Source organism: Streptomyces sp. NPDC048584 (assembly GCF_043199595.1).
Lineage (GTDB): Bacteria > Actinomycetota > Actinomycetes > Streptomycetales > Streptomycetaceae > Streptomyces > Streptomyces edwardsiae.
Genome location: NZ_JBICWF010000002.1, coordinates 243,927 through 357,550, shown reverse-complemented (window position 1 = coordinate 357,550; position 113,624 = coordinate 243,927). Strand labels below are relative to the sequence as shown.

Annotated in this window: 98 protein-coding genes and 2 pseudogenes (1 of these 100 only partly in view); 38 read left to right on the top strand and 62 right to left on the bottom strand. The window is 72.1% G+C overall.

The window, feature by feature from the left end; all coding sequences use genetic code 11:
- Positions 1–27: 27 nt before the first annotated feature.
- Positions 28–1,146, top strand: a complete 1,119-nt coding sequence (locus tag ACGFR9_RS05860; RefSeq protein WP_393203295.1) for a hypothetical protein — start codon at positions 28–30, stop codon at positions 1,144–1,146.
- 42 nt (positions 1,147–1,188) lie between these two features.
- Here ACGFR9_RS05860 and ACGFR9_RS05855 read toward each other — a convergent pair whose 3' ends face one another.
- Positions 1,189–2,232 (bottom strand): NAD(P)-dependent alcohol dehydrogenase, encoded by a 1,044-nt coding sequence (locus tag ACGFR9_RS05855; RefSeq protein WP_393203293.1) that lies wholly within the window; start codon positions 2,230–2,232, stop codon positions 1,189–1,191.
- Between the two features lie 172 nt (positions 2,233–2,404).
- On the opposite strand from ACGFR9_RS05855, the gene ACGFR9_RS05850 reads away from it, so the two are divergent.
- Positions 2,405–3,319: a helix-turn-helix domain-containing protein gene (locus ACGFR9_RS05850; protein WP_393203291.1), complete on the top strand. Its 915-nt coding sequence runs from the start codon at positions 2,405–2,407 to the stop codon at positions 3,317–3,319.
- 79 nt (positions 3,320–3,398) lie between these two features.
- On the opposite strand, the gene ACGFR9_RS05845 is transcribed toward ACGFR9_RS05850, so the two are convergent.
- The 5 genes from ACGFR9_RS05845 to ACGFR9_RS05825 all read right to left on the bottom strand — a co-directional run bounded on the left by ACGFR9_RS05845 (position 3,399) and on the right by ACGFR9_RS05825 (position 11,149).
- Complete coding sequence (locus tag ACGFR9_RS05845) at positions 3,399–6,647, bottom strand: S8 family serine peptidase (RefSeq protein WP_393204004.1); 3,249 nt, start codon at positions 6,645–6,647, stop codon at positions 3,399–3,401.
- Positions 6,648–6,927: 280 nt separating this feature from the next.
- Complete coding sequence (locus tag ACGFR9_RS05840) at positions 6,928–7,611, bottom strand: ABC transporter ATP-binding protein (RefSeq protein ID WP_393203289.1); 684 nt, start codon at positions 7,609–7,611, stop codon at positions 6,928–6,930.
- Between the two features lie 77 nt (positions 7,612–7,688).
- Positions 7,689–9,152, bottom strand: coding sequence for an ABC transporter permease (locus tag ACGFR9_RS05835; protein WP_393203287.1), 1,464 nt, complete (start codon positions 9,150–9,152; stop codon positions 7,689–7,691).
- A gap of 150 nt (positions 9,153–9,302) precedes the next feature.
- Positions 9,303–10,553: an Ig-like domain-containing protein gene (locus ACGFR9_RS05830; protein ID WP_393203285.1), complete on the bottom strand. Its 1,251-nt coding sequence runs from the start codon at positions 10,551–10,553 to the stop codon at positions 9,303–9,305.
- A gap of 239 nt (positions 10,554–10,792) precedes the next feature.
- Complete coding sequence (locus tag ACGFR9_RS05825) at positions 10,793–11,149, bottom strand: hypothetical protein (RefSeq protein WP_393203283.1); 357 nt, start codon at positions 11,147–11,149, stop codon at positions 10,793–10,795.
- 109 nt (positions 11,150–11,258) lie between these two features.
- Here ACGFR9_RS05825 and ACGFR9_RS05820 point away from each other — a divergent pair, with 109 nt between their 5' ends.
- Entirely contained in the window at positions 11,259–11,579 is a 321-nt protein-coding gene (locus ACGFR9_RS05820; protein ID WP_393203281.1) for an LAETG motif-containing sortase-dependent surface protein, read from the top strand.
- Positions 11,580–11,627: 48 nt separating this feature from the next.
- On the opposite strand, the gene hutH is transcribed toward ACGFR9_RS05820, so the two are convergent.
- The 3 genes from hutH to ACGFR9_RS05805 form a co-directional block, all read right to left on the bottom strand.
- Positions 11,628–13,175, bottom strand: a complete 1,548-nt coding sequence (gene hutH / locus ACGFR9_RS05815) for a histidine ammonia-lyase (RefSeq protein WP_393204002.1) — start codon at positions 13,173–13,175, stop codon at positions 11,628–11,630.
- Positions 13,176–13,250: 75 nt separating this feature from the next.
- The gene (locus ACGFR9_RS05810) at positions 13,251–14,399 is read right to left on the bottom strand and encodes a diguanylate cyclase domain-containing protein (RefSeq protein WP_393203279.1); all 1,149 of its coding nucleotides are present in this window, start codon (positions 14,397–14,399) and stop codon (positions 13,251–13,253) included.
- A 65-nt stretch (positions 14,400–14,464) separates the two neighbouring features.
- On the bottom strand, positions 14,465–15,265 hold the full coding sequence (locus ACGFR9_RS05805; protein WP_393203277.1) for an enoyl-CoA hydratase/isomerase family protein: 801 nt from the start codon (positions 15,263–15,265) through the stop codon (positions 14,465–14,467).
- Between the two features lie 216 nt (positions 15,266–15,481).
- On the opposite strand from ACGFR9_RS05805, the gene ACGFR9_RS05800 reads away from it, so the two are divergent.
- Positions 15,482–16,078: a hypothetical protein gene (locus ACGFR9_RS05800; protein WP_393203275.1), complete on the top strand. Its 597-nt coding sequence runs from the start codon at positions 15,482–15,484 to the stop codon at positions 16,076–16,078.
- Here ACGFR9_RS05800 and ACGFR9_RS05795 read toward each other — a convergent pair.
- The gene (locus ACGFR9_RS05795; protein ID WP_393203273.1) at positions 16,075–17,184 is read right to left on the bottom strand and encodes an adenylate/guanylate cyclase domain-containing protein; all 1,110 of its coding nucleotides are present in this window, start codon (positions 17,182–17,184) and stop codon (positions 16,075–16,077) included. The genes ACGFR9_RS05800 and ACGFR9_RS05795 overlap by 4 nt on opposite strands.
- 277 nt (positions 17,185–17,461) lie before the next feature.
- A complete protein-coding gene (locus ACGFR9_RS05790; protein ID WP_393203271.1) occupies positions 17,462–18,322 on the bottom strand; it encodes a biotin--[acetyl-CoA-carboxylase] ligase in 861 nt (286 codons plus the stop codon).
- Between the two features lie 110 nt (positions 18,323–18,432).
- Here ACGFR9_RS05790 and ACGFR9_RS05785 point away from each other — a divergent pair, with 110 nt between their 5' ends.
- From ACGFR9_RS05785 to ACGFR9_RS05770, 4 genes are all read left to right on the top strand, one after another.
- The gene (locus ACGFR9_RS05785; RefSeq protein ID WP_393203269.1) at positions 18,433–20,022 is read left to right on the top strand and encodes an acyl-CoA carboxylase subunit beta; all 1,590 of its coding nucleotides are present in this window, start codon (positions 18,433–18,435) and stop codon (positions 20,020–20,022) included.
- Between the two features lie 9 nt (positions 20,023–20,031).
- Positions 20,032–20,241: an acyl-CoA carboxylase epsilon subunit gene (locus tag ACGFR9_RS05780; protein ID WP_393203267.1), complete on the top strand. Its 210-nt coding sequence runs from the start codon at positions 20,032–20,034 to the stop codon at positions 20,239–20,241.
- 92 nt (positions 20,242–20,333) lie between these two features.
- Positions 20,334–20,462, top strand: coding sequence for a morphogenic membrane protein MmpB (gene mmpB / locus ACGFR9_RS05775; RefSeq protein WP_106982071.1), 129 nt, complete (start codon positions 20,334–20,336; stop codon positions 20,460–20,462).
- A 32-nt stretch (positions 20,463–20,494) separates the two neighbouring features.
- Positions 20,495–21,115 (top strand): Maf family protein, encoded by a 621-nt coding sequence (locus ACGFR9_RS05770; protein WP_393203265.1) that lies wholly within the window; start codon positions 20,495–20,497, stop codon positions 21,113–21,115.
- Here ACGFR9_RS05770 and ACGFR9_RS05765 read toward each other — a convergent pair.
- Complete coding sequence (locus ACGFR9_RS05765) at positions 21,084–21,575, bottom strand: hypothetical protein (RefSeq protein ID WP_393203263.1); 492 nt, start codon at positions 21,573–21,575, stop codon at positions 21,084–21,086. The genes ACGFR9_RS05770 and ACGFR9_RS05765 overlap by 32 nt on opposite strands.
- 365 nt (positions 21,576–21,940) lie before the next feature.
- On the opposite strand from ACGFR9_RS05765, the gene ACGFR9_RS05760 reads away from it, so the two are divergent.
- Positions 21,941–23,713, top strand: a complete 1,773-nt coding sequence (locus ACGFR9_RS05760; RefSeq protein ID WP_393203261.1) for an acetyl/propionyl/methylcrotonyl-CoA carboxylase subunit alpha — start codon at positions 21,941–21,943, stop codon at positions 23,711–23,713.
- 70 nt (positions 23,714–23,783) lie between these two features.
- On the opposite strand, the gene ACGFR9_RS05755 is transcribed toward ACGFR9_RS05760, so the two are convergent.
- Both ACGFR9_RS05755 and ACGFR9_RS05750 read right to left on the bottom strand, forming a co-directional pair.
- A complete protein-coding gene (locus tag ACGFR9_RS05755) occupies positions 23,784–24,725 on the bottom strand; it encodes a DeoR/GlpR family DNA-binding transcription regulator (RefSeq protein WP_393203259.1) in 942 nt (313 codons plus the stop codon).
- Positions 24,726–24,835: 110 nt separating this feature from the next.
- Positions 24,836–26,284: an NAD(P)H-quinone dehydrogenase gene (locus ACGFR9_RS05750; protein WP_393203257.1), complete on the bottom strand. Its 1,449-nt coding sequence runs from the start codon at positions 26,282–26,284 to the stop codon at positions 24,836–24,838.
- A 98-nt stretch (positions 26,285–26,382) separates the two neighbouring features.
- On the opposite strand from ACGFR9_RS05750, the gene ACGFR9_RS05745 reads away from it, so the two are divergent.
- From ACGFR9_RS05745 to ACGFR9_RS05735, 3 genes are all read left to right on the top strand, one after another.
- On the top strand, positions 26,383–26,823 hold the full coding sequence (locus tag ACGFR9_RS05745) for a gamma-glutamylcyclotransferase (protein WP_393203255.1): 441 nt from the start codon (positions 26,383–26,385) through the stop codon (positions 26,821–26,823).
- A gap of 91 nt (positions 26,824–26,914) precedes the next feature.
- Positions 26,915–27,739 carry a purine-nucleoside phosphorylase gene (locus ACGFR9_RS05740; RefSeq protein ID WP_393203253.1) on the top strand — a complete coding sequence of 275 codons (825 nt, stop codon included), beginning with the start codon at positions 26,915–26,917 and terminating at the stop codon, positions 27,737–27,739.
- Between the two features lie 168 nt (positions 27,740–27,907).
- Positions 27,908–29,542, top strand: coding sequence for a phospho-sugar mutase (locus ACGFR9_RS05735; protein WP_393203251.1), 1,635 nt, complete (start codon positions 27,908–27,910; stop codon positions 29,540–29,542).
- A gap of 42 nt (positions 29,543–29,584) precedes the next feature.
- On the opposite strand, the gene ACGFR9_RS05730 is transcribed toward ACGFR9_RS05735, so the two are convergent.
- Positions 29,585–30,286 carry a PH domain-containing protein gene (locus ACGFR9_RS05730; RefSeq protein WP_393203249.1) on the bottom strand — a complete coding sequence of 234 codons (702 nt, stop codon included), beginning with the start codon at positions 30,284–30,286 and terminating at the stop codon, positions 29,585–29,587.
- A 112-nt stretch (positions 30,287–30,398) separates the two neighbouring features.
- Here ACGFR9_RS05730 and deoC point away from each other — a divergent pair, with 112 nt between their 5' ends.
- From deoC to ACGFR9_RS05715, 3 genes are read left to right on the top strand one after another with little or no spacing between them, the layout of a single operon-like run.
- Positions 30,399–31,352 (top strand): deoxyribose-phosphate aldolase, encoded by a 954-nt coding sequence (deoC, locus tag ACGFR9_RS05725; protein ID WP_393204000.1) that lies wholly within the window; start codon positions 30,399–30,401, stop codon positions 31,350–31,352.
- Positions 31,353–31,357: 5 nt separating this feature from the next.
- Positions 31,358–32,794, top strand: coding sequence for an aldehyde dehydrogenase family protein (locus ACGFR9_RS05720; RefSeq protein WP_393203247.1), 1,437 nt, complete (start codon positions 31,358–31,360; stop codon positions 32,792–32,794).
- On the top strand, positions 32,787–33,680 hold the full coding sequence (locus tag ACGFR9_RS05715) for an aldehyde dehydrogenase family protein (RefSeq protein WP_393203245.1): 894 nt from the start codon (positions 32,787–32,789) through the stop codon (positions 33,678–33,680). The genes ACGFR9_RS05720 and ACGFR9_RS05715 overlap by 8 nt, the downstream gene beginning before the upstream one ends.
- Positions 33,681–34,052: 372 nt before the next feature.
- On the opposite strand, the gene ACGFR9_RS05710 is transcribed toward ACGFR9_RS05715, so the two are convergent.
- On the bottom strand, positions 34,053–34,391 hold the full coding sequence (locus ACGFR9_RS05710; RefSeq protein ID WP_393203243.1) for a hypothetical protein: 339 nt from the start codon (positions 34,389–34,391) through the stop codon (positions 34,053–34,055).
- A 127-nt stretch (positions 34,392–34,518) separates the two neighbouring features.
- Between ACGFR9_RS05710 and ACGFR9_RS05705 the strand changes: the two genes are divergently transcribed.
- Positions 34,519–35,166 (top strand): uridine kinase, encoded by a 648-nt coding sequence (locus ACGFR9_RS05705; protein WP_393203241.1) that lies wholly within the window; start codon positions 34,519–34,521, stop codon positions 35,164–35,166.
- Between the two features lie 279 nt (positions 35,167–35,445).
- Here ACGFR9_RS05705 and ACGFR9_RS05700 read toward each other — a convergent pair whose 3' ends face one another.
- Entirely contained in the window at positions 35,446–36,183 is a 738-nt protein-coding gene (locus ACGFR9_RS05700; RefSeq protein ID WP_030220668.1) for a SigE family RNA polymerase sigma factor, read from the bottom strand.
- A gap of 243 nt (positions 36,184–36,426) precedes the next feature.
- On the opposite strand from ACGFR9_RS05700, the gene afsQ1 reads away from it, so the two are divergent.
- From afsQ1 to ACGFR9_RS05675, 5 genes are all read left to right on the top strand, one after another.
- The gene (gene afsQ1, locus ACGFR9_RS05695) at positions 36,427–37,104 is read left to right on the top strand and encodes a two-component system response regulator AfsQ1 (protein ID WP_158713693.1); all 678 of its coding nucleotides are present in this window, start codon (positions 36,427–36,429) and stop codon (positions 37,102–37,104) included.
- The gene (locus tag ACGFR9_RS05690) at positions 37,101–38,711 is read left to right on the top strand and encodes an ATP-binding protein (RefSeq protein ID WP_393203239.1); all 1,611 of its coding nucleotides are present in this window, start codon (positions 37,101–37,103) and stop codon (positions 38,709–38,711) included. The genes afsQ1 and ACGFR9_RS05690 overlap by 4 nt, the downstream gene beginning before the upstream one ends.
- Positions 38,711–39,331 carry a hypothetical protein gene (locus ACGFR9_RS05685; protein WP_393203237.1) on the top strand — a complete coding sequence of 207 codons (621 nt, stop codon included), beginning with the start codon at positions 38,711–38,713 and terminating at the stop codon, positions 39,329–39,331. Before ACGFR9_RS05690 ends, ACGFR9_RS05685 begins: the two co-directional genes overlap by 1 nt.
- Positions 39,332–39,413: 82 nt before the next feature.
- Positions 39,414–39,995 carry a VanZ family protein gene (locus tag ACGFR9_RS05680; protein ID WP_393203235.1) on the top strand — a complete coding sequence of 194 codons (582 nt, stop codon included), beginning with the start codon at positions 39,414–39,416 and terminating at the stop codon, positions 39,993–39,995.
- 59 nt (positions 39,996–40,054) lie between these two features.
- Positions 40,055–40,258 carry a PspC domain-containing protein gene (locus ACGFR9_RS05675; protein WP_030220683.1) on the top strand — a complete coding sequence of 68 codons (204 nt, stop codon included), beginning with the start codon at positions 40,055–40,057 and terminating at the stop codon, positions 40,256–40,258.
- An 88-nt stretch (positions 40,259–40,346) separates the two neighbouring features.
- On the opposite strand, the gene ACGFR9_RS05670 is transcribed toward ACGFR9_RS05675, so the two are convergent.
- Positions 40,347–40,652, bottom strand: a complete 306-nt coding sequence (locus tag ACGFR9_RS05670; RefSeq protein WP_393203233.1) for an ATP-binding protein — start codon at positions 40,650–40,652, stop codon at positions 40,347–40,349.
- Between the two features lie 139 nt (positions 40,653–40,791).
- Entirely contained in the window at positions 40,792–41,949 is a 1,158-nt protein-coding gene (locus tag ACGFR9_RS05665; protein WP_393203231.1) for an adenosine deaminase, read from the bottom strand.
- A 113-nt stretch (positions 41,950–42,062) separates the two neighbouring features.
- On the opposite strand from ACGFR9_RS05665, the gene ACGFR9_RS05660 reads away from it, so the two are divergent.
- Positions 42,063–42,824, top strand: coding sequence for an alpha/beta hydrolase (locus tag ACGFR9_RS05660; RefSeq protein WP_393203229.1), 762 nt, complete (start codon positions 42,063–42,065; stop codon positions 42,822–42,824).
- Between the two features lie 158 nt (positions 42,825–42,982).
- Here ACGFR9_RS05660 and ACGFR9_RS05655 read toward each other — a convergent pair whose 3' ends face one another.
- Positions 42,983–43,945 carry a LysR substrate-binding domain-containing protein gene (locus ACGFR9_RS05655; RefSeq protein WP_393203227.1) on the bottom strand — a complete coding sequence of 321 codons (963 nt, stop codon included), beginning with the start codon at positions 43,943–43,945 and terminating at the stop codon, positions 42,983–42,985.
- A gap of 63 nt (positions 43,946–44,008) precedes the next feature.
- Here ACGFR9_RS05655 and ACGFR9_RS05650 point away from each other — a divergent pair, with 63 nt between their 5' ends.
- Both ACGFR9_RS05650 and ACGFR9_RS05645 read left to right on the top strand, forming a co-directional pair.
- Entirely contained in the window at positions 44,009–45,301 is a 1,293-nt protein-coding gene (locus tag ACGFR9_RS05650; RefSeq protein ID WP_393203225.1) for an MFS transporter, read from the top strand.
- Positions 45,302–45,495: 194 nt separating this feature from the next.
- Entirely contained in the window at positions 45,496–46,500 is a 1,005-nt protein-coding gene (locus ACGFR9_RS05645) for a sigma-70 family RNA polymerase sigma factor (RefSeq protein WP_393203223.1), read from the top strand.
- On the opposite strand, the gene ACGFR9_RS05640 is transcribed toward ACGFR9_RS05645, so the two are convergent.
- Positions 46,384–46,782 carry an STAS domain-containing protein gene (locus tag ACGFR9_RS05640; RefSeq protein WP_393203999.1) on the bottom strand — a complete coding sequence of 133 codons (399 nt, stop codon included), beginning with the start codon at positions 46,780–46,782 and terminating at the stop codon, positions 46,384–46,386. The genes ACGFR9_RS05645 and ACGFR9_RS05640 overlap by 117 nt on opposite strands.
- A 129-nt stretch (positions 46,783–46,911) precedes the next feature.
- Between ACGFR9_RS05640 and ACGFR9_RS05635 the strand changes: the two genes are divergently transcribed.
- Positions 46,912–47,832, top strand: a complete 921-nt coding sequence (locus ACGFR9_RS05635) for an AEC family transporter (RefSeq protein WP_393203221.1) — start codon at positions 46,912–46,914, stop codon at positions 47,830–47,832.
- A gap of 1 nt (position 47,833) precedes the next feature.
- Here the strand turns inward: ACGFR9_RS05635 and ACGFR9_RS05630 are convergent.
- The 15 genes and pseudogenes from ACGFR9_RS05630 to ACGFR9_RS05560 all read right to left on the bottom strand — a co-directional run bounded on the left by ACGFR9_RS05630 (position 47,834) and on the right by ACGFR9_RS05560 (position 64,920).
- Positions 47,834–48,417: pseudogene (locus ACGFR9_RS05630) on the bottom strand (Uma2 family endonuclease).
- A gap of 91 nt (positions 48,418–48,508) precedes the next feature.
- Positions 48,509–49,381 carry a group II intron maturase-specific domain-containing protein gene (locus ACGFR9_RS05625; protein ID WP_393203219.1) on the bottom strand — a complete coding sequence of 291 codons (873 nt, stop codon included), beginning with the start codon at positions 49,379–49,381 and terminating at the stop codon, positions 48,509–48,511.
- 16 nt (positions 49,382–49,397) lie between these two features.
- Positions 49,398–50,675, bottom strand: coding sequence for a thymidine phosphorylase (locus tag ACGFR9_RS05620; RefSeq protein ID WP_393203997.1), 1,278 nt, complete (start codon positions 50,673–50,675; stop codon positions 49,398–49,400).
- 90 nt (positions 50,676–50,765) lie between these two features.
- Positions 50,766–51,164 (bottom strand): cytidine deaminase, encoded by a 399-nt coding sequence (locus tag ACGFR9_RS05615; RefSeq protein WP_030220713.1) that lies wholly within the window; start codon positions 51,162–51,164, stop codon positions 50,766–50,768.
- Entirely contained in the window at positions 51,161–52,435 is a 1,275-nt protein-coding gene (locus ACGFR9_RS05610; RefSeq protein ID WP_393203217.1) for an ABC transporter permease, read from the bottom strand. The genes ACGFR9_RS05615 and ACGFR9_RS05610 overlap by 4 nt, the downstream gene beginning before the upstream one ends.
- Entirely contained in the window at positions 52,432–53,553 is a 1,122-nt protein-coding gene (locus tag ACGFR9_RS05605) for an ABC transporter permease (RefSeq protein ID WP_393203215.1), read from the bottom strand. Before ACGFR9_RS05605 ends, ACGFR9_RS05610 begins: the two co-directional genes overlap by 4 nt.
- The gene (locus ACGFR9_RS05600) at positions 53,553–55,100 is read right to left on the bottom strand and encodes an ABC transporter ATP-binding protein (protein ID WP_393203213.1); all 1,548 of its coding nucleotides are present in this window, start codon (positions 55,098–55,100) and stop codon (positions 53,553–53,555) included. Before ACGFR9_RS05600 ends, ACGFR9_RS05605 begins: the two co-directional genes overlap by 1 nt.
- A gap of 203 nt (positions 55,101–55,303) precedes the next feature.
- Positions 55,304–56,353 carry a BMP family protein gene (locus ACGFR9_RS05595; protein WP_393203211.1) on the bottom strand — a complete coding sequence of 350 codons (1,050 nt, stop codon included), beginning with the start codon at positions 56,351–56,353 and terminating at the stop codon, positions 55,304–55,306.
- Between the two features lie 483 nt (positions 56,354–56,836).
- Entirely contained in the window at positions 56,837–57,889 is a 1,053-nt protein-coding gene (locus ACGFR9_RS05590; protein ID WP_393203209.1) for a BMP family protein, read from the bottom strand.
- 388 nt (positions 57,890–58,277) lie between these two features.
- Positions 58,278–59,507, bottom strand: coding sequence for a M20 family metallopeptidase (locus ACGFR9_RS05585; protein WP_311648917.1), 1,230 nt, complete (start codon positions 59,505–59,507; stop codon positions 58,278–58,280).
- Between the two features lie 318 nt (positions 59,508–59,825).
- Positions 59,826–60,890 (bottom strand): hypothetical protein, encoded by a 1,065-nt coding sequence (locus tag ACGFR9_RS05580; protein WP_393203207.1) that lies wholly within the window; start codon positions 60,888–60,890, stop codon positions 59,826–59,828.
- Positions 60,891–60,941: 51 nt separating this feature from the next.
- On the bottom strand, positions 60,942–61,880 hold the full coding sequence (locus tag ACGFR9_RS05575) for an N-acetylneuraminate synthase family protein (RefSeq protein ID WP_393203205.1): 939 nt from the start codon (positions 61,878–61,880) through the stop codon (positions 60,942–60,944).
- A gap of 14 nt (positions 61,881–61,894) precedes the next feature.
- Positions 61,895–63,136 (bottom strand): HAD hydrolase family protein, encoded by a 1,242-nt coding sequence (locus ACGFR9_RS05570; RefSeq protein WP_393203995.1) that lies wholly within the window; start codon positions 63,134–63,136, stop codon positions 61,895–61,897.
- Positions 63,137–63,169: 33 nt separating this feature from the next.
- Positions 63,170–63,580 (bottom strand): annotated as a pseudogene (locus ACGFR9_RS05565) (cytidylyltransferase domain-containing protein); the annotation flags it as partial.
- Positions 63,581–63,612: 32 nt separating this feature from the next.
- Positions 63,613–64,920, bottom strand: a complete 1,308-nt coding sequence (locus ACGFR9_RS05560; protein ID WP_393203203.1) for a DUF6716 putative glycosyltransferase — start codon at positions 64,918–64,920, stop codon at positions 63,613–63,615.
- A gap of 198 nt (positions 64,921–65,118) precedes the next feature.
- Here ACGFR9_RS05560 and ACGFR9_RS05555 point away from each other — a divergent pair, with 198 nt between their 5' ends.
- From ACGFR9_RS05555 to ACGFR9_RS05520, 8 genes are all read left to right on the top strand, one after another.
- The gene (locus ACGFR9_RS05555; RefSeq protein ID WP_393203201.1) at positions 65,119–66,105 is read left to right on the top strand and encodes a glycosyltransferase family 2 protein; all 987 of its coding nucleotides are present in this window, start codon (positions 65,119–65,121) and stop codon (positions 66,103–66,105) included.
- Positions 66,105–67,418 (top strand): polysialyltransferase family glycosyltransferase, encoded by a 1,314-nt coding sequence (locus ACGFR9_RS05550; RefSeq protein WP_393203199.1) that lies wholly within the window; start codon positions 66,105–66,107, stop codon positions 67,416–67,418. The genes ACGFR9_RS05555 and ACGFR9_RS05550 overlap by 1 nt, the downstream gene beginning before the upstream one ends.
- 216 nt (positions 67,419–67,634) lie before the next feature.
- Complete coding sequence (locus tag ACGFR9_RS05545; protein ID WP_393203198.1) at positions 67,635–68,831, top strand: hypothetical protein; 1,197 nt, start codon at positions 67,635–67,637, stop codon at positions 68,829–68,831.
- Positions 68,828–71,008 (top strand): polysaccharide pyruvyl transferase family protein, encoded by a 2,181-nt coding sequence (locus tag ACGFR9_RS05540; protein WP_393203196.1) that lies wholly within the window; start codon positions 68,828–68,830, stop codon positions 71,006–71,008. The genes ACGFR9_RS05545 and ACGFR9_RS05540 overlap by 4 nt, the downstream gene beginning before the upstream one ends.
- A gap of 45 nt (positions 71,009–71,053) precedes the next feature.
- Positions 71,054–72,019 carry a glycosyltransferase family 2 protein gene (locus ACGFR9_RS05535; RefSeq protein ID WP_393203194.1) on the top strand — a complete coding sequence of 322 codons (966 nt, stop codon included), beginning with the start codon at positions 71,054–71,056 and terminating at the stop codon, positions 72,017–72,019.
- Between the two features lie 3 nt (positions 72,020–72,022).
- Complete coding sequence (locus ACGFR9_RS05530; RefSeq protein ID WP_393203192.1) at positions 72,023–73,372, top strand: polysialyltransferase family glycosyltransferase; 1,350 nt, start codon at positions 72,023–72,025, stop codon at positions 73,370–73,372.
- 205 nt (positions 73,373–73,577) lie between these two features.
- Positions 73,578–74,669, top strand: a complete 1,092-nt coding sequence (locus ACGFR9_RS05525) for an acyltransferase (protein WP_393203190.1) — start codon at positions 73,578–73,580, stop codon at positions 74,667–74,669.
- A 163-nt stretch (positions 74,670–74,832) separates the two neighbouring features.
- Positions 74,833–75,759: a class I SAM-dependent methyltransferase gene (locus ACGFR9_RS05520; RefSeq protein WP_393203188.1), complete on the top strand. Its 927-nt coding sequence runs from the start codon at positions 74,833–74,835 to the stop codon at positions 75,757–75,759.
- Between the two features lie 3 nt (positions 75,760–75,762).
- Here ACGFR9_RS05520 and ACGFR9_RS05515 read toward each other — a convergent pair whose 3' ends face one another.
- Positions 75,763–76,413: a TetR/AcrR family transcriptional regulator gene (locus ACGFR9_RS05515; protein ID WP_393203186.1), complete on the bottom strand. Its 651-nt coding sequence runs from the start codon at positions 76,411–76,413 to the stop codon at positions 75,763–75,765.
- Positions 76,414–76,486: 73 nt separating this feature from the next.
- On the opposite strand from ACGFR9_RS05515, the gene ACGFR9_RS05510 reads away from it, so the two are divergent.
- Positions 76,487–77,890 carry an FAD-dependent oxidoreductase gene (locus ACGFR9_RS05510; protein ID WP_393203184.1) on the top strand — a complete coding sequence of 468 codons (1,404 nt, stop codon included), beginning with the start codon at positions 76,487–76,489 and terminating at the stop codon, positions 77,888–77,890.
- A 31-nt stretch (positions 77,891–77,921) separates the two neighbouring features.
- Here ACGFR9_RS05510 and ACGFR9_RS05505 read toward each other — a convergent pair whose 3' ends face one another.
- On the bottom strand, positions 77,922–78,497 hold the full coding sequence (locus ACGFR9_RS05505; protein WP_393203182.1) for a Uma2 family endonuclease: 576 nt from the start codon (positions 78,495–78,497) through the stop codon (positions 77,922–77,924).
- Between the two features lie 92 nt (positions 78,498–78,589).
- Complete coding sequence (locus ACGFR9_RS05500) at positions 78,590–80,188, bottom strand: methylmalonyl-CoA mutase (protein ID WP_030220775.1); 1,599 nt, start codon at positions 80,186–80,188, stop codon at positions 78,590–78,592.
- Positions 80,189–80,540: 352 nt separating this feature from the next.
- Here ACGFR9_RS05500 and ACGFR9_RS05495 point away from each other — a divergent pair, with 352 nt between their 5' ends.
- Positions 80,541–81,356, top strand: a complete 816-nt coding sequence (locus tag ACGFR9_RS05495; protein WP_393203993.1) for a L,D-transpeptidase family protein — start codon at positions 80,541–80,543, stop codon at positions 81,354–81,356.
- 200 nt (positions 81,357–81,556) lie between these two features.
- On the opposite strand, the gene ACGFR9_RS05490 is transcribed toward ACGFR9_RS05495, so the two are convergent.
- The 15 genes from ACGFR9_RS05490 to ACGFR9_RS05420 form a co-directional block, all read right to left on the bottom strand.
- Entirely contained in the window at positions 81,557–82,699 is a 1,143-nt protein-coding gene (locus ACGFR9_RS05490; protein ID WP_393203179.1) for a hypothetical protein, read from the bottom strand.
- The gene (locus ACGFR9_RS05485) at positions 82,699–83,373 is read right to left on the bottom strand and encodes an RNA polymerase sigma factor (protein ID WP_393203177.1); all 675 of its coding nucleotides are present in this window, start codon (positions 83,371–83,373) and stop codon (positions 82,699–82,701) included. The genes ACGFR9_RS05490 and ACGFR9_RS05485 overlap by 1 nt, the downstream gene beginning before the upstream one ends.
- Positions 83,374–83,750: 377 nt before the next feature.
- The gene (locus ACGFR9_RS05480) at positions 83,751–85,346 is read right to left on the bottom strand and encodes an NADase-type glycan-binding domain-containing protein (RefSeq protein ID WP_393203175.1); all 1,596 of its coding nucleotides are present in this window, start codon (positions 85,344–85,346) and stop codon (positions 83,751–83,753) included.
- A 3-nt stretch (positions 85,347–85,349) separates the two neighbouring features.
- Entirely contained in the window at positions 85,350–85,907 is a 558-nt protein-coding gene (locus ACGFR9_RS05475) for a phage tail protein (protein WP_393203173.1), read from the bottom strand.
- Entirely contained in the window at positions 85,904–87,865 is a 1,962-nt protein-coding gene (locus ACGFR9_RS05470; protein ID WP_393203171.1) for a putative baseplate assembly protein, read from the bottom strand. The genes ACGFR9_RS05475 and ACGFR9_RS05470 overlap by 4 nt, the downstream gene beginning before the upstream one ends.
- Positions 87,865–88,287: a GPW/gp25 family protein gene (locus tag ACGFR9_RS05465; protein WP_030229539.1), complete on the bottom strand. Its 423-nt coding sequence runs from the start codon at positions 88,285–88,287 to the stop codon at positions 87,865–87,867. Before ACGFR9_RS05465 ends, ACGFR9_RS05470 begins: the two co-directional genes overlap by 1 nt.
- Positions 88,284–88,604, bottom strand: coding sequence for a PAAR domain-containing protein (locus tag ACGFR9_RS05460; RefSeq protein ID WP_393203169.1), 321 nt, complete (start codon positions 88,602–88,604; stop codon positions 88,284–88,286). The genes ACGFR9_RS05465 and ACGFR9_RS05460 overlap by 4 nt, the downstream gene beginning before the upstream one ends.
- A 43-nt stretch (positions 88,605–88,647) precedes the next feature.
- Complete coding sequence (locus ACGFR9_RS05455) at positions 88,648–90,477, bottom strand: VgrG-related protein (RefSeq protein ID WP_393203167.1); 1,830 nt, start codon at positions 90,475–90,477, stop codon at positions 88,648–88,650.
- Complete coding sequence (locus ACGFR9_RS05450) at positions 90,474–91,196, bottom strand: LysM peptidoglycan-binding domain-containing protein (protein ID WP_393203165.1); 723 nt, start codon at positions 91,194–91,196, stop codon at positions 90,474–90,476. The genes ACGFR9_RS05455 and ACGFR9_RS05450 overlap by 4 nt, the downstream gene beginning before the upstream one ends.
- A gap of 32 nt (positions 91,197–91,228) precedes the next feature.
- Entirely contained in the window at positions 91,229–91,654 is a 426-nt protein-coding gene (locus tag ACGFR9_RS05445; RefSeq protein ID WP_030229548.1) for a phage tail protein, read from the bottom strand.
- Positions 91,655–91,683: 29 nt separating this feature from the next.
- Positions 91,684–92,544 carry a hypothetical protein gene (locus ACGFR9_RS05440; protein WP_393203163.1) on the bottom strand — a complete coding sequence of 287 codons (861 nt, stop codon included), beginning with the start codon at positions 92,542–92,544 and terminating at the stop codon, positions 91,684–91,686.
- A gap of 1,990 nt (positions 92,545–94,534) precedes the next feature.
- Positions 94,535–94,693, bottom strand: a complete 159-nt coding sequence (locus ACGFR9_RS05435) for a DUF6760 family protein (RefSeq protein WP_199809079.1) — start codon at positions 94,691–94,693, stop codon at positions 94,535–94,537.
- Positions 94,690–95,190 carry a hypothetical protein gene (locus ACGFR9_RS05430; RefSeq protein WP_393203161.1) on the bottom strand — a complete coding sequence of 167 codons (501 nt, stop codon included), beginning with the start codon at positions 95,188–95,190 and terminating at the stop codon, positions 94,690–94,692. The genes ACGFR9_RS05435 and ACGFR9_RS05430 overlap by 4 nt, the downstream gene beginning before the upstream one ends.
- Complete coding sequence (locus tag ACGFR9_RS05425; protein WP_030228789.1) at positions 95,187–95,627, bottom strand: phage tail protein; 441 nt, start codon at positions 95,625–95,627, stop codon at positions 95,187–95,189. Before ACGFR9_RS05425 ends, ACGFR9_RS05430 begins: the two co-directional genes overlap by 4 nt.
- A gap of 34 nt (positions 95,628–95,661) precedes the next feature.
- Complete coding sequence (locus ACGFR9_RS05420) at positions 95,662–97,218, bottom strand: phage tail sheath family protein (protein ID WP_393203159.1); 1,557 nt, start codon at positions 97,216–97,218, stop codon at positions 95,662–95,664.
- A 240-nt stretch (positions 97,219–97,458) separates the two neighbouring features.
- Between ACGFR9_RS05420 and ACGFR9_RS05415 the strand changes: the two genes are divergently transcribed.
- Entirely contained in the window at positions 97,459–99,483 is a 2,025-nt protein-coding gene (locus ACGFR9_RS05415; RefSeq protein WP_393203157.1) for a DUF4157 domain-containing protein, read from the top strand.
- A gap of 16 nt (positions 99,484–99,499) precedes the next feature.
- On the opposite strand, the gene ACGFR9_RS05410 is transcribed toward ACGFR9_RS05415, so the two are convergent.
- From ACGFR9_RS05410 to ACGFR9_RS05395, 4 genes are all read right to left on the bottom strand, one after another.
- Positions 99,500–101,716 (bottom strand): ATP-binding protein, encoded by a 2,217-nt coding sequence (locus tag ACGFR9_RS05410; RefSeq protein WP_393203155.1) that lies wholly within the window; start codon positions 101,714–101,716, stop codon positions 99,500–99,502.
- Entirely contained in the window at positions 101,713–102,420 is a 708-nt protein-coding gene (locus tag ACGFR9_RS05405; protein ID WP_393203153.1) for a DUF4255 domain-containing protein, read from the bottom strand. Before ACGFR9_RS05405 ends, ACGFR9_RS05410 begins: the two co-directional genes overlap by 4 nt.
- Complete coding sequence (locus ACGFR9_RS05400; protein ID WP_393203151.1) at positions 102,417–105,581, bottom strand: hypothetical protein; 3,165 nt, start codon at positions 105,579–105,581, stop codon at positions 102,417–102,419. Before ACGFR9_RS05400 ends, ACGFR9_RS05405 begins: the two co-directional genes overlap by 4 nt.
- Positions 105,582–105,750: 169 nt before the next feature.
- Positions 105,751–106,473 (bottom strand): LuxR C-terminal-related transcriptional regulator, encoded by a 723-nt coding sequence (locus ACGFR9_RS05395; RefSeq protein WP_393203149.1) that lies wholly within the window; start codon positions 106,471–106,473, stop codon positions 105,751–105,753.
- A 204-nt stretch (positions 106,474–106,677) separates the two neighbouring features.
- On the opposite strand from ACGFR9_RS05395, the gene ACGFR9_RS05390 reads away from it, so the two are divergent.
- Positions 106,678–108,030 (top strand): hydrolytic protein, encoded by a 1,353-nt coding sequence (locus ACGFR9_RS05390; protein WP_393203147.1) that lies wholly within the window; start codon positions 106,678–106,680, stop codon positions 108,028–108,030.
- Positions 108,031–108,169: 139 nt separating this feature from the next.
- Here the strand turns inward: ACGFR9_RS05390 and ACGFR9_RS05385 are convergent, their stop codons facing one another.
- Together ACGFR9_RS05385 and ACGFR9_RS05380 are read right to left on the bottom strand one after the other, a co-directional pair.
- Positions 108,170–109,000, bottom strand: a complete 831-nt coding sequence (locus ACGFR9_RS05385; protein WP_393203145.1) for a hypothetical protein — start codon at positions 108,998–109,000, stop codon at positions 108,170–108,172.
- Positions 109,001–109,232: 232 nt separating this feature from the next.
- Positions 109,233–109,850: an RNA polymerase sigma factor gene (locus ACGFR9_RS05380; protein WP_393203143.1), complete on the bottom strand. Its 618-nt coding sequence runs from the start codon at positions 109,848–109,850 to the stop codon at positions 109,233–109,235.
- 246 nt (positions 109,851–110,096) lie between these two features.
- Between ACGFR9_RS05380 and ACGFR9_RS05375 the strand changes: the two genes are divergently transcribed.
- A complete protein-coding gene (locus ACGFR9_RS05375) occupies positions 110,097–112,805 on the top strand; it encodes an FG-GAP-like repeat-containing protein (RefSeq protein ID WP_393203141.1) in 2,709 nt (902 codons plus the stop codon).
- A gap of 215 nt (positions 112,806–113,020) precedes the next feature.
- Here the strand turns inward: ACGFR9_RS05375 and ACGFR9_RS05370 are convergent, their stop codons facing one another.
- Entirely contained in the window at positions 113,021–113,416 is a 396-nt protein-coding gene (locus ACGFR9_RS05370) for a hypothetical protein (RefSeq protein ID WP_393203139.1), read from the bottom strand.
- Between the two features lie 151 nt (positions 113,417–113,567).
- A protein-coding gene (locus ACGFR9_RS05365) for a hypothetical protein (protein ID WP_393203137.1) crosses the window boundary here: on the bottom strand, positions 113,568–113,624 show its end. It continues 501 nt past the right edge of the window; the window shows 57 of its 558 coding nt (coding positions 502–558); its start codon lies beyond the right edge, outside the window; the stop codon is at positions 113,568–113,570.

Here is a 113,624-nt window from a genome sequence, read left to right as displayed (position 1 = left end):
GTCCGCGCCGTCTGGTTCGCTTGAGACATGGAGATTCTCTGGGTCCTGATCGCGCTTGTCATGCTCGGCTTCGTGGTGCTGCCGTTCGTGCGACGCGGGCGCGGGACGATCACGCAGGTCCCCGCCGGTCACCCGGACGCGGCGGACCCGGCGAACTACGGCTTCGCCCGCGAGGAGGAGCTGGACATCCGTATGCCGGGCCCGGACCAGGACCTGCTGGACGTCCTGGACCTGGTGCAGCGCACCCAGGACTACCGCGCGGCCCAGCAGCTGCTGGCCGGCACCGACGCGGAGAGCGAGCGGCGCTGGCAGCGCGTCCAGGCGTTCGCGGGCGCGGCCTCCCTGGAGCTGCAGCAGCGGCCCGGCGGGGTGGGCGAGGCGCCGGGCGGGCAGTGGCTGCGGGTGTGGCGGACGGAGCTGCCGAAGGACGCCGGGGGCGCCGCGGTGCACGCCGAGTTCCTGGTGCAGCAGGCGTGGCGTACGGCGGCACCCGGCTCGGACGATTTCCGGATCATCATGGAGGAGGCGAAGGCGGCGTGCGGCGAGGCGGCGCTGCTGGCTCCCGGTGACCCGGTGCCGTACATCGTGGAGCTGTCGGTGGCGCGTGGACTCGGCTACTCCCAGCAGGAGTTCGAGCAGCTGTGGCTGAGGATCCTGGACCGTGCCCCGGCCCATATGGGGGCGCATCTGGCGGCGCTGCACTACTGGTGCGAGAAGTGGCACGGCTCGCGGCAGCAGGCGTACGCGTTCGCGGAGGCCGCGGCGGCGCGGGCGCCCCAGGGCTCCCTCCTCGCGGCGATGCCGCTCTTCGCGGTGTTCGAGCATCTGCCCGAGGTGAACCTGGTCTCCGGCTTCTACCGGAGCGAGACCGTCACCAAGGCGGTCCACGGCGCGCTGCACGCGGTGCACTCGGCCCGCCCGGACGACCCGATGGCGGCGCACGTGCGTCACCTGCTGGTCTTCTTCCTGGTGCGCGGCGAACGCTGGGCGGAGGCCATGGACCAGCTCATACACATCGACGGCCACGTGGGCGCCCTCCCCTGGACCCTCTCCCCCGATCCGGCCGCGGAGTTCGCCGTCTTCCGCGCCCTGGCGGTGGCCGGCTACGAGGCCAACGGCGGCAACCCGGCCACCCTCCCGCACTGACCGGTGCGCCCCCTCGTCGGTGGCGAGGGGGCGCCGGGTGGGTCAGATCGTCGCCGTGTCGATCACGAAGCGGTAGCGGACGTCGCTGTTCTGGACGCGGTCGTAGGCCTCGTTGATCTCGGACGCGGCGATCAGTTCGATCTCCGCGCCGATGCCGTGGGCGGCGCAGAAGTCGAGCATCTCCTGGGTCTCGGCGATGCCGCCGATCATGGAGCCGGCGAGGATCTTCCCGCCGCCGAGCAGCGAGAAGAGGTTGAGGGAGACCGGTGCCTCGGGGGCGCCGACGTTGGCCAGCGCGCCCTCCGTCCTCAGCAGGGACAGATAGGCGTCGAAGTCCAGCGGGGCCGAGACCGTCGACACGATCAGGTCGAAGGTCCCCCGGAGCTCCTCGAAGGTCTTCGGGTCGCTGGTCGCGTAGTAGTGGTCGGCGCCCAGCTTCAGGCCGTCGTCCCTCTTGCGCAGGGACTGCGACAGCACCGTCACCTCGGCGCCCAGCGCGTGCGCGATCTTGACGCCCATGTGGCCGAGGCCGCCCATGCCGACGATCGCGACCTTCTTGCCGGGACCGGTGCCCCAGCGCTTGAGCGGGGAGTACAGGGTGATGCCGGCGCACAGCAGCGGGGCGGCCGTGTCGAGGGGGATCCCGTCGGGGATGCGGACGACATAGCCCTCGTCGACGACGATCTTCTCCGCGTAGCCGCCGTAGGTCGGCTCGCCGTTCCTGTCCAGGGCGTTGTACGTGCCGACCATGCCGCTGCCGGTGCAGTACTGCTCCCGGCCGGCCTCGCAGTTCTCGCACTCGCGGCAGGAGTCGACCATGCAGCCGACGCCCACGCGGTCACCCACCCGGTAGCGGGTGACGCCGGGGCCGACCTCACAGACCACACCGGCGATCTCGTGGCCGGGGACCATGGGGAAGATCGCCTCGCCCCAGCCCTCCTGGGCCTGGTGGATGTCGGAGTGGCAGATGCCGGCGAATTCGATGTCGATCAGTACGTCGTGCTCGCCCACCGCGCGCCGCTCGATGGTCGTCCGCTCCAGCGGAGCCTTGGCGGCGGGTACGGCGTACGCGGCAACGGTGGTCATTCCGGGGTTCTCCTTGTGGGGTCGTGCGCCCGGCCGCCTTCTCTCCGGACGGGCACGGCTCCAGCCTGCGACGATGTCCGCCGTTCACCCAGACCACCGCTTTGCCTACGTTGGCTGTGCGTACCACTGACGGGGGCAGGATGGCGGGCGTACGACCGGGAATACTGGAGGCATGGACGAGCAGCACACCCCTCCCACCGGCCCCGCGGGCGGCGGCCTCGACCCTCGGGCGGAGCTCAGCGAGTTCCTGCGCACCCGGCGGGCCCGGCTGAAGCCGGAGGACGTGGGCCTGCCGGACTTCGGCCGCCACCGCCGGGTGCCGGGCCTGCGCCGTGAGGAGCTGGCGCAGCTCGCCGGGGTGTCCGTGGCGTACTACACGCGCCTGGAGCAGGGCAACGGACAGAACGTTTCGGCGGAGGTGCTGGACTCGATCGCGCGCGCCCTGCGCCTCAACGACGCCGAGCGGATCCATCTCACGCATCTGGCGAAGCCGAAGCGGCAGCGCAAGCCGGTGGCCCGTACGCAGCAGGCCCGCCCCGCCCTGCGGCATCTGCTGGAGTCCATGGACGGCGTCCCGGCGTACGTCGTGGGCCGGCGCACGGAGATCCTCGCCTGGAACCGGATGGCGGCGGCGCTCTTCGGCGACTGGGGGGCACTCCCGGCGCAGGAGCGGAACTGGGCGCGGCTGGTCTTCCTCAACCCGGACTACCGGGATCTGTTCGTGGAGTGGGAGCAGAAGGCGTCGGACATGGTCGGCTATCTGCGGATGGACGCGGGCGTCCACCCGGAGGACCCGCAGCTGTCCGCGCTGGTCGGCGAGCTCTCCGTGAAGTGCGAGGAGTTCCGCAGGCTGTGGGCGGCGCACGACGTCAAGGAGAAGTGCCGCGGTACCAAGCGCGTACGGCATCCGCTGGTCGGCGAACTGACGCTGCTGTGGGAGTCGTTCCGCCCGGCCGGTGACGACTCCGAGCAGTCGCTGGTCACCTACTTCGCCGAGCCGGGCACCCCGTCGGCGGAAGCACTGCGGCTGGTGGGCAGCTGGGGTGCGGACGCCCTGCGGTCCGGAGCGGACGCGACGGCCCCCTGAGCGGCAACGCCCCCGAGCCACGACGGCGACGGCCCGCCGGAAGGGAGACCTCCCGGCGGGCCGTCCGTTCACACGCGGCCTACTTGCCGTAGTACGCGTTGTGGACCGAGATCGTCGACGTGTTGCCCTTCTTGTCGGTGATCTTGGCGCGCAGGGAGACCGCCTTCCCCTTCGCCGGGTTCTTGACGGTGACCTTCCCCTTCTTCACCGTGGTCTTCTTCCAGGTCTTGCCGTGGTCGTACGACACGTACACCGACAGGGACTTGAGGTTCTTGCCCTTGGCGGCGCCCTCGACGGTGACCGGGAACGTGGCCTTCTGGCCGGCCTTGACCTTGCTGTCCAGCCCCGTGACCGCCTGGAAGCGGGCCGAGGAGACGGGCAGCTGCTTCGGCTCCGCGGTCTTCTTGGAGCGGAAGGTCCAGCTCGCGTCGATCCGCGTGGAGACGGCGGCGACCTTGGTACTGCGCTTGACCGAGGTGGTCAGCTTGTACGCGGCGTCACCGGACGGGACCTTGAACTCCTTGTCACCGAAGAGCGGGTCGTCGTGCGAGCCGACCTTCTTGCCGTTGCGGTACAGGGTCGTGGTGACCGAGGAGAACACCGAGGACCCTTCGTGACCCTTGCCGTCGGCGAACAGCGGGATCAGCCCGGAGATGCTGTTGCCGTCCCGGAAGATGCCGTAGTCGGAGGTGAGACGCGGACCGAACACGGCCGTGTTGACGGTCTCCTGATAGGTCTTGCCGGCCTTGTAGCCCTTCCCGGAGCCGATGAGGTAGCCGGCCTCGGGGACGGGCCAGCCGTCCGCGTCGACCCCGCCCGACTGCTCGAAGTCGAGGTCCCACTTCACCCCGCCCACGGTGGACAGGTGCAGAACGCGGGTGCCGGGCAGCTTCTGCGCGCCGCCGATCGAGGCGGCGCCGCTGCTGCCGGGCAGCCAGCCCGCGGAGCCGACGGTGCCCTCCTTGCCCTTCGCCGAGGCGCCCATGCCGACCTTCACCGTGGCGAGTTCGCCGGCCTTGTAGGCGCGGGTGTAGCCGGTGGACAGCTTCTTGACCTTGCCGCCGGCGATGGTGCTGTACTGGTCCTTGGCGCCCTTGCTGAAGTGGGCGTCCCACTGCTGGTGCAGCGAGCCGTCGGTGATCTGCGGACCGAGGTGGGCGGAGCGGAAGTTCTTGTAGGAGTCCAGCCACCAGCCGAAGCTGTAGGAGGATTCCTTCGTCTCGACGCTGAAGTCGGCGGAGGCGAACACCGGCTTGGCCGCCTTGTCCGGCACGGTGATGTTCACCGGCTTGGCCTTACGGGCGTCCAGGGTGATCGTCGTGTTCCTGGTGACGTCCAGCTTGGGCTGGGCGATCCAGTCGGCGCCCCGGTACGTCTCCGGGTCGGTGCCGACGAGGATGCTGGTGTCGAGGATGTAACCGCCCCTGGGCGCGCGGACGGTGACGGTGCCGTCGGCCTCGTAGGGCTGGAACCACCGGTCGGTGCCCGGACCGGAGACACCGGCGAGGTTGGCGACGTAGTTGACGGACGGCTTGCCCGCACGGTCGAGGAACTTCAGCGTGACGTCGTACGACTCGACCTCGCGCTCCACAGCGGCCGCCGTACGGACACTCTGCCCGCCGCCGGTCGCGACGACGTACGCCGAGTAGGCGCCGTCCACCGTGCCGCCGAGGCGCGTGTCGGCGGTGACGTCCACGGAGGCCTTGCCGCCCGCGGGGACGGTGACCGTCGTGGCGCCCAGGGTGAAGAAGCCGGCCGGGGCCGCCTTGCCCTTGGGGTTCGTGGCGGTCGACGTCAACTTCAGGGTGACGTCCTGGGTGCCGAGGTTGCGGTAGGTGAGCGCCTTGGTGACCGGCTTGTCGTCGGTGTGCGGCCACTGCTGGACGCCGAAGCTCAGCGACACCGGCTCGGCGATCACGGTCTGTCCGATGGCCTTGTCGACCTGGACGCGGCCCGAGCCCTGCTCGAACGGCGTGTACTTCCCGCCCTTGGTGGAGCCGGTGAGCGCGCCCTTCAGCTCCGTGTAGGTCCACTCCGGGTGCTGCTGCTTGAGGATTGCCGCGGCGCCCGCGACATGCGGTGTCGCCATCGACGTACCGGAGATGGTCATGTAGCCGGCCGGGTTCTCGCCGACCTCCTCGGCGATCGCGTTGCCCTTCGCGGAGGCGGCCGTGATGTCCACACCGGGGGCCGTGACGTCCGGCTTGATGGCGCCGTCGCCGAGGCGGGGGCCGGTGGAGGAGAAGTCGGCGAGCGCGTCCTGGTCGTCGACGGCGCCGACGGTCAGGGCTGCGTCCGCGCTGCCGGGCGAACCGATCGACTGCGGGCCCTCGTTGCCGGCCGCGATGGCGAACAGCACACCCTTCTCGGCGGACAGCTTGTCGACCGCCGCCTCCAGCGGATCGACCTCGGCCGTGTCCATGCCGCCCAGGCTCATGTTGACGACGTCGGCGCCCTGCGCGGCCGCCCACTCCATGCCGGCGAGGATGCCGGAGTCGTCACCGAAGCCGGCGTCGTCGAGCACCTTGCCGTTGAGGATCTCGGCGCCGGGTGCGACGCCCTTGTGCTTGCCCTTGGACTGGGCGCCCGTACCGGCCGCGATGGACGCGACATGGGTGCCGTGGCCGACCTTGTCACCGGCGGTCTCCGCCGAGCTGAAGTTCTTGGACGCCGTCACCTGGCCCTTGAGGTCCGGGTGGGTGCCGTCGACACCGGTGTCCAGGACGGCGATCCTGACGCCCTTGCCGTCGTAACCGGCCGCCCACGCCTTGGGGGTTCCGATCTGGGCCACCGATGTGTCGAGGGACGCCTTGCGGACCCCGTCGAGCCAGACATGGGCGATACCGGAAGCGGTACGGTCGCCGTCGGTGACCGCGTCCCACAGCTCGGGCGTGTCCTGGTGCGGGGTCTGCACCGCGTCCGCGTTCAGGGACTTCAGTGTCCGGCGGACCGTGCCGGCGTCACGGACATCGGCCTTGGCGGCCTGAGCGCCGCCCTTGTAGCCGACGATGACCTTCAGACCCCGCTGCTGCGAGCCCCGGGTCGCGGCCTTGTTCAACTCGGTGACGTCGAACAGCCGCTGGTCCAGTTTGCCGCTCGCGATCAGCCGGGCGGCGTCGACCGGCAGCACCAGGGTGTGGCCGCCGGTACGGCGGACCTGGACGGGTATGTGCTCGCGGCCCTCGGCCCGCTCCAGGCCGACCACCCGGCCCTTGGCGTCGACGGCGACCCGGTCCCCCGTGATCAGCGTGATCCGGTGCTTGACCGGCTTCGAGACCGGGGAAGCGGTGGTCGTGCGCTCCCCGTCGGCCGACGCCGGTCCGGCCATGCCCGCCGCGAGCGCCACCGCGGTCGCCGTGGCGACCGTGGCCGCACACGCTCTCTTGACTTGTCTGCGCAAGGTTCCCCCTAGCGGTGTCCCGGGTGAACTCGCCGTCACCCGGACGGGGGTGGTCTCGTACGCATGCGCGCACCCCCCGGATCAAGGAGTATGCCGAGGGGTGATCACGCGTCTCAAGGGACTCCGGAAACGGTGCCGAAGTCGACGGGCGGCTGTAACACCACCGCCGGAACTCCGTTACACGATCGCGGGGTTGGGGATTTCCGGGTCAGGCCCGGGTGTTCTCCTTCACGGTGATCCGGCCCTTGCGGATCGTCGCCACGCGCGGGGCCGCCTTCGCGATGGCCGAGTCATGGGTGACCATGACGAAGGTCAGCCCCAACTCCTGCCACATACGGACGAGTACGTCCATGATCTCGTCGCGCATCGACTCGTCGAGGTTTCCGGTGGGCTCGTCGGCGAGCAGCACCTTGGGCTCCTTCACCAGCGCCCGCGCGATGGCGACGCGCTGCTGCTGGCCGCCGGACATCTCGCCCGGCAGATGCGCCAGCCGCTCGCCCAGACCGACCGACGCCAGCGCCTCGGCGGCCTTCTCCCTGCGCTCCCGCGTCCTGACGCCGAGCGGGACGAGCGCGGTCTCGACGTTCTCCTGCGCGGTGAGCGTGGGGATCAGGTTGAACGACTGGAAGACGAAGCCGATGTTCTCGCTGCGGACCCGGGTGAGCCGGGCCTCGGGCAGCTTCGCGAGGTCGGTGCCGTCGAGGACGATCTCGCCGGAGCTGGGCCGGTCGAGTCCGCCGAGCATCTGCAGCAGCGTGGACTTTCCGCCGCCGGTGGGTCCCTGGATGACGAGCCGGTCGCCGTCGGGGATGGTCAGGTCGACGCCGTCCAGCGCGTGGACGGTCTCCTTGCCGCGCGTGTAGCGCCGGGTGACGCCTCTGAGTTCGTACATGGGTCTGCTCCTGGATCGCGTACGGGGGTGGGGCCGTCCGCCGTGGGCGGGCCCCGGTGCCGGGTGCCGGACGGGTGCTACTCGACGCGGCGCAGCGCGTCGGCCGGCCGCAGCCGGGAGGCGCGCCAGCCGCCGAAGGCGCCGGCGACGAGACCGCCGGCCACCGCGAGGCCGACCGCGAAGGCGAGGGTGGTGAGGCTGACCGGGGCGGTGAGGGCGACGTCGAGGGTCTTGGCCGCCGTCTGCCGGGCGGGGCCGCCCATGCCGCCGCCGGGTCCGCCCATGCCGCCACCGCCACCGCTGCCGCCGCCGAGCTGGGCCTGGAGGGTGGGGCTGACGGCGGTGACGGCGTAGGCGCCCGCCAGGCCGAGCGCGATGCCGAGGGCGCCACCGATCAGGCCCTGGACCATGGACTCGCCGACCACCTGCCGGGTCACCCGGCCGGACTTCCAGCCCAGTGCCTTGAGGGTGCCGAACTCGCGCACCCGGCGGGAGACGGCGGAGGAGGTGAGCAGGCCGGCGACGAGGAACGCGGCCACGAGCACCACGATCGACAGCCACTTGCCGACACCCGCGGCGAGCGAGGAGGCGGTGGACAGGGAACCGGAGACGGTGTCCGCGAGGTCGGCGGAGGTCGTGACGGTCGTACCGGAGATGTTCTGCTGAATCCCGGACTTGACGCTGTCGATCTGCTGGGAGTCGGTCGCCTGGACGTAGATCGTGGTGACCTTGTCCTTGGCGTCGGCGAGGGTCTGCGCCTGCTTCAGCGGCAGGTAGAGGTTGGCCGCGGCGTCCCCGCTGGTGGCGGTGGCGATGCCGATGATCTCGTACTTGGTGCCCTTGACGGTGACGGTGTCCCCGGTCTCGAGCTCCTTCTCCTTCGCGTAGGCGGAGTCGGCGACAGCGACCTCGGCATTGGTCTCGGTCGTCTTGAAGGTGCGTCCGTCGGTGATCTCGGAGGAGGTCAGCGGGCCGAGCGCGGGCTCGGTGACGTCGGTGCCGTAGACGGTGTAGCTGTTGACGTCGAAGTCGGCGCCGCCGCCCTGGACCCGGCCCTGCGGGGAGGACTGGCCGCCGCCGGGGCCGCCGCCCTGACCGCCCTCGCCGGCCCGGCCGTCCTGCTGGAACTGGCCGCGGGTGAACTCGCCGCTCACCTTGAGGACTTGCAGGCTCAGTCCGCCCACCGCGTCGGCGACACCGTCCTGTTCGCCGACCTTGCCCACGGTGGAGCCCGCCAGGGTCTGGAAGCCCTGCACCATGACACGGTCGCTGCTCTGCTCCTCGCCGGAGCCGTCGTCCTGGGCGTCGAAGCGGAACCGGGGCCGTTCGCCGGTGTCCTGGGCCTCCGCGGCCTTGGTGACGGTCATGTCCGTGCCGAGGCCGTACAGGGACTGCAGGACCTTCTCCTGGGCCCTGCTCATGCCGGAGGACACGGAGTTGACCACGACGACCAGCGCGATGCCCAGGGCGAGACCGGAGGCGACGACGAGGGCCGCCTTTCTGCGGCGGCGCAACTCGCGCCTCAGGTAGGTGAAGAACATGGCCGCAAGGTAGGGACGCCGTGTGATGAAGCGATAAGCGCCCGATAAGAGCCCGATGAGAAGACGGCCGATGCCGCCGTCCGCCCCCTGCGGGGGCGGACGGCGGCATCGGCGGGTGTGGTGGGGTGGGTGCCGCGTGCGCGGCCGGCGTCAGACCGCCGAGCCCGCCTTCCACTGCTCCCAGCTCATGTTCCAGCCGTTGAGGCCGTTGTCCGGAGCGATGGTCTTGTCGCCGGTGTTCTGGACGACGACCACGTCACCGACGATCGAGTTGTCGTAGAACCAGGCGCCCGGTGTGCTCGGGTCGTTCGCGCCCTTGGCGTCGGACATGCCCACGCAGCCGTGGCTGGTGTTGACGCTGCCGAAGATGGACTTGGCGCCCCAGTAGTTGCCGTGGATGAAGGTGCCGGAGGTGCTCAGCCGCATGGCGTGCGGCACGTCCTTGATGTCGTACTCGCCCTTGCCGTCGTCGTCGGTGAAGCCGACCGTCGCGCCGTTCATCCGGGTCTCCTTGAACTTCTCGGAGATCACCATCTGGCCTTCGTACGTCTTGTTGTCCGGCGCCCCGGCGGAGATCGGGATGCTGCGGACGGTCTTGCCGTCCTGCGTGATCTTCATCTGCTTGGTCTTGGCGTCGACGTACGTCACCTGGTTGCGGCCGATCTTGAAGGTGACCGTCTTCTGCTGGACGCCGACGACGCCGTCCGCGCCCTCGACACCGTCGAGCGCCAGCTTCAGCGTGACGGTGGAGTCCTCCTGCCAGTACTCGTCGGGCCGGCAGTCCATGCGGTTGGCGTTGAACCAGTGGCAGACGACCTCCTGGCCGCTGCTGCTGGTGACGGTGACGCCCTTCTGCACCTCGGCCTTGTTGGTGATGGCCTTGTCGAAGTTGATCGACACCGGCATGCCGACGCCGACGGTGGTGCCGTCGTCCGGGGTGAAGGTGCCGATGAAGCTGTTGTCGGGGGCGACCGTGGTGAACGAAGCGTTCTCGTGGGCGGCGAGGCCCTCGGAGTCCTCGGCGGTGGCCGACAGCTTGTAGGTGGTGGCGCGCTCCAGCTGGGCGCTGGGCTTCCAGGTCTTCTTGTCGGCCGATATCTCACCGGCGACGGCGGTGCCGTCGGCGGTGGTCATCTTCACCTCGGTGAGCGTGCCCTTGGCCACGGTCACGGCGGCGGAGTTGTTGATGGAGGCGTTGTTGGAGCCGTCCTTCGGCGTGATCTTGATCTGCGCCTGGGAGGACTTCTTCGCCGCCGCCTCGTCGACCTGTGCCTGCGAGTCGCCCTTGCCGCTGTCGGAGCCGCCGTCGTCACCGCCGGAACACGCCGACAGCACCAGCACTCCGCCGAGCAGAGCGGACGCGGCCGCCAGACCCCTGCGCCGCCGCTTACCGTCCGTCATCACACGCTTCTCCATCGTTGCCGAATCCCAACCCCACGAGCCCTCACACGAAGACAGAGGGACCTCGTCCACAACCTTCAACGCTACGACCGGCTGTCGCCGTTCCCCACGGCCCGTGGATGTGGGGCTCGCCACGTCCACGGGGCGGACGGGCGCGGGCGCCGCTCGTGCTCCGTCGCTTGAGACGTCGTCACCCGGGCGGCGGTTGCCGCCCGGGATCACGATTTCGCCAAGATCCCTCAGCCGGCGCGTTCCGTGTCCTCTTCCTCGTCGTAGGGCGCGTCGTCATCGTCCTCGTCGAGGTCCCATTCCGCCGAGTCGGGGTCGTAGTCGACCTCCTCGCCGCTCCAGGATGCCTGCAGCAGTTCTACGCCCGGCACCTCGCCGACGAGGTCGAACGGGTCGACGAGCTGGGCGAGGGCCTCGGCCGTGTCTTCCGTCACAGCGCTCTCGGCGTGTGCCCGTTCCTCGTCCGGCATGCTCTCGTCGTCCGCGATCCGGCTCAGGGCCGCCTTGGTCACCGCGTCCTCGTCCTCGATCTCGAGGACGAGCTCCACGCGAAGCCGTACAAAACGTGATGTCTCTGGGGTGCTCATGACCGGAGCGTACGGCCCGTGGCCCCCGTGACTTTCCTGTGACCCGCACTGTTCACTAACATCGCCCCACACGGCCAATTCGCCAGTGCCACAAGGGGATCGATATTCCGTGTCATCCGCGCTCCGTCCGTTGCTGACCGCCACCGCCGCGGGCACCCTGCTCTGCGCCCTGTGGTTCGTCCCGTCCGCGAACGCCACCTCGGTGTCGGACGCGACTCAGACAGACCCGTCTCCGCAGGTCACGGAGCAGGCGAGAGTCATGTCGACCACCACGACCGCGTCACTGGAGAGCGGCGTCGGCGATGACGTGCGCCTCGCGGACACGGGCAGCTTCGACAGCACTCCGTACATCGCCGGCGGCACGACCTGCCTCCTCCTCGGCGCCGGGTTCGTCGTCTACTCGGTACGCCGGGAACGTCTGGAGTTCTGAGACGACGCGCGCGGGACCCGGCGGAACGGCCGCCGGGCCCCGGCCGGTTCAGTTCAGCGGCCCGGTGACCGTCTCCGCTGCCGCGACCAGCCGCCCGTCCCGTACGAAGGTGTCCGCCGCCGCCAGGTCGGGGGCCAGATGGCGGTCCGGTCCGGGTCCGCCCACACCCGCCTCCCGCGCGGCCGCGACGACGGCCCGGGTGGCCGGCGCCGGGGTCAGCCCCTCGCGCAGTTCCACGGCCCGCGCGGCGGCGTACAGCTCGACGGCGACGACCCGGGTGAGGTTGTCGACGGCCGTGCGCAGTTTGCGCGCCGCCGACCAGCCCATGGAGACGTGGTCCTCCTGCATGGCTGAGGACGGGATCGAGTCCGCCGACGCCGGTACGGCGAGCCGCTTCAGCTCGCTGACCAGGGCGGCCTGTGTGTACTGGGCGATCATCAGCCCGGAGTCCACGCCGGCGTCGTCGGCGAGGAACGGCGGCAGTCCGTGGCTGCGGTTCTTGTCCAGCAGCCGGTCGGTGCGCCGCTCGGCGATGGAGGCGAGGTCGGCGACGGCGATGGCGAGGAAGTCCAGGACATAGGCGACCGGCGCCCCGTGGAAGTTGCCGTTGGACTCCACCCGCCCGTCGGGCAGTACCACCGGATTGTCGACGGCGGCCGCGAGTTCCCGCTCGGCGACCAGCCTGGCGTGCGCCAGGGTGTCCCGGCCGGCGCCGGCGACCTGCGGGGCGCAGCGCACCGAGTAGGCGTCCTGGACGCGGGGCGCGTCGTCCTGGTGATGCCCGGTCAGCCCCGAATCCTTCAGTACGGCCAGCATGTTGGCGGCGCTGGCGGCCTGGCCGGGGTGCGGGCGGATGGCGTGCAGCTCGGGGGCGAGCACCTTGTCGGTGCCGAGCAGCGCCTCCAGGCTGAGGGCGGCCGTGACATCGGCGGACTTGTACAGCAGCTCCAGGTCGGCGAGGGCCATGACGAGCATGCCCAGCATGCCGTCGGTGCCGTTGAGCAGGGCGAGCCCCTCCTTCTCGCGCAGTTCGACGGGCCGGATGCCGTGCTCGGCGAGCAGTTCACCGGCCGGACGCACACCGCCGTCGGGGCCTTCCGCGTCCCCCTCGCCCATCAGCGCGAGGGCGCAGTGGGACAGCGGGGCCAGGTCGCCGGAGCAGCCGAGGGAGCCGTACTCGTGCACGACCGGCGTGATGCCGGCGTTCAGCACGTCGGCCATCGCCTGCGCCACCTCGGGCCGGACGCCGGTGCGCCCGGAGCAGAGGGTCTTCAGCCGCAGGAACATCAGGGCGCGGACGACCTCGCGCTCCACGCGCGGCCCCATCCCGGCGGCGTGCGAGCGGACGATGTTGCGCTGCAGCTGCGCCCGCAGCTCGGGGCTGATGTGCCGGGTCGCGAGGGCGCCGAAGCCGGTGCTCACCCCATAGACGGGGTCCGGCTTCGCGGCCAGCGCGTCCACGATCTCGCGGGACGCGGCGAGGGCGGCCACCGCCTCCGCCGACAGTTCCACTCGGGCCCCGCCGCGCGCCACGGCGAGCACATCGGACGCGGTCACGCCGGAGGCCCGCCCGTCTCCCACCACCACAGTGTGCATATCCATATTCAGGAGCGTACGCACTGAATTCGATGATGTCACCACCGGATCGCGCCCGCGCCCCTTACCCGCACGCTACGGCGAATGCCGTCCCCGGAACCGCCGCCGCTCCCCGTCCGGCGCCCGCGACGGCTCGTCCGCGAGCCGTACGACGGGATCGCCGGGCCCCTCCCGGCCGGCCACCACGGGATGCGCGGCACGCTCGGCCTTGGCCCGGTACTGCGCCGCGTCGGCCAGCCGGAACAGCCGCCGGGCGGAGCGCACCGGCCCGACGGGATCCTCGGTGGACGCCACCCCGCAGGCGACTCCGTCCCCGATCCCCAGCTCCACGGCCCGCCGGCACACCTCCTCGGCCGTCTTGACGACCTCGTCGGCCGGCGGCCCCACCACCAGCAGACAGAACTCGTCCCCGCCGAGCCGCGCCGCCAGCGCCCCCGGCAGCATGGCGCCGCACAGCGACAGCACGCTCCCGAACCGCTCGAGGAGCCGGTCCCCGACGGCATGGCCCAGCGTGTCGTTGACCCGCTTCAGCCCGTTCAGATCGCACACCACGAGGCTGACGACCGCCCCGTCCCGCCGGTGCCGCTCCACGGCCTCGTCGAGGCGCGCATCGACGGCACGCCGGTTCGCCAGCCCGGTCAGCGAGTCCGTGTACGCCAGCCGCCGGGCCTCCTCCAGCCGCTCGGTCTGCGCGATCCCCGCGGCCACGACGGCGGCCAGTACGGTGGCGAAGTCGGCGTCGCCCCGCCCGAAGACGGGCACCCCGGCCGGCCGGGCCACATACAGCTCGCCCCAGGCCCGCCCGTGCAGCACGATCGGCGCGACCACACAGCAGCCGCGCCCCCGTCGCCGTAGCGCCACGACCCGCTGGTGGCAGTAGCCGGCCTGCCCCGCCGAGGGGCCCTCGGCGGTCTCCACCCACGCGTCGGGCTCACCGCCGCCCGCCCACCGCTCGTGCAGGAACTCGGTGATCTCGGCGAACTGGTGCACCGGATACGACTCGTCCTCCGGGAACTCCTCCTCCCCCTCGGCCAGCTCCCCCACATTCACCAGCACCCGCAGCCGCCCCAGCTCGCGCTCCCACACCGACAGAGCGGCGAAGCTCCCGCCCAGCGCCCGGCAGGCGCCGCCGGCCGCGGCCTGCCAGGCCTCCCGCGAGCCGTGCGCGGCGGCCATGCCCTGAGCCAGCGCCACCACGGCCGCCAGCCGCCTCTCCTCACCCATCTCCCCAGATTAGGAAGATTCAGGGCCGATCGGGATATCGGAAGGTGCGAACGGGGCTCAGCGGCCTACTCCCCCGGCCACTGCGGCCTGCGCTTCTCGTTGAACGCGGCCACTCCCTCCGCCCGGTCCCCGGAGAACGCCACCGACCGCCAGGCGGCGTCCTCGACCTCCAGCCCGGCTGCCAGATCCAGCCCGTGCCCCAGCCGCAGCGCCCGCTTGGCCGCCCGCAGTCCCACCGGCGAGTTCCCGGCGATCCGGGCCGCCATGGCGAGCGCCGACTCCCGGTCCCGCCCCTCCTCCACCAGCTCGTCGACCAGCCCCAGCTCGCGGGCCTCGGCGGCCTCCACCCGGCGCGCCGTGAAGATCAGCTCGGCGGCTCTGGCCACTCCCACGCGCCGGGGCAGCAACTGCGTACCGCCGCCGCCCGGAATCACGCCGACGGACACCTCGGGCAGCCCCACGACCGCCGTACGGTCGGCGACGATCACGTCGCACGACAGGGCCAGCTCGAAACCGCCCCCGAGCGCGAACCCGTGCACCGCCGCGACCGTGGGCACGGGCAGCTCCAGCACCCCGGTGTACGCCCCGCGCGCCACGGGCCGCTGGCGCACCAGGTCGGCGTCGCTGAAGGAATTGCGCTCCTTCAGGTCGGCCCCGACACAGAACGCCCGCTCGTGCGACGAGCTCAGCACCACCGCCCGTACGCTCCGGTCCTCCCCCAGCGCCACGCAGGCGCCGGCGATGGAGCGGGCCATCGCCGTCGACACGGCGTTCATGGCCTTGGGCCGGTCGAGGACGAGCTCCGCGACATGCCCCCGCTCATGCCGGCGCACCAGCACGAACTCCCCGAACCGTTCCTCACTCATCGCCGTCCTCCGGTTAACGTGGGTTAACTTCCGCTCGTCCCGATCATCGCAGCCCGCCCCGCCGGGGAAAAGGGCGCACGGCCGGTTCCCTTGTCACCCCCCGTCCACCCGTTCGAGTGACATCGCGCCACCTTCGGACCCCCGCCCCCCACGGCAGCGCATAGCGTGCGCACACCGCGGCGCACCGGGGGGCGTGCACGCGGGGGAGGGATCACCATGACACCGACAACCGAGAAACCACCGGCAGGCACCTCCCGCTTCCGGGGCCGCCACCGCAAGCCGCGTCCCCGCCGGGTCCTGCTGGCCGCGGGCAGCCTGGCCGTGGCCGCGAGCGCCGTGACCCTGGTCCGTCTGGCCACCACCCAGGGCGGCCCGGAATTCGGTACGGAGGCGGGCCCGCGCCCCGTCCCTCATACGGACTCGGGCGCCCCCGTCGCGTCCCCGACTGCGAGCCCGGCCGCCCTACCCGTCCCGGAGACGAGCCCGTCCTCGCCCACGGCACTGGGCGGCAAGAATCCGGCGCCGCTCGTCGCGCCGGAGCGGTCGTCGACGGCTCAGCCCCCCACGACCGCCGCGGACCCGGACCCGGACCCGGTCACCGCACCCGCGATACCCGCACCGCCCCACCGACCGGACCCACCCGCGTCCCCGTCACCGGGCAGTCGCGGCCCGGAGCACCCGCCACCGCCCTCGCACGACCCGCCCCCACCGCAGCCGGACGAGCCCGCCCCCGGCCCCCGGCTCTGCGTACCGATCATCGGTGTCTGCGTGGGCGGCGGTCCGAACCCGAGCGCCCCGGACGCCGGGGACTAGGACGACGACGGGTCGGAGGCGCCGTTGCGGCGTGTGAGCAGCCACGGCTCCACGACGCCCAGGCCACGCACGGGCCGCTGCCACATGGGCTGGAGCGCGAACCGGTAGACCGGCGGCTCCTCGCCCTCCTTCTCCGCCGCGGCCACCGCCTCGGCCGCCGCCGCCTCGGAGGCGGGGGCGTCACCCGTGCGGATCAGCTCCTCGGCGAAGGCGCTGTCGACGAGTACGGCGTCGCGGGGGGCTATGGAGGTGAGCCGGGAGGCCAGGTTCACGGTCGTACCGAACACATCGCCCATCCGGGTGGTCACCGTGCCGAACGCCATGCCGACGCGCAGCTCGGGCATGGTCTCGTCGTTCGCCATGGTCTCGATCAGCCGCATCGCGATGTCCGCGGCCGTACCGGCGTCGTCGGCGGCGTAGAGCACCTCGTCGCCCAGCGTCTTGATGAGCCGGCCGCCGCGCGCGGCGACCAGGTCGGCCGCGGTGGTCTCGAAGGCCTCGACGAGTTCGCCCAGCTCCTCCTCCTCCATCCGCCGGGTCAGCCGGGTGAACCCCACGAGGTCCGCGAAGGCGACGGCGAGCCGCCGGTCGACCATCTCCTCGTCGTCGGCGCCCTGGACGACCCGGCCGGCGGAGGCGGCGAGCTGGCGCCGCCAGACGTAGACGAGGAACTCCTCCAGCTCGGGCAGGAGCAGTTCGACGATCGGATACGTCACCTCGGTACGGGTCATGCCGGGCTCGGGGGGCTCGGTGAGCCCCTCCAGGAACGAGTCGATCTGCCATTCGGCCAGTCGGGCGGTGGTCTGCCCGGTGGACCGCGCCACCTGCACCGCCATGGCCTCGCTCAGCAGGCCCGCCTCCACGAGACCGGCGAGGCGGCGCAGGGCGAGGACGTCCGCCTCGGTGAGGGCCTTGGCCTGGCCCACGTCGGCGAAGCCCATCGCCCGCCAGAAGCGGGTGGCGAGCTCCATGGTGACGCCGGCGCTGCGGGCCGCCTGGAACGGTGTGTAACGGCGCTCGGCGCCCAGGATGAGCTGTTCGAGACGCAGGGCAAGCGGATCCTCGCCGGCGCCCTGCGCGTCCGTGGAACCCGAGTCGTCGGTCACGCGTGCCCTTCCGATCTGACATGGCCAGGTATCGACCGGGCTCAACTCTACGGCAGGTGTGCGCCAGCTCACTCCGTGAGGTCGGGGCGGGGGTGAGGGGGGCAGGCGCCCGGCGCGGGCTGCTCCGCGCAGGGGTCGGGTGGGGGTGTTCGCGCTGCCCGGCGCTTGCGGGGTGCCGTCGCGCCCATCCGTGCCGCCCTGCGGCACGATTGCCTGCGGAGAGCGGAGTGCGGGGGCGGGGGTGCGGCACGGGTGGCCTCGGAGGGTGGGGCAGGGTTCAGTGGGGGCGTAGGTGGATGATGTCGCCGGCGCCCACCGGTTCCTGTACTCCCGACTCCGTGGCCAGGATCAGGCGGCCGTCGGCGTCCACCGCTACCGCCTCGCCGACCAGTTCGCGGTCGCCCGGCAGCTCCGCTCGCACCTTGCGGCCGAGTGTCGCGCAGCCTGCCGCGTACGTTTCCTGGAGGCCGCTCGGGCCCGGGTCGCCCGATGCCGCCCGCCAGCGGCCGTACCAGTCCTCCAGCGAGCGCAGCACCGCCCGCAGCAGCGGGTCCCGGTCCGTGCTCACCGCTCCGGCCAGCGCCAGCGACCCCGCCCCGGGCACCGGCAGCTCCTCGGCGCGCAGGCTCACATTGATCCCCACGCCGATCACGACCCCGTCGTCACCGGCCCGCTCCGCCAGGATCCCGCCGGCCTTCCGTTCCTCGCCGCCCACGGTGACCAGAAGGTCGTTCGGCCACTTCAGCGCCGTATCGACACCCGCCGCACGCGACAGCCCCGTCGCCACCGCGACACCGGTGAGCAGCGGCAGCCACCCCCACCGCGCGACCGGCACCTCGGCCGGCCGCAGCAGCACGGAGAAGAACAGCCCGGACCGGGCCGGCGCGGTCCACCGCCGGTCGAGCCGCCCCCGCGCGGCGGTCTGCTCCTCGGCGACGAGAACGGCCCCCTCCTCGAGGCCGCCCTCGCGGGCCACGAGGTCGGAGTTGGTCGACCCGGTGCGCTGCACCACGTCCACCTCCCGCCACAGACCCCCCGCCCGCACCAGCCCCCGCCGCAGCGCGGTGGCGTTGAGAGGCGGCCGGTCCAGGTCGGACCACCGGCTGTGTGCGGATGCGGAGTCATCTCGGGGCGTCATGCAACCCACACTAGGTGTGGGAAAGACCGCACTGCCGATACGGAGGCCCCCCACTACGCTACGGATGAGTAACCGTCCCCCCTTTTGAGCAGGCAGGGAGCCGCATCCCGATGTCCGAGCCGGAAGAGCAGCAGCCTGACATTCGCACGACCGCGGGCAAGCTCGCGGATCTCCAGCGTCGTATCGAAGAGGCGACGCACGCCGGCTCCGCACGTGCCGTCGAGAAGCAGCACGCCAAGGGCAAGCTGACGGCCCGTGAACGGATCGACCTCCTGCTCGACGAGGGCTCCTTCGTCGAACTGGACGAGTTCGCCCGGCACCGCTCCACCAACTTCGGCCTCGACGCGAACCGCCCCTACGGCGACGGCGTCGTCACCGGCTACGGCACCGTCGACGGCCGCCCGGTCGCCGTCTTCTCCCAGGACTTCACGGTCTTCGGCGGAGCCCTCGGCGAGGTCTACGGCCAGAAGATCGTCAAGGTGATGGACTTCGCGCTGAAGACCGGCTGCCCGGTCATCGGCATCAACGACTCCGGCGGCGCCCGCATCCAGGAGGGCGTGGCCTCGCTCGGCGCGTACGGCGAGATCTTCCGCCGCAACACGCACGCCTCCGGTGTGATCCCCCAGATCTCCCTGGTCGTCGGTCCGTGCGCGGGCGGCGCGGTCTACTCCCCCGCGATCACCGACTTCACGGTCATGGTCGACCAGACCAGCCATATGTTCATCACGGGCCCGGATGTCATCAAGACGGTCACCGGCGAGGACGTCGGCTTCGAGGAGCTCGGCGGCGCCCGTACCCACAACACCGCCTCCGGTGTCGCCCACCACATGGCCGGCGACGAGAAGGACGCGATCGAGTACGTCAAGCAGCTCCTGTCGTACCTCCCGTCCAACAACCTCTCCGAGCCCCCCGCCTTCCCCGAGGAGGCGGACCTGACGGTCACGGTCGAGGACCGCGAACTCGACGTACTCGTCCCGGACTCGGCGAACCAGCCGTACGACATGCACACCGTCATCGAGCACGTCCTCGACGACGCCGAGTTCTTCGAGACGCAGCCGCTGTTCGCGCCGAACATCCTCACCGGCTACGGCCGCGTCGAGGGCCGGCCCGTCGGCATCGTCGCCAACCAGCCCATGCAGTTCGCGGGCTGTCTGGACATCACCGCCTCCGAGAAGGCGGCCCGCTTCGTCCGCACCTGCGACGCCTTCAACATCCCGGTGATCACCTTCGTCGACGTCCCCGGCTTCCTGCCCGGCGTCGACCAGGAGCACGACGGCATCATCCGCCGCGGCGCCAAGCTGATCTTCGCCTACGCCGAGGCGACGGTCCCGCTGATCACGGTCATCACCCGCAAGGCGTTCGGCGGCGCGTACGACGTCATGGGCTCCAAGCACCTGGGCGCCGATCTCAACCTCGCCTGGCCGACGGCCCAGATCGCGGTGATGGGCGCGCAGGGCGCGGTCAACATCCTGCACCGCCGCGCCATCGCCGGCTCCGAGGACCCGGAGGAGGCCCGAGCCCGCCTGATCCGGGAGTACGAGGACGCCCTCCTCAACCCGTACGTCGCGGCCGAGCGCGGCTACGTCGACGCGGTGATCATGCCGTCCGACACCCGCCGGCACATCGTCCGCGGCCTGCGTCAGCTGCGTACGAAACGGGAATCCCTGCCTCCGAAGAAGCACGGCAACATCCCCCTCTAAGGAGCCGCTGTGGTGATCAAAGTCGTACGGGGCAACCCCACCCCCGAGGAGCTGGCCGCCGCACTGGCGGTGGTCCGGGCGCGCGCCGCGGCGGCGTCGGCCGTCCCGCCCGGCGCGCCCGCACCCCGCGACTCCTGGTCCGACCCGTCCCGGATCGCGGCCCACCACCTGCCCCACCCGGGTCCGACGTCGTGGACGCGCACGTACTGGCCGAGCTGACGGCACACGGACGGGGGCGCGGCGGAATACCGCGCCCCCACTTGAGTACGCGTACTCAGGCACCCCGCCCGGCCAGGCCCCACGCTGGTGGCATGCTGTGGTCCGACCCCGAGAACAAGCCGCCCAAGGAACTGCGGGACACCCAGGTCATGCTGCGGCGGCTCAGCGTTCTCCTGGCCCTGGCCATGGTGCTGGCGATGCTCACGATCGGCATCCGGTGATACGGCCCGGCCCCGGTGACTAACCTGGGAGCATGACCGCTCAGCACCGCAGGCGACTCGTGCTCGCCTCCCAGTCCCCCGCCCGGCTCGGGCTGCTCCGCCAGGCCGGGCTGGACCCCGAGGTGATCGTCAGCGGGGTGGACGAGGACGCCGTCACCGCCCCCACCCCCGCCGAACTGGCGCTCGCCCTGGCCGAGGCCAAGGCCTCCGTCGTCGCGGCGAAGCCCGAGGTCAAGGGCGCGCTGGTGATCGGCTGCGACTCCGTCCTGGAGCTCGACGGCCTGGCCCTCGGCAAGCCCGCGGACGCCGAGGAGGCCACCGCGCGCTGGAAGTCCATGCGCGGCCGCGCGGGGACCCTGCAGACCGGCCACTGCGTGTACGACACCGTCAGCGGCCGCTACGTCTCCGCCACCGCCTCCACCGTGGTCCGCTTCGGCGAACCCACCGACGAGGAGATCGCCGCCTACGTGGCGTCCGGTGAACCGCTGTACGTCGCCGGGGCGTTCACTCTGGACGGCCGCTCGGCCCCGTTCATCGACGGCATCGACGGCGACCACGGCAACGTCATCGGCATCAGCCTGCCCCTGGTCCGGCGGCTCCTCGCCGACCTGGGCACCGGCATCACGGAACTGTGGGCGCCGCCGGAGGCGTGACCGGGGCACCGTCACCGCCGGCGCCGCCCCCGGGAGCGGCGTCGGACACGGTGTCGGCCGGCCGCCGCGGACGGCCGTCGTACGTCATCAGCAGCAGCACGATGAGCGCGAACACGACGACCATGTAGCCGAACGCGGTCGGGCCGACCAGGCCCCAGGTGGCCGCGCCCAGCAGCGCGTGCACCACCGCCGCGCTGATCAGCAGCACCCTGCCGAGCCCGGCGGGCGACCGGTCGCGTACTCCGACGAGCAGGGCCACCACACCGCACAGCGCGAAGTAGAGCCCGAAGACCACTCCACCGACCTTCGAGGACGTCGACATCATGTCCGGGTCCAGCCCGGCCAGCGACATGTCCTGGCGGTCGACGACGGAGGCCAGCACCCAGTTCAGCGCCGCCACGCCGAGCGCCTCCGCGAACAGTACGAGCGCCACGACCCATGCCACCGGTCTGCGTACCACCGGCCCCCACCCACTTCCGAGCACGCTTGCGGTTACCCCGAGTATGTTCGGGGACGACGCGAAGGCTACTAACGGGTAAACCTCGGTACAAGGGTTCCGCCGAGGGCAAAGAATCATTGGGCCATTCGTAGGGACTCCACAAAGAAACCGAGTGGGCCGCAGCACGCTCTCACAGAGACCTTGACCACACAGGGCGGCTAGGGTTTTCGGGAGCAGTCCTGCGTACCGAGGTGCGACAAGGGATTTCGCGGGTCGAGCGAGCCTCGTATCACGCTCCGTGTGGGGAAGCTCACCAGTGGGGACGGGTCGAAGTGCCGTGTCGGCAGTCCCTAAACTCGGCTTGTTTCAAGGAGGGAGCCTCAATCGTGCGCAAGGTGCTCATCGCCAACCGTGGCGAAATCGCTGTCCGCGTTGCCCGGGCCTGCCGGGATGCCGGAATCGCGAGCGTTGCCGTCTACGCCGACCCGGACCGGGACGCTCTGCATGTCCGCGCCGCGGATGAGGCGTTCGCCCTGGGCGGTGACACTCCGGCCACCAGCTACCTCGACATCGACAAGGTGCTGAACGCCGCGCGTGAATCGGGCGCGGACGCCATCCACCCCGGCTACGGCTTCCTCTCCGAGAACGCGGAGTTCGCCCAGGCCGTACTGGACGCGGGACTGATCTGGATCGGTCCGCCGCCGCAGGCCATCCGCGACCTCGGTGACAAGGTCGCCGCCCGGCACATCGCGCAGCGCGCGGGTGCTCCGCTGGTCGCGGGTACGCCGGATCCCGTCTCGGGCGCGGACGAGGTCGTCGCCTTCGCCGAGGAGCACGGGCTGCCGATCGCGATCAAGGCGGCGTTCGGTGGTGGCGGGCGTGGTCTGAAGGTGGCGCGCACGCTGGAGGAGGTGCCGGAGCTGTACGAGTCCGCGGTGCGGGAGGCGGTCGCCGCCTTCGGTCGCGGCGAGTGCTTCGTCGAGCGCTACCTGGACAAGCCGCGGCACGTGGAGACGCAGTGCCTGGCCGACAGGTTCGGCAACGTGGTCGTGGTCTCCACCCGTGACTGCTCGCTGCAGCGGCGGCACCAGAAGCTGGTCGAGGAGGCCCCGGCGCCGTTCCTGTCGGACGCCCAGGTGGCGCAGCTGTACTCCGCCTCCAAGGCGATCCTGAAGGAGGCCGGGTACGTCGGCGCGGGCACCGTGGAGTTCCTCGTCGGCCTCGACGGCACGATCTCCTTCCTCGAGGTCAACACGCGTCTGCAGGTCGAGCACCCGGTGACCGAGGAGGTCGCGGGCATCGACCTCGTGCGGGAGATGTTCCGCATCGCGGACGGGGAGGAGCTGGGGTACGGCGATCCGGTGCTGCGGGGTCACTCGTTCGAGTTCCGCATCAACGGTGAGGACCCGGGGCGGAACTTCCTGCCCGCCCCCGGCACGGTGACGACGTTCGCCGCGCCGTCGGGGCCGGGTGTGCGGCTGGACGCGGGCGTGGAGTCCGGGTCGGTGATCGGGCCGGCGTGGGACTCGCTGCTGGCGAAGCTGATCGTGACCGGGCGTACGCGCAAGGAGGCGCTGGAGCGGGCCTCCCGTGCGCTGGAGGAGTTCCAGGTCGAGGGCATGGCGACCGCGATCCCGTTCCACCGTGCGGTGGTGCGGGACGCGGCGTTCGCTCCGGAGCTGACCGGGTCGGCGGATCCGTTCACGGTCCACACACGGTGGATCGAGACGGAGTTCGTCAACGAGATCAAGCCGTTCGCCGCCGCCGTCGACGCGGGGGCGGACGAGGAGGCCGACCGCGAGACGGTCGTCGTCGAGGTCGGCGGCAAGCGTCTGGAGGTCTCGCTGCCGGCATCGCTGGGCATGTCCCTGGCCCGTACGGGGCTGGCGGCGGGCGCGAAGCCGAAGCGGCGGGCGGCGAAGAAGTCGGGGCCGGTGGCTTCGGGTGACACGCTGGCCTCTCCGATGCAGGGCACGATCGTGAAGCTCGCGGTGGAGGAGGGGCAGGAGGTCAAGGAGGGCGATCTGGTCGTCGTCCTGGAGGCCATGAAGATGGAACAGCCCATCAACGCCCACCGCTCGGGCACGGTCAAGGGCCTGGCGGCGGAGGTCGGGGCGTCGATCACCTCGGGCGCGGCCATCTGCGAGATCAAGGACTGACCGACCCCGCCCCCACCGGCTCGACGCCGGTGGGGGCGGGCCCCGGATGCCTGTGGAGCGGCTTTCGGACTCAGCGGCGTCGCAAGTCCGCCACCCGCGCCCCCCGCTCACTCCCCTGCGCCGGCTCCCCCGCCGCCCCCAGCGCCACAGCCGTACGTAACCCGCCCGGCCCCTGCCGGCGAGGCCCGGGCAGGGGGACGTCCCGGCGCTGGCGCCCCGCCGAACCCCCCTCACCCCCCGCGACAGCGATCTGCACACCCTGATCGGCAAGCGCCTGCAACTCCGTCGCCGCCCGCTCGTCATGCCCCGCCGGCTCGTCCGTCACCAACCGCGTGATCAGATCCGTGGGCACCGTCTGGAACATCGTGTCCGTACCGAGCTTGGTGTGGTCCGCGAGGACCACGACCTCCGCCGCGGCCTGGACCAGCGCACGGTCGACCGACGCCGACAGCATGTTGGACGTGGACAGCCCGCGCTCGGCGGTGAGGCCGCTCCCGGACAGGAACGCGCGGGACACCCGCAGCCCCTGCAGGGACTGCTCCGCACCACTGCCCACCAGGGCGTAGTTCGAGCCGCGGAGCGTCCCCCCGGTCATCACGACCTCCACCCGGTTGGCATGGGCCAGCGCCTGGGCGACCAGCAGGGAGTTGGTGACGACGGTCAGGCCGGGTACGCGGGCCAGCCGACGGGCCAGTTCCTGCGTGGTGGTACCCGCGCCGACCACGATGGCCTCGCCCTCGTCCACCATGTTCGCGGCGAGGTCGGCGATCGCGGTCTTCTCGGCGGTCGCGAGATGTGACTTCTGCGGAAAACCGGACTCTCGCGTGAAACCGCCCGGCAGTACCGCACCGCCGTGCCGGCGGTCGAGGAGTCCTTCTGCCTCCAGTGCGCGCACGTCCCGCCGTACGGTCACTTCGGAGGTCTGGACGACGCGGGCAAGCTCACGGAGCGACACGGCCCCGTTGGCTCGCACCATTTCGAGGATCAATTGGCGACGTTCTGCAGCGAACACGAAACTGACAGTAACGCTGACGACCGTCTGCTTTCAGCAGTTTGCGCTGAATAGCAGAAGTTGTTCGCACGGCCGTGTACCAAGTGGTATAGGGCCGTCATTTGGGAACGTCAGCCCTCGCCCTCGGCCTTCCGGGTGTGCAACTGCCGTGCCACCTCGGCGATCGAGCCCGACAGGGAGGGGTAGACCGTGAAGGCCTTCGCGATCTGCTCCACCGTCAGATTGTTGTCGACGGCGATCGAGATGGGGTGGATGAGTTCCGAGGCGCGCGGTGCGACGACCACACCGCCGACCACGATGCCGGTGCCCGGACGGCAGAAGATCTTGACGAAGCCGTCCCGGATGCCCTGCATCTTCGCGCGCGGGTTGCGCAGCAGCGGCAGCTTCACCACGCGGGCGTCGATCCTGCCGGAGTCGACGTCGGCCTGCGAGTAGCCGACGGTGGCGATCTCGGGGTCGGTGAACACGTTCGACGAGACCGTCTTGAGGTTCAGCGGGGCCACCGCGTCGCCCAGGAAGTGGTACATGGCGATACGGCCCTGCATCGCCGCCACGGAGGCGAGCGCGAACACCCCGGTGACGTCACCGGCGGCGTACACGCCGGGGGCCGTCGTACGCGAGACCTTGTCGGTCCAGATGTGGCCGGAGTCCCGGAGCCGGACGCCGGCCTCCTCCAGGCCCATGCCCTCGGAGTTCGGGATGGCGCCCACGGCCATCAGACAGTGCGACCCGGTGATGACCCGGCCGTCGGCGAGCGTCACCTCCACCCGGTCGCCGACCCGCTTCGCGGACTGGGCCCGCGAGCGCGCCATGACGTTCATCCCGCGCCGCCGGAAGACGTCCTCCAGTACGGCTGCCGCGTCCGGGTCCTCGCCCGGCAGCACCCGGTCGCGCGAGGACACCAGCGTCACCTTCGAGCCGAGGGCCTGGTAGGCGCCGGCGAACTCGGCGCCCGTGACACCCGATCCGACCACGATGAGCTCCTCGGGGAGCTCGTCGAGGTCGTAGACCTGGGTCCAGTTGAGGATGCGCTCGCCGTCGGGGCGGGCCTCCGGCAGTTCGCGCGGATGTCCGCCCGTCGCGATCAGTACGGCGTCGGCGGTGAGGGTCTCCTCGGTGCCGTCGGCGGCGCGCACCACGACCTTGCGGGAGCCGTCGAGCGCCTGCATGCCCTCCAGCCGGCCCCGGCCGCGCAGCACACGCGCGCCGGCCCGGGTCACGGAGGCGGTGATGTCGTGCGACTGGGCCAGTGCGAGCCGCTTCACACGCCGGTTGACCTTGCCGAGGTCCACGCCGACCACCCGGGCGGCCTGCTCCAGGGGCGGGGTGTCGTCGGCGACGATGATGCCCAGCTCCTCGTACGAGGAGTCGAAGGTGGTCATCACCTCGGCCGTGGCGATCAGGGTCTTGGACGGCACGCAGTCGGTGAGCACCGACGCACCGCCCAGGCCGTCGCAGTCGACGACGGTCACCTCCGCGCCGAGCTGCGCGGCGACCAGCGCCGCTTCGTATCCGCCGGGTCCGCCACCGATGATCACGATCCGAGTCACGTACTCCATTGTCCCGCACACTTCAGCGTGCGCCCGCCCGGGGGGTTCGGCCGTGGCCCCCCTGTTACCGGAGTGGCGCCGGTTCCGGCTGCCGTACCCTTCACCCCATGTCGCTCTACGCCGCGTACGCCGGCAATCTCGACGCGCGGCTGATGTCCCGCCGCGCCCCGCACTCGCCGCTGCGTGCCACCGGCTGGCTGAACGGGTGGAGACTGACGTTCGGCGGCGAGCACATGGGCTGGGAGGGCGCGCTGGCCACGCTGGTGGAGGACCCGATCTCGGCGGTCTTCGTCGCCCTGTACGACATCGCCCCGATGGACGAGGAGTCACTGGACCGCTGGGAGGGCGCCGGCGGCCTGGACCTCTACCGCCGTACCCGGGTGCGGGCGCACACGCTGGACGGCGAGGAGCCCGCCTGGGCGTACGTCCTCAACAGTTACGAGGGCGGACTTCCCTCGGCCCGCTATCTGGGCGAGATCGCCGACGCGGCGGAGTCGGCGGGGGCGCCGCACGACTATGTGATGGAACTCCGTAAACGTCCCTGCTGACGCCCCTTCGCCGGAAACGACAAGACAACGATCGCCAACCCGTCCGCCCAGACATCTACGCGCGTAGGCGATTACCGGCTACCCTCATCGCGTGAACGCTTCTCTTCTTCCGGACGACAACCAGGGCGACCCGTACGCCGCAGCCGACGCCGCCGCCGCGCGCCTGCGCGACCTCACCGGCGCCGAGACCCACGACGTCGCCCTCGTGATGGGCTCCGGCTGGGCTCCGGCCGTGGACGCCCTCGGCACCCCCGAGGCCGAGTTCCAGGTCACCGAGCTGCCGGGCTTCCCGCCCCCGGCGGTCGAGGGCCACGGCGGCACGATCCGCTCGTACGCCATCGGCGCGAAGCGGGCCCTGGTGTTCCTGGGCCGTACGCACTACTACGAGGGCCGGGGCGTCGCCTCGGTGGCCCACGGGGTCCGTACGGCGGTGGCCGCGGGCGCGAAGACGATCGTCCTGACGAACGGCTGCGGGGGACTGCGGGCGGGGATGCGTCCCGGCCAGCCGGTCCTGATCAGCGACCACATCAACCTCACGGCGACGTCCCCGATCGTCGGGGCGAACTTCGTCGACCTGACCGATCTCTACTCGCCCCGCCTGCGCGCGCTGTGCAAGGAGATCGACCCCACGCTGGAGGAGGGCGTGTACGCCCAGTTCCCCGGCCCGCACTACGAGACTCCGGCGGAGATCCGGATGGCCCGGGTGATCGGGGCGGACCTGGTCGGCATGTCGACGGTCCTCGAGGCGATCGCCGCGCGTGAGGCCGGCGCGGAGGTCCTGGGCATCTCCCTGGTCACCAACCTGGCCGCGGGCATGACGGGCGAGCCCCTCAACCACGAGGAGGTCCTCCAGGCGGGCCGCGACTCCGCCACCCGGATGGGGTCGCTGCTGGGGCAGGTCCTCGGCCGCCTGTAGGAAGCGGCGCCGGCATCCTTTCGCGCGGGTCCGGAGCGGGCGCCCGCCCGCCCCGGGTCTCGCGGCCGTGGTGTCCGGCTCCGCCGTGCCGGCACCGTTTCGCGCGGGTCCGGCGCCACACCGGCGTGCAACGCTGACAGTCGACGAATTCAGAGAGGCCGACCGACCGTGCAAGACGACGCCCTCATCGCACAGGCCCAGGCGTGGCTCGCCGAGGACCCCGACCCGGACACCCGTGAGGAGCTCGCCCGCCTCATCGACGCCGGCGACCACGCCGAACTCGCCGACCGCTTCGGCGGCACCCTCCAGTTCGGCACCGCCGGCCTGCGCGGCGAGCTCGGCGCGGGCCCGATGCGGATGAACCGCTCCGTCGTCATCCGGGCGGCCGCCGGCCTCGCCGCGTACCTCAGGAAGAACGGCCGGGACGGCGGTCTCGTCGTCATCGGCTACGACGCCCGCCACAAGTCCCGCGACTTCGCCGAGGACACCGCCGCGGTCATGACCGGCGCGGGTCTGCGGGCGGCCGTGCTCAGCCGCCCGCTCCCCACCCCCGTCCTCGCCTTCGCCATACGGCACCTCGGCGCCGTGGCCGGTGTGGAGGTCACCGCCAGCCACAACCCGCCCCGTGACAACGGTTACAAGGTGTACCTCGGCGACGGCTCCCAGATCGTCCCCCCGGCCGACGCGGAGATCGCCGCCGAGATCGAGGCGGTGACGTCCCTCGCCACGGTCCCCCGCCCCGCCGAAGGCTGGGAGACCCTCGACGACTCCGTCCTGGACGCCTACCTCGCCCGCACGGACGCGGTCCTGGCCAAGGACTCCCCCCGCACCGCCCGCACCGTCTACACGGCGATGCACGGCGTCGGCAAGGACGTCCTCCTCGCCGCCTTCGCCCGGGCCGGCTTCCCGGAACCCGTCCTCGTCGCCGAGCAGGCCGAACCGGACCCGGAGTTCCCGACCGTCGCGTTCCCCAACCCGGAGGAGCCCGGCGCGATGGACCTCGCCTTCGCACAGGCCCGCGCCACCGGCCCCGACCTGGTCATCGCCAACGACCCCGACGCCGACCGCTGCGCCGCCGCCGTCAAGGACGGCACCGACTGGCGCGTGCTGCGCGGCGACGAGGTCGGCGCGCTGCTCGCCGCCCATCTGGTCCGGCGCGGGGCGCAGGGCACGTTCGCGGAGTCGATCGTCTCCTCCTCCCTCCTCGGCCGTATCGCCCGGAAGGCGGGGCTGCGCCACACCGAGACCCTGACCGGTTTCAAGTGGATCGCCCGCGCCGAGGGCCTGCGTTACGGCTACGAGGAGGCCCTCGGCTACTGCGTGGACCCGGACGGCGTACGGGACAAGGACGGCATCACGGCGGCGCTCGTGCTCACGGAGCTGGCGTCCGTCCTCAAGGAGGAGGGCCGCACCCTCCTCGACCTCCTGGACGACCTCGCCGTGGAGCACGGGCTGCACGCCACCGACCAGCTCTCGGTCCGCGTCCAGGACCTCGGCCTGATCGCCGACGCGATGCGGCGCCTGCGCGAGCGACCGCCCGCGGAGCTGGCCGGACTGCGCGTCACCCGGGCCGAGGACCTGACCGAGGGCACCGAGACGCTCCCGCCCACGGACGGCCTGCGCTACACCCTGGACGGCGCCCGCGTCATCGTCCGCCCCAGCGGCACGGAGCCGAAGCTGAAGTGCTACCTGGAGGTGGTGATCCCGGTCGCCTCGAAGACGGACCTCTCCCAGGCCCGCGCCACGGCGGCCGAGCTGCTCACCCGGATCAAGCGCGACCTGTCCGAGGCAGCAGGCATCTGACCGGTCCCCACGCGGGGCGAGCACGCTCGCCCCGCTCCGCGCTCACGCCATGGCCAGCAGCACCGCCAGCAGTACCGCCCCCGCGGCGACCGGCCCGGCGATCTCGTACGACCAGCGCGCGGTCACCTCACCCTGCGCCGCCTCGGCGTCCTGGCGCCGCTCGTGGGTCTCACGCATCTCCGCCATCGCCCGGTCGCTCTCGTGCCGCCGGTCCGCCTCGGCGGCGCCCCGCGCGTCGCCGCCCTCGCGCGCGGCCCGCGCGGCCGCCCGCGACTCCTGCCGGGCCGCCTTGTTGCGGGCCCGCAGCGAGACCGGGAGCGCCCACAGCTGGTACTTCGCGCCGGCCTCGGTGAAGACCTCGTTGGAGAAACCGGACCGCAGCGAGGCGACCTGCCCCCACGGCAGCACGATCACGCGGAACGGGTTGCGCACGCGCAGCCGGTCGTCGTTCACGAAGACGGCGGGGCGCAGGGTGTAGGCGATGATCAGGGGCACGAGCAGGAGCATCGTGGCGAGGGCCAGCCACGGGGTGCGGCCCTCCCCGGTGACCACCGCGTCCACGCCGAGCCAGCCGATGATGCCGAGCAGCAGCACCCCGCCGACGAGGCCCGCGGGCGAGCGGTAGATCCGGTCCTGGTACGGGGATGTCGCAGTCCCGGAGGCGGGTGCGGAAGCAGGCCGGGATGCGGCCCCGGACGGCTTCGCGGGCTCCGGGTCGGGCGACGGGTGCTCGGAGGTGCTCATACTCCCGATTCTGCACGACGCCCGGGAGCACGCCGTATGCGGTGGAGGCCGGACGGGATTCCCGACGGGGCTGTACAGCCGCTACGCGCGTAGATATGCTCGTCTGGTGACCATGCCCACCACTGCACCACACGCTCTCAGCGACGTCACCGCGTCCGACGGCACGCTGCGCCGCTTCCTCCACGGGCTGCCCGGCGTCGACGCGGTCGGCCTGGAGGCGCGCGCCGCCTCCCTCGGCACCCGTTCGATCAAGACGACCGCGAAGGCGTACGCCATCGACCTCGCCATCTCGATGGTCGACCTGACGACGCTGGAAGGCGCGGACACCCCCGGCAAGGTCCGGGCGCTCGGCGCGAAGGCGGTCCGTCCCGACCCGACCGACCGCACCGCGCCCGCCACGGCAGCGGTCTGCGTCTACCCCGACATGGTGGCCACGGCGAAGGAGGCCGTCGCCGGCTCCGCCGTCAAGGTCGCCTCCGTCGCCACGGCGTTCCCGGCCGGCCGCGCCCCGATCGCCGTGAAGCTGGCGGACGTCCGCGAGGCCGTCGCCGCCGGTGCGGACGAGATCGACATGGTCATCGACCGCGGGGCGTTCCTCGCGGGGAACTACCTGAAGGTGTACGACGAGATCACCGCCGTGAAGGAGGCCTGCGGGACGAGCGCCCGCCTCAAGGTCATCTTCGAGACCGGCGAGCTGTCGACGTACGACAACATCCGCCGCGCCAGCTGGCTCGGCATGCTGGCCGGGGCGGACTTCATCAAGACCTCGACCGGCAAGGTCGCCGTGAACGCGACCCCGGCGAACACCCTCCTCATGCTGGAGGCGGTGCGCGACTTCCGCGCGCAGACCGGCGTGCAGATCGGTGTGAAGCCGGCCGGCGGCATCCGTACGTCGAAGGACGCCATCAAGTTCCTGGTCCTGGTCAACGAGACCGCGGGCGAGGACTGGCTGGACAACCACTGGTTCCGCTTCGGCGCCTCCTCACTGCTGAACGACCTGCTGATGCAGCGTCAGAAGCTGGCCACCGGCCGTTACTCCGGCCCCGACTACGTGACGGTGGACTGATCACCATGGCATCCGCATTCGAGTACGCACCGGCGCCCGAGTCCCGCTCGATCGTCGATCTGGCCCCGTCCTACGGCCTGTTCATCGACGGCGAGTTCACGGACGCGGCCGACGGCAAGGTCTTCAAGACGGTCTCCCCCTCCACGGAGGAGGTCCTCTCCGAGGTCGCCGAGGCCGGTGAGGCGGACGTCGACCGCGCGGTGAGGGCCGCCCGCAAGGCGTTCGAGAAATGGTCGGCACTGCCCGGCTCCGAGCGTGCGAAGTATCTGTTCCGTATCGCCCGCGTCATCCAGGAGCGCAGCCGCGAACTGGCCGTCCTCGAGACGCTGGACAACGGCAAGCCGATCAAGGAGACCCGCGACGCGGACCTCCCCCTGGTCGCCGCCCACTTCTTCTACTACGCGGGCTGGGCCGACAAGCTCGACCACGCCGGCTACGGGGCGAATCCGCGGCCGCTGGGCGTCGCTGGCCAGGTCATCCCCTGGAACTTCCCGCTGCTGATGCTGGCGTGGAAGATCGCCCCGGCGCTCGCGACGGGCAACACGGTGGTGCTGAAGCCCGCCGAGACGACCCCGCTGTCCGCCCTGTTCTTCGCGGACATCTGCCGTCAGGCCGGTCTCCCCAAGGGCGTTGTCAACATCATCACCGGTGACGGCCGTGCCGGAGCCGCACTGATCGCCCATCCGGACGTGAACAAGGTCGCCTTCACGGGCTCCACGGCCGTGGGCAAGCAGATCGCGCGCACGGTCGCGGGCACCCGTAAGAAGGTCACCCTCGAACTGGGCGGCAAGGGCGCCAACATCGTCTTCGACGACGCCCCGATCGACCAGGCCGTCGAGGGCATCGTCAACGGCATCTTCTTCAACCAGGGCCAGGTCTGCTGCGCGGGCAGCCGTCTGCTGGTCCAGGAGTCGATCCACGACGAGCTGCTCGACTCCCTCAAGCGCCGCCTGTCCACGCTCCGCCTCGGCGACCCGCTGGACAAGAACACGGACATCGGCGCGATCAACTCCGCCGAGCAGCTGGCCCGGATCACCGCGCTGGCCGACCAGGGCGAGGCGGAGGGCGCGGAGCGCTGGTCCCCGGCCTGCGAACTCCCGGAGAACGGCTACTGGTTCGCCCCGACGCTGTTCACGAACGTCACCCAGGCGCACACGGTGGCCCGCGACGAGATCTTCGGCCCGGTGCTTTCGGTGCTGACCTTCCGTACGCCGGACGAGGCGGTCGCCAAGGCCAACAACACGCCGTACGGCCTGTCGGCGGGCATCTGGACGGAGAAGGGTTCGCGCATCCTCGCGGTCGCGAACAAGCTCCGTGCGGGCGTCATCTGGTCCAACACGTTCAACAAGTTCGACCCGACCTCGCCGTTCGGCGGTTACAAGGAGTCGGGCTTCGGCCGCGAGGGCGGCCGCCACGGCCTGGAGGCGTACCTCGATGTCTGATCAGAACCGTCTGAGCGTCTTCAAGACCTACAAGCTGTACGTCGGCGGGAAGTTCCCGCGTTCCGAGAGCGGCCGGGTGTACGAGGTGACGGACTCCAAGGGCACGTGGCTGGCCAACGCCCCGCTCTCCTCCCGCAAGGACGCCCGTGACGCGGTGGTCGCCGCACGCAAGGCGTTCGGCGGCTGGTCCGGCGCGACGGCGTACAACCGCGGCCAGATCCTCTACCGCGTCGCGGAGATGCTGGAGGGCCGCCGCGACCAGTACGTCGCGGAGGTCGCCGACGCGGAGGGCCTGTCGAAGTCGAAGGCGGCGGCGCAGGTCGAGGCGGCGATCGACCGCTGGGTCTGGTACGCGGGCTGGACCGACAAGATCGCCCAGGTGGTCGGCGGCGGCAACCCGGTCGCGGGCCCCTTCTTCAACCTGTCCTCCCCGGAGCCGACGGGCGTGGTCGCCGTACTGGCCCCCCAGGAGTCGTCGTTGCTGGGCCTGGTCTCCGTAGTGGCCCCCGTGATCGCGGCGGGCAACACGGCGGTCGTGATCGCCTCGGAGAAGTCCCCCCTCCCCGCCCTCTCCCTCGGCGAGGTCCTGGCCACCTCCGACCTCCCCGGCGGCGTGGTCAACATCCTCTCCGGCCGCACGGCGGAGATCGCCGCCCCGCTCGCCGCGCACCAGGACGTCAACGCGATCGACCTCGCGGGCGCCGACGAGACGCTGGCGAAGGAGCTGGAGATCGCGGCGGCGGACAACCTGAAGCGCGTCCTTCGTCCACAGCCTGTGGACGACTGGTCGGCCACGCCCGGCACGGACCGCATGACGGCGTTCCTGGAAACCAAGACGGTCTGGCACCCGACGGGCTCCCTGGGGGCGTCGGGCTCCGCCTACTGATCCGGCGTTTCCGCACAGCTCACCCGGCCGTCAGGCCCCCGCCTCGATGGGGACTGACGGCCGAGCGCTGTCGAATGCCCAGATGACGAGCCGGGGGACGCCGAGGCCGGCTTGGTGTTCCCCGCCGGTTTCGCGGCACCGAGGGGCACTACCACTGGAGCGCGGTCCTGGGGACTTCTCGAACGGCTGCGCACGAATCCTCCGCCCGCCACGGACAGACCGTCCTCGTTGACGCAATCGCCCATCTCTTCGGCCGGTCCGAATGCCCGGATCGGCCGAACGTCTTCACCATCGCGGACGAGCACGAGTCCGCCCACCGCCCGCTCATGTGAGGGGTACGCCCGGAATCGGGTGACCAACAGTCGACCCGGGTCAGCGTCGCAGCGTGTCCGTCGCCTGTCCCGCCACCGGGATGCTGTCGACCGACGGGGCCTGGGCGACCGGGCCCGTGACCGCCCGGGAGTCGGCCGGGGCGAAGTCGGCGACCTGGGTGCCCACGCCGTTGTCGAGGGGGTCGACGCCTGTGCCGGCCAGGGGGTTGGGCTGGAGGTCCGCGACCGCGCCGACGGAGCTGCGTGCGTCGTCGAGGAGTGTTCCGGAGTCCGCTGCCGCCGCTGTCGCCGTGCCGGTCCCCAGCGCCGCCGCGGCGGTCGCGAGGACGGCCAGGGCGCGTCGGGCGGTCGGCGTCTTGGGTGCCTTGTGTCGGGCCATCGCAGTGCCACCTGTCCGCTTCACTCGGTAATCGGGTCGACGCGAAGAGTAGTTGACGTGTGATGCGCGCTTCAAAGCCGTACCGCCGGGTCTACGCCGCCCGGATGATGCCTCAGACTGGTGTCCTGTGAGTTCCCAGTCGCCCCTCCCCGCGCGAGTCGTGCTGCTCTGCGGCCCCTCCGGCTCCGGCAAGTCCCTCGTCGCGGCCCGTTCCGGTCTGCCCGTGCTGCGTCTCGACGACTTCTACAAGGAGGGCGACGACCCGACCCTCCCCCTGGTGGCGGGCAGTTCCGACATCGACTGGGACCACCCCGGCTCCTGGGACGCGGACATCGCCGTCACCGCGATCGAGCGGCTGTGCCGCTCCCGTCGTACGCCGGTGCCCGTCTACGACCTCTCGCTGAGCGCCCGTACCGGGGAGACCACCGTCGACATCGGCGGTACCCCGCTGTTCATCGCCGAGGGTGTCTTCGCCGCCGAGATCGTCGAGCGGTGCCGTGAACGGGGGCTGCTGGCCGACGCGCTGTGTCTGAGCCGGGGGCCGCTGCGGACGTTCCGGCGGCGGTTCCTGCGGGATCTGCGGGAGGGCCGCAAGTCGGTGCCGTTCCTGTTGCGCCGGGGCTGGCGGCTGATGCGGCTGGAGCGGTCGATCGTCGCCCGTCAGACGGCGCTGGGCGCGTACGCCTGTGACCGCGACGAGGCGCTGGGCCGTCTCGCGAAGGCGGCGGTCGCCGGGCGTTCGGCGATGGGGAGCAGTGCGAGTACGGCGGTGTAGCGAGCGCTCCGCGCACACGAAAGGCGGGACTGGGCGGGCCCCCCGGCCCTTCCAGTCCCGCTGTTTCGCATTCCCCCGTGGTTCCCCGATCCTTCCTGCCCCCCGGATCGGCGGAGGTCCCCCGTGACCCCCTTGCGCTCCCCCGCTTGCCACGACGGCGTCCCCCGACACCCCCGCGTTCTCCCCCGATCGTCACGGTGGCGTCCCCCGACATCCCCGCGACTCCCCCGCTTTGCCACGGCGACGTCCCCCGACACCCCCGCGACTCCCCCGTAACCCTCAGGCGACAAGCTCCCCGAAGGCGTTCTCCTCGTCACGGCCGAAGCTGAGGACCTCGTCCTCGCGCAGCCGGCGGAGCGACCGCCAGATGCTGGACTTCACCGTGCCGACACTGATGCCGAGGATGTCGGCGATCTCCGGGTCCGTGCGGCCCTCGTAGTAGCGCAGCACCAGCATCGTGCGCTGGAGCTCGGGCAGCCGGGCCAGGGCCTGCCACAGGACCGTACGCAGCTCGGTGCCGCGCATCGCGTCCGTGTCACCGGCCGTCTCCGGCAGTTCCTCGGTCGGGTACTCGTTCAGCTTGCGGCGGCGCCACGCGCTGATGTGCAGGTTGGTCATGGTGCGGCGGAGGTATCCGCCGACCGCGGCCTTGTCGCTGATCCGGTCCCACGCCCGGTAGGTCGAGAACAGCGCGCTCTGCAGCAGGTCCTCGGCCTCGAAACGGTCGCCGGTCAGGTGGTAGGCGGTGGCGTACAGGGAGGCGCGGCGCTCCTGGACGTAGGCGGTGAACTCCGCCTCCGACAGCGAGCGGCGCTCCCCCGAGCCCTCCCCGTACGCGCTCCCCCCGTTCGTCTCCCCCGTGGGTGCGTCAACCACCGCCATGATCGTGGTGTGCTGACGCCCGGTGCCGCGGGCGCACCCCCGCATGCCCGCCGCACCGGACTTCTCGGAACCCCGGTGCACGTCGTGCAGTCGCGTGATCACTGCGCTGGAGCTGGTGCCGTGCAGCGTGTTCATCTCGCGCCCCCCGTCGTGGACTTCCGGTGTTCTGCTCCGCTGTTGTGCTTGTGCCGAGAAGCTTGCCGGTGGACCTTCATGGCCGTGTCAGCCGACTGTCACAGGCGTGTCACAGGGGTCGGCCACCGTGGCACCACAGATCCTTCACACGCGTCCGTGCATGAATCGGCATGTATGGGGTCCCCATGGGCATCTGTCGCCCACGGGTCGAACAGGGAGGCCTTCATGGGCCAGAATGAGTGCGTGCCTTCCCTGTTGCTGATCGAGGACGACGACGCCATCCGCACGGCCCTGGAGCTCTCACTGACGCGCCAGGGCCATCGGGTGGCGACCGCTGCCAGTGGTGAGGACGGTCTGAAGCTGCTGCGTGAGCAGCGGCCGGATCTGATCGTGCTGGATGTGATGCTGCCCGGCATCGACGGGTTCGAGGTGTGCCGGCGCATCCGGCGCACGGACCAGTTGCCGATCATCCTGCTGACCGCGCGCACCGACGACATCGACGTGGTGGTCGGGCTGGAGTCCGGCGCCGACGACTATGTCGTCAAACCGGTGCAGGGGCGGGTGCTGGACGCCCGGATCCGGGCGGTGCTGCGGCGCGGGGAGCGCGAGTCCAGTGACTCGGCGACCTTCGGCAGCCTCGTCATCGACCGTTCCGCGATGACGGTGACGAAGAACGGCGAGGATCTGCAGCTCACCCCGACCGAGCTGCGGCTGCTGCTCGAGCTGAGCCGGCGGCCGGGACAGGCGCTGTCCCGGCAGCAGTTGCTGCGGCTGGTGTGGGAGCACGACTACCTGGGCGACTCCCGACTGGTGGACGCGTGTGTGCAGCGGCTGCGCGCCAAGGTCGAGGACGTGCCGTCGTCCCCGACCCTGATCCGTACCGTGCGCGGTGTCGGCTACCGGCTGGACCCGCCTCAGTGACACAGGAGCACCAGGGGGGAAGCCGCGGCTGGTCCGCGGCGCGCAAGGGAGTCTGGTCACGGCTGCGCTTCACCAGCCTGCGGCTGCGCCTGGTCGTGGTGTTCGGGCTGGTCGCGCTCACGGCTGCGGTGTCCGCGTCCGGTATCGCGTACTGGCTGAACCGCGAGTCGGTGCTGACACGTACCCAGGACGCGGTGCTGCGCGACTTCGAGCAGGAGATGCGCAACCGGGCGGGCACGCTGCCCGAGCGTCCGACGCAGGACGAACTGCAGCGTACGGCGGGCCAGATGGCCACCAGTAGTCAGCGCTTCACCGTGCTGCTGGTCGCCGAGAACCCCGACGGGCGGACGGTGTACGGCAGTTCGGGCGGGCTGAACGGCTTCTCGCTGAAGGACGTGCCGGCGTCGCTGCGTGAGGCGGTGACCGAGCGGCAGGAGATCACGTCGACGAACAAGTATCCGCACCATCTGTACTGGCAGCGGATCGTCGACGACGGCACCCCGTATCTGGTGGCGGGGACGCGGCTGATCGGCGGCGGGCCGACCGGCTACATGCTGAAGTCGCTGGAGCCGGAGGCGAAGGACCTCAACTCGCTGGCCTGGTCGCTGGGGATCGCCACCGGTCTGGCGCTGATAGGTTCCGCGCTGCTCGCGCACGCGGCGGCCACGACGGTGCTGAAGCCGGTGCAGCGGCTCGGGGTGGCCGCGCGGCGGCTCGGCGAGGGGAAGCTGGACACCCGGCTCAGGGTCTCCGGCACCGATGAACTCGCGGATCTGTCACGGACGTTCAACAAGGCGGCCGAGGCGCTGGAGAAACGGGTGGCGGACATGGCCGGCCGTGACGAGGCGTCCCGGCGGTTCGTGGCCGACATGAGCCATGAGCTGCGTACGCCACTGACCGCGATCACGGCCGTGACCGAAGTGCTGGAAGAGGAGCTGGAGTTCGAGAACGGCGGATTCGATCCGATGATCGAGCCCGCGGTACGGCTGGTGGTGAGCGAGACCCGGCGGCTGAACGACCTGGTGGAGAACCTGATGGAGGTCACCCGCTTCGACGCGGGCACCGCCCGGCTGGTCCTCGACGACGTCGACATCGCCGACCAGATCACCGCCTGCATCGACGCGCGGGCCTGGCTGGACGCGGTCGACCTGGACGCCGAACGCGGCATCCACGCACGGATCGACCCGCGCAGGCTCGATGTGATCCTCGCGAACCTCATCGGCAACGCGCTCAAGCACGGCGGGTCGCCGGTACGGGTGGCGGTACGGGTCGACGACACGGACGACACCGGGGACGGGAACGGGGACGGGGACGCGTTGGTCATCGAGGTGCGGGACCACGGGCCGGGCATCCCGGAGGAGGTCCTGCCGCACGTCTTCGACCGCTTCTACAAGGCGAGTGCCTCCCGGCCGCGTTCGGAGGGCAGCGGTCTGGGTCTGTCCATCGCGCTGGAGAACGCCCATATCCACGGCGGCGAGATCACCGCGGCCAACTCCCCGGAGGGCGGCGCGGTGTTCACGCTGCGGCTGCCGCGGGACGTGTCCGCGCGGGACGCTTCGGAGAAAACCGGCGACGTCGGGGACGAGGGCGCCGAGGGGGACGCCTGATGAACCTAGGGACTGCTGTACGGCGTGCGCGCGGACCGCTCGCGGTGGGGGCGCTGGCGGCGCTGCTCGCCGGGTGCGGGATACGGGCCACGGAGGTGCCGACCGACTTCGGTCCGGCACCGTCACGGGCCCGCTGCTCACCGGCCACGCCGGAGGTGACGACGCAGGCGCAGCGGGGGCTGCCGGTTCAGGTGTTCCTGCTGTGCGGGTCCTCGCTGGTGGCCGTCGACCGGACGGTGCGGGTGCCGGAGGGGGCGGCGGACTCGCGGCGGGCCGTGGTGGCTCAGGGGCTGCTGGACGAGCTCTCGCAGAAGCCGTCGGCCGCCGAGGAGCAAGCCGGGTACAGCACGCGGGTGCGCAGCGGGACGGCCGTGAGCGGTCCGCGCTCCGGTGATCCGGAGGACACACTGCGGCTGAGCACGGCGCCGGGGAGCCTCACGCCCGCCGGGCTGGCGCAGATCGTGTGCACGTTCTCCGACTCGGCGGCGGCCGAGGGGGACGGCTCGGTGATCCTGGGCGGCCCCGACGACACCCGGCCGCGCCGCTACCGGTGCACGGACGAGGTCCGGTCGAGTCCGGACGCCGGGGAGCCGCCGTCCTCCGAGGTCACCGACGAGTGAGCGCCCGCTGTGGCGCATGCCTCATACGGTGAACGGGTGACATCCCGGAACCGATCGTGCCGAACGCCGCGTCTAGGGGGTCGTGCAGCGTCAAGGCTTCATCGGCGGATCCGCCGCGACCCGTATCCATGTGGCAGGAGGTGTCCTCCTGGCCGTGTATCTCGCGTTCGTCGCCTGGTACACGCTGCGCCCCCTGGACGTCCCCTGGGTGATGCCCGCCAGTCTGCGGCCGCTGGACGGCATCCGCGGCGACTTCGCGCAGGGATGGCGGACGGGAATCCGCCGGCTCGGTGAGGGTCTGGTGCTGCTCGCGCCGCTGGGCGTGCTGCTGCCGATGGCCGGGGGCCGGCTGACCGTGTCGCGGCTGGGTTCGCTGATCCGCACCATGACGGCGACCGCGCTGGTGTCGCTGGCGATCGAGATGCTGCAGACGGCGGTGCCGGGGCAGGTCGTGGACGTCGACTCGCTGCTGCTGAACACGGCGGGCGCGGCGCTCGCGCACGCGGCGGTGGTGCCCGCGGGCCGTGCCTGGCTGCGCCGCCGGGTGGTACGTCGGTCCGGCAGGGCCCTTCTTCCGGAGGAGCCGGCTCAGGGTAGGACCCCGACGATTCCCAGGGTCGGGATCGCCCCATGGAGCGACGCTTTGCCCCCTTCGTCTCCGTAACGTGGAGGGTAGAGAGGCAGCCGGTCGGGAGGCCTCGCACCGTCCACCAGGGAGCAGTCATGAGCAGCCTCGCACGCCCCACCCACGACCGCATGATCGGCGGAGTGTGCGCCGCGCTGGCCCGGCGTTTCGGCACCTCCGCGTCCACGATGCGGGTGATCTTCCTGCTGTCGTGTCTGCTGCCCGGGCCGCAGTTCCTGCTGTACATAGCGCTGTGGATCCTCTTGCCCTCGGAGGACAAGACACGGGCGGCCGCCTGGTGACGCCGTAGCACCGTCTCCGGCGCGTACGCCGACGGGGCGCGGCCCGGTTTCCGGGTCGCGCCCCGTCGGTACGGTGCGGTGCGGCCGGTCAGGCGCCGAGCGGGGCTCCGTTGAGGGTGACGCCCTGGGTGGGCAGGTTCTGCAGCGGCAGGCCGCCGAGCAGACCGGTGGCCGGTGCGGCGGGGCTCGCCAGCTCCTGGCCCGCCGCCAGCGCGTTCTCCGACTCGGGCAGCGCGGTGGTCACCTTCTCCGCCGGTACGGCCTGGGTGACGGTGTCCAGTGCCGGGGCGGCGTCCGGGAGGGCCGGGGCGGCGTTGGCGGCGCCGGCCCCGGCGGCGGCGAAGGCGGCACCCAGAGCGGCGACACCGAGGGTCTTGGCAGCAGACTGCTTCATGTAAATGCGTCCTCGAAATGGGATACGGGGATGTGAGCGGTGCTGAGACCGTAATCACCGCCGCTCTCCGCCGCAAACAGCGAAATGCGGACGAAATGTGAACGACGGCCGCCTTCCCGTTTTCCCGTGAAAGCCGCCCTCAGCCCTCCGCCGCCGTAGAGTCGCTGGTGGAGACGGTCTGACGGAACAGCCATTCGGATTTCAGCTCGGCATAACCGGGCTTGACGACGTCATTGATCATGGCCAGTCGTTCATCGAAAGGAATGAACGCTGATTTCATCGCATTGACGGAGAACCACTGCATGTCGTCGAGCGTGTAACCGAATGCGTCGACCAGGTGCTCGAATTCCCGGCTCATGGTGGTGTGGGACATCAGCCGGTTGTCCGTGTTCACCGTCGCCCGGAAGTGCAGCCGGCGCAGCAGCCCGATGGGATGCTCGGCGTAGGAGGCCGCCGCCCCGGTCTGTAGATTGGAACTGGGGCACAGTTCCAGTGGGATCCGCTTGTCCCGGACGTAGGAGGCGAGCCGGCCGAGTTCCACCGTGCCGTCGTCGCGGACCCGGATGTCGTCGATGATGCGCACCCCGTGCCCCAACCGGTCGGCGCCGCACCACTGCAGGGCCTGCCAGATGGACGGCAGTCCGAACGCCTCACCGGCGTGGATCGTGAAGTGGTTGTTCTCCCGCTTCAGATACTCGAAGGCGTCGAGGTGCCGGGTGGGCGGGTAACCGGCCTCGGCGCCCGCGATGTCGAAGCCGACGACGCCCAGATCCCGGTAGCGGTTGGCGAGTTCGGCGATCTCCAGGGCGCGGGCGGCGTGCCGCATCGCGGTGAGCAGGGCGCCGACCCGGATGCGGCGGCCGTTCCCCTTCGCGCGCCGCTCCCCCAGCCGGAAGCCCTCGTTGACCGCCTCGACGACCTCCTCGAGGGTGAGCCCGCCCGTGAGGTGCTGCTCCGGGGCGTAGCGCACCTCGGCGTAGACGACACCGTCCTCGGCGAGGTCCTCGGCACACTCGGCGGCGACCCGGACGAGCGCGTCGCGGGTCTGCATGACCCCGACGGTGTGGGAGAAGGTCTCCAGGTACCGCTCCAGGGAACCCGAGTCGGCGGCCTCCCGGAACCAGACGCCGAGCTTCTCCGGGTCGGTCTCCGGGAGCTGGTCGTAGCCGTTCTCACGGGCGAGTTCGACGATCGTGGCGGGACGCAGGCCGCCGTCGAGATGGTCGTGCAGCAGAACCTTGGGCGCCCGGCGGATCTGCTCCGTCGTCGGGGTGTTCGCGATGGTCTGGCTCGTCATTTCCGCACTCTAACTCCTACGCGCGTAGATCACCGGGCGGGCGCGGGCGCCGATACGTAACAGTGATCGCACGGCCGGGTGGAGTACACCCGCACTTCTGAGAATGTTCTGTCATGGCACAGGAAGCGATGCCGGTCCGCACGGCCCGGCTGGGGAGGGCGCACGGCCCGGAGCCGTTGGCGGTGAGCGGAGTGGTTCTGCTGCTCCCGAGCGGTGAGGAGGTCTCCGGCCGCAGACCGTCGGCCATGCTGGCGGCAGCCTCCGTACGCGCTCTCGGACGCCGGCTCACCCGCGCGGGCCGGGACCAGAGCCTGGCGGCCCATGCCGTCCACTACCGCTACCGGGGCTGGAACGGCAGCGAGGCGCATCTCGCGCGCGATGCCGCGTGGGCCGCCGACGAGGCCGTACGACGCTACGGCGATGTCCCCGTCTGCCTCGCCGGAGTCGGCATGGGCGGCCGGGCGGCGCTCCGCGCGGCGGGCCACGAGGCCGTCAACTCCGTGCTGGCGCTGGCCCCCTGGCTGCCGGAGGAGGATGTGGCGGTGCCACCCGAACCGGTGAAGCAGCTCGCGGGGCGGCGGGTGATGATCGTGCACGGTACGAACGACGCGCGCAGTGATCCTGAACTGTCGTTCCGGCTGGCGGCTCGGGCGAAGAAGGCGAACCGGGAGGTGTGCCGGTTCGAAGTCCATGCGGACGGGCACGGGTTGAGTCAGTACCGGGGGGAAGTGCTGGCGCTGGCGGAGGACTTCGTGATGGGGGCGCTGTTCGGGCGGGCGTTCTCCCGGCCGGTGCAGGATGCGCTGGCCGCGCCTCCGCCGTTGGGGTTGCGGATGCCGCTGGCCGCGGGGTTCGGGGAGTCCTTGCGGCGCTAGCGCCGGGTGGGGTGTGTCGTTGCGCGGCTGCGGGCCGGTGGGGGCTGGTCGCGCCCGCGCGGCGGAGCCGCATAGCGATACAGCCCCGCGCCCCCAGGTGAGTCGCCCCTGCGCCGACGACGAGTGACTCCTCCTTGAGTCGGGAACAAGCCGCCCCCTCAGGTCGGGAGCAGGGTGCCTCTCTTGCTCAGCAGGAACTTCTTGAAGGCCGCTACCGGGGGTGTGTCCGGGTGGCCGGCCAGCCATGCCACGCCGATCTCCCTTGCCGCCCTGGGGGCTGTGACCGTCAGTTCCGCCACTCCTGGGCGGGGGAAGGCCGGTGGGGGGAGGAGGGCCACGCCCAGGCCTGCTGCCACCAGGCCGCGGAGGGTCTCGGCTTCCTCGCCCTCGAAGGCGATACGGGGTTTGAAGCCGGCCTGGGCGCAGAGGTCGTCGGTGATGCGGCGGAGACCGTAGCCGGGTTCCAGGGTCACGAAGGTCTCGTCCGCGGCCTCGGCGAGGCGGATACGGCGGCGGGCGGCGAGGCGGTGGTCGACGGGGACGACCAGGCGCAGCTTCTGCTCGTCGAGGCGGCGGGCGACGAGGTCCGGGGCGTCGGGCACCGGGGAGGTCAGGCACAGGTCGAGTTCGCCCGCGCGCAGGCGTTCCAGCATGGCCTCGCCGTAGTTCTGGACGAGACTGAAGCGGATGCGCGGATGATCGGCGCGGAAGGCGTGCAGCAGGCCGGGTACGGTCTCGGCGCCCATGGTGTGCAGAAAGCCGAAGGCGACCTTGCCGGTGGCGGGGTCGGCGTCGGCGCGGACCTCGTCGGCGGCCCGCTCGATCTCCGCGAGCGCGCGTTCGACGGAGGTGAGGAAGGTGCGGCCGGCCGGGGTGAGGGAGACCGTACGGCCGTGGCGGGCGAACAGTTCGACACCCAGGTCCTGTTCGAGGCGGACCATCGCGCGGGACAGGGTCGACTGCGGGACCTGCATCTCCTGGGCGGCCCGGGTGACGTGCTCGGTGCGGGCGACACCGGCGAAGTAGGCGAGGCGGGGTGCGAGCAGCCTCGACATGTCGTCCGTGTCTTGTGTGTCACCGGTCTGTGACAGCCGACTCTGTGACCTCTGCTGATGCACCATGGGAACGATTATGGCGATTCCATGCATTGGACGGATCAGCGGGGGCGTACGTAACTTCGAGGCATGACTCCCGCCAGTACCGGGGCGTCCACCAGTGTGGACGCCGTCACAGCCGTTCCCTCGACCTCTTCTGCCCAGCCCGTCTCCGAGACCCGGATGTCCCCGGGCGGGCCCGGCTACCGCCGGATGAGTCTGGCCCTGTTCCTCGCGGGCGTCGCGACCTTCGCGCTCCTGTACTCCACCCAGGCCCTGCTGCCGCTGATCTCCGGCGACTTCGCCGTGAGCGCGAGTGACGCGAGCTGGACGGTGGCGGGGGCCACGGGTGGGCTGGCGCTGTTCGTCCTGCCGATGAGCGCGCTGTCGGAACGTTTTGGACGGCGTACGGTCATGACGGCGTCCCTGGCCGTCGCGGTGACCCTCGGACTGCTGGTGCCGTTCGCGCCGTCGCTGGGCGCGCTGGTGGTACTGCGGGCACTGCAGGGTGCGGCGCTGGCCGGGCTTCCGGCGTCGGCGACCGCGTATCTCGCGGAGGAGGTCACGCCGAAGGCGCTGGTGACGGCGATCGGGCTGTTCGTCGCCGGTAACAGTGTCGGCGGGATGAGCGGCCGGGTGATCACCGGCTGGGTGGCGCAGGAGTGGGGCTGGCGGGTCGCCGTCGGGGTGATCGGTGTGGTCGCGGTGGCGTGCGCGGTCGCCTTCCGGCTGCTGCTGCCGGCGCCGCGGCACTTCCGGGCGGGTTCGCTGCGGCCGGGTGTGCTGGTGCGGACCGTGCGCGAGCATCTCTCCCATCCGCTGCTGCGGCGGCTGTACGCGATCGGCGCGCTGTTCATGACGGTGTTCGGCGGGGTGTACACGGTGATCGGGTACCGGCTGACGTCGGCGCCGTTCTCGTTGCCGCAGGGGATCGTCGGTTCGATCTTCCTGGTGTATCTGGTGGGCACGGTGTCGGCGTCGGCCGCCGGGCGGCTGGTGGGGCGGCTGGGGCGCCGGGGTGCGCTGTACGCGGGCGGTGGGACGACCGCGGCGGGGCTGGTGCTGTCGCTGGCGGAGTCGTTGCCGGTGGTGCTGCTGGGGCTGGTGCTGATCACCGGGGGGTTCTTCGCGGGGCATGCGGTGGCGTCGTCGGCGGTGGGGAAGACGGCGACGGTGGGGCGGGCACAGGCGTCCGCGCTGTATCAGTCGGCGTATTACGTGGGGTCGAGTGTGGGGAGCACGGTGGGGGCGGTCGCGTTCCACGCGGGGGGCTGGGGCGGGACGGTGGCCGTCGGGCTGGTGGCTGTGGCGGGGGTTGCGGGGATCACTCTGGCGGGGACGCGGGCTGCTGCGCGGGCGGGTGTGGTGCGGGCGGCGGCTTGAGCCGTCTTTTCCGCCCCCGCCGCCCCTTCCCGTCCCGAACCCGGTGCTCCGCCCCGGACCCCGCTCCTCGAACGCCGGAAGGGCCGGAATCTCGCCTGACCTGCGCGGTCGTTCGTACGGCGGGCCGTTGTCAGTGGGCTGGGGTAGCTTCCGGAGTGGTGGACCGCTACGACACCACATGGGGTGGGTGGACGATGACGACCGAGACCGACCTGGACACCAGGCTCGAGCAGTACCGGGTCGAACTGACCGGTTACTGCTACCGAATGCTCGGCTCCTCCTTCGAGGCGGAGGACGCGGTGCAGGACACGATGATCCGCGCCTGGCGCAGCTACGACAAGTTCGAGGGCCGCTCCAGCCTCCGCTCCTGGCTGTACCGCATCGCGACCAACGTATGCCTCGACATGCTGACGGCGGGCAACAAGCGGGCCCGCCCGATGGACCTGACCGAGTCCACCCCGCTGGCCCGGGCCGCGCTGTCGCCCCGCCCGGACCACACCTGGCTGGAGCCGATGCCCGACGCCCGCGTGCTGCCCGCCCCCGCCGACCCGGCGGAGGCGGCGGTCGCCAAGGAGTCGGTGCGGCTGGCGTTCATGGCCGCGCTGCAGCAACTGCCGGCCAAGCAGCGAGCGGTGCTGATCCTCCGGGAGGTGCTGGCCTGGAAGGCGAGCGAGGTCGCCGAACTGCTCGGCACCTCGGTCGCTTCGGTGAACAGCGCGCTCCAGCGGGCCCGGGCGACGCTGGCGGAGCGTCGGCAGCCGGGCGAGGACGCGTCGGTATCCGACCCGCTGGACGAGGAGCAGCAGAAGCTGCTGGAGCGCTATGTGGCCGCGTTCGAGGGGTACGACATGTCGGCGCTGACCACGCTGCTGCACGAGGACGCCATCATGACGATGCCGCCGTTCGACCTGTGGCTGACCGGCGTCGACGACATCACGGGCTTCATGACGACGCTGGGCGCGCCCTGCGCGAACTCCCGGCTGATACCGGTGGAGGTCAACGGGCTGCCGGGGTTCGCCCAGTACAAGCCCGACCCGGAGGCCGGCGGCTATCTGCCCTGGGCGGTCCAGGTGCTGGAGATCTCAGACGGCCGGATCACCGGGTTCCACTGCTTCCTCGACACCAAGCGGTGGTTCCCGCTGTTCGGGCTGCCCCTCCATCTCGAAGCGGAGGCCGACCAGGTCGAGCAGGACGCATAGCGCCGGGGAGGGGTCCCGCAGCCGTATCCGGCCGCCGGCCCGGCGGGCGGTGAGCTGGAGCCGGGCGAGCAGGTTCACGGTGGCGAGACCGGCCGGGCCCAGCCCGGCCACATCGCACACGACGACACCCCCCGAGCCCCCGCCGCCGGCGTCCAGCAGCGCCCGCAGAGCGTCGCAGGGCCCGCTCACCTCGTCCCGGGAGACAAGGGGGCCGGCGAGCACGAGTACGGGCGGTGTCATGGCGTCCACGATCGGTAGACCGGGCGAGGGCGGGTAACTCATCGCGCCGGGGGCCGGGCCGTAGGGATCACCTTGACCTGGGCGCATCCGTCCCCGGAGGGTTGGGTGTATGCGCCATAGATCATCCCCGCCCCCGGTCTCCGATGCCCTTCGCCACCGCGAGGAGCCGCTGTGCAGGGGGTGCTGAGCGGCTCCCTGGTGATCGCCGTCGTCATCGGCGTCGGCTACGTCATCGGCCGCCGGGGGCATCTCGGCGCACAGGGCCGCGAGGTGCTGACGAAACTGGCGTTCCATGTGGCGTCCCCGGCCCTGCTCTTCACCACGCTGGCACGGGCCGACCTGTCGGTGGTGTTCTCCAGCCGTCTCCTGGTCACGGCGCTGAGCACGGCGGCGGTGGCGGGCGTCTTCGTCGCGGTGGGTGTCGTACGCCGCTGGGGTGTGGGCCGCACCACCATCGGCGCCCTGTGCTCCAGCTACGTCAACTCCGGCAACCTCGGCATCCCGATCGCCGTGTACGTCCTGGGCGACGCCTCGCTGGTGGCGCCCGTGCTGCTCTTTCAACTGGTCGGGGTCACGCCGGTCGCGCTGACGATCCTCGACCTGTCGACGGCGGGCGAGAAGCAGCCGCTGTGGCGCCGGCTGCTGACCCCGTTGCGCAATCCGATCGCGGTGGGGTCACTGGCGGGGGTGGCGGTGTCGGCGGCCGGGATCGAGATACCGGGGCCGGTCTGGGACCCGGTGACCCTGATCGGCAACATGGCCGTCCCCGCCGTACTCCTCGCCTTCGGCATCTCGCTGCGCGGCAGCACGCTGCCGCTGCGGGGCGGCGACCGCGGGGTGGTGCTGCTCGCCGTGGCGCTGAAGGCGGTGGGCCAGCCGCTGGCCGCCTGGGCCCTGGCGGTGGGTGTCTTCGGCCTGCGGGGCGCCCATCTCCTGGACGTGGTGGTCACCTCGGCCCTCCCGGCCGCCCAGAACCTCTTCACCTACGCGAGCAGCTACCGGGTGGGGGAGAAACTGGCCCGCGAGGCGATCCTGGTGTCCACGGTCCTGTCGGTACCGGTACTCGTGGTCGTTGCGGCGCTGCTGGGTTGAGTCAGGCTCCCGGGAACTCCGCGGTGTCGATCACGAGGTCGAAGGGGGCGGGGAGCTTGATCGGCTCGCCGAATTTCGCGGTGCTCAGGGGTCGGTAGACGTCCCCCGCGGTTCGCCGTAGAGCGTCGCGGTCGGGCCGTCGGTGGCCCAGCGGTCGACGAGGAGGTACAGGGGAATGCCTGCGGCGGCATACGCAGCGGGCTTGCTGACGCGGTCGTCGCGGGCATTGGACTTGGAGGTGACCTCGACGACCAGCTCGGCGAGGGCGGCGGGAATGTGGGTGTCCGATTCCGTGTGGTCTCGCCTTGGGGCCACCACAAGATCCGGAACCAGCATGCCCATCCGCGAGGGCACGGCGATCGCCAGCGTCTGAAAAATTCCCCAGTCCGGTGGAATCACCGAGTAGAGGCGACGCTGAATGCTGTCCGCGATCAAGTTGTGACGGTACGCGGGAGCAGGTGACACGGTGATGATCCCCTCAATGATCTCCACCTTGCTGCCCTCGGGCCATTCCATCTCCTCCCAGAACCGGACGAGGTCGTCCCAGCTCCGGTCGGCGTCCTGGCTCACGGTGAGTGCGCTCAGTCGGGTAGCCGGAGGGCGTTGCCGCCCTCCGGCCCCCTCAGAACCGGACGTGCGGCTGTTCACCGCATCCGGCTCAAGCGGGCCCCTGGAGTCACGCGGGTCGGTCATCTTGCTTGGCCCTTCTGTGGTCGCCGGCATGGTGCTGGCGATGGCAGTCGGCGTGTACGAGGCGAAGATTCGTCCGCTCGTCCGAGCCGCCGTCGCGCCGGTAGATGAAGTGGTGCTTGTGCAGCGGCTTCATCGATGCCGAGAACCACGCGGCCCACTCGCGCGGGTTGTCCGGTGTGTACTCGGCATCGAGGATCAGGGGCTGTTCACACAGCGGGCAGATCCCCTTCTGACGGGATGCGAGGGTGATGGTCCACCTGTCGGCGGTCCCGGGCATCCTTTTGCGTCGGCGGTTCGCCCAGTACTCGGCCAGCGATGGATCGTCAGGTGAGTTGCCTTCCTTGACGATCACGTGCCGGACGATCCTGGTCCAGTTGAACTTGTAGAGGTAGGTGCCGGTGTCCCGGTCACCGAAGACCCACTGGTCCTTCCGGGTCGAGTTGAAGACGCCGTAGTGCTTGGCCAGTCGCCAGCTCTTCGGCTTGTTCGGGTGGGAGTGCTTGACCCACTTCTGCGTGAGCGTCCACACGTAGAAGTCCAGGGACTTGAAGGTCTCCTTGGACACCACCGTCCGGTAGTAGGTGGCCCACCCCTTGATGATCGGGTTGAGCCTCCTCACCACGGCTCCAGCGTTCGCCCCTCGCAGGCCGATCACTTCACTGCGGAGCCGTTCCCGGACCCTCTTCACAGCCGCCTTGCTCGGCTTGATCAGCAGAGTCCCGCTGTATCTCCTGATGTTGAACCCGAGGAAGTCGAATCCTTCTTCAAGGTGGAGGACGGAGTCTCCTATCGGTGCGTCACCGAGTACAGCATGCCGAACGGAACCGGTGAGGGTCCACCGGTTCCGTTCACCCATATGGGGAAACCCCAGGTCAGGCGATACGTTCCAGCACCACCGGGGTGGACGTGAAGTCCGTGCCGGCGGGGGCGATGTCGTAGGAGCCCTCGATCGACTGGAGGGCGTAGGCGAAGCGCTCCGGGGTGTCCGTGTGGAGGGTCAGCAGGGGCTGGCCCTCCTGGACCGGGTCGCCGGGCCTGGCGTGGAGTTCCACGCCCGCGCCCGCCTGGACCGGGTCCTCCTTGCGGGCGCGGCCCGCGCCGAGGCGCCAGGCGGCGACGCCGATGTCGTAGGCGTCCACGCGGGTCAGGACGCCCGAGGCCGGGGCCTTGACGACGTGCTGTTCCTTCGACGTGGGCAGTGCCGCGTCCGGGTCGCCGCCCTGGGCCGTGATCATGCGGCGCCAGACGTCCATCGCGGAGCCGTCGGCGAGCGCTTTCGCCGGGTCGGCGTCCTTCAGGCCGGCCGCGTCCAGCATCTCGCGGGCGAGGGCGAGGGTCAGTTCGACGACGTCCGCCGGGCCGCCGCCCGCCAGGACCTCGACCGACTCGCGGACCTCGAGTGCGTTGCCGGCGGTCAGGCCGAGCGGGGTGGACATGTCGGTGAGGAGGGCGACCGTCTTCACGCCGGCGCCGGTGCCGAGGCCGACCATCGTGCGGGCGAGTTCGCGGGCGTCGTCGAGGGTCTTCATGAAGGCGCCGGTACCGACCTTCACGTCCAGGACCAGGCAGCCGGTGCCCTCCGCGATCTTCTTCGACATGATCGAGGAGGCGATCAGCGGGATCGCCTCGACCGTGCCCGTGACGTCCCGGAGGGCGTAGAGCTTCTTGTCGGCGGGGGCGAGGCCGTCACCGGCCGCGCAGATGACCGCCCCGGTGCCGTCGAGGACGCTCAGCATCTCCTCGTTGGAGAGCAGCGCGCGCCAGCCGGGGATGGACTCCAGCTTGTCGAGGGTGCCTCCGGTGTGGCCGAGGCCGCGGCCGGAGAGCTGGGGGACGGCCGCGCCGCAGGCCGCCACCAGGGGGGCCAGCGGGAGGGTGATCTTGTCGCCGACGCCGCCCGTGGAGTGCTTGTCGGCGGTGGGACGGGACAGGGACGAGAAGTCCATGCGCTCGCCGGAGGCGATCATCGCGGCGGTCCAGCGGGCGATCTCGCCCCGGTTCATGCCGTTGAGGAGGATCGCCATAGCGAGGGCCGACATCTGCTCGTCGGCCACCTCCCCGCGGGTGTACGCGTCGATGACCCAGTCGATCTGCTCGTCGCTGAGTTCGCCGCGGTCCCGCTTGGTGCGGATGACGGAGATGGCGTCCATGGCCATGGCTGGCGTTCCTTCCGGAGGTGCGAAGGGTGCGGCCCCTCCGCCCGACGGTAACGGCCGTCGGGCGAAGGGGCCGCGGAGGCATTACTTGGTGAGGTGCTGCGGCCCGAAGGCCTGCGGCAGCATCTCCGACAGCGGCAGGATTCCCGCCGGTGTCTCGAGCAGCAGGCCGGGGCCGCCGAACTCGTACAGCAGTTGGCGGCAGCGGCCGCACGGGACGAGGATCTCGCCGGCGCCGTCCACGCAGGTGAAGTGCGTGAGCCGGCCGCCCCCGGTGCGCTGCAGCTCCGAGACCAGTCCGCACTCGGCGCACAGGCCGAGTCCGTACGAGGCGTTCTCGACGTTGCAGCCGGAGACCGTGCGTCCGTCGTCGACCAGGGCCGCGACGCCGACCGGGTACCCCGAGTAGGGGGCGTAGGCGTGGGACATGGCGTCCCGGGCCACGGCGCGCAGCGCCTCCCAGTCGGCGTCGGCGGCGGTCACTTGCCCTGTCCCTTCCGGTACGGCATGCCGTCCGCCTTCGGCATCCGCAGCCGCTGCGCGGAGAGGGCGAGGACGACGAGGGTGACGACGTACGGCGTGGCGGAGACGACCTGGTTGGGAACCTCGTTGGTGGCGGCGTACCAGGCCCAGACGAGGACGCCGATGACCAGGGTGATCACGGCCTGGACGTACTTCTTGCGGATCACCAGCCAGATGGCGCCGATGACGAGGAGCAGCGCGCCGAGGAGCAGCAGCGCGTGCACGTTCGCCGAGCCGCCGCGGAGGTTGAGGCTGTCGGTGTAGCCGAAGAGGCCGGCGCCGATGGCGAGGCCGCCGGGCATCCAGTTGCCGAAGATCATCGCGGCGAGGCCGATGTAGCCGCGGCCCGAGGTCTGGCCCTCCAGGTAGAACGGGTTGGCCACGATGGAGAGGAAGACACCGCCGAGGCCGGCCAGACCGCCGGAGATGATCACGGCGAGGTACTTGTACTTGTAGACGTTGACGCCGAGGGACTCGGCGGCGATCGGGTTCTCGCCGCAGGAGCGCAGCCGGAGGCCGAAGGCCGTGCGCCACAGGATCCACCAGGTCGCGGGGATGAGCGCGATGGCGATCAGGGTCAGCCAGGAGACGTTGGTGACCAGTCCGCCGAGCAGGCCCGCGACGTCGGAGACGAAGAACCAGCCCTTGTCGTTGAGGTCGCTCAGCCCGTCGGAGAGTCCCGGCACGGTGAAGTGGCCGAGGGAGTCGACCGCCGGGGACTGCTTGGCGGAGCCGCCCTGGTGGCCCTCGAAGGCGAGCGGGGCGAGGTAGCGGGTGGCGCCGAGGGCGAGGATGTTGATGGCCACACCGGAGACGATGTGGTTGACGTTGAAGGTGACCGTGACGACGGCGTGCAGCAGTCCGCCGAGGCAGCCGCCGATGATGCCGACGAGGACGCCGGTCCACGGGCCCCACTGGAATCCGGCCCAGGCGCCGAACCAGGTGCCCAGGATCATCATGCCTTCGAGGCCGATGTTGACGACGCCCGCGCGCTCGGCCCACAGACCGCCGAGGCCGGCGAGGCCGATCGGGACGGCGAGCTGGAGCGCGGTGGACATCTGGCTGACGTTGGTGATGCCGTCCGCGCCCGTGACGAGGCGGACGATCGACGTCAGCGCGAGGGCTCCGGCGATGACCAGGAGCAGGACGGGCCACGACATGCGGCGGCCGGTCGGCGGAGCGTGTTCCAGCGACGGCTGGTTGACGTCGGTCGCTGTGGTCGGAGCGGTCATCGGCCGGCCACCTCCTTCGTGGTGTTGTGGGCGCCGAGGACGTTGCCGGCGGCGAGCTCGGCGCCGACCCGGCGCTGCTGGCGGCGCAGGCCCCACTCGCGGACGGCCTCGTAGGAGACGACGACCGAGAGGACGATCAGGCCCTGCATGATGACCGCGATCTCCTTGTCGTAGCCGTGGAAGTCCAGCTCGGGGCTGGCCTTGTCGAGCCACGCCCACAGGAGGGCCGCGAAGGCGATGCCGACCGGGCTGTTGCGGCCGAGCAGGGCGATGCCGATGCCGAGGAAGCCGATGCCGGTGGGGAAGTTGAGGTTGTACGTGTGGGAGTCGCCGAGGAGGATCGGCAGGCCCGCGAGACCGGCGATGGCACCGGAGATCAGCATGGCGGTGAGGACCATGCGCCGAGGGTCGACGCCGCTGGCGGAGGCGGCCGACTCGGAGGCGCCGGAGGCACGCAGGTCGAAGCCGAAGCGGGTGCGGTTGAGGGTGACCCAGTAGCCGATGCCGAGCAGGGCGGCGAGGACCACCAGGCCGTAGATCTCGCCGGCGTCGCCCATGTCGATGCCGGGGATCCAGCCGGACTCGTGCATCTCGCCGGTGGTGCTGTTGTTGCCGACCTTGACGCCGAAGACGTCCGGCTTCCACATGTAGACGATGAGCGAGGTGGCGATCGCGTTGAGCATGATCGTGGCGACGACCTCGCTGACGCCGCGGGTGACCTTGAGGACACCGGCGATGCCGGCCCAGAAGGCGCCGGTGAGGACGGCGGTGAGCAGCAGCAGCGGGACCTGGAGGAACGCCGGCAGGTTCGCGTGGGCGCCGACGACGGCGGCCATGAAGGCGCCGAGCTGGTACTGGCCGTCGACACCGATGTTGAACAGGTTCATGCGGAAGCCGATGGCGACCGCGAGGGCGGCGATGTAGTACATCGAGGCCTGGTTGATGATCAGGACCTGGATGTCGGAGAAACCGGCCTGCTCGAACATCAGGGCGAACGGCTCGACCGGGTTCTTGCCGGAGGCGATCAGGACGATCGCGCTGAGCACGAAGGCCACGGCGAGCGCGATGACCGGTCCGGCCACCGCGAGGAGCACGCGCTCCTTGTCGAACTTCTTCATCAGCGGGCCTCGTCTTCCGGAGACTCGGGGTTCTCGTCGTGCTCCAGGTGGCCGGTGGCGGCGCCGGTCATGGCCGTACCGAGTTCCTCCGGGGTGACGGTGGCCGGGTCGGCGTCCGCGACCAGCCTGCCGTCGTAGATCACCCGCAGGGTGTCGGACAGGCCGATGAGCTCGTCCAGGTCGGCGGAGATCAGCAGCACGGCCAGGCCCTCGCGGCGGGCCTCGCGGATGTGGTCCCAGATGGCGGCCTGCGCGCCGACGTCCACACCGCGGGTGGGGTGGGCGGCGATCAGGAAGCGCGGCTTGTGGCTCATCTCGCGGCCGACGATCAGCTTCTGCTGGTTGCCTCCGGAGAGGGAGGCCGCGGTGACGTCGATACCGGGGGTGCGGACGTCGTACTCCGTCACGATCCGGCGGGTGTCCTCCTGGGCGGCCTTGAGGTCCAGCCATACGCCCTTGGCGTTGGGCTTCTCGGTGACGTGTCCGAGGATGCGGTTCTCCCAGAGGGGGGCCTCCAGGAGCAGGCCGTGGCGGTGGCGGTCCTCGGGGATGTAGCCGATGCCCTGCTCGCGGCGCTTGCGGGTGGGGACGGCGGTGATGTCCTCGTCGTCCAGCCGGATCACACCGGAGTCGCCCTGCCGAAGTCCGATCAGGGCGTCGACCAGTTCGGTCTGGCCGTTGCCCTCGACGCCGGCGATGCCCAGGACCTCGCCGGCGTGGATGGTGAAGGTGATGTCGTCGAGCAGGGCCTTGCCGCCGGGGGCCGCCAGACGCAGCTTCTCGACGGTGATGACGGGGCGGTCGGTGACCGTGGACTCCGCGGTCTCCGGCGTCGGCAGCTCGCTGCCGACCATCAGCTCGGCGAGCTGGCGCGGGGTCGTCTCGGCGGGGACGGCCGTGCCGACCGTCGTACCGCGGCGGATGACGGTGATGTCGTCCGCGACGGAGAGCACCTCGCCCAGCTTGTGGGAGATGAAGATGACCGACAGGCCCTCGGACCTCAGCTCGCGCAGGTTGTCGAAGAGCGCGTCGACCTCCTGCGGGACGAGGACGGCGGTGGGCTCGTCGAGGATCAGGGTGGTGGCGCCGCGGTAGAGGACCTTGAGGATCTCCACGCGCTGGCGGGCGGCGACACCGAGCTCCTCGACCAGGACGTCGGGGCGTACGCCGAGGCCGTAGCGCTCGGAGAGCTCCTTGATCCTGCGGCGGGCCTTCGCTCCGATGCCGTGGAGCTTCTCGCTGCCGAGGACGACGTTCTCGAGGACGGTCAGGTTGTCGGCGAGCATGAAGTGCTGGTGCACCATGCCGATACCGCGGACGATGGCGTCGGCGGGCGAGGAGAAGGTGACCTGCTCGCCGCGGATCGCGATGGTGCCCTCGTCCGGCTTCTGCATGCCGTAGAGGATCTTCATCAGGGTCGACTTGCCGGCTCCGTTCTCACCGACGAGGGCATGGACGGTGCCCTTGCGGACGGTGAGGTGGATGTCGTGGTTGGCGACGACACCGGGGAAGCGCTTGGTGATGCCGGCGAGTTCGACGGCGGTCACCGGATCGTTGACCGCCGCTCCGGCCGGAGGGCTGCTGGACGCGTTGATGACGCACTCTCCTGGGGACGGGGGCCATCTACGCGCGTAGCGCCCCTACGGCATACAAAGGGGCGGCGCACCGAACCGACGGGGTACGAGGAGCCGGGCTCCTCGTACCCCGTCGAGCGGAAACGCGACCCCGGGTTGTTCGGGGGTGACGTGCCTCAGCTCGACTTGACCTTGATCTCGCCGCCGGTGATCTTCTCCTTGGCCGTCTCGATGGCTTTCTGGAGCTCGGCGTCGTCCGCGAACTTCGGGTTGGAGTTCGACAGGCTCACCTCACCCGTCTTCAGATCGCCCTTGACGATACCGGTCGCGGGCGTGCCGTCCTCGACCGACTTCGCAAGGTTGTACACCGCCTTGGCGACATCCTTCATCGCCGAGGTGAGGATCGAGTCCTTGTACTTGGCGAGGGCTTCCTGCTGGTACTGGTCGGAGTCGACACCGATCGCCCACACCTTGTTGGCGGCGGCGGCCTCGATGACGCCCTGGCCGGACAGGCCGGCGGCCGCGTAGACGACGTCGGCCTTCTTCTCGATCTGGCCCTCGGCGGCGCTCTTGCCCTTGTCGGGGCTGGAGAAGCCGCCCTCCTCCGCGGTCTGCGTCAGGAACTGCGAGATGACCTTGACCTTGGGGTCGGTGTCCTTCACGCCCTGCTCGAAGCCCGCGCGGAACTTGTGGATGAGCGGGATGTTCACACCGCCCACGAAGCCGACGACGTCGGTCTTGGTGGACTTGGCGGCGGCGACACCGGCGAGGTAGGAGGCCTGCTCCTCGGAGAAGACCAGGTCGGCGACGTTCTTCGCCTCGATCGTGGCGTCGTCGACGATGCCGAAGGTGGTGTCCGGGAACTTCTCCGCGGCACCCTTCACGGCGGCGGCGTACGCGTAGCCGACACCGACGACCGGGTTGTAACCCTGCTTCGCCAGCGAGACCAGACGCTGCTCCTTGTCGGCGTCGGTCTCGCCGTCGGTGGGCTCGACGTCGGCCGTCTCGTACTTGAATTCCTTCTTCGCCTGCTCGAGGCCCGCGTACGCGGCGTCGTTGAAGGACTGGTCGCCCTTGCCGCCGACGTCGTAGGCGATGGCGAGGCCCTTGTCCCCCTTGGACTCCGAGGAGCCCGAGGAGGTCGAGGTGCCGCCGCAGGCGGAGAGCGCGAGGGCCAGGGAGGCGGTCGCTGCGCCTGCGACCGTGATCCGGGAAATCCGGCGCATGTGTGGTGCTCCTAGTCGTACAAGCGCCGGGACGTGTTCAGCTGCGGCGCTGGCTTTGCCGCAGATTAACGCGCGTAGACCTGCCTGAAAACCCCTTCTGTCCACCTTGTTATGCGCCCGTGGCCTAGGGCCTGTCCGGCGGATCACGTCGGAGGCAGCCGGCGGTGCCTTCGCAGCCCAGGTGAGCGGGGGGTCTGGTGCGTGCGGCCGCAAGGCGGAGGAGGGCGACAGGGCGGAGCCCTGGCAACCGACGACAACGCGGCTGGGGGCACCTCCCACGCCCTTCAGGCAGTGGGGGAGTGCGTGCCGGACCCCGCGTCTCCGGCATGATCCGCCCGACAGGCCCTGGGCGGGGGCGGGTGAGGGCCGGGGGTTGCCGGGTGCGAGCGGGGGGTGGCGGTGGGTGAGCGGGGCGGGGGTGGGAACGGCGGAGCGGGCGGGCGTTCCCGGACGCCCGCCCGCTCCGTTGTGTGCGGCCTCGTGTTACTCCGTCTTCACCGTGATCGAGCCGCCGATGATGCCTTCCTTGGCCTTCGCCACGGCGTCCGTCAGACCCGCGATCTCGGCCATCTTCGGGTTGCTGTCGGACAGGCCGACGCCGTTCACCTTGAGGTCGAAGACCTGGGTGCCGGTCAGCGGCTTGCCGTCGTGGACCGACTTGGCCAGCGTGTACACCGCGCCGCCGACGTCCTTGAGGGCGGAGGTGAGGATGTAGTCCTTGTACGCGGCGAGGGCTTCCTGCTGGTACTGGTCGGAGTCGACCCCGATGGCCCAGACCTTGGCCTTGGCGGCGGCCTCGATGACACCCTGCCCGGAGAGACCGGCCGCCTGGTAGATGACGTCGGCGTTCTTCTCGATCTGGCCCTCGGCGGCGGCCTTGCCCTTGTCGGGGCTGGAGAAGCCGCCCTCCTCCGCGGTCTGCGTCAGATACTGCGGGATGACCTTGACCTTGGGGTCGGTCGCCTTGACGCCCTGCTCGTAGCCGGCCTGGAACTTGTGGATCAGCGGTACGTCCACACCGCCCACGAAGCCGACGGTCTTGGTCTTGGTCGCCTTGGCGGCGGCGACTCCGGCGAGGTAGGAGGCCTGCTCCTCGGCGAAGACCAGGGAGGCGACGTTGTCGCCCTCGACCACGGAGTCGACGATGCCGAAGGTGGTCTTGGGGTACTTGGCGGCTACGGCCTTCATCGCGGGGCCGTAGGCGAAGCCGACGCCGATGACCGGGTTGTAGCCCTGGCGGGCCAGCGAGATCAGCCGCTGCTCCTTGTCCGCGTCGGTCTCGCCCTCGGTGGGCTCGACGTCGGCGGTCGTGTAGCCGAACTCGTCCTTGGCCTTGGTGAGGCCCGCGTACGCGGCGTCGTTGAAGGACTGGTCGCCCTTGCCGCCGATGTCGTAGGCGATGGCGAGGCCCTTGTCCCCCTTGGAACTGTCGCTGTCGCCGCCGCTGTCGCTGCTCGTGCCGCCGCAGGCGGTGGCGGCGAGGGCGAGCGAGGCGACGCCCACCGCGACGCGGATCAGTTTGGATGTCCGACGCATCTGAAGTTCCCCATTCTCCAAAGCCCCGCAGTGGGCGCTGGGTTCGGCGCGCACATTAACGCGCGTAGACACTCCTGGGAACGGGGTTCGGCGGGGCCGTTATCCATTCGTGCCGGTGGCTGGTTACGTCCTTGTGAACCAGAGGGGCGTACGGGTTCGAACCTGGCGGTGTGGTGTGGGACGCGGGGGTGTACGAGGCCACGGTGCCTCTGGTGTGCGCGGTGCGCAAGCGGGGGGGGGTGGGGCCAGGGGGCGGGGGAGGTTTTTTCGCCTCCGCCGCCCCTTCCCGTCCCGTCCCGTCCCCGGGGCTCCGCCCCGGACCCCGCTCCTCAAACGCCGGAGGGGCTGAGTTTTGCCGGAGGGGCTGAGTTTTGCCGGAGGGGCTGGTTTAGCGCAGGGCGTCCAAGAGGGCCGCCGCCGTGAAGAGTTCCACTCCTACCGTGATGGCGTGTTCGTCCACGTCGAAGTTGCCCTGGTGGAGGTCCCGGACCGTGCGTTCGCCCGGGGGGCGGACGCCGAGGCGGGCCATGGCGCCGGGGACTCGTTCCAGGTACCAGGAGAAGTCCTCGCCGCCGAGGCTCTGTTCGGTGCCCTCCACGGCGTCCGCGCCGCGGCGGGCGGTCATCGCGTCGCGGAGCAGCTCCGTGGCGCCGGCCTCGTTGACGACCGGCGGGACGCCGCGCACGTAGGTGATCTCCGACTTGGCGCGGTGCAGGTTGGCCACCTCGTCGATGGCGGCGACCACGACGTCGGGGGCCTGCCGCCAGGTCTCCAGATCCAGGCAGCGCACGGTGCCGGACAGTTCGGCGTGCTGCGGGATGACGTTGGGGGCGTGGCCCGACTCGACCCTGCCCCAGGTGACCGCGAGTCCGCTGCGGCTGTCCACACGCCGGCCGACCAGGGCGGGCACGTCGGTGACGACCCGCGCGGCGGCGGTGACCAGGTCGGTGGTCAGATGCGGGCGGGCGGTGTGGCCGCCGGGGCCGTCGAGGGCGATCTCCAGCCGGTCGCAGGCGGAGGTGATGGGGCCCTGGCGCAGTCCGATCCGGCCGGCGTCGACGCGGGGGTCGCAGTGCACGGCGAGGATACGGCCGACACCGTCGAGTCCGCCGTCCTCGATGACCTCGTTCGCGCCGCCGGGCAGCACCTCCTCGGCGGGCTGGAAGACCAGCCGCACGGGGCGGGGCAGCAGGCCCTGGCGGTGCAGTTCGGCGAGGACCAGTCCGGCGCCGAGTACGACGGTGGTGTGCACGTCGTGGCCGCAGGCGTGGGCGCGGTCGGGCACGGTGGAGCGGTAGGCGCAGTCGGCCTTCATGTCGGGGATGGGCAGGGCGTCGATGTCGGCGCGCAGGGCGAGCAGCGCCGCGTCCGTGCCGGCCTCGCCGTCGGTTCCGATGTCACAGATCAGTCCGGTGCCGCCGGAGAGCACGCGCGGCCGCAGACCGGCCTGCTCGAGACGCTCCTTGATCGCCGCGGTGGTGCGGAACTCCTGGTGACCGAGCTCCGGGTGCATGTGCAGATCGCGTCGGAAGGCCACGAGTTCGGCGCGGAGGGTCTCGGGCAGGGCGCCGGGGAGCACCGCTCCTCCGGGCAGATCGATCTCGGACTCCAGTGACATCAGTGGTTTCACCCTTTGAAGGGTAGGGCGCCGGAGCCGTCCACCGACCCCCGATCAAGAAAAATCAGCCCGTTGGTGGGAGAAAATCTGGCTGCCCTACGCATAGCCGTATGACGAGGTGGGTACACTCACCTCCTTTTTATGAGGGTATAGGCCGTTGGCCTGCCGGTACATGAGCTCGATCACACTCCGGCCCGTGATTCCGGCACCCGTCCACTCCTCACGGTTACCACGATCGGCACAAGCCACGCGGACGGGTTCATTCGGCGGAACCCGGGGACGCGGATGGCCCGCCGTCGTCGCGGGGGCACCCGCGGCTCAGACCGCCGGGGCCGTCCGGAGGTGGTGCGCGGATCTGGCGGTGTCGGTGACGTTGGAGAGGAAGCCCTGGGCTCGGGGGGAGGCGTTCCTGGTGAGCCAGGTGGGGTCTATGTCGCAGACGGCGACGCGTACGCCCGTGCCGGCGAGAGCGAGGGGCAGGGTGTGGACGACCGTGGAGGGGAAGCTGAGGACGGTGGCGCCGATGGGGCCGCGCCGGGCGATCAGCTCCAGCGGCAGCTCGGGGCGGACGATCTCCAGGCCCGTCTCGACGGCGAGCCGGTGGAGTTTCTCCGTGCTCTCCCGGCGGTGGGCGAAGTAGCGCTTCGCGCCGTGCGTGGTGACCAGGGCGCGTACGGCCTCCAGGTAGGCGTCGGCGTCCACCACGCCGGTCTCCACCAGTGATGTGCCGACCATGTCGGCGCCCCGGGTGACACGGGGCGGGCCGAAGCGTTCGCGGGTCCAGGCGAAGGTGTGGGCGGTGACGGTGACGCCGGGCGGGGTGTCCTCCATGGGCATGGCGGTGAAGACCTCCACCGTGCGCTTGGCACCGGGGGTGAGCCGGCGCCGGGCCGCGGCGGACACGGGGGCGAGGACGAGTTCGCGGGGGCCCGGGCGGCCGCCCTTGCGGTGCCAGCGCACCAGGCGTTCGCCCCGGGCCAGCTGGCCGACGAACTCCATGGTCGCGGTGCCGTCGTCGACGACGACGACCTCACGGGCCCGGGTGATCGTCAGCAGCAGCTGGACGTAGCGGGAGAAGGGGTCGCCGAGGACGACCCGGGTGGCGCGGCGCAGCGGGCCGGTCAGTCCGCCGACCGTCTGGAACGGCGCGCCGGCTCCGCCCCGCGCCTCCTCCCAGCGGACCTCGTGGCCCTCGTCGCGTGCCAGTTCGGCCATGCGGCGCAGCTGACCGCGGGTCATGGGGTCGAGGGGGGACAGCACCACGAGGGTGAGCCCCACGCCGGGCGCATGCGCGTGCGCCCACTCCAGCACGTTGAGCAGTTGTACCGGGCTCTCGACGAAGGCGAGAGTGTGGGGACCGGGCAGGCCGGCGCGGGGGCTCATCGACGTACGACCGTTCCCGTCGTCGTAAGGTGGGTGGGGGTGTGGAGCGGTTCAGACGGCGACGGGCTCGCCGGCGGCGGTGGCGATCTCCTGCTCGGCGACGACGCCGGCCACGCGGCGCAGCTTCTTCATCGGGCCGAGCTCGGAGTCGTAGACCTTCTTGACGCCGTCGCCGAGGGAGGCCTCGATGGTGCGGATGTCGCGGACCAGACGGGTCAGGCCCTGCGGCTCGACGGAGGCGGCCTGGTCGGAGCCCCACATGGCGCGGTCGAGGGTGATGTGGCGCTCGACGAAGACGGCGCCGAGGGCGACCGCGGCCAGCGTGGTCTGCAGGCCGGTCTCGTGGCCGGAGTAGCCGATCGGGACGTTCGGGTACTCCTGCTGGAGGGTGTTGATGACGCGGAGGTTGAGCTCCTCGGCCTGCGCCGGGTAGGTCGACGTGGCGTGGCACATGAGGATGTTGTCGCTGCCGAGGACCTCGACCGCGTGGCGGATCTGCTTCGGGGTGGACATGCCGGTGGAGAGGATGACCGTCTTGCCCGTGGCGCGCAGGGCGCGCAGCAGTTCGTCGTCGGTCAGCGAGGCGGAGGCGACCTTGTGGGCGGGGACGTCGAACTTCTCCAGGAAGGCGACGGCCTCGGTGTCCCACGGGGAGGCGAACCAGTCGATGTTCCTGGACGTGCAGTACTCGTCGATCTGCCGGTACTCGTCCTCGCCGAACTCGACGCGGTGGCGGTAGTCGATGTACGTCATCCGGCCCCAGGGGGTGTCGCGTTCGATGTCCCACTGGTCGCGCGGGGTGCAGATCTCCGGGGTGCGCTTCTGGAACTTGACCGCGTCGCAGCCGGCCTCGGCGGCGGCGTCGATCAGCTTGAACGCGTTCTCGAGGTCGCCGTTGTGGTTGATGCCGATCTCACCGGTGACGTAGACGGGGCGACCGGGGCCGGCCTCGCGGGTGCCGAAGGTGCGGATGCGGGAGTTGGTGCTCATGATCTGGCGTTTCCTTAACTGGGGAGGGAGTCGAGAGAGGGACCGAGGATCCAGCCGGCGATCTCTCGGATCGCGCCGTCACCGCCGGGGAGGGTGGTGACCGCGCGTGCGGCGCCGCGTACGACGTCGTGGGCGCTCGCGACCGCCACGGGCCAGCCGACGAGGGCGAAGCACGGGAGGTCATTGACGTCGTTGCCGACGTAGAGCACGCGCTCGGGCGCGATGCCCTGTTCCTCGCACCACTGCTTGAGGGCGAGGTCCTTGCGGTCGATGCCGTGCAGCACGGGGAGCTTGAGTTTGCGTGCGCGGGCGGCGACGACCGGGTTCTGTTCCGTGGACAGGATCAGCAGCTCGAGGCCGCTGCGGCGCAGGGCCGCGATACCGAGTCCGTCGCCGCGGTGCACGGAGACGAACTCCCGTCCGTCGGAGTCGATCAGCACCCGGTCGTCGGTCTGGGTGCCGTCGAAGTCGAGGACGACCGCGTCGATGTCGGCCGCGGTCGGAAGGGCTCCGGGCCGCTCCGCGTCGAAGAGCGGGGCGAGGGCGCGGGCCCGGGCGAGCTCGTGCGGGTCGTCGATCTCCAGCACCCGGGCCGGGTCGGTGCGCACGAGTTCGGTCCGCCCGAAGAAACGGTGCCGGTGCGTCCGGAAACCGGCCGCGTCCATGGCGTAGGCGGCACCGGTCTCCAGGAAGTCCTGGGGCCGGTCCTGCCGGCGGGGGCGGAACGCCTTGTCGTGGTTGACGCCCCGGCCTCCGGCGGCCGCCTCGGCGGAGGCGCCCGCGCCCGGTTCGCCCGCGAGGCGGGCGCTGTCGGCGGAGGCCGCCCGGGAGGTGTGCCGGGTGTCGGCGACCGCGGCCGGGGCGCCGTCCGAGGCCGGCACCGGCGCGACGGCGGCGGCCAAAGCGGCGCCGGGTGCGGCCCCGCGGCCCGCGGAGGAGCCGTGAGCGACCGCCGTCGTGGCGGACTCGGCGACAGCGGCCGGTACGACGCCGGACCCGGGCTCGGCGCCGGTGGAGGCGGCGCCGGGTGCGGCCTCGCGGCCCGCGGAGGAGCCGTGAGCGACCGCCGTCGTGGCGGACTCGGCGACAGCGGCCGGTACGACGCCGGATCCGGGCTCGGCGCCGGTGGAGGCGGCGCCGGGCGCGGCCGGGCTGCTGACGGCCGCCGCGGCGGCCGGTACGGCTCCGGGCTCGGTCGACGGCCGGGTGCCGGTGAACGGCGTGGGGACGGGATCGTCCCCCGTGTCGCGCCAGATGAAGCCGTGGAACGGGGCGACCGTCACCGCCGTGTCGGCGGTTCGCGTGGCCACCGCGGCCGCTACCGCGTCGATGTCCTCGCGGATCAGGAAGGGGCTGGTGCACTGGACGAGGAGGACGACGTCGACCGGGGCGCCGTGCAGGGCCTCATGGGTGTCCATGGCGTGCAGGACCGCGGCCTCGGAGGTGGCGGTGTCGCCGGCGATGGCGGCGGGCCGCAGGACGACCTCGGCGCCGGCCTGCCGGGCGGCGGCCGCGATGGCCTGGTCGTCGGTGGAGACGACGACGTCGGTGACGTACCGGGCGGCCCGGCACTCGCGCACGGCGCGCGCCACCAGGGGGACACCGCCGACGGGGGCGAGGTTCTTCGCGGGGACGCCCTTGGAGCCGCCGCGCGCGGGGATCACGGCGAGCACTCGGCGCACCGTCGGCGGTCGGGACATGGGATCAGCTCCTTGAGCGGGGGTCGGGCCGGTCACAGTTCGCCCATCCGGCGGATCACCGGGGCGACGCGCTGCACTCCGTGCCGGTAGGCGCCGCGCGCCGCCCGGCGCACGATCTGCCGGACCGGTCCGGGCTCCTTGTCGGCGGCGGGCGCGCCGGGCAGCGGGGTGCCGTCGGGGCCGAGGTGGTGGCGGGCGAGGAGGCCGGGCAGATAGCCGGGCGCGGTGACGGGCGTGTAGTACGGGGCGAGCGGCGGCAGTCCGCCGGGGCGTTCGAGCAGTTCGGTGATGCGTGCGCGGGCGGCGTCGAAGGCGGTCTCGTACGAGCCCTCCGCGGCGACGCCCTGCCGGGCCACCCACCGCGGGTCGGGCTCGGGGCGGTGTCCGGCGTCGAGCTGGTCCCAGGAGGCGAGGCAGCCGGAGCCCACGAAGTGGTGGTTGCCGAGCGCTTCCCGGATGCCGAGGTCGGTGAGGACCACGGTGGGGATACGGCGGTGCAGCGACTCCAGGGCCGCCGTGGAGCTGACCGTGACGAGGAGGTCGGTGCGGTCGAGGACCTCGCCCATGTGCCCGTACACCAGGCGGAAGTTGGACGGCGGGTCCAGCCGCTGGGCGAGCTTCTGGTAGGGCAGTTCCTCGATATGGGTGGTGTGTTCGCCGGGCTTGGAGCGCAGCTTCAGCAGCACCTCGCGTCCGGGGTGCCGGCGGGCGTGCCCGACGAGCCGGTTCAGCAGGTACATACGGTCCCCGCGGCTGTCCGGCACGGAGGGCTGGGCGGCGAACACCACGGTGTAGGGCTCGTGTTCACCGGTGTAGGCGGCTCCGCCGAGGAACGGCAGGGCGACCTCGGTCACCGACGAGGAGTCGGCGCCCACCCCGTCGTACACGGCGCGGAAACGGTCCGCGTCCTGGCGGGAGTTGGCGAGCACCAGATCGGCGCCGTGCCGCAGCAGGAGGCCGTCGGCGAGCTTCTCGTAGACGACACCGACGTATCCGGTGACGACGACGGGCCGGCTCGGCCGGTCCTCCCAGACCCGCCCCAGCCCGTGCAGCATCGCCTGCGCACCGCCGCCGACCAGGGCGAGCACGAGGACGTCGTACGTCTCCTCGCGCATCGCGCGCAGGAACTCGACGGCGGTGACCTCGCGGAGCGAGTCCGCGTGGACGCCGACCTCGCCGAGCTGGCGGGCGGTGGGGGTGGCGCGTCCCCGGAGCAGAAATCCGTCCAGGTGGATGTCACGCGGCGCGACCCGGTCTGCGGTGAGCGCGCCCCATTTCCACCGGGTGTCGGAATCCGCGAGGACCGCGACCCTGAGGGGCTTCGTTGCACTTGCTGGCACGCCGAAGACGCTAGGAAGCGAATTCTAGGTACGGCCCAACCGTGAATCAACGAGAAGTTAACAACACCCCACCGGAAGCCGAACCAGCCTCCGAAAGCGTGCCGCGTAGGCCTGATACACCGTACCGACACACGGAGTTCACCCCCTGGACGGTCACTGGAAAGTCGGCGCGCCGGGCGGCCTTCTAGTGTTCTTCGGGTGCCCAAGCTTTCCGTGATCGTGCCGTTCTACAACGTGCGGCAATTCGCCCCCGACACCGTCAGAAGTCTGCGCGCGAACGCCCGGCCGGATTTCGAGTTCGTTCTGGTCGACGACCATTCCGACGACGGGACGGCGGCCGTTCTCGAGCGGGCCGCCGAGGACCTGTCGGGTGTCGCGCGGGTGCGCCACGTCCGCCATGACAGGAATCGCGGGATCGCCGCCGCGCGCAACACCGGACTGGGTGCCGCGCAGGGCGAGTTCCTGGCGTTCCTGGACGGCGACGACTGGCTCGCCCCCGGATATCTGTCGGAACTGGTGGCCGCCGCGGAACGGCTGGACTGCGACTTCGTCCGTACCGACCATGTGCGGGTCACCGACCGCGCCAGGACCGTACGACGGGTCCCGGTCGGTCTGCGCGACGAGGTGCTGGACCCTCGCGACGCGATCCTGCCCGCGGACCGGACGACATCGGTGGACTATGTGTCCGTCTGGGCCGGCGCCTACCGGCGGCGGCTGCTGGAGCGGGGGCTGCTGCACTTCACCGAGGGGCTGCACACCGCCGAGGACCGGCCGTGGACGTGGAGACTGCACCGCGAGGCGGAGTCGTTCGCCGTGGTGAATCCGCTGGGCGTGTTCTACCGGCGCGGGATCTCCTCCTCCCTCACCCGGATCGGCGACGTCCGCCGGCTGGACTTCATCCGCGCCTTCGACCAGATCGTCGAGGAGACGGCCGCGGACCGGGACGCCGGCCGGCTGCTGCCCAAGGCGGTACGCCAGTACTGCGCGATCATGGCCCACCATCTCGCCGAGGAGGACAGGTTCGAGCCGGCCGTGGCGGGCCGGCTGCGGACGATGAGCGCGGCGGCGCTCCGCCGGCTGCCGCAGGACCTGCTCACAGAGGTGCTGGAGACCATGGACATGGACCGTGCCGCCCGGCTGCGGCGGCTGAGGCGCCGCGCCGGCGCGGGGAAGGGGGCCGCGTGATGGCGGGTACCACTCAGATCTTCTGCGTCTCGTCGCTGTACGGCGTCGCCACGCTGGCGGCCGCGATCGAGTCGGACTGCTTCGCGGAGGCGGAGCGGCGGGTGCTGCTGGTCTGCGACGTCTCCGCGGTGCCGGAGGCCGGGCCGGCGCCGGACGCGCTGCCGGGCTTCGCGCCGCTGCGCGACCACTTCGACGAGGTGCTGTCGTGGAACGAGGCGATCCGTCCGTTCCACCCGGCGGCATGGACGCCCCGGGCGGAGGATGTCCCGCTGCTGGAGCGGCATCTGCGGCGGCTGTGGCGGCTCGGGGACGACCGGGTGGAGCTGGTCCTGGAGTCCCTCGCGGTGCCGCCCGCTCTCGCGATCGCGCAGGTGTTCACGGGGGCGCCGGTCCATGTGTACGCGGACGGGGTGCGGAGTTACGGGCCCACCCGCAAGAAGCTCGATCCGTTGGTGGGGACGCGGGTGCGGCAGGTGCTGCATCTGGACCTGGTGCCGGGGCTGACGCCGTTGGTGCTGCGTGAGTTCGATGTGCCGGTGCGGGTGGTCGCGGCCGAGGCTTTCCTGAAGGTGGTCGGCGAACTGGCGCAGGCGGGCCCGGAGTTGTCCTCGCCCGGCGCCGACTCGGCGTTGCTGCTGGGGCAGTGCCTGTCGGCGCAGGGGGTTCTCTCCTTCGGGGAGGAGGAGGATCTGTATGTGCGCATGCTGCGGGAGGCTGTCGAGCGGGGGCACCGTACGGTCGTCTTCAAGCCGCATCCCGCCGCGCCGGTCCGGCACAGTCGTGCGCTGTCGGGGGAGGCGGAGCGGCTGGGGGTGTCGTTCCGTGTGCTCGATGTGCCGGTGCCGGCCGAGGTGTTGTACGAGCGGTGGCGGCCGGGGGTGGTCGTCGGATGCTTCTCCACCGGGTTGTTCACCGCTTCCGCGTTGTACGGGTTGCCGGTCGCCTGTGTCGGGACCGGGCGGGTGCTGGAGCGGTTGACGCCCTACCAGAACGGTGATCGGGTGCCGGCGGTGCTGGCGGAGGCGGTGCTGGCGGGGGTGGGGGGTGTCGCGGGGGATGAGCTGGATGAACTGGTCGGGGCGCTGGGGTTCACCATGCAGCCGCAGATCCTGCCGCGGCTGCGGCCGGTTGCGGAGGGGTATCTCGGGCGGCACTACGGGGTTCGTACGCGGCACTGGTTCCGGCGGAAGCGGCTGACGTCGCTGGGGCTGCCGGGGGGTATCCCGAAGCGGCTGGCGTTTCTGCCGCGCAACGCCACGGCGCGGCGGGTGGTGCGGCGGGCCCGGGCGTTGCGGAAGGTGGTGCGGGGGTGAGGGGAATCCGGGTTCTTCGCCCCCGCCTCCCTTCCCGTCCCGACCCCGGGACTCCGCCCCGGACCCCGCTCCTCGAAATCCCCCAGAGGGGCTGAGACCGGGGAGCGGGCGAAGCAAGCCCGGGCAGCCCACTGTTCACCCCCCGTACACCCCGATGCCACCGGCGGACCGCCGGGTTGCGGCACGCTCGGCCTCCGATCGGAGGACGGTGGAAGCATGACGAACCCCCTGGCGGGATTGTTCACGGCACGGCAGAAGGAGTCCGCCAGGCGGGACCTGTACGCCCGAGGCGCCCGTCTGTGCGGCGCGTACCTCGCCACGCACGACACCCGCCTCACCCAGGCGATCGGCACCCTCACCACCGCGCTCGAGACCCCGGCCGCCGACCCCTTCGACGCCCTCCTCAAGGTCGGCGAACGCGCCGTCGAGACGGGCGAGCACACCCTCGCCCTCGGCATCGCCGAGACCTCGACGGAGATACGGCAGCGCTCCAAGGGCGCCTGGCGCCTGCGCGCAAGGGCCCTGGACGGCCTCGGCCGCGACGACGAGGCCGTGGAGTCCTACGAACGCCACCTCACCCTCCTGGGCGACGCCGAGCCCGCCGACGAGACGACCCGCAGGATCGACACCCTGCGCCGCCGCCGCGCCTGCCTGGCGGAAGCCTCCACCCTGTTCCCCGGCGACGGCACCCCGGTCACGGCACCGGAGTTCGCCACCTACGTACAGGCACGCGTGGCCGAACACGGCCCCGCCGACCCCGCCGTACGCCGCCTTCTGCGGCTGTACGCCACCCACCGCCGCCTCGTCGAACGCTCCGGCATGCCCGACCCGCTGCTCGGCGGGACCACCCCGATCGGCGTCGGCGGCCTGCGCGCCCTGCTCACCGGCCGGGCGGTGTGCCTGGTGTCGAACGCCGCCGAGGTCGCCGGCAGCGGCCTCGGCGCCGACATCGACGGCTACGACCTGGTCGTACGCTGCGACACCTTCCGTATCAACGGGAGCGGCACCGGCGAACGCACCGACCTGCACGCCGTCTCACTGCGCGGAGCCACCCCGTGGGAGGGGCCCGCGTGGACACAACAGGCTGGTGTCCGGCTGGTGTTCGGCGACCCGGCCGGGGCGTGGCGGCGTGCCGTACGGCAGCGGCTCACCGCCGGGGCGCAGGAGCACACCGGCGACGCGTCCCTGCGCCGGCCGCTGTCCGATCCGGCGCTGCTCGGCGAGGAAGGCTGGGGCACGAAGGCCGGTACCGCGTTCACCGTGCTGCGGCTGCTGGACTTCCTGGACGTCAGCCCCCGCCTGGACCTCATCGGCTTCGACAAGCCCGGCCGGCTGCGGCCGGAGGAGGCCGAGTGGGTCATGGACCGCGCGACGCACGTCGACGACAGCAAGATGAGGATCGCCCTCCGATGACCCACACCGTCCCCTCCTCCGCCGACGACCGGAGCACCGTCACCGGCAGACGCCGGATCGCCTTCGCCGTCCACACGGACACCGCCGGGCTGTCCGCCCTGCCCACGCTGCTGCGCAGCCTCGCGCTCACCAACCCGGGGGTGTGCGAGGACTTCGTGGTGCTGCACCCGGGGCTGCCGGACTCGTCGTTCGACGGGCTGCGCCGGCTGCATCCGCGTGTGGTGACGCGCCGGGCGGACGGCCGCGGGGACGTCTTCCGGCTGGATGGCTACGACACCGTCGTCGCCTTCACCCCGGCCATGGTCGTCCTCGGCGACATCGGCGAGCTGCTGCGGCTGCGGCACGGGGTCGGCGCCGTACGGCAGCTGGTCTGCGACGCGGAGGGGCGGGAGCGGCGTACGGTGCTCCCGGACGGGCTGCTGGTCGTCCAGCGGGCGGACGCGGACGGGATGTCCGAGGACGTCCTGACGCCGGTCGACGCCCGGTACGACTTCCTCACCCGACGCCTCCACGACGACACGCCCGTGCCCGCGCATGTCGCCGTGCTCCACTTCACCGGCCCGTTCGACGAGCCCGGGTACGGTCCGGCCGCCGAGGCCCGCCGCCGTTTCGAGCTGGACGACGAGGAGTTCCGGGCCGCCTACTGCGCCCTGCGGGGTGAGAAGCACCCCGACCTGCTGGCGCATCTCGCACCGCCCCTGCTCCAGGCCCGCCCCTCCCTGGACCTGGCCCGTACGGTCGCCGACGTGTACCGCAGGCAGGGACGTCACGACGAGGCCGTGGACGTGCTCGCCCCGGTCGTCGGCGACCGGCTGGACGCACCGCGCTGCCAGGAGACGCTCGGCGTCTGTCTGATGGCGCTGTCGCGCTACGACGAGGCCGAGGCCCGTCTCCTCCTCGCGACGGCCTCCCCCGATGCCGCTCCGCGCGCCTTCGCCCAGCTCGCCCGCCTTGCGTGGCTGTGCGGCCGGGAGGAGGACGCGCACGCCTACGCCCGTGACGGGCTGGAGGCCGACCCCACCGACGCGGGCTGCCACGCCTGGTACGTCCGGACGCGCGCGGATGCCCCGGAGCCCGAGGCGCTGCCCGCGGCGGAGCAGCTGGCGCATGTGGCGTTGTTCGCCGAGGGCCAGGAGAACGCGGGCGACAAGGTGCTGCCCGAGGCCGTACGCACGTGCTTCGACGCCGGCACCGGGTCGCGCCACTGGTACGAGCAGCCGGTGCACCGGCTGGTCGACGAGGCCGCGCTGGAGGAGCTGAACGCGCGGCGCGGGGTGGTCGTGGGCGGCGGCGGGCTCTTCCTGCCGGACACCTCCCCCAACGGCAACAGCCACTGGCAGTGGAACGTCCCCGATGACCTGCTCTCCCGGCTGACCGCCCCGCTGGCCGTGTTCGCCGTCGGCTACAACGTGTTCGACGGTCAGCTCTACCGCCGGAGCCGATTCGCGGAGAGCCTGCGCGTCCTGGTCGAACGGTCGGCCTTCTTCGGGCTGCGCAACCACGGTTCGATCGAACGGGTCCGCGAACTGCTCCCCGCCCCACTGCGTGACCGCGTCCGCTACCAGCCCTGTCCGACCACGGTGTGGCGCCACCTCGTCCCCGGTCCGCTCGACCCGGTGGAGCGGGCCGACACCGTCCTGGTGAACTGTGCCTACGACCGCGCCGGCCTGCGCTTCGGCCACGACTACGGCCATTTCCTCGCCCAGACGGCCCTCGCCCTGAAGGGCCTGCGGGAGCGTGCCGACGTACGGTACGCGGCCCATATGCCGGCCGACGAGAGGTTCGTGCACGATCTGCGGCGGGAGCACGGCGTCGCGCTGCCCGTGGAGCAGTTGTACGACATGACGAACGACGGGATCCGGGAGCTGTACGGCCGGTCGCGGCTGGTGATCGGGATGCGCGGGCACGCGGGGATGATCCCGTTCGGCTGCGGCACGCCGATCCTCAGTCTCGTCTCCCATCCGAAGCTCGCCTACTTCCTGTCCGACATCGGGCGGGAGGAGTGGGGGCTGTCCGTGCACGACCGGGCGCTCGGTCCCCGGCTCCTGGAGCGGGCGGCGGCCGTCCTGGACGACCACGCGGCCGCCGTGGCGGACGTGCACGGCGCGCAGAAGCTCCTGTGGGAGACCACACGGTCGAACCTCGACGAACTCGGGAAGACATTCGGCCGGACCTGAGCCCCTCGTACCACCGCCGCTTCGAGCCCCGAAAGAGAGATCCACGTGCCGAAACTGTCCGTCGTCGTCCCGATGCACAATGTGGAGGTGTTCGCCGAGAGCACGCTGCGCAGTCTCGCCGCCAACGCGCATCCGGACTTCGAGTTCCTGCTCGTCGACGACTGCTCCACGGACGCCACGCCCTGGGTGATCGACCGCTGGGCGGAGAAGCTCCCGGGCGCGCGGGTCATCCGGCACGCGACGAACAAGGGGATCGCTCAGGCCCGTAACAGCGGTATCGACGCGGCGGACGGCGACTTCGTCACGTTCCTCGACGGCGACGACTGGTACGGGCCGCGTCATCTCGCGGGCATGGTGCGGGCGATGGAGGAGCTGGGCTGCGACTTCGCCCGCACCGACCACGTCCAGGCCACCGGTACGGAGCGGGTGATCCGGCGGCCCCCGGCACGGGTGCGCAACGCGGTGATGGACCCGCGGGACGGGATCGCGCCCGCCGACATGGAGACGATGGTCGACTACCCCTTCGTCTGGGCCGGGATCTACCGCCGCCACCTCTTCGACGACGGCGGGATGCGTTTCGCGACGGAACTGCGCACGGCCGAGGACCGTTTGTGGATCTGGCGGCTGCATCTGAAGGCCCACACGTACGCCTCCCTGGGGCTGCACGGGGTGTTCTACCGGCGGGGCGTGGCGACCTCGCTCACCCAGATCAAGGACGACCGTCAGCTGGACTTCATCCCGGCGTACGACGCGCTGCTGCGGGACGTCCAGGAGGACCGGGAGGCGGACCGCTTCCTCCTCAAGGCCGTCCGGACGTACTGCGCCATGATCGCGTTCCATATCGGCAAGGCGGACGAGTACGAGCCGGCGGCGGCCCAGCGGCTGCGGCGCGAGACGCGGGCCGCACTCCAGCGGATGCCGGAACAGGCGCTGGAGGAGACCCTCAGGACCATCGACAGCACACGGAGCAGGTTGCTCAGCCGCCTGCGTGACGGGCGGAAGGCTGCCTGATCCATGCCCCACACGACCCAGATCTTCCAGGTCTCGACGCTCTACGGAGCGGCCACCCTCGCCGCGGCGCTGGACGCGGGCCTGTACGGACAGCGCGGCGACGCCCGGCGCGTGCTGCTGGTCTCCAACAACGCGGCGATCCCGGAGACCGCGCTGCGCGTCGACGAGATGCACGGCTACGGTCCGATCGCCGCCCGCTTCGACTCGGTGGTCGGCTGGAACGAGGCGATCAGCCCCTACCACCCGAGCACCTGGGGTCCGCGCGGACACGACACGGAGCTGTGGCAGCGGGCGTTCCGGCTGCGGTGGGACATCGACGAGCGGGACATGATCGAGCTCGCCGTGGAGTCGATCCAGGCCAACCCGGCCCGTGCGCTGGCGGCGATCTTCTCCGAGGCGGCCGTCGACGTGTACGCCGACGGGCTGATGAGCTACGGCCCGACGCGGGAGAAGCTGCCGCTGACCATCGCGCGCCGTATCCGCCGGCTGCTGCACCTCGATCTGATCCCCGGTCTGACACCGCTGCTGCTGTCGGAGTACGGCGTCGAGCCCGGGATCGTGCCGGACGAGGCGTTCCGTGGTGTGCTCGACGAGATCTCCCGGGAGGCGGCGGACGATCCGCGGCTGGCGCCCGTCCTGGAGGAGGCGCCGACGGCCGTGCTCCTCGGCCAGTACCTCGCGGCGATCAACATCCTGAGCGCGCGGGAGGAGGAGGACCTCCATGTCCGTATGCTCGCCGGGGCGGTACGGGCCGGGCACCGGTCCATCGTCTTCAAGCCGCATCCGACGGCCCCCGCGGGCTACTCGGCGGCGCTGAGCAAGGCGGCGGCGGACGCGGGCGTACGGCTGACCGTGCTGGACGCTCCGCTGCTGGCGGAGACGCTGTACCAGCACTGCCGTCCCGAGCTCGTCGTCGGCTGCTTCTCGACGGCGATGGTGACCGCGTCCGCCTACTACGGTGTGCCCGTCGCCCGGGTCGGGACGGCACTGGTGATGCGGCGGCTTCGGCCCTACCCGAACAGCAACCGGGTCCCGCTGGCCGTGATCGACCACGTGGTCCCCGACCTGGAGCGCGAGGACACCCCGGCGCCGGTGGGCCGGGCCCCGGACACCCTCTCCCCGTTGATCCGCGCGATCGGCTTCTGCATGCAGCCGAAGACGTACCCGTCACTGCGCGCGGAGACGACAGGCTGGCTGGAGTCCAACCTCTCCGGCACCCCCGGCTACTACTTCCCGGACCTCCGCCTGGCCGAGCTGTCCCTCCCGGGCAGCACCCCCCGAACCCGGGCGAGGATCCAGGCGGCCCGGGCGAAGCGAGCAGTGGGCCGAGCGGTCCGCCGCAAGAGGAAGTGATTTTCCTCGGCGATTGCAGTGGGGCGGGGGGTGCTGCGCAGCCCGGCGTTTGCGGGGTGCCGCTGCGCCCACCCGTGCCGCCCTGCGGCACGATTGCCCGCAGTTGGGCGGCACGGGTGCCCCGCCCGTCAACCGAGACGCACCGGCCACACCCCTGCCACCCAGCCGACAACTCCCGTACACCACACCCCCCGAAAGTGACGCGGTGCCGAACGACATCGCCGTACACCGCCTGCCGCAGCAACCAGGCGGCCCCGCCCGGGAACAGACCCCCGCCCCCGCGAGGGAACACCGCTACGACATCGACCTGATGCGGCTGATCTGCTCCGCCACGATCATGCTGGGCCACGTGGGCGCCCAGTTCATCCGTGCCACCGGCAACGACCCCTCGAACGGCTCGGGTTCGTACTGGGCGGGCCACATCGCCGAGGCGATCAACCCCTTCGCCGTCCCGATGTACTTCGCCATAGCCGGCTGGGCCGTCCTCGTCGGCGCACCCCCACGAAACAGCGCCCGCATGTGGCAGCGGATCGTCCGCAACACCGTCCCGCTCTTCGCGTGGACGGCGGTCTACCTCGTCTGGGCCTGGCTGCGCGGCCGCAACGACCGCCCGATGACGGAGCTCGCGGAGTACTCCCTCTTCGGCTCCGTGGAGCCCGCGTACCACCTGTGGTTCATGTACACGTACATCCCGGTCATCATGCTGCTCGCCTTCGCGATGCTGATCAAGGCGGGCAAGCGCCCGTACGGTCTCGGCGCGGCGCTGCTCGGCATGGCGGTGCTGCCCAGTGTGCTGACCACGACCACCGAGGTCACAGGCCGTGAAACGGCCCCGGTGGCCTGGGGGTTCGGCACCTACTCCCTGGTGTACGCGGTCGGCGGCGCGCTCCTCTTCGCCCTCCCCGCCGGGATCGTGAGCAGGCGCCGGCCGCTGTACGTCCTCCTGCCGCTGACGATGCTCGGCGCGCTCTGGTACAACACGCAGATCCACTACGTGATGCCCAACGCGCACCTCTTCGTCGCCGCGATGAGCATCTGCGTGCTGCTCCTGGTCAGCAGGATCCACGTCCCCGAGAAGCGGCGCCCGCTGCTGCGGAGGCTCGCCGACGCCGCGCTCGGCGCGTACATGGTGCATGTGCTGTTCGTCGAGGAGATCGTCACCCCGCTGGTCTCACCGGACCTGAGCGCACCGGCGGCGGGGGCGCTGCTGGTCGGCCTGGTGGCCCTGGTGATGGCGCTGTCGTTCGCCACCAGCCTGCTGTGGGGGAAGCTGAACCTGCGCAGGCTGCTCGGCTGACCCGCCCGGCGCCGGTGTCCCGTACGCGCCATCCGCTGTTCGCCGTATGTTCGTCCGCCGCTCCACTCGCCACCCTGGCGCACAGCGACCGCACACCTAGCCTGTTCCACACCACGAACCGCACCACACTCACCCTGCTTCCGACGGATTGAGGCTCCGGTTCATGAACAGCCGTTCCCTGCTGACCAGTTCCGCTTCCCGGCGTCTGCTGCGCCCGGTCGCCGATCTCATCGACCAGCGCATCGACCGGCGGCTGCGGGCGGCGGCCGCCGCCGACGCGGCGGACAGAGAGGCGCTGCGGGACGCGGTGGAGACGGTGCGGCGCCGGCAGCTCACCCTCGATCTGCTGCTCGGCCCGTCGGGGCGCGGACTGTCCCGGATCGTGAGCCCCGGCCCGCTGGACCGGCTGCACTCCGAGGTGGCGGAGCTGGCCGGCGACCGGGACGCGGCCGTGCGCAACGTCGCCGCCGCGTACCGGCTGCTGGTCGCGCTGGAGTCGCTCGGGGCGGGGCGGATCGCGGGCGGCACCATGAACATCTGCGGCAAGCTCGGCACGATCCCGCTCCTCGGTCCGCCGAACGACGAGATCCTGGAGATCGGGACGCTGTACGGCATGTTCTCCGCCGGGCTGATCCGGATGCTGGAGCGCGACGGCCGGGAGCCGAGCGTGACGATCGTCGACCCGTTCGCCGGTGTACAGCTCCAGCCCGGCACCCCACGGCGTTCCGACCCCTCCGGCACCCCGGTCGACGAGGCCGCCGTACGCACCAATCTCGCCCTGGCCGGTCCGGCGGGTGTGGCGGCCCGGATCCGGAAGGGCTTCTCCGAGGACCCGGACACCCGTGCCGCCGTCTCGGACCGCCGTTACGGCGTGATCGTCGTCGACGGCGACCACTCGGCGGAGGGGGTCGCGAAGGACCTTCAGTGGGCGGAGGAGATCGCCGCGCCGGGCGGCATCGTCGTACTCGACGACTTCGGCGATCCCAAGTGGCCCGGCATCGAGGAGGCCCTGGGCAAGCACCTCACCGGCACCACCCGCTTCACCTACCTCGGCAAGGCCTCCCTCTCGGCGTTCCTGCGCGCCTCCTGAACCTCAGCGCTCCCCTTGGCGGGCCTCGATCCCTGTGACGATCAGGGCGAGACCCTCCTCGAAGTTGCGGTCGAAGTTCTCGAAGATCTCCGGGCCGGCCTGGGCCGTCAGGGGGTGATCGGCCATCATGCGGGCGCGTTCGTCCAGGTCGTAGCCCTCCCGGCGCTCCCCGGGCAGCGGGATGACGCCCTGTTCCTCGGTGACGAACCCGAGTGTGTACAGGTAGGTCGTGTTGAGCGCGCGAACGGCGCGGGCGAGGGTGAAACCGGCGGAGGTGAGCAGCCGCAGCATGCCCTCCATGTGCTCGGCGTGCTCGATGCCGGTGAAGCGTGAGCCGCTGAACACCTTCGCGCCGTCGCGGTAGGCGAGCAGCGCCGTACGCAGGCCGCGGTTGGCCTTCAGCAGCCGCTCCTGCCAGGTGTCGTCCGGGTCGGGTGCGCCCTCGGCGACCATCCGGCGGTACATCTCCGTCGCCATCTCGTCGAGCAGGGCCTGTTTGTCCTTGAAGTGCCAGTAGAGGGCGGGTGCCTTGACGTCCAGTTCCCTGGCGATGGCGCGCAGGCTCAGGCCGTCCAGGCCCACCTCGTTCAGCAGTTCCAGTGCCGTGTCGGCGACCCGTCGGCGGTCCAGGGGGGCGCGTCGTTCCGTGCTCACGCTTGACAATTTAACACCGTTAGGGACACGCTCTGGAGGACGCATCACTTAACGACGTTAAGGAGAGTGGATCATGAGTGACACCCATGTGCTGATCGTGGGCGCCGGACCGACCGGACTCGCCCTGGGCATCGACCTGGCCCGGCGCGGGGTCCCCGCGCTGGTGGTGGAGCGGGGGGAGTCGCTGTTCCCCGGTTCACGCGGCAAGGGGATGCAGCCGCGCACCATGGAGGTCTTCGACGACCTGGGCGTGCTGGACGCGATCCACGCGGCGGGCGGCGGCTACCCCGTCGGGATGATCTGGCGCGACGGCGAGCGGGTCGGCGAGCACCACATGTTCGAGCCGGCCGAGCCGACGGAGGACGCGCCGTACAACGCCCCCTGGATGGTCCCGCAGTGGCGCACCCAGCGGATCCTGCTGGAGCGGCTGGAGGAGCTCGGCGGCAAGGTCTCCTACGGCCGTGAGGTCACCGGTGTCACACAGGACCAGGACGGGGTCACCGCGCACTTCACGTCCGGCGGACCGGTGCGCGCCCGGTATCTGGTCGCGGCGGACGGCGGCCGTTCCGTGGTGCGCCGGGCGGTGGGCGTCGGGATGACCGGGGAGGACGTCGACCCGCTTCCCAGCCTGGTGGCGGACGTGCGGATCACCGGCCTGGACCGGGACAACTGGCACTTCTTCCCGCAGGGTGAGGGCACCGCGGACCTGCTGGCCGTCTGCCCGCTGGCCGGGACGGAGGACTTCCAGCTGGTGGCCCGGTTCGCGGAGGGCACGGAGGTGGACCTCTCCCTCGACGGCATACGGCAGGTCGTCGCCGCCCGCTCGCATCTCGCCGCCGAGGCCGTCACGGAGGTCCGCTGGGCCTCGGACTTCCGGCCGCGGGCCGCGCTCGCCGACCGGTTCCGGGTGGGCCGGGTCTTCCTCGCCGGCGACGCGGCGCACGTGCACTCCCCGGCCGGCGGGCAGGGCCTCAACACCAGCGTGCAGGACGCCTACAACCTGGGCTGGAAGCTGGGCGCGGTGCTGGGCGACGGGGCGGACGCCGCGCTGCTGGACTCGTACGAGGAGGAGCGGCGCCCGATCGCCGGGCAGATGCTGGGCCTGACCACGAGCGTCCACCGGGGCGAGACCCGGCGGGGCGACGCCACCCGGCAGCTGGGCATCGGCTATCCCGGGTCGGCGCTCACCACGGAGGCGCGGACGGCGCCCGGCCCGGTCCGCGCGGGTGACCGGGCCCCGGACGCCACGGTGGACGGCGTACGGCTCTTCGACGCGTTCCGGGGACCGCACTGGACCCTGCTGGCGCTGGGCGTCGCCGCCCCCGAGCCGCCCGCCGCCGTACGGCTGGTGCGGGGCCCGGCGCACGCGACGTACGGCACCGGGCTGTTCCTCATCCGGCCGGACGGTTACGTGGGCTGGGCGGGCGACACCCCGGCCGGTCTCACCGGGTACCTGGCACGCTTCAGCCGCGGCTGAGGACTACGTCACCCTTGCCGGGCCGGGTGTCTCAGCCGTCGAGAAGGGTATCCACCGGGATCTCGGCACTCACACCGACCGACCCCGGTACGACGACGTCCTGGCCCCGCTTGAAGTACTGGGGATCGGGGTACCTGCCGTCGGCCGGTTCGGTGTAGAGCACGACCTCGTCGTGTTTGCGGTCCACGATCAGGTAGACCGGGATACCGGCCTGGGCATAGCACTCGACCTTGGGTCCAAGGTCGTCGGACCAGTTCGACGACGTGACCTCGACGACCATGCGGAAGACGTTCGGCGCGTAGTAGTTCTTCGTGACATGGGCGTCCCGGAAGTCCACGTCGACGATGGACAGGTCGGGGATGGCGAAGTCCGAGGGCAAAGTGGGCAGCCACAGCCCGATGCCCTGGACGTACTCGCACCCGGCCTCGACGAGCCCTGCCCGGTCAAGGGCCCTGCCCAGCTTCGTCAGCGACAGAGCATGCGAGCCGTCCGGCAGCGGTGTCACAGTGAGCCTCCCCTGGAGAATCTCCACGCGGTGGCCCGGCAGTGCACGGGTGAGCTGGTCGGCAGCCTCGCCCAGGGTCAGCTCCTGCTGCAGTACGGCCATGGCGTCCTCCTTTTCGGGGCCCACTCTCCACGAGAGTAACCGGGGCCGGACGGCTTCCGCCCGTGATCACTCATACGGAGTATCCGACCAGGTCAGAACGCGTCGCTCGGCACGTAGGTGCCCCAGACCTCGCGCAGCGCGTTGCAGACCTCGCCGACCGTGGCGCGGGCCTTCAGCGCGTCCTTCATCGGGTAGAGGACGTTGTCCTCGCCGGTCGCCGCCTTCTTCAGGGCGGTGAGGGCCGCGTCGACCGCCTGCCGGTCGCGCTCCGCGCGGAGTTTCGCCAGGCGCTCGGCCTGCTGGGCCTCGATGGCCGGGTCGACACGCAGGGGCTCGTACGGCTCCTCCGCGTCGAGCTGGAAGCGGTTGACGCCGACCACGACGCGTTCGCCCGAGTCGGTCTCCTGGGCGATGCGGTAGGCGGAGTGCTCGATCTCGTTCTTCTGGAAGCCGTGCTCGATGGCGTTGACCGCGCCGCCGAGGTCCTCGACCTTCCGCATCAGGCCGAGGGCCGCCGCCTCCACGTCGTCGGTCATCCTCTCGACCACGTAGGAGCCCGCGAATGGGTCGACCGTCGCCGTCACGTCCGTCTCGTACGCGAGGACCTGCTGGGTGCGCAGGGCGAGCCGGGCGGACTTGTCGGTGGGGAGCGCGATCGCCTCGTCGAAGGAGTTGGTGTGCAGCGACTGGGTGCCGCCGAGCACCGCGCCCAGGCCCTGGACGGCGACGCGGACCAGGTTCACCTCGGGCTGCTGGGCCGTCAGCTGCACCCCGGCCGTCTGCGTGTGGAAGCGCAGCATCAGCGACTTGGGGTTCTTCGCGCCGAACTCCTCCCTCATCACCCGCGCCCAGATCCTGCGGGCCGCGCGGAACTTGGCGACCTCCTCCAGGATCGTCGTACGCGCGACGAAGAAGAACGACAGCCGCGGGGCGAAGTCGTCGACGTCCATGCCGGCCGCGACCGCCGTACGGACGTACTCGATGCCGTCCGCGAGGGTGAACGCGATCTCCTGCGCGGGCGACGCGCCCGCCTCCGCCATGTGGTAGCCGGAGATCGAGATCGTGTTCCACTTCGGGATCTCGGCCCGGCAGTACTTGAAGATGTCCGCGATCAGCCGCAGGGACGGCTTCGGCGGGAAGATGTACGTGCCCCGCGCGATGTACTCCTTCAGCACGTCGTTCTGGATCGTGCCGGTGAGCCTGTCCGCCGGCACGCCCTGCTCCTCGGCGACCAGTTGGTACAGGAGCAGCAGGACCGCGGCGGGCGCGTTGATCGTCATCGACGTGGACACCTTGTCCAGCGGGATCCCGCCGAACAGCACCCGCATGTCGTCGACCGAGTCGATGGCGACACCCACCTTGCCGACCTCGCCGTGCGCGATCGGGGCGTCGGAGTCGTGGCCCATCTGGGTGGGCAGGTCGAAGGCGACCGACAGACCCATCGTGCCGTTGGCGATCAGCTGCTGGTAGCGGGCGTTGGACTCCGTCGCCGTGCCGAAACCGGCGTACTGGCGCATCGTCCAGGGCCGGCCGGTGTACATCGACGGGTACACGCCCCGGGTGAAGGGGTACGCCCCCGGCTCCCCCAGCCTCTCGGCCGGGTCCCAGCCCTCGAGGGCCTCCGGGCCGTAGACCGGTTCGATGGGCAGTCCACTCTCGGTGGACCGGGCACTGCCCGACTCGCGCGCCATGGTGTGATGCCTCCCGCTGAGCGGCGTTGCTCGACTTGCTCGCCCTGTACCCGTCAGTACGGCCGACCCTTCGACGGACTGTAGCGGTGCGTGTGCGGCCCGGTGGAGGGGCGCAGGCTGGGACCTTCCTCACAGCCTCGGTGGGACCCCGCTCACAGCCCCGCCTCGGCGGACGTCGTCCTCGTCGTCTTCCGGTCACTCACCACCATGCCCCCTTGTTCGCCGGCGGTCACGTCCGGGGAACATCTCAGGTGACGGCCGGCGGGGCCCGGCCGATGAGACGACGGGGGCCGGTGTGCGTAGTACGGGCGTGGGGCGGAAGGGAATCGCGGGTCTCGCGGCGCTGGCCGCCATGACGGCGGGTACGGCCGGCTGCACGGTGCAGCCGGCGGGAGCCGACGGGAAGGGCGGGTCGCCGGTACGGATCGAGGTGCCGAGCCGGACGCCGTCCGCGCCGGCACCAAAGTCCACGGCGTCGAAGGCGCCGGCTCCGGCCGGCCCCGAGAAGTCCTCTCCTCCTCCCGGCGCCCCGGCGCCGCGTGTGCTGTGGTCGCCCGGGGACTCCGGGCGGGACATACGCGAACTCCAGGCCCGGCTGCGGCAGGTCGCCTGGATCTTCGAGGGGCCGACGGGAACGTACGACGACGCTACGACGAAGGCGGTCCGGGGCTTCCAGGGCAAGCGCGGGCTGCCGGGGACCGGGGTGACGGACTCCGTCACCTGGCAGCGGCTGCTCGGCATGACGCGTGAACCGGGCAAGTGGGAGCTGTATCTGATGGGCGGACAGCCGGCCGACGCGCCCGACCCGCGCTGCCGGAACGGCCGTGTGCTGTGCATCAGCAAGTCGAGCCGCACCCTGCGCTGGATGATCGACGGGCGGACGGTGGACACGATGCCGGTCCGCTTCGGCTCCGAATACACACCGACCCGTGAGGGTGTGTTCCAGGTCTACTGGAAGTCCCGCCACCATGTGTCCACGCTCTACGACTCGCCGATGCCGTACGCCATGTTCTTCAGCGGCGGCCAGGCCGTGCACTTCTCGGCCGACTTCGCCGCGCGGGGCTACGGCGGTGCCTCGCACGGCTGCGTCAACGTACGGGACGAGGGTGCGATCGCCCGGCTGTACGGGCAGGTGCGCAACGGCGACAAGGTCGTCGTGCACTGGTGAGAGAGGGCGCGGGCGGGACCGGGGGAACGTGTCCCGCCCGCGCCGAGGTGCACGAGCCGTGGGTACGGGGGGAACCCCGGCTCAGTGCGACAGCCGATGACCAGTCGGCTCACTCAGTACTGCGCCACACGCGCCGAAAGTGTCACACCCGGCGGGGAGGAAACTTCAGCCGTCGACAAAGACGCAGGTCAGAGGCAGCTTCATTGGTTGTTGTCATTGCCGTTGCCATTGTCGCCACCGTTGCCGTTGCCGTTGTCGCCCTGGCCGCCCTGGTCGTCGTCCTCGTCCTCGCTGTCGTCGTAGTCGCTCTTCTTCGGGCTGTTCCCGCCGTTGCCCTGGTCGGAGCCGTTGGACTGGCCCTGGCCCTTCTGCCCCTTGTTCTTGCCGTTGCCGTTGCCGTTGCCGTTGCCCTGGCCGTTGGCGTTGCCGCCGCCGTTGCCGTTGCCGTTGCCGTTGCCCGGGTGGGTGCCCTCCTCGGCGCCGGAGGCATCGGATGTGCCGGAGGTTCCCGACGTGCCCGAACCGCCGGAGGGGTCCGTCGTGGACAGCACGCCCTCGCAGTACGTGCCGACGTGGGAGGAGCCGCCCGCCGCGTTCTCGAGGAGGTGCCGGCGCTCGCCGTTCAGCCTCTCGCCGTCGCGCCAGGCGCGGCAGGACGCGGCGAGCTGCTTCCAGCCGCGCCCGGAGCGGGCCGCGTTCTCCCCCGTGTCCCGGTCGTTCTCGCCCGGCGCACCCGATCCGTCGGCGTCCGTCCCGCTCTCGGCCGTACCGGCGGCGCCGTCCGGATGCTCCCCCTCGGGGGTCGGACCGCCCGGCGCGCCGCCCTTCGGCGGAGACGAGATCGGGGGCTGCTCGCGGTGCGTACCGGAGGCGGAGGCGGCCGGGTCGGTCCCTGAGCCGCCGGACGGCCCGGACAGGACTCCGGTACCGGCCAGGACGGCCGCGCCGCCGACCATACCGACGACGAGCGCGGCGGCCAGTCCGAGGCGCAGGGGGCGGGGCCGGCGGGGTCCGTCCGGGGTTCCGGAACGATCTCCGCGCGGGATGTCGAGACGGAAGAGGCCGACGTCGGAGGGTCGTGTTCCGGCCGGCCCGGCCGTGTCGGGGGCCGTCTCCTCCCGTCCCTCCTCTTCCTCCCGGACCTTGCGAAAGGTGGCCAGGGCGGCCGCCTCTCCGGGGAGTTCCTCGCCGTCCGCCGGGGGTGGGGCGGAGAGCGCGCGCAGTGTTCCGGCGAGCCGTCGGGCCTGGTCACGGGCGGCGGGGTCGACGGCTTCGGGGGGCTCTCCGCTCAGTAAGCGCTCCGCTGTCGCGCGGTCCAGCCACCTGTACTGGTCGTCGGCCATCACATGTCCTTCTGCGTCCGCGCTCGCATCTGCGTCACACTCGCGGACGTCACCGTACGACGGCGGGGTGCTCGCTGGGGAGGAAGGGCGCCGAGCCCGCCGCCGGATTCCGGATGGCCCTCCGGAACGCCGCCGAGCAACTCCCCCAGCCGCTTCAGACCCCGGTGCGCGGCCGTCCGTACGGCACCCGGACGCTTGCCCAGCGTCTCGGCGGCGGACTTGGCGTCGAGGCCCACCACCACCCGCAGGACGACGGCCTCGGCCTGGTCCTGCGGCAGCCGGGAGATGAGGTCGAACGCGCCGTCGGTGGCCAGCGCCTCGATGGCCTCCCCCGCGGTGTCGGACTCGGCGGCCCGACCGGTCAGCTCGGTCTCGTCGCCGCCGATCGCGGGGCGGCGCCCGCGCATCCTGATGTGGTCCAGCGCCCGGTTGCGGGCGATCCGGGCCGCCCAGCCGCGGAACCGGTCCGCGTCCCCGGTGAAACGGTCCAGGTCACGGGCGATCTGCAGCCACGCCTCGGACGTCACGTCCTCGGCGTCGGGCTCCCCCACCAGTGTCCGCACATATCCCAGCAGCCGCGGATGCACCGCGCGGTACACAGTCCGGAAAGCGGTCTCGTCCCCGTCCTGGGCCGCACGCACCGCGGCGGTCAGCTCCACGTCGTCCCCCAGCACACGCGCGCGCCCTTCTGCGCCTGAACCGGCGCCGCTCTCGCGGACCGGGTTGCTCGCCGTCGTGGTTGCTCAATCGGTGGTTGCGGTTTCCGGCCTTGGGCGGTTCGTGGTCAAGTGTCCGCCCGGACCTGGCGCGAAAGGCACGTTACGGCCTGAATCCTCTCCCCGTCCACGTTCGTCCAAGATGCAATTAACCCGTGACACATGAGGTGTGACAGAAACCGCACTCATGGCGCTGTAGGGAGTACGGGCCGCCGCGCGGCCCGTGCCGCGCGACGGCCGGGGCCTCTCCTGTGGGGGGTGGCGGCCCCGGCCGTTGCTTCGCGGTCCTGTCGCCGCGATGAGGGCGTACGAGCGGGCTTCCGTACGCCGTGCCGTCAGCTCCGCTGGAAGAACTCCACCTCCGCCAGGGCCAGATGACCTCCCTTTGTGAGGCCCGCGGGTGAACTCAGCACCAGCCGTACCGACTTCACGTCGCTCATCCCGGTGGGGATCGTCTGAGGACCGGCCTTGTCGCTGAGGGTGATCTCCTTGCGGTGCTTGGTGCCGTCCTCGGCGGTCACCTCCAGGTCCATCTGGAGGGCGCGGCCCTGACGGGCGTACGCCTCCGGGGATGTGGACGCGCCGTTGGTGATGATCAGGTCGACGAGACGGAACGGCTTGCGGAAGGTGTAGGTCACGGAGGCGCCGGGTCCGGGCGCGCCCCAGTAGCGGTCGCTGAGTCCGTCCGTGGTGTCCGTGGCCGGATGGCCGCGCACGGCCGCGCTCGCCTCCACACCGGCCGGGGTGATGGGGGTGGCCTTGCCGAGTTTGTCGCGGGTGTCCTCGATCAGGGCCCGTCCGGCGGGCAGCAACAGGAAACCCGCCGCGCACAGGGCCAGCACCACGGCCAGGATCACGGCGAACCGGAACCCCGATCCCGACCCGGTCCGCCTGCGCCGCCGAAGCGGCCACATCGTCCGCCACCACGGGAGGGGGGCGGGCTTCTCGGCGGGGCTGAGTTCGGCGGCACAGCGCCGGCAGAAGCGGCGCTCGGGACGGTTGACCGTCCCGCAGACCGGACACGTCCGGCCCACCACGTCGCCCTCCTCGACGACCGTGGGCCGGATCACGGGGCGGGGGGCCACCGGTTTCGCGGGGAGGACGGGGCCGACGGGGCCGGACGCGGGGGCGGGGGGTGGCGCGGCCGGGGAGGGCGGAACGGCGGGAGCGCGGGGGGCTACGGGCGGGGGCGCCGGTGGGACGGGCGCGGGGGCGGGGGTGGCGCCGTGGCCTTGGGACGTGCGGGGACCGGGCCCGTCGTCGGCGTCGGCATCGGCGTCGGCATCGGCATCGGCGTCGGCGTCGGCGTCGGCGTCGGCGTCGGCGTCGGCGTCGGCGTCGGTGTGGGCGTCGGTGTGGGCGGCATCCGCGGCCGGGTCGTCCGGGGTCGTCGCGTCGGGGACGCCCGCCTCGTCGGACCCGCCGCCCGTGAGCCGGGAACGCAGCGACGCGCCGAGGGCACGCGCGGCCGACAGGGGCCCGCCCTCCGTGAGGTCCGCCCCGGACACCTCCGGGGTGACGTCCGGGAGGGCCGGGGGCGCCGGGACGGCCGGGAGCTCCATGGGCGCGGGGAGTGCGGGAGGCGCGGGGACGGCCGCCGAGGGGGTGTCGGGGATCTGCCCCGCCCCGGGTTCCGCGGCAGCCGGACGGGCGGTCTGTCGCCCCGGACCGGCCGACGGGACCGACCGCGCCGAGGCCGCCGGACCCGCCGCCGCCGAGGCATCGGCGGGTGCCGGGTCCGCCCCGGGCTCCACGGCGGCCGGGCGGCCCGGAACGGCGGAGGGCGCCGTACCCGCCGGAGGGTCCTCCGGAGCCGTCGTCGCGCGGCTCGGCGGGGGTGGGGTGTCCGACCAGCCCAGGTACGTACCGCAGTTGCCGCAGAAGTCGTCCGTGGGGTCGTTGGACGCTCCGCAGGCGGGACATGCGCGCATGCGTCAGGTTCCTTCCTCGGGGGGCGGGGCGGCCAGGACCTCCACCCGGAACGCCGTGTGGACCGGGCTCATGGCCCGCACGATCTCGTGGACCCTGTCCACATCCACCGCGCCGGCCGCCCGGACCCGTACCAGCACCTCGGCGGGCGGCTCGGGCGGCAGGCCGGAGGCCGCGGTGGACGACCACACCGCGCCCCCGTCGCCGGTCACCTCGGCGTCCACGCCGAGCGCCAGCCGCAGCGCCTCGACCAGTCCGCGCCGGGTGCCGCGCCACCGGTGCAGCTCCACCGCGCGGGCGACGGCCTCGCGGCGCCGTTCCTCGGGCCACTGCGGATCGTCGGCGGCGCCCACCCAGGACGCCAGCCACACCAGGAAGTCGACCGGCGCCACCCGGGGGTCGAGGTAGGCGGGCAGGTTGTCGAGGGTGGAGAACACCGGGGCGAGGACCGTGTCGAGCCCCGCCGTGAACCGTTGCGCGAAGTCGTCGTCGGCGTACAGCGCGGGCAGCTGACCGCCGATGGGGTACTGGCTCGGCAGGCCGGGTATCGCGGCGCGGCTCATCCCCGGCCCTCCGCCCCGACCGCCGTGACGACCACCTGGTGCTGGTACGAGAAGACGAGCGCGCCCGCCGCCAGGTCGATGCGGTCCGTCGGGGCGCCGCGCCGGCCGGTGACGGGGTCGGCGGGGAACAGCCGGACCTCTTCGACCAGTGCGTTGCCGGTGGCGCGTTGCAGCACCCCGAAGATCTCGCCGTACTGGACGGGCCGCCCGAAGGGCCAGCCGGTGCCGTCCGGGCCGCCGGCCAGCGGGTTGAGGTGGGCGTAGAGCGCGTCGAGGGCGGCGGCGCGGACCCGGTCGGTGTCGCCGGGGGCCGTCGAGAGCCGGGCCACGACGGTGACGCCCTGGTAGACCGGCGGCTCGACGACGAGGCGGGTGCCGATGAGCCGTCGTTCGTCGAGGCTCGCGGTGATCGCCGCGAGCACCTGGTCGGAGGGGATCAGCTGCTCGAAGCGCAGCCGGTCGTCGCCCTCGTCGGCCACCGCGTCCGGCACCACCAGGACCCGTACCGCGCCGGGCGCGTCGGCGGCCGGCAGGCAGCGCACCCGGCGGACGGAGGGTGCCGCCTGGCGGCTGATGATCTCGTAGTCCTCCGCCGTCACCGCGCGGTCCTGCATACGGAGCGCCTCGGGGGCGCGCCGCCGGGCGTTGTCGACGGTCTCGCCGGCCACCCCGCCGCGTGCCGCCTCCCGGTTGGTGACCTGGGCGATGTACGGCACGGAGCTGAGCAGGACGGAGATCGCGCCGCGTGCCACGTTGCCGGCGGGCCCGCCGCCGGTGCGGTAGCGGGCCACCCGTATGCGCGCGCCCTTGGGCGGTACGGCGCCGCACTGGCGCAGGGTGCCGTCGGGTTCGCGCAGGGCCGGCGGGAAGAGGAACTCGCCGGTGGTGGCGTCCACCCGGACGTGCCGGTCGGCGGGCCCGGAGCGGCCGAAGTGCTCGACCACGTCCCAGTGCTGCCATCCGTCGTCGGTGGAGACCTCGACCACGGGCGGCCCGGCGTCGAGGAGGACCGGCGGGCGGGCGAGCCGGAACGACTGTCCGGCGACGCCCTCGGAGGTGCCGAGCGGTACGTCGGTGACGGTCTCGGCGTGTTCGACGGCCATGGTGCCGCCGACGGTGAACACCGACGCCTCGCGCACGGTCGGGGACTCCGAGTAGAACGGCTGGTCCGGCTCCGCCTCGGTGACCCGGCAGCGCAGCCAGCCGGCGCGGGTGCCGCCGATGACCGACGCGGTGTGCCCGGCGGGCACGTGGACGATGATCTCGCCGGGCCGGTTGAGGCCGCCGGTGGTGTCGGGGCCGGTCTCGCAGGGCCGCCATCCGCCGCCGTCCCAGGCCTCCCACACCAGCGGGGGCTGGCGCGGGTCGACGCCGATGCCCTCGACGCGGCTGTCCAGGCGGACGGCGACGATGCAGCGCGGCACCGCCGTGGGCAGGCCGAACAGCAGCGCGTCGCCGGGCTCCGGCCGGGTCTGGAAGCAGGGGATGTCGAGGCCGTCGGCGAGCATGCCGGTGCGGTCGCTCTGCTCGCCGGTCTTCGGCGCGGTGACCAGGCGGGTCAGTTCGCTGGGCAGGATGCGCAGTTCACCGGTGGTGGTGAAGACGACGGGTTCGTCGGACTCGCCGCCCGCCGTGGTCACCTCGGTGCCCGGGGGCAGGGCGACCGTGTCGGGCTGCGGTGCCGAGAGCCAGAAGTCGACGTCGGCGGCGGCCGCCGTGGGCGGGAACAGGCGGATGCCCAACAGGTCGAGGAACGCGGTGTAGTTCTTGTCCGGGACCCGGTTGAGCCGGTACAGCAGCTGGTCGACGAGGTAGGCGAACGTCTCGATCAGGGTGACGCCCGGGTCGGAGACGTTGTGGTCGGTCCACTCGGGGGCGCGCCGGCGGACGTACCGCTTGGCCTCGTCGACGAGTTGCTGGAACCGCCGGTCGTCCAGGTTCGGGGAGGGCAGGGCCATCAGTCCGCGCCCGCTTCCTCGGCCCCCTCCTCGGAGGGGATCGTGTAGAAGGGAAAGACCAGGTTGCGCCGGTCGTTGGTGGATCGCAGGGTGTAGTGCACGTCGATGTAGAGGGTGCCGTCCTCGACCGCGTCGAAGGCGACGACGACGTCGTCCACGGCGATCCTCGGCTCCCACCGTTCCAGGGCCTCGCGCACCTGCTGCGCGATGCGTCCGGCGGTGGCGCCGTCGCCGGGGGCGAAGACATAGTCGTGGATGCCGCAGCCGAACTCGGGGCGCATGGGGCGTTCGCCGGGCGCGGTGCCGAGGACCAGCCGGATGGCCTCCTCGATCTCCCGTTCCCGTTCGACCAGGGCGATGCCGCCGGTGGGTCCGACCCGCAGGGGGAAGCCCCAGCCTCGGCCGATGAACCGCTCGCTCACACGACACCGCCGATCACGACGTTCAGGGCGCCGGGCAGCACGGTCGCGCCGCACGCGGTCCGGTCGCGGGCCCGAGCGGCCGGCAGCCCGCCGACGAGGACCTGTCCCGAGGTGAGCCCGGCCGGGTTGGGCAGGATCACGTTGGCGGGACCCATGAGCACGTGCGGGGGCACCACGCAGACATGCAGGCTGCCCACGACGGCGGCGGGCCTGCCGCCGATCAGGACGGTCGCCACCGACCGCGCGGCGGCGGGCGGCGGGGTGGTGATCCGGCCGCCGTGGTCGGTGGGGTCACCGGTACGGGCTGCGGCTGGCATGCGGCTCTCCTCGGAGGATGTCGGACAGGGGCGGCGGGCGGGGTCAGTTGATGCGGATGAGCTTGGCCTTGAGGACGCCGAGGAGACCGCCGTCGACGGTGACCCCGGTACTGCCGGTGACGTTCACGTTGCGGCCGCCGATCTTGACGTCGACCCGGCCCTGGATGTCCACGTTGCGGCCCGACACGCTCACGTCGCCGCGTCCCGCGTCCAGGGTGATGCCCTTCCTGTCGAGCACGACGGAGCTGAGCGGCTGCCGGGCCGTGCCCTTGCCGGAGTACACGGTCAGCTCGATCCGGTCCCGGCGGTCGTCGAGGAACACCTCCATGTGCTCGTCGGCGGTCAGCAGCCGTACCCCGGAGCGGCCGGGCGCCCGCGCGTCCAGCAGTTCCACGCGGTGGCCCGAACGCGACACGACGGAGCGGCGGTTGACCTTGCCGGTGGTCTTGTCGATCAGCGGGACGTCGTGCGGCGAGGGCTTGTCCACGCCGTTGTAGAGCCCGCCGATGACGTACGGGCTGTCCAGCAGGCCCTGTTCGAAGCCGACCAGCACCTCGTCGTTGACCTCGGGGCTCACCACTCCCCCGCCGCCCTTGCCGCCCCATTGCACGGTGCGCACCCAGTCGGTGACGTAGGTGTCGTCCAGCCAGGGGAATTTGAGCTTCACCGCGCCGCTCTCGGCCCCGCCCGGCTCGCGCACGTCGGTGACCACCCCGATCGCCAGACCGGGGATGCGCGGACCCCGGGAGGGGGCGTTGGCGCCGGTGACCAGGCCGGTCAGGGAGCGGTCCGGGCTGGCGCTCACCCACACCGTCGTACGGTAGCCGCCGTGCGGTTCGAGGACGTGCTGCACGGCCGTCGCCGTGTACTTGCCGGTGAAGGCCTGCCCGACGTTGCCGAGCGCCACCGGCCGGCCCGCCCGCAGCTTCGGATTGCCCTCGGCCAGCACCTCCAGCTCGCCGAACCCGGCACTCACCTGGTCCGCGACCGCGTCGGCGACCGCCTTCGTCTCGGCCTGGGTGCGGTACGGGGTGTCGGTGACGGTCAGCTTCGCCTTCCCGAACCGGGCGGCGAGCGCCGGGCTCAGCCCCGGCACCACCGCGTCGCTGTCCACCGACGGCCGGGCGGCCACCAGGGGCCGCTTCGTGGTGACGTCCCAGCCGCGCACCTCCACCTGCTGCGCCCCGTCCGCCGCCGACAGGGAGGCCCGCAGCGCCAGCAGATTCCGCCCGTACTCCAGCACCATCGGATGGCGGGTGGCCGACGTGGACGGCGCGGGCGCGCCGGACGCCTTCTCCGGCCGGGTGAACTGCAGCAGCCCCTGGTCGTCGACGCGCACCTGCGCGCCGCTCTCGGCGGCCAGGAACTGCAGGAAGTCCCAGTCGGACACGTTCGCCTGCGACAGCTGCTTGTAGGTGACCGGCGCCGCCTGCACGGTACCGACGGCCAGCCCCGCCCCGGCCGCCACCTTGCGGACGATGGCCGCCGCCGTCATGTTCCGGTACGCCACCACCTTCCGGCCGCGCTGGAGCCGGTGCGCCCGGGAGTAGGCGCGCACCACCGTGAACGAGCCGGTACGGTCCCGGTCCAGCTCCAGGGCCGTCACCTCGCCGCTGAACAGCCGCTCGCGCGCCTGCCCGGACACGGTGACCACCGACACCTTCAGCGGGGTGCCGATGGTGATGCCGGTCTTCTGCAGGAACTCGTGGTCGGGGTCGCGGAAGGTCAGCACCGCGGCGTCCGGCAGGCCCACGTTCTCGTCCACCACACAACTGACGAGCTGGGCGGCCCAGATGGGCGGAAGTTCGGCGGGGGTCTCGACGATGGGGTCGGCCGCGAAGGACCGGCCGCCCCGTTCCACGGCTGTGCTCACTGTTCCTCCTCGCCGTCCGCGTCCCGCAGTCCCGGCACCACCAGTTCGGTGCCGGGTACGAGAGCCATCGGGTCGTCGATCCGGTTCGCCTCCGCGATGACCCGCCAGGCGGTCGCGTCGCCGTACTCCCGCCAGGCCAGCAGGGCGAGGCTGTCGCCCGCCACGACGGTGTGCGTGCTGCGGGCCGTGCGGGCGCCGGAGGTCGGGTTCTGGCCCGGCGGGTCGACGCTCGCCTCCTCGATCGACAGCTGGCAGGTGGCCCTCAGCGGCTTCCCGTCCACGTCGAACAGCGTGTACGACACCGACAGACTGGAGAGCACCCCGTCGAACGAGGTCGTGCGGGCGGTCCCCCACTCGAACCGCACCCACGGGCTGGCCGGCTTCTTGCGGCCGAGGCTCGCCGGGGTCGGCACACACGCCTTCATCAGCTTCTCCACCGCCTGCTCCACGGAGTCGTCGTGCTTGGCGGTGGCGTCCAGGAACACTTCCAGGGACAGCGTCCGCGGGCCGCTGCCGACGAACTCGGGCAGCGCCGACTGCCCCGCCATCCGGGACGGGGTGCGCCGCCACTCGGTGGTCTTCTGCAACTGCAGGGTGCTCGGGTTGAACTGCAGGTTCAGCCGCGCGAGCGTCCCGCCCGGCTTCGCGCCGACGGAGGCCGGGGGCTCCTTCAGCGTCAGCTGGGCCCTGGCCCGACTGGAACGGGACATCGTGGACATGCCGGGACTTCCTTTCGGGCGGGGTGCGGCGGTCAGGAGGGGCGCAGGCCCTCGTGGGCGATCTCGAGGGTCTCGATGGCGGCCTGCGAGCTGCTCGGGTCGAAGGACGGGCCCTGCCAGCGCACCGGCACGATCCCGAACACCTGCCAGCTGATGATCCGGCTGAGGTCCGGCTTCAGCGCGACGATCTCGCCGTCCTTGGGCTCCACCCGCCGCAGCGTCTCGTCCAGCCAGCGGCCGATCTTCGCCGTGTCGGCGGTGACCGGCCGGGTGAGCGTGATGTTCGACCAGGTCACCCGGCCGGGCAGCTGCCAGGAGAAGCCGTTGTTGCCGCCCTCGGCATAGCTCTCGATCTCCACCTCGGCGCCCATGCCGGAGCAGGTGTTGAAGGCGCCCAGGTCGTTGCCGCCGATCGTGAGCCGGAAGAACACGCTGCTCGCGAAGATGTTGTCCGTCATCCGTCCGTCATCCGTTCCGTGCCGTGCCCTCAGCGGCGTCCGTCGTAGGGGCGGCCCGTACGTTCCCGGCCGCGCCGCAGCTCGGTGCGCAGGAGGCGGGCCAGGGGGTCGAGCAGGCGGCGCGCGAGGTCGTCGAGGTCGGCGCCGGGGGTCTGCGGGTTGTCCGCCGCGCGGGTGGCCTGCTTGCCGGGCTTCTCCGGTACGGCCAGGTCACCGGCGGGCGAGGGGGAAGGGGAACGGGCGGGTCCCGGGCGGGACTTGGGCGGTACGGCCAGGTCGCCGGCGGGGTGCGGCGCGGCGCGCTGGACGGGGGGTGCGGCCGGGCGGCCGGTCACCGTCCTCGGGCGGACCACGGGGGATGGTTCCGGTGCGGCCGGGGCGTGGGCGAGGGGGGCGGTCCGGAGGGTGGTCACGGGGAGGGGGCGGCCGGGGGTGGCCGTCGTGGCGGGGGCCGGCCGGGGTGGGGCGGGGGCGACGACGGGGGTGCGTGCGGCGGGGCTCGGGTGGTGCGGTGTCGCGGAGCGCTGGAGGGGTGGGGGCGCGGGGGTGCGGGTGGGGATGCGGGCGGGGGTGCGGGTGGGTGGGACGGAGGCGGCGAGGGCCGTGGTCCAGCGTGCGGCCACGACGGGGCGGCCGTGGCCGGTACGGGACGTGGCGGGAGGTGTCGCGCCCGCGGGGGCGCGGGTGTTGAGGGTGAGGGGGCGGGCCGGGAGCAACGTGAGGGTGCGGGGGGCCGTGCCCGGGGCGGGCCTGGTGGTCACGCCCACGGCGGGGCCTACGGCGCGGGCGACGACGACGGGGGTGAGCCCTGCCGCCGGTCCGGCGGGCGCGGGCGTTCGTACGACGGGGTCGGCCGGGCCCTTCGGTGCCGGAGTCGGGGTCGGCCTCACCCATGCCGGTCCGTCGGCATGCCGATCGGGGGGAGTCGGTGACGGGGTGACCGGTGCGGCCGGGTCCTCCGCGAGGCCGCGCTGGACTGCGGATGTTCCCAGCAGGGGGGTGGAGGTCGTGCGGGGGGTTCGGTCGGCGCTGGGGGGTAGCGCGGGCAGGGGGGCGCCGAGGCCGCCTCGGGTGCGGGGGCGGGTGGGGCGGGGGGTGGAACTTGGGTTCGCCGCAGGGGTGTTGGAGAGGGTCGTGTCCTCGGTCTGGCGTTGGACCATGGGAAGAGCGGGTCGCCCCTCGGCGGGAGGGACGGGCGTCCGCTGTCCCGACGGTGTTGCCGTGGGCGGCAGTTCGGTCAGCGGGGCTCCCAGCGGTGGGCGGGTGCCGGTGTGCTGGACGGTGTTCTGTGGCGTGAGGGGTGCGGCTGAGGGCGGGGGCTCCACTCGCCGGCGTTCGCCGGGTGCCGCTGCGCCCACCCTCCCCCGCTCTCGGCTTCGCTCGAGCGGGGGGACCCCCATCGCCCCAGCGGCACGACTGCCCGCAGTTGCGGCATTGTCCGCAGGTGCGTAGGGCTCGGAGTGGCCCCGCGCCGGGGTGATGGCCGCGACGCGGCGGGCGGGTCCCGACATGCGGCGGGCGACCGTCAATCGGGGTCCCACCGGCCGTGATGGGGTGGCCGGGCGAGACGGCTCGGCGCCGGACACTTGGGATTTCCCCGGTCGATCACCACTCCGTTCGCGCCCCGCCTCCGTGGCGGCGCGCTGCGCGGACGGCGCACGCGAGGAGGCGGGCGTACCGGGGATCACGGAGACGCGTCGTACGAGCGGGATCGGTGAAGTGGTCGGCGGGCGGGCGGGATCGGAAGGTTCCACCACCGGAGTGCCGGTGCCGCTGTCCGGTGTCACGGCTCGCTGCACAGCGGGAGGTGTCGCGGAGAGCACGGCAGGGGACGTCGTGGACGTGAGACCACGGGACGCCGGGGCGCCGCTGTCCGGAGTGCCGTGGGAGCCGTCCGTGGAACGGGCCACCACGGGCGCACCGGAATTCGAGGACGCCCGGCCTGACGTCTCCCCACCGCTAACCCGAGGTCCGGAAGGTGCCGAGCCGGGTGCCTCCGAGCGCGAGGAGGCCGGACCGGTCACCCCTGCGCCGGAATCCCCGGAACCCGACGACACCGAGCCGGACCGCCCCGCACCCGACGGCACCGAACCCGGCCGCCCCGCACCGGAGAACCCGGAACCCGACGACACCGGGCCGGACCGTCCCGCACCGGACGACCCGGGACCCGACGACACCGAACCCGGCCGCCCCGCACCCGACGAGCCGGGATTCGAAAGGCTGGACCGCGACGGCACCGGACCGGACGATCCCGGTGACCCGGAGCCCGTGGACGCCGGTCCGGAGTGTGCCGGACCCGAAGGCCCGGAGCCCGTGGACCCGGGCCGCGAGGTTCCGGGGGTCGAGGGCGCCGCGCCCGAAGCCCCCGTACCGGACGAGCGCACCCGTCGGGCGACCGGAGTCGCCGGGGCCGTGCTGTCCGGGCGGGGTGCCGTGTCCGGTCGTACCGGATGCGGTCGTGCCGCGCCCGGCGCCTCACGCTCCGCGCCGTCCCCCTCCCGCCACACCGCGCGGAGCAGCAGTGGCCCCCCGCCGGCGCTGGTGGCCAGCGGGGTGGCGGGGCGGGTGATCCCCCGGACCATTCCGGTCGGGGCGTCGGGGAGCACCGCGTGGCCGAGGCCCGTGTCGAAGACCGGGTTCTGCCAGGCGGCGAGGCCCGCGCGGAAGGTGAGTCCGTCGCTCACGCCCAGCGGGGCGCGCGAGACGGTGAGCGGGGGCGCGGTGGTGCGGCGCCAGCCGCCGTCCCAGTCGGCGGGCACGACGGCGGCCGGGACGTCGTTCACGTCCCGGTCCACGCCCGCCGGGCCGAAATCGCCGGACCTGCCGGCCGCCGGCCGCTCCGCGGCCCGGCGGCGCAGCCTGTCCCGCCATGCCATGTACTCAACCGCCTTCGTTCATCCGCGTGTTGATCCGGGCGATCTCGGCCACCCACTGCTGCCGTTCGCCGTGGGTGAGGTCGAGGATCTCCTCGCGCCCCCAGTGGAAGTGGTAGGCGACGTACGCGATCTCCTCCCGCAGCCGGGGAAGCGCGTACGTCACGATTCCCCCAGGCGCCCACCCGAGAGGTCGACCTCGAAGGCGCCCTCGCAGTGCGGGCAGGTCACCGCCGCGCGGGTGTGGCCCTCGCTGTTGACACGGCGGTAGAAGTCCTGGAGGAAGGCGACGTCGGTGGCGTACATCCGCTCCACGACCCCGGCGTGCACATCGGTGATGCCGCCGAGCCGGGTGATCACCTGGCTCAGCAGCACCACGCTCAGATACGCCGGGTTCTCCTTGACCCGCAGATCGATCTGGGGCCGCAGTTCGTCGCGGGCGGTGGCCAGGCGCATCGTGCCGTGCCGGTGCACCGTGCCGTCGTCGTCCACATAGCCGCGCGGCAGTTCGAACTCGAACTCGGTGCGCAGCCCGTGTTCCTCCCGGCGCGGCGGGGTGGCCGCGGCCGGGGTGTCCGCCGCCGTCTGCTCCGACGCCGGGGCGGGCGCCGTCGCCTGGAGGAGTTCCTCCAGGTTGCCCGCCGTCACCGTACGACGCCTCATTCGACGACGATCTCCTCGAACACGATCGTGACGGACTCGGTGGCCGGGGAGGACTCGCCCGCCTTCAGCGACGGGCCCTCCCACTTGGAGGCCCAGCCCTGCAGCAGCTGGATACGGCGGACCGTGTTGCCCTCGGTGTCCTTGATCTCGATCGTGAGGTTCTGGCGTGCGGAGTTCACGGCCCCGTTGTTCAGGGTCTCCTTGATCCACTTGGTGAACTCGCTGCTCTGGTCGAGTCCCCGGGTGATCGTGATCTCGCCGGCCTGCCGGGCTCCCGGCTGCTTGCGGATGATCTGCTTGCCCTCGGAGGTCACCTGCTTGACCTCGACGACATCCTCCTCGACGGTGAACCCGCTGATCTCCTGGATCGACTCGACCAGGTATCCGCCGAGCTGCACGCCGAAGACGTGGGTGGAAAGAGCGTCGCCCGTTGCCATGACTGTCTGTCACCTTCCCTTGCGGACCCGCGGGTCACTCGTCGATGAGGCTGGTGGTGTCGGAGAACTGGGCCAGCCGGAACACCACGAACTCCGCGGGCTTGACCGGCGCGACGCCGATCTCGCAGACGACCCGGCCCTGGTCGATGGACTCCTGCGGGTTGTTGTCGCGGTCGCACTTCACGTAGAACGCCTCGTCGGCGGTGCGGCCGAACAGGGCGCCCCGGCGCCATTCCTCCTGGAGGAACGCGGTGACGTTGCGGCGGATGCTCGACCACAGGCGGTCGTCGTTCGGCTCGAACACCACCCACTGGGTGCCGAGCAGGATGGACTCCTCCAGGTAGTTGAACAGGCGGCGCACGTTGAGGTAGCGCCAGGCCGGGTCGGAGGAGAGGGTGCGGGCGCCCCAGATGCGGATGCCGCGGCCGGGGAAGGCGCGGACGCAGTTCACGCCGATGGGGTTGAGGAGGTCCTGCTCGCCCTTGCTGAGCCGCAGTTCCAGGTCGACCGCGCCGCGGATGACCTCGTTGGCGGGGGCCTTGTGCACACCGCGTTCGGCGTCGCTGCGGGCCCACACACCGGCGACGTGGCCGCTCGGCGGGACGGTGGTGTTACGGCCGAGGGCCGGGTCGAAGACCCGCACCCACGGGTAGTACAGGGTGGCGTAGCGGGAGTCGTAGCCGGCCTCGTCGTTGCGCCAGGTGCGCACCTGCTGGGCGGACAGGCCGGGCGGGGAGTCGAGCACGGCCACCCGGTCGCCCATCTGCTCGCAGTGCGAGATGACGGCGAGCTGCACGGTGCGTACGCCCTCGGCGTCGATGTCACCGCGCTGGTAGGCGCCCATGAGGTCCGGCACCGCGACCATGGTGATCTCGTCGATGGTCTCGAGCCCGCCGAACCCGGTGCGGGCGCCGGCGTCGCCGACGTACTCGGAGGGATCGAGGCGGGCCGCGGTCGCGGCCGGGGCGGCCGGGGCGTCGGGGACCGCCACCGTGCCCGCGGCGGGCTTGGCGGTGCCGGCGCCGCGCTGCTCGGTGACCTCGATCAGTTCGGAGGCGCGGGCCTGGGTGACCAGGTAGCCCTTGACGTTCTTGCGGGTGGAGGCCTCGTACGTCTCCACGACCTGCTCGCCGCGCCGGACGAGGACCTTGAAGCGGTCCTCGGGCGGGTTCTCGCCGTCCGCGTCGGCGACCTCCACCGACACCCCGGTGACACCGGGCTTGGCCGCGATCAGGAAGCCGCCGAGTTCCACGGGCTGTACGGCCCTGTCGCCCCCGCGCTGCCTGCCGTTGCCGCTGCCGGCCGCCGGGGCGGAGGTGTCCTCGGCGGACCCGCCGATGCGCACCACGTACGCGGCGCCGCCGCCGTTGGAGAAGTAGCCGTAGACCGCGTGGGCCAGGTAGGTGCCCTCGGTGAAGCCACCGAACAGCTGGGAGTACTGGTCCCAGCTGGTGACCAGCGTCGGCGCGTGGAACGGGCCCTTCTCGGCGAAGCCGACGAACGCGGCGACGGCCGTGCCGACCCCTTCGATCGGCCGGGCACCGGACTGCACCTCCTCCACGTACACGCCCGGGGTGAGGTACGTCGGCATGCTCGCTCCTTAACGTCCTTGCGGTCACCTGTGTCCAGGCCGAGTCTGCGCGGCGCCCCCGAGGGGGCGGGAGGGACGCGCGACCCTGAACAGGGGCAAGACCGCTGCCTTTCCGGGCGGCCGGACAGCCCCGCCGTCGCCCGGTGCTGCCCGCGCGCTGCCCGCGCGGCTCTGGACGCGGCGGCCGTCCGCGCGGTCTGCTGGAGCAGCCGCGGAGGTGTACGGACGAGGAGGCACGTGGTGCAGACGCCCAAGCCGCGTACCGTGCGGGCCGGAACCCGGCAGAAGGGGCGCGAGGACCGGTCCCCCGCCCTGCGGGAGGCCTCCGGGAGCGCCGCCGTGCCGCCGCCGCTCACCGCCGGCGCGCTGCGCGCCGCCCAGCGCGAGGCGGGCAACGCGGCCGTGACCCGTATGATCGCCCGCCGGGTCCGTCCCGCGGCCGCCCCCGAGCAGGGGGAGACCGGGGTGGACGAGGTCCTGAAGTCGGGCGGCACCCCGCTCGCCGGAGCGGTACGCCAGGAGATGGAGGCCCGCTTCCGGGCCGACTTCTCCGCCGTACGGCTGCACACCGGCCCCGTTGCCGCCCGCTCGGCCAGCGCCATCGGCGCCCGTGCCTACACCTCCGGCAGCCATGTCGTCCTCGGCGACGGCGGCGGCGACAAACACACCCTGGCCCATGAACTCACCCATGTCGTGCAGCAACGGCAGGGTCCGGTCGCGGGCACGGACCACGGCGACGGCCTGCGCATCAGCGACCCCGCCGACCGCTTCGAACGGGAGGCGGAGGCGAACGCGCACCGCGTGATGGCGGGCCCCGCGCCCGTGCAGCGGGCCGAGGCCGACACGGCGGCGCCCGCGGCCCGCGGCGCGGCGGTGATCCAGCGCAAGGGCACGGAGGAACTCTCGGGCCGGTTGCCGGCCGCCGGGGCCGGCGGCACGTCGCTGTCGTCCTTCCTCAAGGCCTTCTCGCGCGCCCCCGCCCAGGAGTCCCGGGAGCTGGCGGACATCCGCCAGGCCATCGCGGAGTACGACCGTGATCCCAAGCGGGACCCCATGTACTGCGCGCAGCAGGTGGTCGGCCTGCTGCTGGCGGTCAGCGGCGCCGAGGAGAACCTGGAAGGCAGGCCCGAACGGGAGACCGCGTCCGCCAGGACCTTCCTGACCGCGGCCCGCACGGCCCTGAAGGCCGAGAACGACCGGGTCACCGAACAGATCGGCCGGGACGCCGACTTCCCCGCGGAGGCCCGCGCCCCCTTCGAGGCGATGACCGCGAACGGCATGCTCTGGAACGAGGAGGCCTGGGCCGACAGCGCCGTGGCGTTCGCCATGAGCGGGCCGAGCTACTTCCGCGAGCTGTCCGAGCTGAACCGGGCCGGTATGGCCAACGAGATCACGACCCGTGGGCGCCAGGACTGGGTGGCCGGTGTCGAACGGGCGCTGGGTGCCGCGCTGCGGCAGAGCGTGCTGGTCCACTACACCAAGGACGAGGAGCGCGCGGAGCAGCTGAAGCAGGCGGGCCACATCAAGTCGAAGACGGAGCTGCTGAAGGCGGACCCGGAGGCGCCCAACAACTCCGAGGGCTACGACACCCACGTACTCGCGAACGAGGGCTTCGTCTTCTTCTTCCTGGAGGCGCCCGGCAGCGAGTTCCGCGACACCCGGTTCGGAAAGGTCCGCTTCGAGATCCCGCTCGTGGACTCGCCCCTGGAGTCCCAGGGCTGGCTGATGCTCAGCGACTTCGCCCAGCGGGAGTATCCGACGATCAACGCCAGGCCCGCCGAGCCCGCGGTCACCAAGAGCGAGCTGGCCACCCGCCCGGAGAAGATGCCCGCCGACTTCGCGCTCCCGGTACGGAGCTTCGACCTCGGAGCCGCCAAGGGGGCGATGGACTACGACAAGTTCGGGGAGCGGCGCAGCCTGGAACAGGACCCGATCCGGGCGAGCCAGATCCTCTTCTCCATGGCCCAGGCCGCCGCGGACGAGCACAGCACGATGACCTACGGCTCCGGCGAGCAGAAGAAGGAGTACAAGGAGCGGCTCCGCTCCAACACGCTCAGGGGCAGGGACATCATTCCCGGCCTGGTGGACCGCGCGGTGCTGGAGATCATGCGCGTGGAGGACGTCAACCCCGCGCTGGCGGAGCGGCTGAAGAACATGTCCGGCCAGGAACTGATGAGGTTCCTCCTCAAGGACCTGCTGCGTCCGCAGGCCATGCTGCCGGGCACCGTGGATCTCTCCAACGCCACGATGCGGGTCAGGTCCTGACCCCGGACCGGTCGCCTCACACCCCGGCCGCCTCCGCCGTGTACGGGCCGAACTCGCTTTCCAGGACCAGCCGTCCGAGCTTGCGGTACTCCTGGGCGATCGCGGTCACCGTCTGCCGCATGGTGAGCGGTTTGCCGGACTCGGCAGCGAAGTAGGCCGCGGTGACCGCGCAGGCGCGGATGGAGCCGCCGGCGAGTTCGAAGCGGTCCGCGCAGAAGGCGAGGTCGAGGTCGTCGGAGCGGGGCAGCCGGTCGCCCAGGCACCGGTCCCACAGGGCGAGCCGCCGGCCGGCGTCCGGCATGGGGAAGTCCGCGACGACGTCCAGACGGCGGGTGAACGCCTCGTCCAGGTTGGCGCGCAGGTTGGTGGTCAGTACGGCGATCCCGTCGAACGACTCCATGCGCTGGAGCAGATACGCCGACTCGATGTTGGCGTGCCGGTCGTGGGCGTCCTTCACCTCCGAGCGCTTGCCGAAGATCGCGTCGGCCTCGTCGAAGAGCAGCACCGCGTTGACCGCGGAGGCCTCGGTGAAGATGCGCTCCAGGTTCTTCTCGGTCTCCCCGACGTACTTGTCGACGACCGTGGACAGGTCGACGACGTACAGGTCCATGCCGAGGTCCGCGGCGACGACCTCGGCGGACATGGTCTTGCCGGTGCCGGACTCGCCGGCGAACAGCGCGATGACGCCGCGCCCCCGGCCGCCGCCGGGCCGCATCCCCCACTGTCCGAGAACCTGCTCACGGTGGCGGGCGCGCAGCGCGAGCTCCCGCAGCCGCCGGTGGGTGGTGGGCGGCAGCACGAGGTCGTCCCAGCCGACCCCCGGTTCCACCCGCCGGGCGAGCCGGTCGAGGCCCGCGCCGTTCTGGGCGCGTACGGCGACCCGCAGATCGTCCGGTCCGACGGGGCGCCCGTCGAGCGCGGCCGTGCGCACCGCCACGTCGGCGGCCCGCCGCAGTTGCCCGGCGTCCAGCCGATGCGCGCCGACGGCTCGAGCGAGCGCCTCGACGTCACCGAGGGGATCGACGGGCCGACGCGTCCCGCGTATGACGGTGGCCGCCGGGCCCGACGGCTCGGCCTCGGCGCCGGGCCGGTACGAGCCCTCGGCGGAACCGACGGTCCCGGGCAGCCCCGGTGTGCCGGCGGTCGCCGGGCTCGGTGACCCGGCCTCGTCGGCGGGCCGGTGTGAGGTCCCGGCCGCCTTCGCGGCCCTGGTGAGCGCATGGTGCCACCGGGCTGCCCGGCGCTCCGGCGCGGGGGGCGGGACGGTGAGGGTGACGGGGGTGACGGGGGCCCAGGTGGGGTCCCAGGGGGTTGTGTCGTGGGTGTAGAGGGGGATGCCCCGGAGTTCGGTGCAGAGGCTCCGGAGCGTGCGGGAGCGTTCGCCGGGTTCGCCGGGCAGTGCCGCCAGCGGTCCGAGCACCACGCCCGCGCCGGTCAGGCGGGCCTCGAGGGCGAGGACGCGGGCCAGTGCCGGTATGTCGGACGGGCGGCGGGTGAGCGCCGCCGGGTCCAGGACCAGCGGGCCCCGGCCCGCCGCGCGCAGGGCCGCGACGGCCAGCCCCTCCGCGTCGCCGCCCCGGCTGCGCAGATGGACGAGACCGGCCGCCGCGGCCGCCCGGCGGACCTCCACCGGCTCGGCGGTGGGGTCCTCCAGGACCTCGCCGAGCACTCCGGTGAGCCGGGCGTCGGGCGTCGGGTCGCCCAGGAGGTGGGCGGTCACCCGGTCGGGGACCGTCAGCACGCGCGACAGCGGGGGCCGTTCCGGTTCGGTGATCTCCAGCAGACCGCCCGCGATCAGGGGTGCCCCCGGGGCGAGCCGGAACCGGGCGGGCGACGCGCCGCCGATCCCGCACAGTTCCAGTGCGAGCCCGACGGTGGGCCGGCGCCGGGTCAGGTCGTCGTTCAGGTAGCCGTAGAGCCGCTCGAACCGGGCGTCCAGGTCGGGCGCCAGGGCGACGAGCAGCAGATCCAGATCGAGCGGTGTCAGCCCGAACCGCTGTGCGAGCGTGCTGAGTTCGGAGCCGTCCGGCGGCTGCCAGGGCTCCGGCGCGGGTACGCCGAGGCCGCCCGGCTCGTCGAGGATCCGCGCCGCCGCCTCCGGGGTGAGGTACTGGCCGCGGTAGGGGTCGTCCGGGTCCGGGTCGGCGTCCCGCCGCACGGCCACGGCCTCCCGCACCCGCCGCTCGACCGCCCCGAGCCTCGTCCAGAGCGCGGACTCCTCGGTGTGTGTCACGGCTGGCGGTCTCCCTTGCGGCGGCGCCGGGCCGGGGCCGGCGGGCGTTCACGCGGGCCGGTGAAGCCGTCCGCACCGGGGTCGCCGACCTCGGTGTACCGCAACCGGCGCCCGGAGCCCGCCTGTTCGCCCTCGCGGGCGGCGGCGGTGCGGACGACGAGACCCTCGGTGACCGGCGGTGCGGCGACCCGGGTCACCCCGGCGAGGGGCGCCCGCACCCGCACTCCGAGGGACGCCTTCAGCTCTCCGCCGAGGGCCGACCACACGTCGGCGGCGGCCGGCGCGTCCATGCCGGTCCCGGCGGCGTCCAGGCCGACGGTCAGGCCGAGTTCGCCGAGCGAGCCGGTGAGCAGCGCCGGGGGCAGCACGTCGTACGCCACCAGGGTGCCGAGCACCTGCGACAGCAGCCGGTGTTCGTCCTGCGGGCGGCTCGCCCACGCCGTGACGAGGTACGTCAGCTGGAACCAGCGCGGCGGGGAGCGCCGGGCGACGACGTGCCCGTCCTCGTCGTACACCTCCCCTGCGCCGGCGCCGCGCCGCAGGGCGTCCTCCCGGATGTCGTAGAGGAAGACGCAGACGGTCGGGGCGCTGCGCCGGGCCGCCCAGTCGCGGGTGGGGGCGTCGAAGACGACGTCGACGCCCGACGCCTCCAGGCCGCTTTCGGCGAGCAGCCTGCGCAGCCCCTCGTCGACCTCGTGGATCACCGGCGGGTCACCTCGTCCGGCGGCTGCACACTGCCGTTGACGACCAGGAAGTCGGTCTTCACCGGGGAGAATCCTGGGCCGCTCGCGGTGATGACGCGGGGTCCGGTCTGGTCCTTGGCGAGGATGAGCAGCTGGCCGATGAACGTGCCGTCCGCGAGCGGGACGGTCGGCGCGGCGGCCGCGGTGGTCCCCGGCTTCCACTTGAACCGCACCGGCACCGCCGGCGGGAAGTCCTTGCCGCGTACGGAGGTGACGAAGCCGGGCTTGCCGATCTCCGGCACGGCGACGATGCGCGGCTGGAGGATGCGCAGCCGCTGCCGGGCGGTGTTGTCGCTCCGGTCGGCGTCCGTGCCGGTGGTGGTGAGGCGGCCGGTGACCTGCCCGGCCAGCGCCTTGGCGGGCCTGAGCACGACCCGTACGACGGTGCTGGCGCCCGGTGTGAGGTCGGGCAGCGCGCACTCGAGGTCGCGGTCGCAGCCGGCCGGCGTCCCGCCGCGGGGAATTCCGGCGGGCAGGCCGATGCGCAGCCGCAGTCCGGTGGCGAGGGCGTTGCGGCCGTTGCGGACGGTGTACGTGACCACGACCCGGCCGCCGACATAGCCGGGGTTCGGCTGGGCGGTGACCCGTACCCCGGGACCGGCCTCGGGTGCCGCCGGCTCCGGGGGCACGGTGGGCGTGGGAGTCGGGGCGGGGGGCGCGGGCGGCGTGGGAGTCGGGGTCGGGGTGGGGGTCGGGGTGGGCGAGGGCGTCGGGGTCGCCTCGACGACCGGCACCACGGTCCGGCCCGCGTTGTCGCTGGGCTGCGGGTCGATGACCGTACCGGTGACCGACCAGTCGACCGGTGCGTCGCCGGGGACGAGGCCGGTGAGCGTGACCTGTACCGGGACGGTGGCGCCGGGCTCCACCACGCCGAGGTCGCACTCCAGGGACTCGGCGTCGCAGGTGCCTTCGGGCGGGGTGATCCGGGTGATCCGCACGCCGGGCGGCGGGGCGATGGTGAGCCGGGTGCCGGGGGAGGCGGCGGGGCCGTTGTCGACCACGTCGACGGTGACCGTGACGGTGTCGCCGACGGTGACCCGCGGCGTGCTTCCGGGCGCCCGGACGGCGAGGTCCACGGACTGCTGGACGGAGGGTTCCTTCTGCCGTCCCGCGAGGCCGGCGGTGAGCGGGGTGAGGTCACCGGAGGCGATGTCGAGGAGGCTCAGCTTCTCGGGGCTGTTGCCGGCGGCCTCGGCGCGGGAGCTGAACACGAGCCCCTTGCCGTCGGCGGTCCAGGCGGCGTCGCGGGGCTGGTGCGGTCCGGTGACGGTGGTGTCCGGCAGTTCCCGGTCACAGGCGCCGGGCACACCGCGGGCGGCGGCCGGCAGGAGGACCCGGCAGGTGTCGCCGGTCGGGGAGGTGAGCAGGATGCCGTTCCGCTCGTCGACCCGGCCGGCGCCGTTCTTTCGGTTGAAGGCGACACCGCGGCCGTCCGGGGAGAAGGCGGGGCTGTCGTCGATGACCTCGCAGTCGCCGGGGCAGTTGGTCTCGCTCAGGTCGTTCTGCTCGGTCAGGTCGTCCACCGGCACGGTCCACACGTGCTTGTTGCCGCCGCTCCCGTCGATCTCCTCGGCGCGGGTGAAGGCCAGGGTGGCGCCGTCGGAGGACCAGGTGGGCTGGGCGTCCCGGCCGGTGAGTTCTCCGGCCGGCGGGACGATCTCGCCGGTGATCGCGCCGTCGGCGACGTCCGCGACGAGGATGCGTCCCGCCCCGCCGACGGCGCCCGGCGAGACACGGGTGAAGGCGAGGCGGGTGCCGTCCGGGGAGAACGTCGGGTCGGTGTCCCAGTCGGTGGCGGCGCGGCCCTCGAGTTCCATGGGTGCCGCCTTGGAGCCGTCGGCGTCGACCGTCCAGATCCGCTGGCTCCGCTGTCCGGCCTCACCCTCGAAGCGGGTGACGACGATCCGGCGGCCGTCGGGCGTGTAGTTCTGCCGCTCGGTCCAGGGGTCGTAGCCGGGGCCCGGCTGGAACAGGGGGTCCTTGGCGGGGTCCGTGTTGGTGTCGGCCGCGGGGTCCTCGGTCAGGATCGTCGGCCCGAGGTCGCGGGGGTCGGAGCCGTCCGCCCGGATGTCCTGGAGCGTCGCCACGTGCGGGCCGGCCGCGGAGGTGCGCTCGACGACCGCCCGGCCGCCGTCGACGGCGCCGAGCCAGGTGGGCGAGAGGACGTCCCGGTCCTCGTCGAGCACCAGCGAGGGAACCTGGTCCGAGTGGGCGGTGGACCGGAACACATGGTCCCAGTCGCCCTCGCACTCACAGGTGATCTCGGGACTGAGGAACACCAGCCCGTCCCCGTCGGGCAGCCACGCCGCCCCGTGGGCACGCCAGTCGGCCGCCACGCCCGCGAAAAGCGGCTCGTCGGCGGCACCGTTCGTGATCCGCAGCCGGGACACGGACCGCCCGTCCTCGGTCGTGGTGACGGTGTAGGCGATCCAGTCCCGGTTGACGTCGTCGTCGACCGGGTTCCACGCCGGCTCGGAGGCCGTACCGCCCGCGGAGCCGGTGAGCCGGGTGGCGGTACCGCCGTCCAGGTCTCGTACGTAGATCTGCCGCCCGGCGACCGGGTCACCGTCGGACGCGTACGCGATGCGCTCCCCGTCGGGGGAGACCGCCGGGTCGGTCTCGTCGGCCGGGGTGTCGGTGAGCCGGGTCGGAGCGCCGCCGTCGGTGGACACCTGCCACAGGTCGCGCTGCGCCCCCTCACCCGCGTCGAAGATCACGGACTCTCCGTCGGGCGTCAGTTGGGGGTGCGCGGCGTCCATGCCGGTGGTCAGCCGCCGTACGGTGCCGTCGGCGGCGCGCAGATAGATCTGCGGGTTCCTCTCGTCCCGCCGGGAGGCGAAGACCAGCTGGTCCTCGACGGCGGACGGCTGCGTGTCGTAGTGGGTCGGGCCCTCGCCGAACAGGGCGGGGCTGGAGGTGGTGGAGGCGACGCCGCCGAGACTGCGGTGTCCGGTGCCGGCGTAGGTGATCCGGGTCTGCGCGGCGTCCGCCGCGTCCGTGTCCCCCGGTTCGGCATTGCCCGGACCGGCCGCCGCCGTCACCCCGAGCAGCGGGAGGAACAGCAGCAGCGACATGCCGAGTCTCCCCAGGCGGTACCGCCCGCCGGAGCCAGCGGATTCCATCGGGTCCCCTTCACGGTCTGGTGCGGCAGCTGGATGTGCCCTCGCCCACCGTGCACCGGCCGCGCGCACGGCGGCAGGGCGGCGGGGCCGCACCCGGGGGAAGCACGGGGTGTGCTTTCGGGCAGCGCGGGTTCCCCGGCGTCGTCGGCGGGGGCGCCCGGCCGGTCCCTCAGATCAGCCCGTTGCGCAGCGCGTAGCCCACGGCGTGGGCCCGGTTGCGCAGTTGCAGCCGGGTGATGACCTCGTGCAGGACGTTCTTTACGGTGCGTTCGGAGTACGAGGTCTTGCGGGCTATCTCCGCCGTGTCCAGGCCCTCCGACACCAGGCGCAGCATGTCCGCCTCGCGCGTGGTGAGGGTGGACAGGGACAGCGCCCCGGGGTCGAGTGCGGACCGCCGCAGGCTGCCGACGTGGTTGAGGAGTTCGCCCAGCAGATCGCCGGGGAGCATGCCCTCGCCGTTGCCGGTGGCCAGGACCAGGCGCAGCAGCTGGTCCTGATCGGCCTCGGCACGGCGCAGCACCGCGGCGACCCCGCACTCGATGACACGCTGCAGCCCGCCGGCCCCGAGGGTGCCGATCACCAGGCCGGTGCGGGTGGCGCTGTTGTGCCGCAGCCGGCCCAGCAGGGCGGCCACGTCGTCGTCGACGGTGTCGGCTACCACCAGGGACACCCGGGCCGAGCCCATGTCGTCGGCGTCGACCAGGTCGACCTCGGGTCGGTGCCGTAACTGCTGGACGACGCCCACCCGCAGCACCGGGTCGGCGGCGTAGACGGCCAGGGTCACCCGGGACGGGGGCCCGTCGGGTGGGGTGCGGTGGATCCAGCCCGCCCGGACGGGGCCGGGCGGTGAGGTGTCGGACAGTTCTGGTCGGATCTCTTCGGCGCGGAACACGGCTACCTGCTTCGTACGAGTCGGTGGGAGGTGAGGGGAGAACGTGAGGTGATCACAGGCGGGGTGGTGCGCGGGAGGCGGCTCGCCACATCAAGCGGCCGCCGTTACAAGTGAGTTGGCTCCGGCTGTCCGGGCACTGTCACTGCCCGCACATTGCCCTCGCGTTCCTCGCCGTACTCCCGGGCGGGCTCCTACGGTGAGGGCGTGACGCCTTCCGCAGCCTCTTCCGGTCCCGGTGCGCCCGGCCTCGACATCCCGGCCGTGACGGTGACTCCGGGCGACATCGCCACCACCACCCTGACCGTGCGCAACGACAGCGACATCGTCGAGGCCTACGACCTGAAGGTGGTCGGGGACTGCGCCGCGTGGACCACGGTGGAACCGGCGCGCGTCTCCCTGTATCCCGGCACCTCCGAGACGGTGACGCTCCGGCTGGAGCCGCCGCGTTCCCCGGAGATCCGGGCCGGCGAGATGCCCCTCGGGGTACGGGTCCTGCCGAACGAGCACCCCGACGCCGTACGGGTCCTCGAAACCACCGTGCACGTCGGGGAGTTCCACGAACTGCGGACCGAGCTGTCCCCGCGCCGCCGGCGCGGCTGGCTGCGCGGCCGCTATCTGCTGGCCGTACGCAACCAGGGCAACACCCCGGTGCGGGTGCGCTTCACCCCCGGACAGGCGGGCGAGGAGCTGGCGTTCGCCTTCGACCCGGCGCAGCCGAAGCTGGAGCCCGGCGAGTCGGCGGAGGTCCGGCTGCGGGTCCGTACCGCCAAGCCCGTGTGGTTCGGCAACCCCGTGGTGTGGCCGTTCACCATGGACACCACGGAGGCCGTCGAGCAGGAGGAGACGGCGGAGACGCGCGCCGGCGATCCCGTCGTGCAGCCGTCGCTGGACGCGGAGTTCGTCCAGATCCCGATCTTCCCGAAGTGGCTGCTGATCCTGCTCGCCGCGCTGCTCGCGCTGCTGCTCGCCTGGTTCACACTGGTCCGTCCGGCGGTGCGCAGCGCCGCCGAGGAGGCGGCCACCGAGGCGGTCCGGCCCCGGCCGACACCGGCCGGTGAGCAGGAGGCCGGCGGAGGGGCCCCGGGCACCGGGGCCGACAGCCGGCCCGGGGGCGGCGGCCAGGAGTCGGGGGCGGCGGCGCCCGGCACGGGCGGCGACGGCAGCGCCTCCTCGGCCGGGGGCGGCACGGCGGCCGGTGGCGCGCAGCACTCGGAGACGATCGACCTGAAGACGGGCACGGGCAGGACCGAGGCCGGCACCTACAAGGTGCCCGCGGACAGCGTCTTCGGCGTCACCGACATCGTCGTCGCCAACTTCCAGGGCGACGAGGGCGTACTGACGATCAGCTTCGGCGACCGCAAGATCACCACGATCGCGCTGGAGACGTTCCGCAACCAGGACTACCACTGGGTCACTCCCATCGAGATCCCCGAGAACGACACGGTGACCATCAGCGTGACCTGCGCGAAGCCCGGTACCCCGGCCACCGGTCGTCAGGCGTCCGAGTGCCATGAGGTCCTGAACGTGAGCGGAGTGCTCGGCACCACCACGCGATGAATCGGGCATGCTGCTTCCGAGTTCATCCTCGATCAGTGGTGGCTACATTCGGAAAGTACCGAAAGCCTTTCGGCCGGAAATGAATAACCTTGGTCTCAAAACCGGCATCGAGCCCCAGCGGTCCCGTACGACACCGGGCTCAGGGGCGGTCGGCGCCCGGGTTTCCGGGCTTCTCCGGCTTACCGGGGTTCCCGGTGGCGCCGGCCCGGCCGTTGCCCTGGTTGCCCGAAATGCCCTCGTTGCCCGTGGTGTTGTCGCCCGGGTCGCCGGTGGGGCCGTTTCCGTTCCGCCCGGACCGGCCGTTGCCCTCGTTCCCCGGCTGCCCCGACGGCGCGTCCGCTTCCAGCCGCTCGGCGCAGTAGGCGCCGACGTTCGCCGCCCCGCCCGCCGCCTCGACGAGCCGCTTCCAGGCCGTCGAGTCCAGCGCCTTGCCCCGGCCCCGAACCCGGTCGTAGGCCCGGCAGTGGGCCTCGGTGTCCTTGGCGGTAGCGGGACGGCCGGGGCGGCCGGAGCCGGTCTCCGGGGCCGCGGAGCCGCCGGCCGACGGGGTGGCCGTACCGGATGACGGGGTCCGGGTGCCGCCGGCGTCCCTCGCCGGTCCGTCCGGGGACGGGCCGCCCACCACGCCGATGCCCGCGACCGCGACACCGCTCAGTGTGAGACCGGCGATCAGCACGGACAGCGTGGCCTTCAGCGAGCGGCGGCCGAGCCGCCCGCCCCGGGTCCGCCAGTCGTCCCGGCGCCGGGTGCGCGTGCCGTGCGCCCCCGCCTCGCGGGCGGCCAGGAACGCGGCGACGGCCCGCTGCTCGGCCCCGGCGTCCACACCCTCGCGTATCAGCGCGGCGGCGAGCAGAGCCTCCAGGTCCGGCCCGGCGGTGGCGGCACCCGGACCCCGGCGGCCGGACGGCGTGCCCTCGGGGTGCGCACGCCGACGGCCGGCGGGCCCGCCGTCGTTCTGCCGTTCACCCATGTCCGTTCCCGTTCCTGCTCGTTCCACCGGATACCCGCGGGGTCCGCCCGCCCGCACGCACGGGCCGGCCGGCCGGCCGTCGGGGGCGGTACCGCCCGGACCGACGGATACGTTCCGCATGTCCGGCCTGTTCAGCCGGCGGCCTTGGGGGGCCGTCGTGGACCGCCGGGCGCCGCAGGGCCGGGCCGGACGCCGTCGCGCCGCCCGCCGTGTCCGCCGTCCCGGCCGATGTTCATGTCGACTCACCCAGCGTCCGCGAGGCCTCATCCGTCACACCGTCGGCGCCGAGCTGCCGCGCGAGACGCTTCAGCCCCCGGTACGCGGCCGTCCGTACGGCACCCGGCCGCTTGCCGAGGACGCGGGCGGCGGCGGGCCCGTCGAGGCCGACGACCACCCGCAGCAGCACGGCCTCCGCCTGGTCCCGCGGCAGCCCGCCGACCAGTTCGAGGGCGTACTCGGTGGACAGGGACTCCATCGCCTGGTCGTAGGTGCTCTGCGGTCCGGGCAGGTCCAGTACGTCCTGTTCCAGCGCCGACGGCCGGGGCCGTACCCGCTGCCGGCGCAGATGGTCCAGCGCCCGGTGCCTCGCTATGGTCGCCGTCCAGCCCCTGAAACCCGCCCCGTCGCCCTTGAACCTCCCCAGATCGCGGGCGATCTCCAGCCAGGCGTCCGACATGACGTCCTCGGCGTCGTCCCCGACCAGCCCGCGCACATAGGCGAGCAGGCCCGGCTGTACGAACCGGTAGGCCACGGCGAAGGCGGCCTCGTCCCCCTCCTGGGCCCGCGCGACGGCCGCGCCCAGTTCCCCGTCGTACGCCTTTACGCGGCGGGATTCCCCTCCGTGGCCCAAGAACCGTCCTCGTCCGTACCGGGCGCGCAGCGCGCCCGTGTCGCCTGGTACGAGCCCGTCCCACACGCGCCCGCACCCCCACGGTCATCAGCGTCCGCCGCCACGAAAGTGTCACAGCTCGTCACAGGCCTCGTACGGCGCGGGGGACGGCCGGGGCCATGTGTGACGTTCGGTGCCCGCACGGCGCTGGATGAGTGCCACCTGTGTGACAGGTGGTGTCCATGTTGCATTCCAAGGGGTGGGGTAGTGAGTCCTCGAAGGACCCATGCGTACAGGCCGCTCAGCCTGAGACGGCGAGCCTGGCTGACCATCGGAGCCGTCGTGGTCGGCGGCGCGGGGGTCGCCACGTACGCGGTCGCCGGACCGTCGTCCGAGCCGCCCGCCGAGGCGAAGGCCCGGAAGCCGAGCATGCACACGCTGGAGCTGGAGAACCGGGGCGCGGGCCGCCGCGGTCTCGACCGGCAGTCGACGAAACGATTCAGCGCGGTACTGGTGACCTGGGACAACCCGGAGGCGGACGCCAAGGGCACGCCCGAGGTGCGCACCCGGGACCTGGAGACCGGCGAGTGGTCCGGCTGGCAGCGGCTGGCGGACGAGCCGAGCCAGGCCGACGGCGCGGAGGGCGAACGCGCGGCGGCCCGCGGCGGTACGGCGTCGGTGTGGACCGACGACTCCGACGGTGTCGAGGTGCGCGTGGTGAACGCCGCCGGCACCCAGGTCGGCGGCCAGCCGGCCGGTATGGACGTCAAGCTCCTCGACCCGGGCACCGACCCCGAGGGCGCGCCGACGGTCGCCGCCATGGAACCGGCCGCGTTCGCGGAGGAGACCACGGACCCGACGACGACGGACCCGGCGACCACGGACCCGGCGACCACGGACCCGGCGCAGACCCCCTCGGTGGAGCCCACGGAGACGGTCACGACCACGCCCGCGGAGCCCACCGGCACCCCGTCGGAGACGGCCACCGGCACCGCCTCCCCCGAGCCGTCCCCGACCGTCCCCGAGCCCCGCCCCTCGACGGTCGTGAAGCCGCCGGTCATCACGCAGGCCGAGTGGGGCGCCTCCACGGACTACGACGGCACGCCGGCCTACGGCACCGGGATCAAGGCCGCCGTCGTCCACCACACCGGCGTCGACGGCGACAACGGCGTCTCGTGCGCCGACTCGCGGGCCCGGATGCGTTCCATCCAGCAGGAGCACTTCGCGCGCGGCTACTACGACATCGGCTACAACTTCGTCGTCGACCGCTGCGGGCAGATCTTCGAGGGCCGCAGCGGCGGCATGGACCTGCCGGTGACCGGCGCCCACGACGTCGGCTTCAACACCGACACGCTCGGCATCTCCTACATCGGCAACTTCGAGAGCGCGCAGCCGAGCCGGGCCGCCCTGGACTCGATCGCCCGGGTCGTCGCCTGGAAGTTCGGCATGTACGGCATCGACCCGGCCGGCAAGGTCACGCTGACCTCCGGCACGGAGGCCGGGGTCACCGGCAACAAGATCGACAAGGGGGAGTCGGTCACCCTCCCGCGGGTCTTCGGACACCGGGACACCAACAACACCGCCTGCCCCGGCAAGAACCTGTACCCGAAGCTGTCCAGGATCGCCGCGCTCGCCAAGGCCCCGGGCATCTCGCACGCCCTCGCCACCTCGGACTTCAACCGGGACGGACTCGCCGACCTGGCCGTGGGCACCCCACGGGTGAAGAGCGGCGCGGGCAGCGTCTCCGTACTCCCGGGCACAACCGGCGGTCCGGCCTCCGGCGCCCGCAGGACGCTCATGCAGAGCAGCCCCGGCGTCTCCGGCAACGACGAGTCGGGGGACGCCTTCGGCACCTCCACCGCCTGGGGCGACGTCAACGGCGACGGCCACGCCGACCTCGCGATCGGCGTCCCCGGCGAGGACGACACCAGCGGTCACCGCGACCGCGGCTCGGTCGTGGTGATGTACGGCCCCGGGCTGAACACCGGTTTCGGCTACACCACGTCGGGCGTCACCGAGACGGGCGCGAAGCTCGGCACTACGGTCGCCGTCGGTGACTTCGACGGCGACGGCAAGGCGGACGTGTTCGCCGCCGGCTCCGGCAACGGCGGCAACTGGAACGCCCGCCACACCGGCGGCGCCACCAGATCCGGCACGCTCACCTCCGCCACGGGGGCCCTCGCCCACCTGGACGCCACGAGCGGCGACTTCAACCGGGACGGCTACGCGGACATCGCCCTCAACTACCGTGACACCGGCGGCATCAGCCGTGTCGTCCGGTTCGCGGGCTCCGCGTCCGGCCTCACCAAGGCGGGCGTCATCTCCGTCAAGGGCGGGCGCGCCCTCGCCGCGGGCGACATCAACGGCGACGGCTACGACGACATCGTCATCGGCCAGCCGGCGGCCGCGGAGTCCGGCGGTACGACGTCGGGCGGGCGGATCACCATGCTGCTGGGCACGTCGTCCGGGTTCACCACCACCGGCATGAAGACGGTCCACCAGGACACCACCGGGGTCCCGGGCGGCAACGAGTCCGGTGACGACCTCGGCGCGTCGGTGTCCGTCGGCGACTACAACGGCGACGGCTACGCGGACGTCCTGGCCGGCGCCCCCGGCGAGGACCTCAGCCGCGCCGGCGTCAACCGCAAGGACGCGGGCAGCGCGATCCTGGTCCGGGGGACCTCCTCGGGCCTCACCGGTTCCGGCGCGGTGTTCGTGTCCCAGGACACCTCCGGCATCCCCGGCGCCACGGAGTCCGGTGACCGGTTCGGTTCCGCGGTGTCCCTGACGGACCTGTCCGGCTACGGCCGCGCGGACCTGACGTTCGGCGCGGACGGCGAGGACACGTGGGACGGCGCGGTCCTCTACCTCCCGAGCAACGGCTCGGGACTCGGGTACGGCGACACGGTGTTCTACGGCAGGGGCTCGTTCGGCCTGGCGGCGGACCTCCGGCTGGGGAACACGCTGACCCCGTGACACGGTGACGACGACGGCCGGGGCCCGCACGGTGTGCGGGCCCCGGCCCGGGTCCTGTCGTCACATTCCCGGCCCGCCCGAAGGACGGGCCGCGCGGCGTCAGGTGGTTGCCGACGCTCCGCGTTGACGCCCTCCTCCGCCGCACGCACCAGACCCCGCTCGGGTCGACAGCAGGGCGCCGTTGCCTGGACCCGGCCTGATCCGAACGACACCCCCTAGGGGCGGGGACCCGCGTCCGACGCGTCCCGGCACAGCAGGCGCAGGGAGCCGTCGCCCGTGTAGCAGCGGCGGGCCTCGTCGATGGGGTCCCAGAGGCGGCCGTCGGGCGTGCGGACCCAGTGGCCACCGCCGTACGCCGACCACTCGCCGCCCGTCTGACGCACGATCACCTCACCGGCGTAGGCCCCGAAGCCGCGCAGCACCAGTTCCACGGCGGCGTACGGGGCCGCCTCCCGGCGTATCTCCCCGATGGTCCGGTCGACGCTCCACAGACTGCGCGCCGAGTAGTCGAGCCGCAGTCGCGCCCCCTCCCGCATCGCCGCCACCGCGTCCGCGGCCCAGCGGGCCGGCTTGGCCGCGGCGGACGGCCTGGACCCCTGCTGTGTGGTCACACTCGTCGCACTCGTCACACCCAGCTAAGCGCAAACCCAGACCGTTCCATCACCCACCCCGGCAGCCGCGGCCATTCGTGCCGCTGGGGCGATGGGGGTCCCCCGCTCGGGCGAAGCCGAGAGTGGGGGAGGGCGACATCACACCGGCCCCTCACCCATCCCTGCGGCTGCGCCGCGACACGGCCGCGCGCAACACCCGCCGTCCCTC

Coding starts and splice junctions, on each gene's coding strand:
- ACGFR9_RS05860 (WP_393203295.1), top strand. CDS start 28: ATGGAGATTCTCTGGGTCCTGATCGCGCTTGTCATGCTCGGCTTCGTG.
- ACGFR9_RS05855 (WP_393203293.1), bottom strand. CDS start 2,232: ATGACCACCGTTGCCGCGTACGCCGTACCCGCCGCCAAGGCTCCGCTG.
- ACGFR9_RS05850 (WP_393203291.1), top strand. CDS start 2,405: ATGGACGAGCAGCACACCCCTCCCACCGGCCCCGCGGGCGGCGGCCTC.
- ACGFR9_RS05845 (WP_393204004.1), bottom strand. CDS start 6,647: ATGGCCGGACCGGCGTCGGCCGACGGGGAGCGCACGACCACCGCTTCC.
- ACGFR9_RS05840 (WP_393203289.1), bottom strand. CDS start 7,611: ATGTACGAACTCAGAGGCGTCACCCGGCGCTACACGCGCGGCAAGGAG.
- ACGFR9_RS05835 (WP_393203287.1), bottom strand. CDS start 9,152: ATGTTCTTCACCTACCTGAGGCGCGAGTTGCGCCGCCGCAGAAAGGCG.
- ACGFR9_RS05830 (WP_393203285.1), bottom strand. CDS start 10,553: ATGACGGACGGTAAGCGGCGGCGCAGGGGTCTGGCGGCCGCGTCCGCT.
- ACGFR9_RS05825 (WP_393203283.1), bottom strand. CDS start 11,149: ATGAGCACCCCAGAGACATCACGTTTTGTACGGCTTCGCGTGGAGCTC.
- hutH (WP_393204002.1), bottom strand. CDS start 13,175: ATGCACACTGTGGTGGTGGGAGACGGGCGGGCCTCCGGCGTGACCGCG.
- ACGFR9_RS05810 (WP_393203279.1), bottom strand. CDS start 14,399: ATGGGTGAGGAGAGGCGGCTGGCGGCCGTGGTGGCGCTGGCTCAGGGC.
- ACGFR9_RS05805 (WP_393203277.1), bottom strand. CDS start 15,265: ATGAGTGAGGAACGGTTCGGGGAGTTCGTGCTGGTGCGCCGGCATGAG.
- ACGFR9_RS05800 (WP_393203275.1), top strand. CDS start 15,482: ATGACACCGACAACCGAGAAACCACCGGCAGGCACCTCCCGCTTCCGG.
- ACGFR9_RS05790 (WP_393203271.1), bottom strand. CDS start 18,322: ATGACGCCCCGAGATGACTCCGCATCCGCACACAGCCGGTGGTCCGAC.
- ACGFR9_RS05785 (WP_393203269.1), top strand. CDS start 18,433: ATGTCCGAGCCGGAAGAGCAGCAGCCTGACATTCGCACGACCGCGGGC.
- mmpB (WP_106982071.1), top strand. CDS start 20,334: ATGCTGTGGTCCGACCCCGAGAACAAGCCGCCCAAGGAACTGCGGGAC.
- ACGFR9_RS05770 (WP_393203265.1), top strand. CDS start 20,495: ATGACCGCTCAGCACCGCAGGCGACTCGTGCTCGCCTCCCAGTCCCCC.
- ACGFR9_RS05750 (WP_393203257.1), bottom strand. CDS start 26,284: ATGGAGTACGTGACTCGGATCGTGATCATCGGTGGCGGACCCGGCGGA.
- ACGFR9_RS05745 (WP_393203255.1), top strand. CDS start 26,383: ATGTCGCTCTACGCCGCGTACGCCGGCAATCTCGACGCGCGGCTGATG.
- ACGFR9_RS05730 (WP_393203249.1), bottom strand. CDS start 30,286: ATGAGCACCTCCGAGCACCCGTCGCCCGACCCGGAGCCCGCGAAGCCG.
- deoC (WP_393204000.1), top strand. CDS start 30,399: ATGCCCACCACTGCACCACACGCTCTCAGCGACGTCACCGCGTCCGAC.
- ACGFR9_RS05720 (WP_393203247.1), top strand. CDS start 31,358: ATGGCATCCGCATTCGAGTACGCACCGGCGCCCGAGTCCCGCTCGATC.
- ACGFR9_RS05715 (WP_393203245.1), top strand. CDS start 32,787: ATGTCTGATCAGAACCGTCTGAGCGTCTTCAAGACCTACAAGCTGTAC.
- ACGFR9_RS05710 (WP_393203243.1), bottom strand. CDS start 34,391: ATGGCCCGACACAAGGCACCCAAGACGCCGACCGCCCGACGCGCCCTG.
- ACGFR9_RS05700 (WP_030220668.1), bottom strand. CDS start 36,183: ATGAACACGCTGCACGGCACCAGCTCCAGCGCAGTGATCACGCGACTG.
- ACGFR9_RS05685 (WP_393203237.1), top strand. CDS start 38,711: ATGAACCTAGGGACTGCTGTACGGCGTGCGCGCGGACCGCTCGCGGTG.
- ACGFR9_RS05675 (WP_030220683.1), top strand. CDS start 40,055: ATGAGCAGCCTCGCACGCCCCACCCACGACCGCATGATCGGCGGAGTG.
- ACGFR9_RS05670 (WP_393203233.1), bottom strand. CDS start 40,652: ATGAAGCAGTCTGCTGCCAAGACCCTCGGTGTCGCCGCTCTGGGTGCC.
- ACGFR9_RS05665 (WP_393203231.1), bottom strand. CDS start 41,949: ATGACGAGCCAGACCATCGCGAACACCCCGACGACGGAGCAGATCCGC.
- ACGFR9_RS05660 (WP_393203229.1), top strand. CDS start 42,063: ATGGCACAGGAAGCGATGCCGGTCCGCACGGCCCGGCTGGGGAGGGCG.
- ACGFR9_RS05655 (WP_393203227.1), bottom strand. CDS start 43,945: ATGGTGCATCAGCAGAGGTCACAGAGTCGGCTGTCACAGACCGGTGAC.
- ACGFR9_RS05650 (WP_393203225.1), top strand. CDS start 44,009: ATGACTCCCGCCAGTACCGGGGCGTCCACCAGTGTGGACGCCGTCACA.
- ACGFR9_RS05645 (WP_393203223.1), top strand. CDS start 45,496: ATGACGACCGAGACCGACCTGGACACCAGGCTCGAGCAGTACCGGGTC.
- ACGFR9_RS05640 (WP_393203999.1), bottom strand. CDS start 46,782: ATGAGTTACCCGCCCTCGCCCGGTCTACCGATCGTGGACGCCATGACA.
- ACGFR9_RS05625 (WP_393203219.1), bottom strand. CDS start 49,381: ATGGGTGAACGGAACCGGTGGACCCTCACCGGTTCCGTTCGGCATGCT.
- ACGFR9_RS05620 (WP_393203997.1), bottom strand. CDS start 50,675: ATGGACGCCATCTCCGTCATCCGCACCAAGCGGGACCGCGGCGAACTC.
- ACGFR9_RS05610 (WP_393203217.1), bottom strand. CDS start 52,435: ATGACCGCTCCGACCACAGCGACCGACGTCAACCAGCCGTCGCTGGAA.
- ACGFR9_RS05605 (WP_393203215.1), bottom strand. CDS start 53,553: ATGAAGAAGTTCGACAAGGAGCGCGTGCTCCTCGCGGTGGCCGGACCG.
- ACGFR9_RS05595 (WP_393203211.1), bottom strand. CDS start 56,353: ATGCGCCGGATTTCCCGGATCACGGTCGCAGGCGCAGCGACCGCCTCC.
- ACGFR9_RS05590 (WP_393203209.1), bottom strand. CDS start 57,889: ATGCGTCGGACATCCAAACTGATCCGCGTCGCGGTGGGCGTCGCCTCG.
- ACGFR9_RS05585 (WP_311648917.1), bottom strand. CDS start 59,507: ATGTCACTGGAGTCCGAGATCGATCTGCCCGGAGGAGCGGTGCTCCCC.
- ACGFR9_RS05580 (WP_393203207.1), bottom strand. CDS start 60,890: ATGAGCCCCCGCGCCGGCCTGCCCGGTCCCCACACTCTCGCCTTCGTC.
- ACGFR9_RS05575 (WP_393203205.1), bottom strand. CDS start 61,880: ATGAGCACCAACTCCCGCATCCGCACCTTCGGCACCCGCGAGGCCGGC.
- ACGFR9_RS05550 (WP_393203199.1), top strand. CDS start 66,105: ATGGCGGGTACCACTCAGATCTTCTGCGTCTCGTCGCTGTACGGCGTC.
- ACGFR9_RS05545 (WP_393203198.1), top strand. CDS start 67,635: ATGACGAACCCCCTGGCGGGATTGTTCACGGCACGGCAGAAGGAGTCC.
- ACGFR9_RS05540 (WP_393203196.1), top strand. CDS start 68,828: ATGACCCACACCGTCCCCTCCTCCGCCGACGACCGGAGCACCGTCACC.
- ACGFR9_RS05530 (WP_393203192.1), top strand. CDS start 72,023: ATGCCCCACACGACCCAGATCTTCCAGGTCTCGACGCTCTACGGAGCG.
- ACGFR9_RS05520 (WP_393203188.1), top strand. CDS start 74,833: ATGAACAGCCGTTCCCTGCTGACCAGTTCCGCTTCCCGGCGTCTGCTG.
- ACGFR9_RS05510 (WP_393203184.1), top strand. CDS start 76,487: ATGAGTGACACCCATGTGCTGATCGTGGGCGCCGGACCGACCGGACTC.
- ACGFR9_RS05505 (WP_393203182.1), bottom strand. CDS start 78,497: ATGGCCGTACTGCAGCAGGAGCTGACCCTGGGCGAGGCTGCCGACCAG.
- ACGFR9_RS05500 (WP_030220775.1), bottom strand. CDS start 80,188: ATGGCGCGCGAGTCGGGCAGTGCCCGGTCCACCGAGAGTGGACTGCCC.
- ACGFR9_RS05495 (WP_393203993.1), top strand. CDS start 80,541: ATGACGGCGGGTACGGCCGGCTGCACGGTGCAGCCGGCGGGAGCCGAC.
- ACGFR9_RS05490 (WP_393203179.1), bottom strand. CDS start 82,699: ATGGCCGACGACCAGTACAGGTGGCTGGACCGCGCGACAGCGGAGCGC.
- ACGFR9_RS05480 (WP_393203175.1), bottom strand. CDS start 85,346: ATGCGCGCATGTCCCGCCTGCGGAGCGTCCAACGACCCCACGGACGAC.
- ACGFR9_RS05475 (WP_393203173.1), bottom strand. CDS start 85,907: ATGAGCCGCGCCGCGATACCCGGCCTGCCGAGCCAGTACCCCATCGGC.
- ACGFR9_RS05470 (WP_393203171.1), bottom strand. CDS start 87,865: ATGGCCCTGCCCTCCCCGAACCTGGACGACCGGCGGTTCCAGCAACTC.
- ACGFR9_RS05460 (WP_393203169.1), bottom strand. CDS start 88,604: ATGCCAGCCGCAGCCCGTACCGGTGACCCCACCGACCACGGCGGCCGG.
- ACGFR9_RS05450 (WP_393203165.1), bottom strand. CDS start 91,196: ATGTCCACGATGTCCCGTTCCAGTCGGGCCAGGGCCCAGCTGACGCTG.
- ACGFR9_RS05445 (WP_030229548.1), bottom strand. CDS start 91,654: ATGACGGACAACATCTTCGCGAGCAGCGTGTTCTTCCGGCTCACGATC.
- ACGFR9_RS05430 (WP_393203161.1), bottom strand. CDS start 95,190: ATGAGGCGTCGTACGGTGACGGCGGGCAACCTGGAGGAACTCCTCCAG.
- ACGFR9_RS05425 (WP_030228789.1), bottom strand. CDS start 95,627: ATGGCAACGGGCGACGCTCTTTCCACCCACGTCTTCGGCGTGCAGCTC.
- ACGFR9_RS05420 (WP_393203159.1), bottom strand. CDS start 97,218: ATGCCGACGTACCTCACCCCGGGCGTGTACGTGGAGGAGGTGCAGTCC.
- ACGFR9_RS05400 (WP_393203151.1), bottom strand. CDS start 105,581: ATGGAATCCGCTGGCTCCGGCGGGCGGTACCGCCTGGGGAGACTCGGC.
- ACGFR9_RS05385 (WP_393203145.1), bottom strand. CDS start 109,000: ATGGGTGAACGGCAGAACGACGGCGGGCCCGCCGGCCGTCGGCGTGCG.